The sequence below is a fragment of the Micromonospora sp. NPDC047707 genome (assembly GCF_040704235.1).
Taxonomy (GTDB): Bacteria; Actinomycetota; Actinomycetes; order Mycobacteriales; family Micromonosporaceae; genus Micromonospora.
In genome coordinates this window covers 112932-225411 of the sequence record NZ_JBEYSU010000004.1, presented here as the reverse complement: position 1 = coordinate 225411, position 112480 = coordinate 112932, and the positions used below count along the sequence as shown (strand labels likewise).

Genomic DNA, 112480 nt, shown 5'->3' with positions numbered 1-112480 from the left:
CGCCCAGGGCGAGTCGTCGCGGGGTCGGAGGCCGCCGGTGGGCAGCACGTGCACCTCGACCCCGTCGGGCACCGCCGCCATCTCCCGGGCGAACCGGTGCCGGCGGGCGATCTCGAATGCGACCTGGGCGATCTCCCAGGGCCGCCGCGGCGGGGTGAGCTCTCGTTCGATCCGGCCCACCTGGAGGACGAAGATCCGGCCGGCCCCGGACGCCACCGCCTCGCCGATGGGGATGGAGTTGACGATGCCGCCGTCGATGTAGTGCTGGTCGGCGATGCGGGCCGGCGGCAGCAGCCCCGGCACGGAGGCGCTGGCGAGCACGGCCGGCACCAGTGGCCCGCTGTCGAACCAGTGCTCGGCGGCGCGCTCGATGTTCGCCGCGCAGCAGCGGAACGGCACGCGCAGGTCGGCGAAGGTGGTGTCCACGCCGAGTTCGTTCTCGAGCAGCTTGCGGAGGGGGCGCGGCGAGTGCAGGTGGGTACGCGCGGCGAACCGGCGAAGCTGCCGGGCGACCGAGTCGCCGTACACCTCACTCGCCTCGGGCGACGCCCAGAGCCGGACCAGGCGGTCGGTGACGGCCTCGGACGGGTCGGCGGCCACCAGCGCGCCGTTCACCGCGCCGATGGACGTGCCCAGTACGAGGTCGGGCTGGATCCCGGCACGGAACAGGGCACGCAGCATGCCCACCTCGACCGCGCCGAGGACGCCGCCGCCCCCGAGCACGAACGCCACCGGTCCCCGCGCCATGCCGTTCATCCTGGCACGGCCGCGCCGCACGCCTCTCCCGGTGGGACCGGGGGGCCGTTGACAGGGCGGAAACATTCACGCAACCTGATAGCGCTCCCACCCCGAGGCAGGTGTGATCCGTGAAGCCGGCACTCCATCCCGGCCGGTTGCTGTCCCGCAGGTACCGGCTCATCGACCAGATCGGCGCCGGCGGCATGTCGGTCATCTGGCGGGCCCGGGACGAGGTACTCGACCGGATCGTCGCGCTGAAGGTCCTGGTGCCGTCGCTCGCCGCCGACGCCCGCTTCCGGGACATGGTCCGGGAGGAGGCCCGGGCCGCCGCCCAACTGGTCCACCCGCACGTCACCGCGGTCCACGACTACGGCGAGACGGTCGCGCCGGACGGCTCGATCACGTCGTACGTGGTGATGGAACTGCTGACCGGTGAGGAGCTGGAGCTGCGCCTGACCGAGGGCCCGCTGCCATGGGCGGAGGCCGTCGAGATCGGCGCGCAGGTTGCCGACGCGCTCGCGGCGGCGCACCGGCTGGGCATCGTGCACCGGGACGTCACCCCGGCCAACGTGATGATGACCCGCACCGGTGCGAAGGTGCTCGACTTCGGGATCGCCACGCGGATCGGGGCACCGGACGAGGACGAGGACGGCGGCACGTTCGGCACACCCGCGTACGTGGCACCGGAACGGCTCGACGGCGCGTCCGCCCAGCCGGCCACCGACGTGTACTCCCTCGGCGTTCTGCTGCACGAGGCGCTCACCGGCCGGGTGCCGTACCCCGCCGACACCTGGGAGCAGCTCAGCGCGGCACTGGCCGAGGGCGTACCGCCCTCGCTGACCGACGTGCCGGGCCTGCCGCCCGAGGTGGCGCGGATCTGTCTGCGGTGTCTGGCCCGGGATCCGGCTGCGCGGCCGACCGCCCGGCAGGTCGCGACGGTCCTGCGCGACCAGCTGCTCCCCGCCGATCCGCAGGCCGCCACGATGCTCGCGCCCACCGTCACCCTGCCCGCCCTCGCCGCACCGGCCACTGAGGACGTCCGGCCCGAGCCGGCCGGGGAGACGGCCGTCCCTCGGGGCGAGGATGCTGACGCGGGTCCGACCGGGGCGGCCAGCAGGACGGAGAGGCGAGGAGGGCCGGGCCGGCTCCGCGGGCGCCGGCTGCGACCGGTGCTGATCGTGCCGGTCGTGCTCGTCGTGGGCGTGACACTGGCGACGCCGGCGCTGCGGCAGGAGGATGATCACGCCCCGCCCCGGTCGTCGCCCACCACCGGCCCGGCGGGACCGGTCCCCTCGGCGGTGCCCGACCACCCGCCACCACCGACGCGGACGCCGCCGGCACGCCCGGCCGACCCGGCGCACAGCCCCGACCCCGGGACCCTGCTGGACGCCGCCAACCGGCTCGACGGCGTGATCGGCGCCGGGCTCAGCGACGGCGGCATCCGCTCCGACGTCGGCCTGGACTTCCGCAACGAGCTGCGCAACCTCACCGGCGCCGCGCGCACCGGCGGGGACGACCTCGCCGAGCGGGTGGCCAGGCTCCGCGAGAAGGTCGGCGTCCGCCTCGGCGAAGGCGCGATCAGCGAGTCGTACGCGGAGCGGCTCGACGCCGCGATGGCCGACCTCGCCGCGACGCGGGCCTAGCACCCGGGTCGAAGTCCCGGCCGGGCCGGGCTGCGACTGCCGGGCCGGCCCTACGGACGGGTCAGCGAACGGCGACGCGGGCGGGCTCGCGGGCGCCACCGGGGACGGCCGGCGCGGTGATGAAGCGCCGGTAGACCTCCTCGTAGCCGGCGGCCATCCGAGCGGTGGAGAAGCGCTCCGCGACGTGGGCGACGCAGGCCGCCGGGTCGAGGTCGATGGCGGCGCGCAGCGCCCCGGGCAGTTCGTCGGCCCGTTCGCACACCAGGCCGGTCACGCCGGGGCGGACCAACTCCGGTACGGCTCCCCGGTGGAGTGCCACCACCGGCGTACCGGTGGCCATCGCTTCCAGCATCACCATGCCGAACGGTTCCTCCCACTGGATCGGCATGATGAGGCACCGGGCCTCGACGAGCAGACGCAGCGCCGCCCGGCGGTCCGCGTCGAGCACCAGCGTCACGTCGTCGTCCAGCAGCGGCCGGATCACCTCGTGGTAGTAGCGGCGCTCGGCCGGCTCGTTGCACTTGCCGGCGAGCACCAGCGGCAGGCCGGCGGCGCGGGCGGCGCGGATCGCGATGTCCGGTCCCTTGTCCGGGCTGAACCGGGCCAGCCAGAGCACCGGCCCCTCGGCGGCCGGGGCACTCTTGTGCGGGATGCCGGGAAGGTCCAGCGCGTTGTGGACGGTGCCGACCCAGGGCAGGCGCGGGTTGAGCCGCCGCTGGGCGTGCGAGATGGCCACCAGACCCACGCCGTGGTCGGTGTAGCCGAGCACCGTGCCGTACTCCCCGACCGGGTTGCCGTGCACGGTGGCGACCGTCGGCACGGCGCGTCGCCCGGCCAGCAACGGACCGATGGTGGTGTGGTCGTGGACGACGTCGAAGTCGGCCGGGCCGATCAGGTCGTCCACCCGGGCGAGATGGGCCAGTTCGGGCAGCGACTCGCCGAGCCGGTCGTACTGGAGCGTGGGGACCGTGGAGACGAAGCTCGCGCCGGTGCCGTGGTGCTCGCCGGCGCCGAACACGGTCACCGCCTGACCCCGGTCGACGAGCGCGTCAACCAGGCCGGCGACGGTCTGCTCGACCCCGCCGTACCCCGGCGGAGGCACGGACAGCCAGGGCGGGACCACCATCGCGATGCGCAACGGCCGCTCGGCCGAGCCGGCGTCCCGGTGGTTCCCAGCCACGCGTCCTCCCCCTCGGTCTTCGGCGGACGGCACCCACCCGACACCGGACCGCTGCCGCCGCGTGGCGGTCGGTTTCCCGGCGACGACCCGGCTAAACCGGACAAGCCGGGCAGTCAGCCGCCCACGAGCAGCTCGTCGCGTACGGCGCGGACACCGTCGGCGGACCACGCCACACGCTCGGCCTGGTCCCGTTCCCACCACGAGCGCACCACCCCACCGAGGATCACCGTGTCACCGTCCACCTCGACGGTCACCCGCTCGGTGCCGATCCCGCGCAGCAGCGCCCGCTGGACGTCGCCCCGGATCCGCTCGCCGTCCGGCCGGGCCACCGGCCGCACCTCCACCAGGTTCGTCACGCCACGTACGCCGCGCAGGCGCCGGACCTCCATCTCGGCGGTCCGCCGCTGCCAGCCGAACTCCACCTCACCGCGGAGCATCACCCACCCGTTCGCCACGGTCACGTCCAGCCGCTCGGCCGGCACGAAGCTGTCCCACTCCAGCGCCCGGCTGACGGCGATCGCGATCTCCCCGTCGGTGTACTGCTCGTCGCCGAGGATGCGGACCTCCAGGTCGTCGGCGATCCCCCGGACGCCCCGGACGCGCTGCGCGCACCGCCGCGCCGCCCACTTCCGGGCGTAGCTGTCCACGCAGCCGGTCAGCGTCACCACCCCGTCGTCGACGCTGACCCCGATCTCCTGCGGCTCGACGCGGGGGTCCCAGGCGAGTTCGTCCAGCACGTCCCGTTGGATCTGCGCGTCGGTCCGGACGGCGGTGGTGGTCATCGCTTCCTCCGTACGCCTCACGGGTCCTCGTGCTCCCACGGTGCGGGCGGTACGGGTGACGGCGGCTCACCCGCACCGGATGAACCGCCGCCGGCGGAAAGCGCGGCGGGTGGCGGAGCCAACCCCCTTGGCTCCGCCACCCGCCGCAGGAGGGAGGAGGAAAGTTCGTAACCGTTAGGACGCTTCAGCGAGCGTCACGGTTGCCGTCGATTCGGCGCCGTTGCGCTTGTAGGTCACCTCGACCCGGTCCCCGACCTTGCCGGCCTGGACGGCACCGACCAGATCGTCGGAGTCGTTGATCACCTTGTCGCCGAACCGGCTGATCACGTCGCCGCGCTGCAGGCCGGCCTTCTCGGCGGCGCTGCCCGGGGTGACGGCGGCCACCAGCGCCCCGCCGCCCTCGGCGGCGTTCACGCTGACGCCGAGCGTCGGGTGGCTGACCTTCTCGCCCCGCTGGAGCTTGGCCGCGACGTCCTTGGCCTTGTTGCTCGGGATGGCGAATCCGACGCCGATGTTGCCCGTGCTGCCCTGGCCGGCGGTGGCGATGGCGGTGTTGATGCCGATCACCTCGCCGCGCGTGTTCACCAGCGCGCCGCCGGAGTTGCCGGGGTTGATCGGCGCGTCGGTCTGGAGCAGCCCGGAGATCGAGCTGACCCCCTGGCGCGGGTCCTGCTGCTGGGGGCCGCCGGCCTGGATGGTGCGGTCCCGCGCGCTGAGGATGCCGGCGGTCACCGACCCCTGCAGGCCCAGCGGGCTGCCCAGGGCGAGGACCTGGTCGCCGACCTGCATCCCGTCGCTGTCGCCGAAGGTCGCCGGCTTCAGCCCGCCCACCCCGGACGCCTTCAGGACGGCCAGGTCGGTCTTCGGGTCGGTGCCGACGATCCGGGCCTGGGCGGTCTCACCGTCCGCGAAGATCACCCGGACGGTGTTACCGCTCGCCGACGCGATCACGTGGTTGTTGGTCAGCACGAAGCCGTCGGCGGTGAGGATCACGCCCGAGCCCTCGCCGTTGCCGGTGGTGATCGAGACCACGCTCGGCTGCACCTCGGCGGCGATGCGCGGCAGGTCGGCGCTGTTGATGACCGGCGCGGCCGAGTAGGTGCGGGTGATGCCGGAGTTGCCGTCGAGGGCGAGCGCCAGCGCGCCGCCGGCGACGCCGGAGCCGAACATCAGGGCGAGCACCGCGACACCCGCTCCGGCGAACTTCGCGACCCGGCCCGGACTGGTACGCGGGCCGGTCTGCGGCGCCGCCCACGGCGGCAGGGGCTGCCCGGCGAGGTGCGGCTGCGGGCCGGCGTGGTGGTGCGCCGGGGCGCCCGGATGCTGCGGCTGCGGACCGTACGCCGCCCCCGGCTGGCCCCCACTCCAGCCGGGCTGGTTGCCGGGGTACCAGGGAGCAGCCGGGTAGCGGCCCTGCTGGTAGCCGCCGTACGGGTGGCCGCCGGACGGCGCGGCGCCGGGCTGGCCGGACGCCGGGTACGGCGGGGCGGAGGGGGTGGCTGCCGGCGGGGTGCCGGGGGCGGCCGGTGAGCCGGGGGCAGCGGTCTCCGGGCTACCGGCGGTCGCCGGACCGGCCTCGGCGGCGAGCGGGGCGGCGGGGCCGGTGGTGCCCGGAGCGGCGGAGTCGGTGACCGCGGGGCTGCCCGGGGCGGAGTCGGACTGCGCGCGCTCGACGCGGGGCAGCTCGGCGGTGGGGGGCGACGGCTCGGCGTCGGTGGGGGCCGGCCGGCGCTGCGGGTCGGACTCGTACTCGGTCATGGCTCCACCTTCTCCTCCGCCACTGCGACCAGCCTGGAACCCGCCTGAAGGTTGGCTGAAAGTCACAGGTCGTCGCCGTCCGTGTCCGGTACCAGGGGCAGCCGCACCCGGAACGTGGCGCCCCCGCCCGGCGTCTCGACCACCTCGACGGTGCCGTGGTGGGCGGCCACCAGCGCGGCGACGATCGCCAGCCCGAGCCCGGTGCCGGTGTTCCCGCCGGGCCGGCGGGTCCGCGCCGCGTCCGCCCGGTAGAAGCGCTCGAAGACCCGCTCCGCCTGCTCCGGTGAGAGCCCCGGGCCGGTGTCGGCCACCTCCACCACCGCGAGGTTGCCCGGCTCGGACCGCAGCCGCAGGGTCACCGACGCGTCCGGCGGGGTGTGCGTCAGGGCGTTCGTCACCAGGTTGCCGATCACCTGCCGCAGCCGGGCGTCGTCGCCGTACACCACCAGGCGCCCGGAGCCCGGGACGATGTCCAGCTCGATCCGGCGGTCCGGGGCCACCGCCCGGGCGGCCTCGATCGCGTCGGTGGCCAGCACCGGCAGCTCGACCGGGGCGAGCGAGAGCGGGCGTTCGCGGTCCAGCCGGGCGAGCAGCAGCAGGTCCTCGACGAGCAGCCCCATCCGGGCTGCCTCGTCCTCGATCCGGCGGAGCAGGTCGCCGGTCTGCTCGGGCTCGCGGGCGGCGCCCTGCCGGTACAGCTCGGCGAAGCCCCGGATCGTCGTCAGCGGGGTGCGCAGCTCGTGCGACGCGTCCGCGACGAACTGCCGCATCCGCTCCTCGGAGCGACGGGCCCGAGCCTCGGACGCGCGGGCGTTCGCCGCGGCGTCCCGGGCGGTGGACTCGGCGGCCCGGGCGGCCGCCTCGGACGTGGCGCGGGCGGTGAAGGCCGCCTCGATCTGGGTGAGCATCGCGTTGAGCGCCCGGGACAGCCGCCCGAGTTCCGAGCTGGGGCACTCCTGGCCCGCCTCCGGGTCGGGCACCCGCCGGGTCAGGTCGCCGCCGGCGATGGCGGCGGCGGTCTGCTCGATCTCCACGAGCGGTTTGAGGCTGGTCCGGACGATCGCCGCGCCGATCGACGCGAGCAGGATCAGCACCGCACCACCGACCAGAAGGTCGATCCAGACCAACCGTTTGACGGCCAGGTCCACGTCGGTGAGATGCTGGCCGACGGCCGCCACCTGACCGTCCGGCAGTTCGAGGTAGAGCATCCGCCACCGGCTGTGACCGTCCTGCGACCGGACGGTGCGCGGTTCCCCGACCAGATCCCGGAACCCCTCCTCCGTGCGCGGCCAGGTCGGCAGGTCCTGCTGGTCCATCTCCGGGTTGTAGAAGAAGGCGGTCGCCTGGCCGTCCGCGACGGTGAGCAGCACGTAGTCGCTCGGCAGGCTGAACTGGACCTTCTGGCCCGGCCGCAGCGTCGCGGCCCAGCTCGTCACGCTGCCGCTCGCCGAGCGCAGGTCCGCGTCCACCTGGTCGATCAGATAGCTGCGCAGGAAGTAGGTGGTCAGCGAGCTGATCACCAGCAGTGCGGCTGCCACCAGCGCGAGGACCGCGGTGACCAGCTTGACGCGGAGCGGGACGCTTCGGAGCCGGAGCTTCGCCTGCTGGACGACGTTCACGCAGCCGGCTTGCGAAGGACGTACCCCACCCCACGGAGCGTGTGGATCAGCCGGGGCTGAGTGTTGTCGACCTTGCGCCGCAGGTACGAAATGTACGACTCGACGATGTTGTCGTCACCCCGGAAGTCGTAGTTCCACACGTGGTCGAGGATCTGCGCCTTGGACAGCACCCGGTTGGCGTTGAGCATGAGGTAGCGCAGCAGCTTGAACTCGGTCGGCGACAGCTGCACCCGCTGGCCCGCCCGGTACACCTCGTGGGTCTCCTCGTCCAGCTCCAGGTCGGCGAAGGTGAGCCGGGACGGCGCCTGCTCGCCGGTGCTCGTACGCCGCAGCACGGCGCGGATCCGCGCGGTCAGCTCCTCCAGGCTGAACGGCTTGGTGACGTAGTCGTCGCCGCCCAGGGTGAGGCCGCGGATCTTGTCGTCGGTGGCGTCCCGGGCGGTGAGGAAGACGACCGGCGTCCGGGTGCCGCCCTCGCGCATCATCCGGATGACCTCGAATCCGTCGAGGTCGGGCAGCATGACGTCCAGCACGACCAGATCGGGGCGGTGGTCCTTCGCGACGTTCAGCGCGGCGCTGCCGCTGGTGGCGGTAGCCACGTCGAAACCCGCGAACCGCAGGCTCGCGGAGAGCAGTTCGAGGATGTTGGGATCGTCCTCGACGACGAGCAGTCGCGCCTCGGTCTGGGTAGCGGCCATGCGGCCCATCATCCGCGCTCAGGCTGCGCCCCGCCTGGGCGGTCGCTGAAAAGAATCTGTGAGGGTCATGCCGCCAGGTCGAGCTCCCGCTCCGCGACCACCAGCCGGGTCGGCAGCGCGTGCAGCGCCGCGGCCCGGGGCACCCGGGACGGCACCAGGTGCACGGCCGACTCGGCGGCCCGGGCCAGCACCCGCCGGTCGGCGTCCGCCGCCGGATGCAGGGCCGCCGTGACGGTCACCGTCACCACCAGGTCGCGGGCGGCGAGCACCCGCCGCAGCGACCGCCACAGGGTCTCGTCGCCCAGGAAGGCCGCCGCGGTGGTGGCCGTGTCGGTGGCCGCGCACCGGTAGCCGATCCGCAGCGGCACCACCGGGGCACCCGCGTCGATCGCGGCCTGGAACATCGCCGGCCGGAACCCGCCGGCCGGCCGGCAGTCCCCCGCGTCGCCGCACCAGGTGGTGCCCTCCGGGAAGACGGCGACCGCCCGCCCGGAGCGCAGCAGGGCGGCCAGCCGCGTCACCGTGTCCGGCAGGTCCCGGGGCCGGGACCGGTCCACGAAGACGGTCCCGGCGACACCGGCGAGCTGACCGATCAGCGGCCACGCCCGCACCTCGCTCTTGGCCATCATCCGGGCCGGCGACACGGCCAGCACCGCCAGGATGTCCAGCCACGACACGTGGTTGGCGACCAGCAGCGCGCGCCGCCGGGGCAGCCGGCCCCGGACCACCAGGCGCACGCCGACAGCCCGGGCGGTGGCCCGCGCCCAGCGGCGGATCGCGGCCTCCCGCTCGCGAGCGGGCAGCAGCGGGAGCAGCACCGCCAGGCCGGCACCGGCGAGCAGCATCCCCAGCCCGGCGACCATCCGGCCCAGCCGCCGCGCGGCGGAGACGTCGGGCACGTCGCCGGGCACCGGCAGGCAGGTCGGGCCACACCCGGAGGTCGGCCGCCAGAGGTCGTACGCGACGGCGGTCACCGCTCCACCCCGCCCAGGAAGTGCCGCAGGTAGCGGGGATTCATCCGGTCCAGGGAGAAAAGCACGTAGAAGTCGGCGACCCCGAAGTCCGGGTCGTAGGCCGGCGCGCCGCAGACCCATGCGCCGAGGCGCAGGTAGCCGCGGAGCAGCGGCGGGACCAGTGCCCGCGCCTGCGCGCCCCCGACCGCGCCGGTGGGCACGCCGGGCTCGGCGAACCAGGGCCGCAGCGGGCGGACCCGCAGCGGCGGCGGAGCCAGGTGCTTCGCCTGCGCCAGGGCCCACACCTCCGCGACCGCCCGTCCCCCGTCGGCCACCGGGACCGAGGCGCAGCCGCCGAGCCAGCGGACGCCACGCAGGTGCAGGTAGCGGGCGATGCCGGCCCACATCAGGTTGATCACGGCGCCGGAGCGGTGGTCCGGGTGTACGCAGGACCGGCCGGCCTCCACCAGGTCGTCGCGGAGCGGGTCCAGCGGCGTCAGGTCGAACTCGTCCTCGGCGTACCGGCGGTCGGCGCGGCCCGGCGGCAGCAGGCGGTACGTCCCGACCACCTCACCGCTGCTCTCCTGCCGCACGATGAGGTGGTCGCAGTACTGGTCGAAGTCGTCGACGTCCAGGTCACCCACGCCGGGGCGCAGGGTGGCGCCCAACTCGGTGGCGAAGACCTCGTGTCGGAGGCGTTGCGCGGCCGCGACCTGGTTGGGGTCGTCGGCGATCAACAGCGTGTACCCGCTGGTCGTGAGGGGTGCGCCAGCGGCGGGCAGAACGGCCATGAGTTCTGTGTAGGGGGCTCGGGTTGCCGGTCACGGTGGTGAGGAGTGTCGATCGGGTGAACGGCGGTGGGCGGCCGGCTGCCGTGACCGCCCGGCGACGTCGACGGGCGGACGTGGGAGGCTGCCCCGGGTGGGCCGGCGACGGGGCCGGCGCCGCCGACCGGAGGTGCGGACATGATCATCGGTGCGCGGTACAACGGGCCGCCCGGCTCGGGCAACGGCGGGTGGAGCGCGGGGACGTTCGCGGCCGGGGACCCGGGCCTGCGGGCAGGCCGGCCCGGCGCGGCCGACGCCGCGGTGGAGGTGACCCTGCGGCGGCCGCCGCCGCTGGAGACCCCGCTGACCCGGCACGGGACCGAGGTCCGCGACCCGGACGGGCAGCTGGTCGCGGAGGTCCGTCCGGTCCCGGGGTTCCGCACCGTCGTGCAGCCGGTCGACCTGGCGACGGCGCGGGCGGCCGCGGCTGGGTACCCCGGGCTGGTGGACCACCCCTTCCCCGGTTGCTTCGTCTGCGGCCCGGAGCGGGCCGACGGGCTGCGGATCTTTCCCGGTCCGCTGCCCGACGGTCGCACCGCCGCGCCGTTCCGGGTGCCGGACGACGTCGACGTGGTGACCGTCTGGGCGGCGCTGGACTGCCCCGGCGGCTGGTCGGTGATCGCGCCCGGCCGGCCGTACGTGCTGGGTCGGATCGCCGCCGTGGTCGAAGCGCTACCGGAGCCGGGCGACGAGTGTGTGGTGACCGGGCTGACGGCGGGCGCCGAGGGCCGGAAGGCCGAGGTGCACAGCAGCCTGTACGCCCCGGACGGGACCCTCCTCGCCTGGGCCCGCGCCACCTGGATCGCGGTGTGACGGCGGAGGAGGGGCTCCTGGCCGACGGAACCCCTCCCCGACACCACGGCGGGTCGTTCCTCAGGAGTAGCCGCCTCCGCCGCGAGACGGAGGTGCGGGTACGGACCGCGCCTGATTGATTTGGTTGCGCCGGCCGGTCACGCTGTGCAGCGGCGTACCCCGACGCCACCACACGAGGGGAGAAGAATGTCTGACGGGCAGCGAAGCCCCACCAGCGACGGTCAGATCGTGGTGTCCGGCCTGACGAAGGTCTACCGCAACGTCCGCGCGGTCGACGACCTGTCCTTCACGGTCGAGCCGGGCCGGGTCACCGGCTTCCTCGGCCCGAACGGCGCCGGCAAGACGACCACGCTCCGCATGCTGCTGAACCTGGTCACCCCGACCGGCGGCCACGCGACCATCGGTGGCCGGCGGTACGCCGACCTGACCGATCCGCTGCGGCACGTGGGGGCGGTGCTGGAGGCGTCCAGCGCGCACAAGGGCCGCACCGGGATCAACCACCTGCGGGTGATCTGCGCGGCCGCCGGCCTGCCGAAGTCCCGGGCCGACGAGGCGCTGGCGCTGGTCGGGCTGACGCCGGCCGCGAAGCGCAAGTTCAAGGGCTACTCGCTCGGCATGAAGCAGCGGCTGGGCATCGCCGCCGCGATGCTCGGCGACCCGCGGGTGCTGATCCTGGACGAGCCGGCGAACGGCCTCGACCCGGAGGGCATCCGGTGGATGCGCGGCTTCCTCAAGAGCCTGGCCACCGAGGGACGCACGGTGCTGGTCTCCAGCCACCTGCTGTCCGAGATGCAGCTCCTCGCCGACGACGTGGTGATCATCGCCGCCGGCCGGCTGGTCCGGCAGGGCCCGGTGGACCAGGTGATCGGGTCGATGGCGCAGGGCGTGCGGGTGCGCGTCCGCACGCCGCAGGCCGACACGCTGACCGCCGCGCTGAAGGACGGCCCGGCCACGGTGGACGTCGACGAGCACGGGACGCTGCTGGTCGGCGGTGTGGACGCGCCGACGGTGGGCCGGGCGGCCCTGGCCGCCGGTGTCGAGCTGCACGAACTCACCACGGAACGGCCCGACCTCGAGGGCGTGTTCCTGGAGCTGACGGCCGGAAAGGCGGACATCCGATGAACCTCGTCCGAGCCGAGCTGGCGAAGATCCGTACCACCAACCTGTGGTGGATCCTGGCGCTGATCTACCTGCCGCTGTGGGGCCTCACCCTGTTCTTCAACTACATCCAGACGGATCAGCTGGTGAACGGGAATCTCGGCCAGGTACCGGAGGACCAGGCCGACACCGTGGCGGCGGTCGCCCTCCCGGACAATCTGGCCGCGAACCTCTACACCAACGGCCAGTTCTTCGGCCTGCTGATGGTGATGCTGCTCGGCATCCTGGTGGTGACCAACGAGTTCTTCCACCAGACCGTCACCACCACGTTCCTCACCACACCGCACCGGAGCGCCGTGATGGCGGCCAAGTTGGTGGCCACGGCCGTCCTGGGGCTGATCTTCTGGTTGGTCACGACCGGCGCGAACCTGCTGGTCGGCTCGGCGGTGCTGGAGTCGGTCGGGGTCGGTGCCCGGTTCGGGAGCGCGGCGTGGGAGGCGGTCGGCCTGAACGCCCTGGCGTACCTGCTGTGGGCGATCCTCGGCGTCGGGATCGGGGTGCTGATCCGCAGCCAGATCGGGGCCACCGTCACCGGCATCCTGCTCTACCTGGGTGGCACGATCGGCGCGGTCATCGTCATCAGCACGCTGGCAGCCCGCTTCGGGGACTGGATCAACAACCTCCAGCTCCTGGTGCCCTCCCTCGCCTCCGGCCTGATGGTCACCGGAGCCGAGATCCCGGGCAACCCGCCGCGCTGGGCGGGCGCCGCGGTGCTGGTCGGGTACGCGGTGGTGGCCGGCGTGATCGGCACGCTGACCGTACGTCGGCGGGACATCTCCTGACGCGCGTGGTGGCGGGGGCGGCGCCGTTCCCGCCACCGCGTCGCGGGCCGGCCCCCGGCCACGTCGCCCGCGTCACCCGCCGGGGCAGCCCCGGCCGCCGCTGACCGGGATGCACTGGGTGATCCTCGGCGCCGGTTCCTCGTCCGCCGGGGTGTGGCCGATCAGGGTGGTGGCCACCATACTGCTCGCCACCGCCGTGACCAGGTAGACCGCCACCACGCCGACGCCCGCGCCGACGAAGTGCCGCCGCCAGTACGCGTCGTCGGCCCGTGCCGCGAGCAGCAGCCCGACCAGCGGGAGCACCGCGTTGAGGACCAGCCCGCCGATCAGTAACGCGTCGGTGGTCGCGCCGAACGCCCAAGCGCGGGAAGGCCGAGCCTCCTCACGGGCCCACCCCGAGGGCCGCCGCCCCGACAGCGCTGACCGCCACGGCGACCGCCACGGTCAGCGTGCCGGCACGCCCGGGTGCGGCATTCGGTACGGATACTCAGTTCCGCATACCAGTCATCGACGGCGTACGCAGCGTTTGCCGAACTTCTGGCATCTTCTGTGAAACGGACCACGCGACGGAGGCGGAAATGCCTGCGGGTTCCGTACGGCGTAGCCTGGGACCCGACTCCGCGCGCCCGGAGGAAAGGGCGCACCGCGTGACACACAACCCGCGTGAAAGAGGCGATTACCGGCCGTGTCGACCCAGCAGACTTCGCAGGAGAACCCACTGGCGGGTTTCGGCCCGAACGAGTGGATCGTCGAAGAGATGTACCAGCGGTACCTCACCGACCCCACCAGCGTCGACCCGGCCTGGCACGACTTCTTCGCGGACTACCGGCCCGCACCGGGCGCCGCGCCGCGTGCGGAGCAGCCCGCCCCGAAGCCGGCAGCCAAGCCCGAGCCGTCCGGCCAGCAGGAGGCCGCCGCGACCGTCGCGCAGCCCGCGCGCAAGGAGGAGGCGAAGCCGGCTCCGGCCAAGCCCACGGCGCCGAAGGCCGCCGCCAAGCCGGCCCCGGCCAAGGCCGCACCGGCGAAGGCCGCCGCCCCGACCGCCGCCGGCCCGCAGACCACGCCGCTGCGCGGCGTCGCCGCCAAGATCGTCCAGAACATGGACGCGTCGTTGAGCGTGCCGACCGCGACCAGCGTGCGCGCCGTCCCGGCCAAGCTCCTGGTCGACAACCGCATCGTGATCAACAACCACCTGGCCCGCGGGCGGGGTGGCAAGGTCAGCTTCACCCACCTGATCGGGTACGCGCTGGTCCGCGCGCTGGTGGCGCACCCGGAGATGAACAACTCGTACGCCGAGGTCGACGGCAAGCCGGTGCTGGTCCGCCCCGAGCACGTCAACCTGGGCATCGCCATCGACCTGACCAAGCCGGACGGCAGCCGCAACCTGGTGGTGCCCTCCATCAAGGCCTGCGAGCAGATGGACTTCCGGCAGTTCTGGCAGGCGTACGAGGACGTCGTCCGCCGGGCTCGGAAGAACGAGCTGACGATGGAGGACTACTCCGGCACCACCATCTCGCTGACCAACCCAGGCGGCATCGGCACCGTGCACTCGATGCCGCGACTGATGACCGGCCAGAGCGCGATCATCGGCGTCGGCGCAATGGAGTACCCGGCGCCGTACCAGGGCATGAGCGAGGCCACCCTCGCGGAGCTGGCGGTCAGCAAGGTCATCACGCTGACCAGCACGTACGATCACCGCATCATCCAGGGCGCGCAGTCCGGCGAGTTCCTGAAGGTGATGCACGAGCTGCTGCTCGGCGAGCACGCCTTCTACGACCAGATCTTCACCTCGCTGCGCATCCCGTACGAGCCGGTGCGCTGGATGCGCGACGTCGCGATCGACGGCGAGGGCCAGATCAACAAGACCGCGCGGGTGCACGAGCTGATCCACGCGTACCGGGTGCGCGGCCACCTGATGGCCGACACCGACCCGCTGGAGTTCAAGATCCGCAAGCACCCGGACCTGGACGTCCTCCAGCACGGGCTGACCCTGTGGGACCTGGACCGGGTCTTCCCGGTGAACGGCTTCGCCGGCCGGCAGCGGATGAAGCTGCGCGAGGTCCTCGGTGTGCTGCGCGACTCGTACTGCCGCCGGGTCGGCATCGAGTACATGCACATCCAGGACCCGGAGGAGCGGCGCTGGATCCAGGAGCGGGTCGAGCGCCGGTACGAGAAGCCGTCGCCGGAGGAGCAGAAGCACGTGCTCAACCGGCTCAACGCCGCGGAGGCGTTCGAAACCTTCCTGCAGACCAAGTACGTGGGCCAGAAGCGGTTCTCGCTGGAGGGCGGCGAGTCGCTGATCCCGCTGCTGGGCGAGGTGCTGGAGGCTTCCGCCGAGGGCGGGCTGGACGAGGTCGTCATCGGCATGGCGCACCGGGGCCGGCTCAACGTGCTGGCGAACATCGTCGGCAAGCCGTACGAGAAGATCTTCTCCGAGTTCGAGGGCCACCTGGACCCGCGTTCCACCCAGGGCTCCGGCGACGTCAAGTACCACCTCGGCCAGAACGGCAAGTTCACCACGCCGGACGGCGAGCACGCGGTGAAGGTCTCGGTGGTGGCGAACCCGTCGCACCTGGAGGCCGTCGACCCGGTGCTGGAGGGCATCGTCCGGGCCAAGCAGGACCGGATCGACCTCAAGCTGGAGGGTTACACCGTGCTGCCGCTGGCGGTGCACGGTGACGCCGCGTTCGCCGGCCAGGGCGTGGTCGCCGAGACGCTCAACCTGTCCCAGCTGCGTGGCTACCGCACCGGCGGCACCGTGCACGTCGTGGTCAACAACCAGGTCGGCTTCACGACCGCCCCGGAGTACAGCCGCTCCAGCCTCTACAGCACCGACGTGGCCCGGATGATCCAGGCGCCGATCTTCCACGTCAACGGTGACGACCCGGAGGCCGTGGTCCGGGTCGCCCGGCTCGCCTTCGAGTACCGGCAGGCGTTCAACAAGGACGTCGTGATCGACCTGGTCTGCTACCGGCGGCGCGGACACAACGAGGGCGACGACCCGTCGATGTCCAACCCCCAGATGTACAAGATCATCGACTCGAAGCGCTCGGTGCGGAAGCTCTACACCGAGGAGCTGATCGGGCGGGGTGACATCACCGTGGAGGACGCGGAGGAGCTGCTGCGCGACTACCAGGCGCAGCTGGAGCGGGTCTTCAAGGCCACCCGCGACGCCGCCACCACGCCGCGCCAGCTCTCCCGCCCCAAGCGGGAGGAGGAGCCGGAGCCGCAGGTCGAGACCGCCACCGACACCGCGGTCGTCAAGGCGATCGGCGAGGCGCACGTCAACCTGCCGGAGGGCTTCACCCCGCACAAGCGGATCCAGCAGCTGCTCGACCGGCGGGCCAAGATGTCCGTCGAGGGCAACATCGACTGGGGCTTCGGCGAGATCATCGCCTTCGGCTCGCTGCTGCACGACGGGGTCACCGTCCGGCTCGCCGGCCAGGACTCGCGCCGCGGCACGTTCGTGCAGCGGCACGCCTCGGTCGTCGACGCTCGGACCGGCGACGACTACCTGCCGCTGAAGTCGCTCACCGGCGATGGCGAGCGGTCCCGGTTCTTCGTGCACGACTCGCTGCTCAGCGAGTACGCGGCGATGGGCTTCGAGTACGGCTACTCGGTGGAGAACGTCAACGCGCTGGTCTGCTGGGAGGCCCAGTTCGGCGACTTCGTCAACGGCGCCCAGTCGGTCATCGACGAGTTCATCTCCTCCGGCGAGGTGAAGTGGGGCCAGCGCTCGGCGGTCACCCTGCTGCTGCCGCACGGCCACGAGGGCCAGGGCCCGGACCACACATCCGGCCGCCCGGAGCGGTTCCTCCAGCTCTGCGCCGAGGACAACATGCGGGTGGCGATCCCGACCACCCCGGCGAACTACTTCCACCTGCTGCGCCGCCAGGCCCTGTCGCCGAAGCGGAAGCCGCTGGTGGTGTTCACGCCGAAGTCCCTGCTGCGGCACCGGCTCTGCATCTCGCAGGTCGAGGACTTCACCACCGGCACCTTCCAGCCGGTGCTGCCCGACGGCGGGGCCCCGGCACCGGAGCAGGTGAAGCGGGTGCTGCTCTGCTCGGGCAAGGTCTACTACGACCTGTTCCAGGCCCGGCAGGAGCGCGGCGTCACCGACACCGCGATCATCCGGGTCGAGCAGCTGTACCCGATCCCGGTCGACGAGATCCGGGCCGCCCTCGCGACGTACCCGAACGCGGAGGACTTCGCCTGGGTCCAGGAGGAGCCGGCCAACCAGGGCGCCTGGTCGTTCGTCGCGCTGAACATGCTGGAGCACCTCGACGGTGTCCGGCTGCGCCGCATCTCCCGTCCGGCCGCGGCCGCCCCGGCGGTCGGTTCGGCCAAGATGCACGACGTCGAGCAGCAGGCGCTGATCGAGGCGGCCCTCCCCCGCCCGTAACGCACCACGCACGGCGGCGGGGCAGGGACGGTCGTCCCTGCCCCGCCGCCGTCGCGCCACCACAGACGAGGAACGCACATGTACTTCACCGACCGTGGGATCGAGGAACTGGTCGAGCGACGCGGCGACGAGCAGATCAGCATCGAGTGGCTGGCCGAGCGCCTGCGCGACTTCGTCGACCTGAACCCCGAGTTCGAGACGCCGATCGAGCGTCTCGCCACGTACCTGGCCCGTCTCGACGACGAGGACGACGAGTGACCGACGGCCCGGGACGCAGGACCCGGGCGGGGGGCACGCCGATCTCCTAGGGTGGATCTCGTGGCCCGGAGTGTGTACGTCACCAGCGTGGGGTCCGGCGGGGGCAAGTCGACGGTCGCCCTCGGCCTCGCCGAACTGCTGTCCCGGCAGGTCGAACGGATCGGGGCGTTCCGCCCGCTGGTCGGCGGAGCCACCCCGGATCCCATCCTGGCCCTGCTCGCCGACCGGTACCGGATCGAGCTGCCGCCCGCGGATCTGGCCGGCGCGACGTACGCCGAGGCCACCGCGATGGTCGCCGACGGGCGGCGGGAGCAGTTGATCTCCGGGATCGTGGCGCGCTACCGCGAGGTGGAGCGCCGCTGCCCGGCGGTGGTCGTGGTGGGCAGCGACTTCGCCGACGGCGGCGCCGGCGCCGGCCCCCGCGAGCTGGCCTTCAACGCGCGGCTCGCCACCGAGTTCGGCAGCGTCGTGGTCCCGGTCGTCGACGGGTACGGGCAGCAGCCGGCCGCCATCTCGGCGTCGGCGCGCCGGGCGTACCACGATCTGGAGGACCTCGGCGCGACGGTGCTGGCGGTGGTCGCCAACCGGGTGGCGGAGCCGATGCCGCTGCCCGACCTGCCGGTCCCCACGTACGCGATTCCGGAGGTGCCGAGCGTGTCGGCGCCGACGGTCGCCGAGGTGGCGGCGGCGCTCGGCGCCACGCTGCTCGCCGGCGACGACGCCGCCCTCAGCCGCGACGTGCTCGACTACGTGGTCGGCGCGGCCCACGTGCCGACCCTGCTCGACCACCTCACCGAGGGCGCCCTGGTGATCATGCCGGGCGACCGGGACGACCTCCTGGTCGCCACGAGCGCGGCGCACGTGGCCGGGCAGGTCTCGCTGTCCGGGCTGGTCCTCACCCTCGGCGAGCGGCCGGACCCGCGCGCGATGCGGCTGGTGGAGCGGCTGAAGCCGGGGCTCGCGGTGCTCTCGGTGCCCAGCGACAGCTACGACACGGTCGCCGCGTCCAGCCGGATCGAGGGCCGGCCCAGCGCCGGCAACCCGCGCAAGGTGGAGGCCGCGCTCGGCGCCTTCGAGCGCTGCGTGGACACCGACGACCTGGCCCGCCGGCTGCGGGTCAGCCGCTCCGAGCGGGTCACGCCGCTGATGTTCGAGTACGACCTGATCGACCGCGCCCGGGCGCGGCGCCGGCACCTGGTGCTGCCCGAGGGCTCGGAGGAGCGGATCCTGCGGGCGGCCGAGATCCTGCTGCGCCGGGGCGTCGCCGACCTGACCCTGCTCGGCCGGCCCGACGACATCGCCCGGCGCACCCGGGAACTGGGTGTCGACATCGCCGGCGTCCGGGTGGTCGACCCGGTCACCAGCGGGTGGCGCGACGAGTTCGCCGCCGGGTACGCGAAGCTGCGCGCCCACCGGGGGGTCACGCTGGACCTGGCCCACGACATCGTGGCCCAGCCCAACTACTTCGGCACGATGATGGTGCAGACCGGGTACGCCGACGGCATGGTCTCCGGCGCGACCCACACCACCGCCGCCACCATCCGCCCCGCCTTCGAGATCATCCGGACCATGCCGGGGGTGTCCGTCGCGTCCAGCGTCTTCTTCATGCTGCTCGCCGACCGTGTCCTGGTGTACGGCGACTGCGCGGTCAACCCCGACCCGGACGCCGCCCAACTCGCCGACATCGCGATCTCGTCGGCCGACACCGCCGCCCGGTTCGGCATCGAGCCGAGGGTGGCGATGCTGTCGTACTCCACCGGCGCCTCCGGCGCCGGCGCGGACGTGGAGAAGGTCGCGGCGGCCACCCTGCTGGTCCGGGAACGCCGACCGGACCTGCTGGTCGAGGGCCCGATCCAGTACGACGCGGCGATCGACCCGGCGGTGGCGGCGACGAAACTGCCCGGCAGCGAGGTGGCCGGCCGGGCGACGGTCTTCATCTTCCCGGACCTCAACACCGGCAACAACACGTACAAGGCGGTGCAGCGGTCGGCCGGCGCGGTGGCGGTCGGGCCGGTCATGCAGGGCCTGCGCCGGCCGGTGAACGACCTGTCCCGGGGCGCGACCGTTCCCGACATCGTCAACACGGTCGCGATCACCGCGATCCAGGCCGCCGCGTCGTCGGAGGAGGAGGTCGCGTGACCGAGCGGGTGCTGGTGCTCAACTGCGGGTCGTCGTCGGTGAAGTGGCGGCTCTACGACGGCGACGAGGTCCGGGGCAAGGGCACGGTCGAGCGGATCGGCGAGCCCGGCGGCGGTCCGCCCGACCACGCGACGGCGGTCCGGCAGATCCTCGACGGTCTCGACCTGGCCGGGCTGGTGGCGGTCGGGCACCGGGTGGTGCACGGCGGGCGGCGCTTCGGCGAGCCGGTCCTGATCGACGACGAGGTGCTCGCCGCCATCCGGGCCCTGGTGCCGCTGGCGCCGCTGCACAACCCCGCCAACCTGGCCGGCATCGAGGTCGCCCGGGCGGCACTGCCGGACCTGCCGCAGGTCGCCGTCTTCGACACCGCCTTCCACACCACGCTCCCCGAGGCCGCCGCCACGTACGCGATCGACCGGGACACGGCCACCCGGTACGGCGTCCGGCGGTACGGCTTCCACGGCACGTCGCACGCGTACGTCTCCCGGCGCACCGCGGAACTGCTCGGCCGCCCGTACGAGGAGATCAACACGATCACCCTGCACCTCGGCAACGGGGCCAGTGTCACCGCGGTGGCCGGTGGGCGGAGCGTGGCCACCTCGATGGGCATGTCCCCGCTCGAAGGCCTGGTGATGGGCACCCGCAGCGGCGACCTGGACCCGACGGTGATCTTCCACCTGCGCCGGGAGGGCGGGCTGGGCGTCGACGAGATCGACGACCTGCTCAACCACCGCAGCGGCCTGCTGGGGCTGGCGGGCGCCAACGACATGCGCGAGGTGCTGGCGCGCCGGGCCGACGGCGACCGGGACGCCGCCCTCGCCTTCGACGTGTACTGCCGGCGGATCACCGCCTACGTCGGGGCGTACTACGCCCTGCTCGGCCGGGTGGACGCGGTCACCTTCACCGCGGGCGTCGGCGAGCACGCCGCCCCGGTGCGCGCGGCGGCGCTGGCCGGCCTGGAGCGGCTGGGCATCGCCGTCGACCCGGGTCGTAACGCCGGCAGCGGCGACCGTGTCATCTCCCCGGACGGCGCGGAGGTGACGGTCTGTGTGATCGGCACCGACGAGGAGCGGGAGATCGCCCGCGCGGCGCGCGAGGTGGCCGCGGGCTCGCGCTGACGCGCCGGCTCAGCCCAGGGCCAGCCAGGCGGCCAGGACGACCAGCACCACCGCGGCCACCACCGCGCCGACGAGCAGCGGCGCCCGACCGGCGGCCGGCGCCGGCGGCTCCGGCGTGTTCGCGAAGGCGCGGAACGCCTCGGTGTTGCCGGCCGGGTCGGAGTAGTTCTCAGGCATGCGCCCGACCATAGCGAAGGGCGTCGACGTAGCCGGGCCCCGGCGCGCGTGGATCCCACAGGTCGAGCCGGGCGGTGGAGGTGTTCCGGCCGGGTGGTGCGCGGACGCCGACCGGTCGGCGGGACCGGCCGGGGCACCCGGAGACCTACCGTGGATCCGTGGGGGTGCAACGGCTGGTCGCCGCGCTGCTGGCGGCGCTGCTGCTGGCGGGCTGCGCGCCGGCCACCTCCGTCACCGGGGGGCCGCCGCCGGCGCACCCGGAGCCCGGGAGCCCGTACGCCGTCGGCGTGCGTACGTTCACCCTCGACCCGGGTTCGGCGCGGCCCCTGCCGGTGACCCTCTGGTACCCGGCCGAGGGCGCCGCCGTGGCCGACGGGCGGTTCCCCGTCGTCGTCTACAGCCACGGGCTGGACAGCCTGCCGCGCCTGCACGCCGGCCTGGTCACCCGCTGGGCCGCCGCCGGGTTCGTGGTGGCCGCACCGGCGTACCCGCACACCCGGCGCGGCGCTCCCCGGTTCAGCCGAGCGGACGTCCGGCACCAGCCGGCCGACGCGTGGCGGCTGATCCGGCATCTCGTCCGCCTGGACACCCGGCGCGGTGACCCCCTCGCCGGGCACCTGGACGTGGCCCGGTTCGCCGCCGCCGGCCACTCCGCCGGCGGCTTCACGACGGCCGGCATGTTCACCCCGGGCCACTCCGCCCGGTTGCGGGCCGGCATCGTGATCGCGGGCGGCGGGATGGCCGGCCGTCTCGCCGATCCGGCCGCGCCGCTGCTCTTCGTGCACGGCACGGCGGACCGCGTCGTCCCGCTGGGGGTCGGCCGCGCCGCGTACGACCGCGCCTCCGGGCCGGCGGCGTTCCTGAGCCTGCTCGGGCAGGGCCACGGCGAGTACCTGGGGCCGGGCCGGCGGGGCTTCGACCAGGTCCTCGCCGCCACGACCGAGTTCCTCCGCTGGACCCTCTACGGCGACCCGGCCGCCCGCCGCCGGCTGACCGGCGCGGCGCTCTCCCCCGGCGTGACGGCGTTCGAGCACCGGCTGACGACCTGAGCCGGCCCCGCCCGACCTCACCCGCTGCGGCCGGCACCGGCACAGCCCGTCGATCTCCGGCGGGCGGGCCCGCCGGGCGAGGCACAATCGGAGCCATGTCGCGTCGCCTCACCCCTGCTCTGCTCGCCGGTGCCCTGGTCGCGGCCGGCCTGGCCGGGTGTTCCTCGGACCGGCCGGCCGCCCCGGCGGCACCGCCGACCCTGGCCACCCCGACGCCACCCGCGGCCACCGGCGCACCGGCGCTCGCGGGCAGCGCGCCCGAGCGCACCTTCGCCGTCGGCGTACGGCAGCTCGCCCTGACCCGCGACGGGAGCCGGAGGCTGCCGGTGACCGTCTGGTACCCGGCGGCCGGCGCGACCGGTGGCGCCCCACGGAAGTCCGTGGACGCGGCCGACGGGAAGTTCCCGGTGGTCATGTTCAGCCACGGCCTCGGCGGGCGGCCCGCGGACTACGCGCCGCTGCTGACCCGCTGGGCGGAGGCCGGGTTCGTGGTCGCCGCCCCGACGTTCCCGCACACGGCCCGGGGCGGCGACGGCAACGTGCTCGACGTGCTCAACCAGCCCGCCGACGTGTCGTACGCCCTCGACGCCGTCCTCCGCCTGGACGCGACGGCGGGTGACCCGCTGCGCGGCCGGCTCGCCACCGAGCGGGTGGCGGCGGCCGGGCACTCGGCGGGCGGGGTGACCACGATCGGGCTGTTCACCGCCGGCCGGGACGAGCGGCTCGACGCCGGGGTGGTCTTCGCGGGCACCGCCCTGGGTGTGGGCACCGCGTTCGCGGGTGCCGCCGCCCCCCAGCTCTTCGTGCACGGCGAGGCCGACGAGGTGGTCGAGTACGCCGCCGGCAAGGCCGTGTACGAGAAGGTGCCCTGGCCGAAGGCGCTGCTCAGCCTCCCGAAGGGCGACCACGGCCGCGCCCTGCTCAGCGACGGCACCTCGCTGCGGGTGGTCTCCGACACGACGGTGGAGTTCCTGCGCTGGACGCTCTACGGGGACGAAGCCGCGAAGGGCCGCATCCCGACCGACGCCGCCCGCGGCGACATCGCAACCCTGGACAACCGCCTCTGAGCGCTGCGGCGTCAGGCCGTGTGGTCGACCACGACCTTGCCGAAGACGTCGCCGGAGTGCAGGCGGGCGAACGCGTCCTCGACCTTCGAGAACGGCACCACGCTGTCCACGACCGGGCGCACGCCGCGCTCGGCGCAGAAGGCCAGCAGGGCGGTCAGCTCGTCCGGGGTGCCCATCGAGGTGCCCAGGATCTCCAACTGCATGGCGAACACCCGGCGCAGGTTGACCTTCGGCTCGTGCCCGGCCGTGGCGCCGGAGACGACGATCCGGGCCCCCGGCGCGGCGGACTTCAGCGAGTGGTCGAAGGTGGCCGCGCCGACCGTCTCGATCACCACGTCGACCCGCTCCGGCAGCCGGGCGCCCGGCTCGACGGCGGTCGCGCCGAGCGCCGCGATGCGGTCCCGCTTGGCGGCGTCGCGGCTGGTGGCGTACACCCGCTTGCCCATCGCCGCGGCGAGCGCGACGGCCGCGGTGGCCACGCCCCCGCCGGCGCCCTGCACCAGCACGGCGTCGGCCTCGTCGACCCGGCCCTTGGTGGTGAGCATCCGCCACCCGGTCAGCCAGGCCGTGGGCAGGCAGGCCGCGTCCGCGGGCGCGAGGCCCGCCGGCAGCGGCAGCAGGTTCGACCGGGGTACGGCCACCCGCTCGGCCAGGGTGCCCGGGAAGTGCTCGGAGAGGATCGAGATGCCACGCGGGTCGCCGGGGGTGGGGATCACCGGGTAGACGACCACCTCGGCGCCGTCCGGGTCGACACCGGCGGCGTCGCAGCCCAGGATCATCGGCAGCTGCTCCGCACGCAGCCCGACGCCGCGCAGGGACCACAGGTCGTGGTGGTTGAGCGAGCTGGCGGTGACCCGGATGGTCACCCAGTCGTCGGCCGGGTGCTCCGGCTCGGGCCGCTCGCCGACGGTGAGCGCGGCGAGCGGGTTGGCGTCGTCGAAGCGGGAGGCGAAGGCGGCACGCATGATCGGCACGGTAACAAGCTGAACCGGCGTGAAGAAGGGCCCCTTCCTGTGCGAAACGCGATAGGAAGGGGCCCTTGCGTACTCCGTCAGCGCGTCACGCCGTCGCGGCGGGCGGCCTCGGCCACCGCCTCGGCGACCGCGGGCGCCACCCGCGGGTCGAGCGGGGACGGGACGATCGCCTCCGCCGTCAGCGACTCGGCGACCACTCCGGCGATCGCGTCCGCGGCGGCGACCTTCATGCCGTCCGTGATCCGGGTGGCGCGGGCGTCGAGCGCGCCCCGGAACACGCCGGGGAAGGCGAGCACGTTGTTGATCTGGTTGGGGTAGTCGCTGCGGCCGGTGGCGACCACCGCGACGTGCCGGGCGGCCACCTCCGGGTGCACCTCCGGGGTGGGGTTGGCCAGGGCGAAGACGATCCCGCCCGGTGCCATGCCGGCGACCGCCGCCTCCGGGATCTCCCCGCCGGAGACACCGATGAGCACGTCCGCCCCGCGCAGCGCCTCGGTGATGTCGCCCTGCCGGCCGTCGGCGTTGGTCAGCTCCGCCAGCTCGGCCTTCGTGCCGGTGAGCCCCTCGCGGTGCGGCCCGATGATCCCCCGGGAGTCGCAGACCACCACCTGCTCCGGGTTTACCCCGCCGGCGATCAGCATCTTCGTCACGGCCACCCCGGCGGCGCCCGCGCCGCTGACTCCCACCCGCAGGTCACCGAGCTTGCGGTTGAGCAGCGTGGCGGCGTTGCGCAGCGCGGCGAGCACGACGATGGCGGTGCCGTGCTGGTCGTCGTGGAAGACCGGGATGTCCAGCGCCTCGTCCAGGCGTCGCTCGATCTCGAAGCAGCGCGGGGCGCTGATGTCCTCCAGGTTGATCCCGCCGAAGGACGGCGCGAGGGCGCGCACCACCGCCACGATCTCGTCCACGTCCTGCGTGTCCAGGCAGACCGGTACCGCGTCCACCCCGCCGAACTGCTTGAACAGCACGGCCTTCCCCTCCATCACCGGCAGCGCGGCGCGCGGGCCGATGTTGCCCAGACCGAGTACGGCCGAGCCGTCGGTGACGACCGCGACGGTGTGGCCGGTCCAGGTGTACTCGTCGGCGAGGCGCGCGTCGGCGGCGATCGCCTCGCACACCCGGGCCACGCCCGGCGTGTACGCGAGGGAGAGGTCCTCCCGGCTGGTCAGCGGGACGGTCGAGGCAACGGCCATCTTGCCGCCCCGGTGCAGCCGGAAGACGGGATCAGCGGGGTCCACGGTGGACGATGACATTGGTGACTCCAGGATCTGTCGATGCAGACGGACCGACCGGTCGGGGCGCGAGGTGAGGCGACGAGCGGCGGCGCGAGGTGCGGGGGGTCACCCGGACACCTGCCGAGCATAGTGTCGAGCGCGCCCATGGGATGTGAGTAGGGTCATACTCGACGGCGGCTGAAGAGCCGGGGACGCGGCCAGTAGCGCGCCACCACCCGTGCCCGCACGTCCGCCACCCCGTACGCCCGCGAGTCGTCGGTGACCAGAGGGTTGTCGCCGGCGAGCCACCAGCCGCCCTCCTCGGGCCGGACGGCGCGCTTGACGACCAGCAGGTCGGGGCGGCTGCGGAAGACCGCGACCACGACGTCCCCGGGGCGGACGCGACGGGCGCCGCGCCGCACCAGGACGGCGTCGCCGTGCCGCAGCGTCGGCACCATCGAGGGCCCGGTCACCAGCACGGCCCCCAGCGGCCACCGCAGCCGGGAGCCGCCGGCCGGACGTTGGGCGGACATGGGTTTCACCTCCACCGGCCTCGGTAACCCGGTCCAGGAGTAATGTCGGCTTGGATCATCGCAAACTTCCCATGGAGGATCCCGATGCGACTTCCGCGCATCCTTACGCCCCGCGTGACCGCCAGCGCCCACTGCGACCTGCCGTGCGGCGTATACGACCCGGCGCAGGCCCGGATCGAGGCCGAGTCGGTGAAAATGATCTGCGAGAAGTACCAGGCCAACACCGACCCGGAGTACCGCACCCGCGCCATCATCATCAAGGAGCAGCGCGCCGAGCTGGTCAAGCACCACCTCTGGGTGCTCTGGACCGACTACTTCAAGCCGGCCCACTTCGAGAAGTACCCGCACCTGCACCAGCTCTTCAACGAGACCACCAAGCTGGCCGGCGCGGCCGGCGCCAAGGGGGCGACCGACCCGGCCAAGGCCGACCAGCTGCTCCAGAAGATCGACGAGATCGCCAAGATCTTCTGGGAGACCAAGCAGGCATGACGCCCGGCGCTCCGGCACCGGCGCACTCCGGCCGGCACGTCCTCGGGGACGTGCCGGCCGGCCGCTTTCCGCGCGACGCCCCGGCGATGGAGCCGGTCCGCGTCGGCCGGCCCCGCGCCCACCGGGCACGCCGCTCGCCCCCGCCGCACACGATGGAACGAGCGGGTAGAGTCCCCGACCGGGGGGATGACGCGTGACTCCAACGACCGGCGAGCCGACGACCGACGACGACGTGGTGCACCTGACGGTGCCCGCCGACGGCGGCTACCTGGGGGTGCTCCGCACCGCCACCGCCGGGCTCGCGGCGCGGCTCCAGTTCGCCCTCGACGAGATTGAGGATCTCCGCATCGCGGTCGACGAGGCCTGCGCGATGCTGCTCGCGATCGCCACCCGGGACGCCGAGCTGGACTGCCGGTTCTCGGTCACCGACGACGCGCTCACCGTCGAGGTCACGGTGCCGACCGTCGGTGGGGCGAAGCTGCCGGCCGAGTCGTCCTTCGCCTGGAAGGTGCTGACCGCGCTGACCACCTCGGCCTCCGCGACCGCCACCGACGGTCGGGCCACGATCTCGCTGCTGACCCGCCGCGCCTCCGGTTGGTGACGGGCCGGCCGGTCATCCGGTGACGGACGCGCCGGTCACTCGAAGCCGAGCGCCCGGGTGGTCGGGGTGCTCACCAGCAGGGCGGTCACGGCGAGGCCCAGCGCCATCAGGGGCACACCGAGCCAGCCCAGCCCACCCTGGAGCATGAACCAGCCGATCGGCAGCAGCATGAGCTGAAGCACGATCGCCGGCGCACGGGCACCCGCCCGCCGCCGGGCCAGCGCGCCGCCGAGCGCCCAGAGCGCGGCCGCGGCGCCGGCGGCGAACGCCGTCACCAGCAGCGCCGACGCCAGGTCGACGGTGGGTGCGGTGAGGTCGGCCCACAACAGCCAGACGGCCACCAGTCCGACGGCGACCGCCTCGCCGCGCAGCAGCAGGACGGCCCAGCGGAGCGGGCCGGGGATCGGGGCGGAGGCGACGGTCACGCGCGTCACGATACCGGTGGCACGGCGCGGTACAGTGCCGCCCATGCGGGCCGTCCTGGTGGTCAACCCGAAGGCCACCACCACCAGCGAGCGCAGCCGGGACGTGCTGGTCCGGGCGCTGCGCAGCGAAGTCGACCTCTCCGTGCGGTACACGCGACGCCGGGGGCACGCCATGGCCCTGGCCCGCGAGGCGGCCGAGGAGGGCGTCGACCTGGTGGTCACCCTCGGTGGCGACGGCACCGTCAACGAGGTGGTCAACGGCCTGATGGCGGCGCAGCCGCCGACCGTACCGGCCGGGGCGTCCCCGGCCGACCGGTTGCCCGCGCTGGCCACCGTGCCGGGCGGCTCCACGAACGTCTTCGCCCGGGCCCTCGGCCTGCCCCGGGAGTGGCCGGAGGGGACCAGCATGATCCTCGAAGGTCTGCGCCTGGGCCGGCACCGCACGATCGGTCTCGGCCGGGCGGACGACCGCTACTTCACGTTCTGCGCGGGCTTCGGCGTCGACGCGGCCGTCATCCACCGCGTCGAGCAGGCCCGCCGGCGGGGACGCGTCTCCACCCCCGCGCTCTACTTCCGGTCGACCGTCGCCCAGTACTTCCTCGGCTCAGACCGCCGCCATCCCGCCATCTGCCTGGAGCGGCCGGGCGAGGTCGCCGAGGAACAGCTGGCGACCGTCATCATCCAGAACACGGCACCGTGGACCTACCTGGGCGACCGGGAGGTGAACCCGAATCCGGAGGCGTCGTTCGACCTCGGCCTCGACGTGTTCGCGCTTCGCCAACTCCGGGTGGCCAGCACGACACGGACGGTGAGCCAGTTCTTCTCCCGGCAGGCCGATCCGCACGGCAAGCAGGTGCTCCGGCTCCACGACGTGGCCGAGTTCACCCTGGTGGCGCGCCGCGCCCAGGCATTCCAACTCGACGGCGAGCACCTGGGCGAGCGGGAGAAAGTCAGATTTACCTCCGTACCCGCGGCACTGAGAGTAATCTGTTAGGTCTCGGGTACTCCCCTAGGTTCACGCCGGTCCGCCGCACCCGGGCGGCGGGCGCGACACCGAGGGGGCGAGTGCCGGAAATGTCAGCAACGTCACGCGCACTGTACTATATTGATCCTCGACTGTGGTACTCCGGGTAACTGGATCACCGGCAAATCTGGACAAATGGGTTGTGGGCTTGCTCACCGCGCGGAGTTTTTCCGAGCGTCACCCTTGACATCGCGAGCGTTCGTGAAAGTATTCACAAGCGAACTTGAGTTACCGGGACATTGCCTGGATATGCTCGTCAGGTTGAGCTGTTCCAGCAGGTCCACGGGGCCAACAGCCTGCTCACGCACTGCCGAATAGTCGTACGCGAACCGTTACGGCCGGCACTGCGGACGCATATAGGAAAAGCACCACTGCACCATCTGCCACCCATCCAGAATGAGGAGTGTTGCCGCCATGGACTGGCGTCACCATGCTGTCTGCCGCGACGAGGACCCGGAGCTGTTCTTCCCGATCGGGACGTCCGGTCCGGCTCTCCTGCAGGTCGAGCAGGCCAAGGCCGTCTGCCGGCGCTGCTCCGTGACCGACCAGTGCCTGCAGTGGGCGCTCGAGTCGGGTCAGGACGCCGGCGTCTGGGGCGGGATGAGCGAGGAGGAGCGGCGCGCTGTCAAGCGTCGCGGCGGCCTCCGGGTGCTGCGCGCTCACTCCGCCTGATCACGAACCGAAGCACACGCCCCGGTCGGCCCAGCCGCCGGGGCGTTCTGCTGCCCGGCGGCGCCGCCCACTCGGCCGGCGCCGCCGTCGCCGTCGACCGGGCCCCTTCCGCTACCGGACAGAGCGGGCCCTTCCCTGCACCGCGTCCACCCGGCGGAGGACCAGGTCGGCGAGTTCCGGGGCGTCGGTGAGCGGGGCGGCCACCGCCACGGCGCCGGCGTCCCGCGCCGACACGGTCGTCACGTCATGGAACAGGCCGGGCGCGAGGAAGTACGCCGCGACCGCCACGCGCCGCGCGCCACGGGCCCGGAGGTGCGCCACGGCGGCCCCGGCCGCCGGCGGCGCGGCGGAGGCGTACGAGACCCGCGTCGGGGCGCTCAGCGCCGTACCGAGGGCCGCGGCGACCCGTCCCACCGAGGCACGCGCGGCCGGGTCCCGGGTGCCCGCCGCCGCGAGCACCAGGGCGTCGTACCCGCCGGGCCCGGCCTCGGCGAGACGCCGTCGCAGCCCCGCCAGCAGGGCGTGGTCGACGTCCGCGGTGGCCGGGCCCAGCACGTCGGTCACCCGTACCGCCAGGCCGGGCACCGTCTCGCGGGCCGCGGCCACCGCCGCCGGGATGTCCACCCGCCGGTGGTACGCGGCGGTGAGCAGCAGCGGCACCAGGACAACGCGGCGGTGCCCGGCCGCGCCCAGCTCGCGCAGCACCTCGGTCGGCCCCGGACGGGTGTGGTCGAGCCAGCTCGGCAGCACCCGCAGGCCGGGCCGGGCGGCCGACACCGCCCGGGCCAGCGCACGGGTCGCCTCGGCGGCCCGCGGGTCCCGGCTGCCGTGTGCGACCAGGACCACCGGATCCGCGCCCTCCCCGGCGCCCGGGACCGCCGGGACACAGCCCCGGACCGCCCGGTCGGCACGGCCCCGGACCGTCGCGAGGGTCAGACGTGCAGGCCGCACTCGGTCTTCTCGAACATCGCCCAGCGGCCGGCGCGCGGATCCTCCCCCGCCTTCGTACGGCGGGTGCAGGGCCAGCAGCCGATCGAGCCGTAGCCGCGACCGAACAGCTCGTTGACCGGCACGTTCCAGCGGGAGACGTACGCGTCGACGTCGCCCTGCGTCCACGCCGCGATCGGGTTGACCTTCACCTTGCCCCGGCGGGTGTCGAAGGTCACCACCGGCGTGTTCGCCCGGGTCGGCGACTCGTCCCGACGCAGCCCGGCCGCCCACGCGTCGTAACCCGCGAGCGCCCGCTCAAGCGGCTCCACCTTGCGCAGCTGGCAGCAGTCGTCCGGGGACCGGTTGAACAGCCGGGGGCCGTACTCGCCGTCCTGCTGGCCGACGGTCAGCCGGGGCCGGATCGACCGGACGGTGACCGGCAGGGTGCGGGCCACCTCGTCGCGCACCCTGAGCGTCTCCGGGAAGTGCAGCCCGGTGTCCAGGAAGACCACGTCCACCCCCGGCGCGACCCGGGACACCAGGTGGGCCAGCACGCCGTCGGCCATCGAGCTGGTGACACAGAATCGGGCGCCGAAGGTCTCGGCGGCCCAGCGGGCGATCTCCAGGGCGGGCGCGCCCTCCAGTTGCCGGCCGGCCTCCTCCGCCAGCGCGCGCAGCTCGTCCGGGTCACGCCGGGTCGGGTCGGCCGGGTGCGGCCCGGCGGCGCCGACCAGGCCGAGGTTCGCGGCGGAGACGAGACTCATCGGGTCACCGCCGTCGAGAGCAGGCCGGTGAACCGGACGGTGAAGACCCGGGCGCAGGCGTGGCACTCCCAGGCGCCGTGACCGGCCTCGCTCGGCCGCAGGTCCTCCTCCCCGCAGTACGGGCAGTACAGCGGCACGGACCTGGACTCGCTCATCTGAGTTCCTCCTCGTCGACCCTGATCACCCAGTTGGCGAACGTCTCGCCCTCGTTCCGGCCGGCCAGGTAGCGGCGGGCCAGCCGTTCCACGTACTCCGGAAGCTCCGCCGCGGTGGTCTTCAGGCCGCGCAGCTTGCGGCCGAAGCCGGCGGTCTGCCCCTGCGCCATGCCGAGACCGCCGCCGAGGTGCACCTGGAAGCCCTCCACCTGGCGGCCGTCCGGGCCGACCACCAGCTGGCCCTTGAGGCCGATGTCGGCGACCTGGGTGCGGGCGCAGGCGTTCGGGCAACCGTTGATGTGGATGGAGATGTCGGCGTCGAAGTCGCGCAGCCGCTGCTCGAGCCGGGCCACCAGCTCCTCGCCGCGCGCCTTGGTCTCGACGATGGCGAGCTTGCAGTACTCGATGCCGGTGCAGGCCATGGTGCCGCGCCGCCAGGCCGACGGCCGGGCCTCCAGGCCGATCCCGCGTAGCGCCTCGACCAGGGACTCCGTGCGCTCCGGCGCCACGTCCAGCACCAGCAGCTTCTGGTACGGCGTGAGCCGCACCCGGTCGCTGCCGTGCGCCTCGACCACGTCGGCGAGCTGCGCGAGCTGGCTGCCGGAGACGCGGCCGACGACGGGGGCGGCGCCGACGTAGTGACGCCCGTCGCGCTGCGGGTGCACGCCGATGTGGTCGATCGGCTTCGCCGGCAGGTCCGCCGCCGGCCCGTCCAGCAGGGCCCGGCCCAGGTACTCCTTCTCCAGCACCTCGCGGAACTTCGCCACACCCCAGTCGGCGACCAGGAACTTCAGCCGCGCCCGGTTGCGCAGCCGGCGGTAGCCGTAGTCGCGGAAGATGCCGACCACGCCGGCCCACACGTCCGGCACCTCGTGCAGGGGCACCCACACGCCCAGCCGCTTGGCGAGCATCGGGTTCGTGGAGAGGCCGCCGCCGACCCAGAGGTCGAAGCCGGGGCCGTGCTCGGGGTGCTCGACGCCGAGGAACGCGATGTCGTTCGCCTCGTACGGGGTGTCGACCAGCCAGGAGATCGAGGACTTGAACTTCCGGGGCAGGTTGGAGAACTGCTTGTCGCCGACGTACCGGCGGACGATCTCGTCGATCGCGGGCGTCGGGTCGACCGCCTCCTCCCGGGCCACCCCGGCGACCGGGCTGCCCAGCACGATGCGGGGGCAGTCACCGCACGCCTCGGTGGTCTGGAGGCCCACCGCCTCCAGCCGGCGCCAGATCTCCGGCATGTCCTCGACGCGGATCCAGTGGTACTGGATGTTCTGCCGGTCGGTGATGTCGGCGGTGTCCCGGGCGAACTCGCGGGAGATGTCGGCGACCACCCGGAGCTGGGCGAGGCTGAGCTGGCCGCCGTCGACCCGCACCCGGAGCATGAAGAACTCGTCCTCCAGCTCGTGCGGCTCCAGGACGGCGGTGCGCCCGCCGTCGATGCCGGCCTTGCGCTGGGTGTAGAGGCCCCACCAGCGGAACCGGCCGCGCAGGTCCTGCGGGTCGATCGAGGCGAAGCCCCGGTGGGCGTAGATGTTCTCGATCCGGGCCCGGACGTTCAGCGGGTCGTCGTCCTTCTTGATCCGCTCGTTGGGGTTGAGCGGCTCACGGTGGCCGAGCGCCCACTGGCCCTCCCCACGCGGACGGCGGGGCGCCCGCGCGGGACGGGGCGTCGGGCCCTCGGGCCGGGCCGGGATGCTGCTGACCGCCATCGCGGCGTCCTCCGTTGTCTGGTGCGGCTCATGGGTGCGCTGGGCGCGGCGGCCTGCCCGGTTACGGGCTGGAGACAACGGTGTCGGAACAGCCGGCGCGCAGCGCCCGAGACAGAGTGGTCGGGCGTCGTCAGTGGGCCGGACAGATCGCGCTGCGCACGCGGCCGTAATCGACGTGGCGACGGGCCACGAAGCGGCGGACGACAGCGGCGGTCATGACGTCATGCTGCCACAGCGCCACAGGACCGGCCAATGCGTGCGTGCGGGATCCCACATCACGGGCCGAAGACGGCACGAACGCGGAAGGCGTCGGCGGGTCAGCCGCCGGTGCCGCGCGACAGCGGGACGACGAGCATCGCCTCGGTGCCGCCGCTGGCGCTGTTCCGCAGCTCGATCGTGCCGCGCAGCTCGCCGGTGACCAGCGCCCGGACGATCTGGAGGCCGAGGTTGCCGCCGCGCTCGGGGTCGAAGTCCGTGGGCAGGCCGCGCCCGTTGTCCGCCACCGACACGTGCAGCATCTTGCGGAACCGGTGCGCCGAGACGACCACCTCGGGCACCGGCAGGTCCGTCGTGGCCGACGTCGAGGGCACGACCGGTACCGCGGGCTCGCCCGCCACCGCGGGCTCGCCGGGTCCCGCCGTCGTGTCGCCGCCGGCCGGGACCGTGCCGTCGGGCCCGCCCACCGCCGCCTCGTCCGCCGGGAAGCCGTGTTCGACGGCGTTGAGCAGGAGTTCGTTGAGGACCATCACCAGCGACGTGGCGATCTCGGCGGGGAGCACGCCGAAGCTGCCCTGGCGGCGCATCCGGACCGTCGACTCGGTGGCCGCCACCTCGGTCGCCGCGCTGGCCACCCGGTCGACGATCCCGTCGAACTCGACCGCCTCGTCGCTGGACAGCGAGAGCGTCTCGTGCACCAGCGCGATCGAGGCGACCCGGCGTACCGACTCCTCCAGGGCGACCCGGGCCTCCGGCATGGCCACCCGGCGCGCCTGGAGCCGCAGCAGCGCGGCGACGGTCTGCAGGTTGTTCTTCACCCGGTGGTGGATCTCCCGGATGGTGGCGTCCTTCGTCATCAGGGCGCGGTCACGGCGGCGGACCTCGGTGACGTCGCGGACCAGCACCAGCGCGCCGATCGGCACCCCGGCGGGCATGAGCGGCAGCGCCCGCGTCAGCATGGTCGCCCCCCGCGCGTCGATCTCGCGGCGCGGCGGCGCCTCGCCGCGCAGGGCCGCGAGGACGCCGTTGGCCGCGTCGGTGCCCTCCAGCGGGTCGGCGGCGAGGCGGCGGTGCAGCGCCGCGAGATCCTCGCCGACCAGGTGGGAGGCGTGGCCCAGACGACGGTACGCCGACTGCGCGTTCGGGCTCGCGTACGTGACCTTGCCGCTCGCGTCCAGCCGGACCAGCCCGTCACCGACCCGCGGCGCCGACGTGGTCTCGCCCTGATGCCGGGGCGGCGGGAAGGTCCCGTCGGCGATCATCTGCGCGAGGTCGTCGGCGGTGGTCAGGTAGTTCAGCTCCAGCTGGCTGGGCGTACGCGCGGTCGACAGGTTGGTGTCCCGCCCGACCACGGCGATCACCTCGCCGTGCTCCCCCTCGGTGGTCCGCAGCCGCACCGGGATCGCCTCGTGCCGGGCGGGGACGTCCCCGTACCAGACCGGATCGCCCTCCCGCCAGATCCGGCCCTGGCGGTAGGCGACCTCCAGGTGGGCCACCTCGGGCCCGCCGATGATCCGGCCCACCTGGTCGTCCTGGTACGCCGTCGGCGCGGTGGTCGGCCGGACCTGCGCCACGCAGAGGAACGTCCCGTCGCCGTCCACCGGCACCCAGAGCAGCAGGTCGGCGAAGGAGAGGTCGGAGAGCAACTGCCAGTCGCCCGCGATCCGGTGCAGGTGGTCGATGTCGGCCGGGCGGAGCTGGGTGTGCTCCTCGGCGAGGTCGCGCAGCGTGGACACGCTGACCAGCGTGCCACGCCGGCACTCACATCGTCGCGGTGACCTTCTTGAGCCCCCGGGGCGCGTCCGGGTCCTCGCCACGGGCGATCGCGAGGGCCAGGGCGAGGCGTTGCAGCGGCAGGATGTCCAGCAGCGGGGCGTACCGCTCGTCGACCTCGGGCACGGCCATCCGGGTGGCGCCCGGGACGTCGGCCGAGCCGACCACGACCACGTCGGCGCGCCGCTCGCCGAGCCGCGGCAGCACCTCTCCCATCGACCGGCCACCGGGGCCCGAGCCGACCACGGCGAGCACCGGCACGTCCGGGTCGGTCATGGCGAGCGGCCCGTGCAGCAGATCGGCGCCCGAGAAGGCGAGCGCCGGCAGGTAGGACGTCTCCATCAGCTTCAGCGCCGCCTCCCGGGCGGTCGGGTACGCGTACCCCCGGCCGGTCGTGACGAGCTGGGCGGCGAACCGGTACCGGGGGGCGAGCTGGGTGGGGGTCTCGTCAGCGAGGGTGCGAGCGGCCAGTTCGGGGAGCGCGTCGAGGGCCGCCCGCTCGTCGGCGGGGAGCGCGCCGTCGCCGGCCCGGATGCCCTCCACGAGCATCAGGAGGGCCAGCAGTTCGGCGGTGTAGGTCTTGGTGGCGGCCACCGCCCGTTCGTGCCCGGCGGCGATGTCGACACTCAGCTCCGCGGCGCCGGCCAGTGGCGAGTCGGGCGCGTTGGTGACCGCGAGGGTGAGCGCCCCGGAGGCGCGAGCGGTCCGCAGCACCTCGGTGAGGTCCGGGGAGCCGCCGCTCTGGCTCACGCCCACCACGAGCGCGTCGGACAGGTCCGGCCGCGCGCCGTACACGGTGACCGCGCTGGGCGAGGCGAGCCCGGCGGGAAGGCCGAGGCGGATCTCGGTGAGGTACGCGCCGTAGAGCGCGGCGTGGTCGGAGGTGCCGCGGGCGGTGAACACCACGTGCCGGGGGCGACGTTCGGCGATGACGGCGGCGACCCGGGTGATCGCACCGGTGTGCTCGGCGGAGAGCAGTCGCGCGTACCCCGCCGGCTGCTCGTCGATGTCGGCGGCCATGCCGGCCCCTGGACGCGTCACGGAAGCTCCTCCCAATGCGCGATTGCCGCGCGTTTCCTGCTCAGTCTTGCACCTTTGATCTGATCCAAGCAATGCAACGAGCAGTACTGCGCAGACGATCACTAAGATTCCTCAACATCACCTACGCTGTCCCGACCTCACACAGCACTGGAGCGAAACGGACGTGTCCGAGCACGAGCGGGACCTGCCGGCGGCGGAGGAACTGGCCCTGGCCCGGTCGGCACTGGCCGACGGCGACCTGGCGCACGCCGCCGCGCACGTGGCGGGCGCACTCGCGCAGGCGCCCACCCTGCCCGAGGTGCACGAGGTCCTCGCCCGCCTCGCCGCCGCCGGCGGGGGCGGACTCGACCTGTTCCCCCTCCGCCACAACGTCTTCGTCGGCACCGTGGTCGCCCGCGCCCACCTGCTCGCCGCCGCCGGCCGCCCCGCCGAGGGACTGGACCTGCTCGTCGCGGCCACCGGCCACGCCCCCGCGACCCCCTGGGCGGAGGTGCCCTGGGTGACCGCGCCCGACCTGGCGGAACGTCTCGACCCCGACCGCACCGCCCGGATCCTCATGCAGGTGTGCGCGGCCGCGCCGGATCCGGTGCCCCGGGCCGGCCGGGCGGCCCTGACCCCGTACCTCGCGCTGGCCCGCAACGCGGTCACCGTCCACCCGGGCCACGCGCTGCTGCTCGGCGCGGCGTCCGCGCTCGCCCGGCGGATCGGCGAGGTCACGGTCGCGATCCGCTGGGCCAGCCAGGGCGTACGCGTGGAGCCGTCGAAGATCGGCGAGGTGTGGCTCGGATACGCGTACCGCAGCGCCGGCCGCATCCGGGAGGCGCTGTCCGCGCTCGAACGGGCCGTCGCGCACGATCCGGACGACCTGGCCGTGTACGCCGACATCGCCGGCACCCTCGCCGACCACGGCCGGCTCGACGAGGCGCTCGACTGGATCGACCGGGCTCTCGCCCGGGACCCGTCCTTCGACTGCGCGGTGCACACGGCGCACCGGTTGCGGTTCCGGCGCGACGGCGACGCGGCGCACCTCGTCGCGCTGGCCGACTTCACCCGGGAGCACCCGGACGACACCCACGAGCACGCCGACCTCGCCGAGGCGTGCGCCGGCCGCCCGTGGCTCGGGCAGGTCACACCCGCCGTCGGGCCGGCGGTGGACGCGCTGCGCGCCGTCCTCGCCGACGACCATCGCGGACTGGGCGCCGCCGTCCGGCTGGAGTCGCCGACGCCGCCGAGCGCCCTGCGTACGCTCACCGCCGCCGCGCCCGGCCTGCGGGTGGAGATGGTCGGCGGGCCCGGCCCGGATCCGCGCGAGCCGCGCCGGGCGACCGGCCGGCAGCTGTGGCGGTACGACGGCGACTCGGTCACGCCCGCCGTCCCGGCGCCGTCGGCGGAGGCCGCCGCGCACCTCCGGCAGTTCGTGCACCCGGCGTGGCCGCACCCGCCGGCGGCGTACGACGCCGCGGTGGCACTGGCCACCCTCGACCTCGCGGACCTGCTCGGCCTGCTCGTCCACCCGCCGGCCGCCCCGCCGACCGCGCTGGGCCGGGTACTCGACGGTCAGGACCCGGCGCTGTGGACCCGCAGCGTCCAGGTCTGGACCTGCCTGGGGCTGCTGCACCACCGCACCGACGAGCCGTGGGCCGGGTCGACCCGACGCCGGGTGCTGCTGGACCTGGCGTGGGGCGTCGAGGACTGGACCTCCGAGGCGGCGCTGTTCGCCCTGGTCACCATGGCCTGGGTGGACCCGTCGGTACGCCAGGACGTCGCGGCGGTCGTGGCGGAACGGCTGGCCGACGCCGCGGAGGTGGCCCGGACGCGACCGGTGTCGATCGCCGCTTCCCTGGGTCACCTGGCGCTGGCCACCCCCGACCTGGCCCCGGAGGCGCGGGCGCTGGCCCACACTCTGACCGGTGGCCCGCCACGGGGCCCCGGCGGTCCCGGCCCGCTACGCCGCCTCTGGCGTCAGCTGACCACCCTCCTCCGCCGCCCCTGACCACCCCAGCGCCCATCACCGCCCGCCGTCCACCGCCCGCCCCACGCGGCGGCCGGCCGGCGCCCGGTCAAGATCCGCGCACTTTCCCGGAAAGTGCGGCCTCACCGCGCCGGGAGGCCACACGTTCGGGGAAGTTGTGCGCTGCGGGTCGCGTGCGGCGCGCAGCGCACGCCGCGCCGCCGGCGCGGCGTCGGGTCAGGGGGTCGGGTCAGGGGGTCGGGGTCTTGGCCAGGGCCGTCTCCGCCTCGTCGGCGGGGGCGGCCGGCGGGGTGTTCGCGGTGCGCAGCGGGATCTCCTTGATGAACCAGGCGAGCAGGGGCACCACGACGGTGAAGAGCACAGCCCACAGGAAGACGTTCGAGATCGCGTCGGCGAGACCACCGAGGACCACCTCGCGGGCCTGCGCCGGCAGCTCCCGGAGCCGCTCCAGGTCCATCGCCGCGCCGGCCTCGCCGCCCCCGCCGAAGGAGCCGCCGGCCGGGGAGTCGGCCAGCCGGTTGGCGAAGATGGCCCCGAACAGGGAGATGCCGAACGAGCCGCCGATCGAGCGGAAGAACGTGGCCGCGCCGCTCGCCGCGCCCAGGTCGCGCTGTTCCACGCTGTTCTGCGCGATGAGCATCGAGGTCTGCATGAGGAAACCCATGCCGACGCCGAGCACCAGCATGTAGAGCGAGGACTCGATCTTGCTGGTGTGCACGTCCAGGCGGGTCAGCAGCGCCATGCCGGCGGTCATCACCACACCGCCGACGATCGGGAACGCCCGGTACCGGCCGGTCCTCGTGATCGCCCGGCCCACCAGCAGCGACACCACCAGCATCCCGAACATCAGCGGGAGCAGGAGCAGCCCGGAGTTGGTGGCCGAGGCGCCCTGCACGGTCTGCTGGTAGAGCGGCAGGAAGTTCATCGCGCCGAACATCGCGAAGCCGAGCAGGAAGCCGACCACCGAGATCAGCGCGAAGTTGCGGTTGGCGAAGAGCCCGAGCGGCAGGATCGGCTCGACCGCCCGCCGTTCGACGACACCGAAGGCGGCGAGCGCGATCAGGGCGAACGCGGCCAGGCCGAGGATCTGCGGGGAGGCCCAGGCGTACTCGTTGCCGCCCCACGTGGTGATCAGGACGATCGCCGTGATGCCCGCCGCGAGCAGCGCGGCGCCCCACCAGTCGATGCGGTGCTCGGTGCGGTGCCGGGGCAGGTGCAGGGTGGCGATCAGCAGCACCAGTGCGACGCCGCCCAGCGGCAGGTTGACGTAGAACGCCCACCGCCACGAGAGGTGGTCGGTGATGAAGCCGCCGACGAGCGGGCCGGCCACCATGGCGATCGCCATGATGCCGGCGATCATGCCCTGGTAACGCCCCCGCTCGCGGGGCGGAACCAGGTCGCCGATGATCGCCATGACCCCGACCATCAGGCCGCCGGCGCCGAGCCCCTGGACGGCGCGGAACGCGATCAGTTCGACCATCCCGCCGTCGGCCCCGCCGAACAGCGCGGAGCCCGCCATCCCGCAGAGCGCGGAACCGATCAGGAAGATGACCACCGCGGTCAGGAAGACCGGCTTGCGGCCGTAGAGGTCGCCGATCTTGCCCCAGATCGGGGTGGAGACGGTCGTGCCGAGGACGTACGCGGTCACCACCCAGGTGAAGTGGTCCAACCCGCCGAACTCGCCCACGATCCGCGGCAGGGCCGTGCTGACGATCATGTTGTCCAGCATCGCCAGCATCATGGCGATCATCAGGCCGAAGAGCACGAGCCGGATGTTCGGTCGTACCGGTGCCTGCGCTGCCTCGCTCATCGGTAGGCTCCCCCCGAGATGTGTGCAACTTACTTGCCGCCCGGCTAGTCAGCTTACTAGCCGCACGGTAAGTTGGGCACCGGACAACGTCAAGCGAATCGGGTGGTGAGGGTGAGGGAGAGCACAGGCGGCACGCGGGAGCGGATCAAGGCCGTCGCGCTGGAGCTCTTCACCGAGCAGGGGTACGAGAAGACCTCGCTCCGGGAGATCGCCGAGCGGTTGAACGTGACGAAAGCGGCGCTCTACTACCACTTCAAGAGCAAGGACGAGATCGTCAGCAGCTTCGTCGAGGACCGCCTCGACCACATGGCCGAGCTCGTCGCGTGGGCCGAGGAGCAGCCGGCCACCCTGGAGACCCGGCGGGCGATCCTCGGCCGGTACGCCGACACGATGTTCGCCGGCGACCAGCCCTCGGTGATGCGCTTCTTCGAGCAGAACCAGACGGTGCTGAAGAGCCTCGCCGCCGGCCAGCAGATGCGGAACCGCATGTTCGGCCTGGCCAACGCCCTCTGCCGGGGTGACGACTCCCCCGGCGCCCAACTGCGGGCCGTGCTGGCGCTGTTCGCCGTGCACAGCAGCTGGTTCGCGGTACGCACCCCGGGCATCAGCGACGCGGAGCGCCGCCGGATCGCGATGGAGGTCGCCGAGGAACTGCTCGCGGCCATCGGCCCCCGGCCGGACGAGCCGTCCTGACCTACGGCTCGCCGGGCCCGCCGGCGCCGGACCGGCCAGCCCGCAGCCGGCGACCGCGCCCGCCCGCGAGGCGAGGTCAGCCGGTCAGGTCCAGCCGCAGGGCGAGCAGGTCCACGCCGGCCAGCGGCGACCAGTCCTTCTCCGGTAGGCGGACGAAGCCCCGCCGCCGGTAGAGCCGCTGCGCCGAGGCGGCGTGGCCGTCCCGTACGCAGATCACCACCGCGGAGCAGCCCGAGCCGGTGGCGCGCGCCACGCACGCGTCGACCAGCGCCGCCCCGACTCCCCGGCCCTGCGCGGCCGGGTCCACGGCGAGCATCCGGAACTCCGCCTCGCCCGGGCCGGACAGCTCGGCATACCGGCTGCCGGGCAGGACGAAGGTCACCGAGCCGAGGACGGCGTCCGTGACCGGGTCGACGGCGACCAGCACGTCGCCGTGCGCCGCCCGGGTGGCCACGTCGGCGAGCACCGCGCCGTACCCGGTCTCGCCCTTAAGCTGCCCGTCGGCCTCGTACGCGGCGACCGTCAGCCGCGCCACCGCGGCGAAGTCGGCCGGCCCCGCCGACCGCACGAGCACGCTCAACCGATCACCGCGATCAGGTCGCCGTCCTGCACCACGTCGCCCTCGTTGACGGCGAGCTGCTGCACGACGCCGTCGGACTCGGCGACGACCGGGATCTCCATCTTCATCGACTCCAGGATCACCAGGGTGTCCCCCTCGGACACGGTGTCACCGGCCGACGCGACGACCTTCCAGACGTTCGCCACCATCTCGGCGCGGATCTCCTCGGCCATCTCCCGGCCCTCCCTCTCGCGACTGCCTGCCGACGTATCCAATCATGTCGGCGGGCCGCGGTGGGCGGGAGCGGGCGGCCGGACCGTGGTCCACTCTCCGACGTGCCGCGCCCGGCGTGTCGGGCGGCGCGGCGTACCGGAAGGGGCCCGGACGGGGGCCGCCGGCGGTGGCGGCACTAGCATCAGCGGGTCGGAGCCGGCCGGTGCGTGCCGCGGCGTCGCGGACGCCCACGGCGGTGGCAACGGCCAACACGAGGAGGTCACCATGGCGAAGAAGGCCCGCAAGAAGAAGGCTCGTAAGAAGAGCTCCGCCAACCACGGCAAGCGCCCCAACTCCTGAGGCGCCGGCCGGGCGGATCAGTTCCGGTGCGGACACGGCGGTGGCCCGGGTCGTCCCCGACCCGGGCCACCGGTGTCTGTTTCTCCAGGGTCAGTCGGCCAGTTCCCGCGACTCGCTGCTCTCGAAGACCACGAGCTCGGTCAGCTTGACCCGGAGCCGCTCGCGCAACTGCTCGGGGGCCGTCTCGTTGCCGCAGCAGCGGGCGACCAGCGCCTTGACCTCCTGCTCGATGCCGTACTCCCGCAGGCAGTGCCCGCACTCGTTGAGGTGGTACCGGATCAGCGTGCGGCGCTCCTCGGCGCACTCCAGGTCCAGGTAGAGGTAGACCTCCGCCAGCACCTCGCGGCAGTCCGTCTCGTGCGGCTCTCCACAGCTCACGTCACACCTCCCGGCCGGCGGCAGCGGTCGAGCCCTTCGACGACGCGGAGCTGAAGCCCCGTTCGGCCGCGTACTGCTCGAGCAGCTTGCGCAGATTACGTCGGCCCCGGTGCAGGCGCGACATCACCGTGCCGATCGGCGTGCCCATGATGTCGGCGACCTCCTTGTAGGAGAAGCCCTCGACGTCGGTGAGGTAGACGGCCAGGCGGAACTCCTCCGGCAGCTGCTGGAGGGCCTCCTTGACGTCGCTGTCCGGGAGCCGGTCCAGCGCCTCCGTCTCGGCGGACCGCAGCCCGCTGGAGGTGTGCGACTCGGCCTCGGCGAGCTGCCAGTCGGTGATCTCGTCGGTCGGCGCCTGGATCGGCTGCCGCTGCCGGCGACGGTAGGAGTTGATGTAGGTGTTGGTCAGGATCCGGTACAGCCAGGCCTTCAGGTTGGTGCCCTGCTCGAACTGGTGGAAGGCCGCGTACGCCTTCAGGTACGTCTCCTGGACCAGGTCCTCGGCATCCGCCGGGTTGCGGGTCATCCGCAGGCCGGCAGCGTAGAGCTGATCGACGAAGGGCATAGCGTCCCGCTCGAAGCGGGCCCTGCGCTCGTCCGTCTTCTCGGTGGTCAACCGCACATCCCCTCGCGTCGGATGCTTTCCCGCCGAGGATACGCGCACGGACCTGCCCGCAGATTCACTTCCGGCGGGTGTGCCCGCGCTCACCGGGTCGACCGGCGGCACCGCCGCGGGCCAGTCCGGACCGTCCAGCAGCCGACGCAGCTGCCGCGCGCCCCGCTCGTCCCGTTCCCGGGCCTGCGTCTCGGTCGGCACCCGTCACCCCTCTCGCCAGAAATGTCGTCCGGGGAGTGCAACGCGGGACCCCGTGCCCGACATTCCGACCGCCGGCCCCGTTCCTGGTCCCGGCTCGACCTCGGCGGAGACCGACGCTGGGACCAGGAAGGGCCTGGGAGGACCGGCACCGCCGCCCCCAACCGGGCAATACGGCACCATCCGGTGCAACGAGGGTGCCCCACGCGGGTCACGCGCGGCCGCGCAGGTCCACCCGTCCGTCCGATACGAAGGCGGCTGACCGCGGTCGGTGCCCGCGGGTGGCCGAGCCAGCATCTTCCCCGAAGTTGCGCGGATCCTGGTCGCCCAAAGCCGCACTTCCCCCGATGTTGTGTGGATGCCGGTCGCGGAGCCAGTCGAGCACCACCGCCGCCGTGCCGGCCGGATCCTTGCGCAGGTCGTGGCGCTCCCCGGGGCGGGTAACCACGCGCACCGCCGGCCCCGCCTCCGGCACCCCGAAGGGGTCGCGGTCGCCGTTGACCACGAGCGTCGGCAGGCCGGTGGCCAACTCGTCGGCCCGGGACCGCTCCGGGCGGCCCGGCGGGTGCAGCGGGAACGCCAGGGCGACCACGGCCACCGCGCCGACCGCCGTGGCGGTGCGGCAGGCTACCCGCGCGCCGCTGGATCGGCCCCCGACCACCAGGGGTACGCCGGGCCACCGCTCCCGCAGCGCGGACACCACGACCGTCCACGCCTCGTCCAGTTGTCCCGCCGGTGCGGGCGCACGTCGGCCGGCCACCCGGTAGGGCTGCGTCACCCGCGCGACGACCAGCCCGGCGGCCACTGCGGCGTCCCGGACCGCGACCAGGTCAGGCGCGTCCACCCCGCCGCCCGCGCCGTGCCCGAGCACCAGCAGGGCGACCGGAGACCTGACCGGCGCAGCGGAACCGTCAGTCGGCGCGGTGCCGGACGGACCCGTGGCGTACGGACCGGTCGGCAGGTCGACGTCCACCCGAGCCGGCCCGCGTGGGGTGGCGATTTCCTCCGTCAGCGACACGGATCCCATTCTCGGCCGTCCCGCCGCCGTCCCGGGGACGCGCCACCGGATCCGCCGCGCCGGTCCGGCAGCTGCGGGCCCGGCACCTTGATCCACTCGACGTCATGCGTATCGGGCTGACGCGGGATGCCCCGACTTCCGGCAGGCCGAGTGGATCATGCGGTGGACGGGGTGGCTCAGCGGCTCAGCGGCACCAGGGTGAGCAGGCGGTCCCGGACCGGCGGGCCCGCCTCGTCGGCGGCGTCCGGGTCGGGCTGCACCTCGCTGCGCCAGGCGACCAGCATGGCCCGGCGCTCGCGGGGCGTGGTGCCGCCCCACACGCCGTGGCAGTCACCCACCTCCAGCGCCCAGGCCAGGCAGGAACCCTGGACGTCGCAGCTGCGGCAGAGCGCCACGGCCGCGTCGGCCGGCTCGTTCGGCGCCGGAAAGAACGTCTCCGGATCGACGCTCTGACAGGTGCCTCTGGTGCGCCACGCCTCGTCCTGCCGGCGCTCCCGTAGGGCACGCAACAGCCGTGGATCTCGTCGTGCTGCGGCCACTTCGTGCGGACGGGGCATACGTGCCCGGGTCATCCACCCACCTCCCCCGTGGGACCGGCAAGATCGATGGACGTCGTCCGCCCCCTGCGAATCGACGCCCACTACCGGCGCTGTGTTGTATCGCACTTCCGAACGTCAATACAAGGGGTTACGGCGAATGTGGGGCGACAAGCACGGAACTTTTCATCCGCAACTCTGGCAAATCACTCCTGCCAATGCCCCGGCCGTCAGAAGAGCGTCAACTCCCCGTGCTCGCCCGCGCGCGCGGGCGGCACCGGCACGGCCACGCGCTCGACGAGGTGCGGGCCGTCGTTGCGGACGTCCCCGACCGCCGGCCCCACCGGCCGCACCTCGAGCCCGGCGAGCCACTCCGGCGGCGGCGCAGCGAGCAGGCCCTCCGGCTGCGCGCTCGGCGCCAGCCAGGCGCCCCACCGCTCGCGCGGCAGCAGCAGCGGCATCCGGTCGTGCACCTCGGCCAGCTCGCCGAGGGCGGCCGTGGTCAGCACGCTGCACGTCAGCAGCGGACCGCCGGGCCCCTCCCACACCGACCAGATGCCCGCGAAGGCGAGCACGGAGCCGTCCCGGGGCGTCATGTAGAACGCCTGCTTCCCGCCCGGGTGGCGGACCCACTCGTACCAGCCGTCGGCCGGGACGAGGCACCGCCGACGGGCGAAGGAGCCCGCGTACGCCCGGCTCGTGGCCACCGTCTCGGCCCGGGCGTTGATCATGCGGGCGGCGCCGGCGGGCGACCGGGACCAGGCCGGGACCAGGCCCCAGCGGCCGAGCGACAGCGCGCGGTGACCCTCCGGGGCGACCCGGACCAGCGGCACGGGATCGGTGGGAGCGACGTTGTGGTCCGGGCCGAGCCGGCCGTCCGTGTCGTCGTACGACTCGAACAGCGCGCTCAGGTCGCCCGCGGACCGGGTCGTCGCGTACCTCCCGCACATGTCGCACACGCTAACCCGCCGGGCACCGCTCGGCTGTCCCGCTGACCGGGAGTACGGCCGGGCGGACGGCGTGGCCCGGCAGCGGAGACGGCAGAATGTAACCGTGGGGAATCTGACGGCGACCCGGCCGCTGCGACCGTGGACCGCTCCGACCGCGTCGGATCCGGTCTCGGCGACGCTGCGCCTGCCGGGCTCCAAGTCACTGACCGCGCGCGCCCTGGTCCTCAGCGGCCTGGCCAGCGGTCCGTCGACGCTGGCCGGCCCGCTGCGGGCGCGGGACACCGAGCTCATGGCCGGCGGGCTGCGGGCGATGGGCGCACACATGTCGATCAGCGACGACGCGCGCTGGCTGGTCCGCCCGCACCCGCTCGTCGGGCCGGCGCACGTCGACGTCGGTCTCGCCGGCACGGTGATGCGGTTCCTGCCCCCGGTCGCCGGTCTGGCCGACGGGCGGATCACGTTCGACGGCGACCCGGAGGCCCGGGTACGCCCGCTCGGGCCGCTCATCGGCGCCCTGCGCGGCCTCGGGGTCCGGGTCGACACCCCGCCCACCGGCAGCCTGCCGCTGACCGTGCTCGGCACCGGCCGGGTCACCGGCGGGGAGGTCGTCATCGACGCCTCCGCGTCCAGCCAGCTCGTCTCCGGGCTGCTGCTCGCCGCGCCGCGCTTCGACCGGGGCGTCGTGGTCCGGCACGTCGGGCCGCCGGTACCGTCCGCGCCGCACCTGCGCATGACCGTGCAGATGCTGCGGGCCGCCGGCGCCGCCGTCGACGACACCACCCCCGACGTGTGGGCCGTCGAGCCCGGCCCGCTGGCCGGCCGAGGCTGGGAGATCGAGCCGGACCTGTCGGGAGCGGTGCCGTTCTTCGCCGCCGCCCTGGTCACCGGCGGCGAGGTCACCGTCCAGGGTTGGCCGCGCGGCAGCGCCCAGCCGGTCGAGCGGCTGCGTGCGCTGTTGCAGGCGATGGGCGGCGAGGTGACCCTGTCCACGGCCGGGCTGACCGTCCGTGGCACCGGCGCCGTGCACGGCCTGACCGCCGACCTCTCCGACGTCAGCGAACTCACCCCGGTACTCACCGCGCTGGCCATGCTCGCCGACTCACCGTCGCGGTTCACCGGCGTCGCCCACATCCGGGGCCACGAAACCGACCGGATCGCGGCGCTCGCCCGCGAGTTCGGCGCGTTGGGCGCCGACCTCACCGAGTCCCACGACGGGCTGGAGATCCGGCCCCGGCCGCTGCGCGGCGGGGTGTTCGAGACGTACCACGACCACCGCATGGCACACGCCGCGGCGGTCGCCGGGCTGGCCGTGCCGGGCATCGACCTGAGCGACGTGGCCTGCACCTCCAAGACGATGCCGGAATTTCCGGCACTATGGTCAGCGATGGTGACCGGCAAGAGCTGACGCGACGGGGGGCGGTCCTGGCGACCAGACGACGCGAGTACGACGAGGACGACGTCCGGGTCCGGCCCGGGAAGTCCTCGCGCCCGCGTACGCGGATGCGCCCCCGCCACGCCGACGCGGTGGACGGGTTCGTCACCGCCGTCGACCGGGGCCGGTACACGTGCGTGCTGCCCGGCGCCGGCCCCGACGCGCCGCCCGTGACCGCGATGCGTGCCCGCGAGCTGGGGCGCAAGTCCGTGGTGGTCGGCGACCGGGTGGGGCTGGTCGGTGACACGTCGGGGGCGGCCGGGGCGCTGGCCCGGATCGTCCGGATCGCCGAGCGCAGCTCGGTGCTGCGCCGCACCGCCGAGGACGACGCGACCACCGCCGAGGGCCGGCTGGAGCGGGTGGTGGTCGCCAACGCCGACCAGCTCGTCATCGTCAGCGCGCTCGCCGACCCGCCGCCCCGGACCGGGTTCATCGACCGGTGCCTCGTGGCGGCGTACGACGCCGACGTCGAGCCGCTGCTCTGCCTCACCAAGGCCGACCTCGCCGGCCCGGAGGCGGTGCTCGGGTACTACGCCGAGCTGGAGCTCCCGTACGTGCTGATCCGCCCGGACTCGGAGCTGGACGCGCTGCGCAGCCTCCTCGCCGGGCGGATCTCCGTGCTGGTCGGGCACTCCGGGGTGGGCAAGTCGACGCTGGTCAACCGCCTCGTCCCGGACGCCGCCCGCGCGGTCGGCCAGGTCAGCGCGATCGGCCGGGGCCGGCACACGTCGACCAGCGCGGTGGCCCTGCGGCTGCCGCGGCTGACCGGCCGCGACGACGATCCCGGTTGGATCATCGACACCCCGGGGGTGCGCAGCTTCGGGCTCGCCCACGTCTCCGCCGACAGCCTGCTGCACGGGTTCCCCGACCTGGTGGAGGGCACCGTCGACTGCCCGGCGAACTGCCCGCACACCGCCGACGAGGAGGCCTGCGGCCTGGACGCCTGGGTGGCCGCCGGCAAGGCCGACCCGCGTCGGCTGGCGTCGTACCGTCGGCTCCTCGCCTCGCGCGCCGGGGAGAGCGACCCGCGCGGCGAGCCCGACCCGCGAAATCCCGGCGACCCGCCGGCCGGTGCCTGACCCGGCCGCCGCTACCGTCTGCGACATGACCGGGTACGCCGACGACCTCGCCCTCGCCCACCGCCTCGCCGACGCCGCCGACGCGGTCGCCACCGCGCGGTTCCGTGCGCTCGACCTGCGCGTCGACGCGAAGCCCGACCTCACCCCGGTCTCCGACGCGGACACCGCCGTGGAGCGGGCGATCCGTGCGCTGCTCGCCACCCACCGGCCCGGCGACGGCCTGCTGGGCGAGGAGTACGGCGAGCAGCCCGCGACCGGTCCGGACGGGCGGCGCTGGGTGGTCGACCCGATCGACGGCACCAAGAACTTCATCCGGGGCGTACCGGTGTGGGCCACGCTCATCGCGCTGCTCGAGGGGGACCGCCCGGTCGCCGGGCTGGTCTCCGCGCCGGCGCTGGGCCGCCGCTGGTGGGCGGCGCTCGGCGAGGGCGCGTACGCCGGCCGCGACCTGGCCGGCGGCACGCCGATCCGGGTGTCCGGCGTGACCGACCTCGCCGACGCGAGCTTCTGCTACTCCTCGCTGACCGGCTGGGAGGAGACCGGCCGGCTGCCGGCGGTCCTGCAGATCATGCGGGACTCGTGGCGCAGCCGGGCGTACGGAGACTTCTACGGTTACATGCTGCTCGCCGAGGGCGCACTGGACGTGATGGTGGAGCCGGAACTGTCGCTGTGGGACATCGCGGCGCTGGTGCCCATCGTCACCGAGGCGGGCGGCACGTTCACCGACCTGGCCGGCCGTCCCGCACCTGGTGACGCCGCGTCCGGCGAGATCAGCGCGATCGCCACGAACGGCCCGCTGCACGCCGACATCCTCGCCCGCCTCGGTCGGGCAACCGCGCGCTGACTGCCGTCAACCTCTATCCTCGCCAGGTGGTCTCCTCCGGCTGGTGTTTCCTCGCGTCGATGATCGTCGCGTACGGCATCGCCAACCTGCTCCAGTCGGTCGCGGCGGCCCGCACCACCGTGCACCACAGTTTCGATCCGGGCCTGCTGCTGCGGCTCGCCGGCCACCGCACGTACCTGGTGGGTCTGGGATGCCAGGTGGCCGGGTTCGTGCTGGCCTTCCTGGCCCGGCGGGACCTGCCCCTCTTCCTCGTCCAGGCGAGCGTCGCCGCCGGGCTCGGCGTGACCGCCGTACTCGGGGTGCTCCTGCTCAAGTGGCGGCTGCCCGCCGCCGAGGTCGCCCTGCTGGTGCTGCTCTTCGGCGGGATCGCCGCGCTGGTGCTGTCGGCCCGGCCCGCGCCGTCGCGGCAGCTCGGCACCGCCGGCCTGGTCGCCCTGGTGGCGGCCCTCGGCGTGATCGCCGTGCTCGGTTTCTTCGCGGTACGCCTGCACGGCGCACCCGGCTCGGTGGCGCTCGGTTCGCTGGCCGGGTTGGCCTTCTCCGCCGCTGCCGTGGCGGCCCGGCCGTTGGCCTCCGCGGCCTCCGCGGAGGCGTTCCTCCGCGACCCGCTGCTCTACCTGCTCATCGTGCACTCAGTCGTCGGTCAACTGCTGCTCGGCCTGGCCATGCAGCGCGGCTCGACCACGGCTGCCGTTGCGGCGATGGACGCCGCCGGGGCGGTGCCCGCGGCGATCGTCGGGCTGCTGCTGCTCGACGACAAGATCTGGCCGGGGCGGGAGTGGCTGGCCGCCGTCGGGTTCCTGGTCACCCTCGCCGCGGTGATCGGTCTGACCCGGTACGCGGAGCCGCAGCACCACCACCGGGTCGCCGGGGAACGGGAACCGGCGATGGTGGGGGCCGGCCGCGTGGGCTGAGCACCCGGCCGGTGGGCACGGCCTGCGCCGGGCGGGCGTCCCGGCCGCCCGACGGCGTCAGGCCGCCTCGACCGGTCTCCGGCGGCCGACCACCCGCTCGTAGAGCCGTTCCAGCGCGCCGGCGGTCCGGTCCCAGGTGTAGCTGCACCGCACCCGGTCCACCGCCGCGTGGCCGTACGCGAACCGCCCGGCGTTGTCGGCGAGCAACCGGCGCAGCGTCACCCCGAGGGTCCGGACGTCGCCCGCCGGCACCAGCCGCCCGGTCACCTCGTCGACGACCGCGTCGGCGATCCCGCCCATCGCGTAACCGACGACCGGTACGCCGCAGGCCATCGCCTCCAGCGACACCCGCCCGGCGGTCGAGTAGCGCGGGGTGCAGGCAACCACGTCGGCCGAGCGGTACCAGGTGGCCATCTGCTCGTGCGGCACCGCCCCCACCAGGGTCACCTGGTCGGCCACCCCGCTGCGCTCGGCCACCTCCCGAAGGTGGCGCGCCTCGGCGTGCCCGGCGAGCTGCTCGGCGGGCGGGCCGCCGGCGATCACCAGCTCGGCGTCCCCGACCAGCCGCATGGCACGGATCAGGTCCTCCTGGCCGTGGCCGGGGTCCAGGGCGCCCACGGAGAGGATCCGGGCTCGCGCCTCGCGCGGCGCCGCCTCGCCGTCGGGATGGAACTGCCCGGTGTCGACGCCGGGGGGCACCAGCGCCACCGACGTGCGTTGCAGGCCCATCCGGGTCAGCTCGTCGACCTCGTCGTTGGACTGGGCCACGGCGATGTCGACCGCCCGGATGAGCGCGCGCTCCAACGGGATCCGCTCCTCCGGCGCGTCGTAGCGGGGACCGAGGTGGCGGAGCTGTTCCACGCCGAGCGAGTGGAAGGTCTGCACGACCGGGATGTCGGTCTCGCGGACCGCGTGCGCCGCGGCCAGCCCGCCCACCCAGTAGTGGCCGTGCACCACCTCGGGTGCCCACTCCCCCGCCCAGCGGTCGGCCAGCCAGCGGCCGAACTCGGCGACGTGCGGGACCAGCTCGGCGGTGGGCAGGCCCGCGGCGGGACCGACCGGGACGCGCTCGACGAGGTAACCGTCGACCGTCTCGGTCGCCGGCTGGTCGGGGGCGTCGCGGCGCTCGTACACCCGGACGTCGTGGCCCCGGACGGCCAGCTCGGCGGCCACCCGCGCGATGTGGTGGTGGGTCCCGACGGCCGGGCCGCCGGCACGCCGCGACGGGTCGGCGTGCGCGCAGACGAGGCCGACGCGCATGGGTCACCTCCAGGCGATCTTCTCCGCGTTGCTCCTCCCGGTCAGAGGGTCCCATTAACCCCGGGTCGGGGAGCCGAAACCTGGCAGATCGGAAAGAGGCTGACGGGTGCCGCGCATAATTGTCCCCCGGCAATGGTCAAGGGCCTTGGATCCCGGCAAGGTTCTCCGCATGACCCCCACCCGGTGGGGTACGGGCGGAGAATGCCTCTCACCCGAAGACTCGCCGACGCCGTCGTGGTGATAACCGGGGCCTCCAGCGGGATCGGCACGGCCACCGCGTACGCGCTCGCCCGCCGGGGCGCCGCCGTCGTGCTGGCCGCCCGCAGCGACCCCGCCCTGCATCAGGTCGCGCAGCGCTGCCTCGAACTCGGCGGGCGCGCCGCCGCCGTCCCGACCGACGTGACCGACCCGGCGGCCGTGGAACAGCTCGCGGAGCGGGCGGTGGCGGAGTTCGGCCGGATCGACGGCTGGGTCAACAACGCCGCGGTCAGCGCCGTCGGGCTGTTCGACGAGATACCCGTCGAGGAGTTCCGCCGGGTGCTGGAGGTCAACCTGCTCGGCACCGCGTACGGCATCCGCGCCGCGCTGCCCCACCTCGGTGCGGGGGGCGGAGGCGTGATCGTGAACAACGCCTCAGTACTCGCCGAGGTCGCCATGCCGTACCAGTCGGCGTACAACGCGACGAAACACGGGATCCGCGGGCTGGCCGACACGGTCCGTCAGGAACTGCGTGTCACGGGCCGGGGCGACATCTCGATCTGCACGGTGCTGCCCGCCACGATCGACACACCGTTCTTCCGGCACGCGGCCAACCACAGCGGCCGGGAGCTGGTGCCACCGCCACCCGTGTACCCGCCCGAGATGGTGGCGCAGACGATCGTCCGGATGCTGCGGCGGCCCCGCCGGGAGGCGTACGCGGGGGGCGCCGCCCGCCTCATCGGCCTCCAGTGGCGGGTCGCCCCGGCGCTCGCCGAACGGGCGCTCGGCTGGTACGCCCACCGCACCCAGTTCGGGCCGGCCGCCCGCCTCGACAGCACCGGGAACGTCTTCTCGCCCGACGCCGCCGCCGAGCGCCGCGGCGGCTGGCACGGCCGGCGCCGGCAGCTGGTCCGGATGGGCGCCGCCTTCGGGCTCGCCGCCGCCGGCACGGCCGTCGGAACGGTCGCCGCGATGACCCGACGCGGCCGGGCGGATCGCTGATGGACCGCGTCGAACAGCCGGATGCGCGGCTCGGGACGGGCGGGCACAATAAGACGATCATGCCGACCGACGTGCGCTGCCTGGTGGAGACGGACGAGTCCTCCGGGGTGGTCCGGGTCAGCGGCGTGCTCGACGCGTCGAGCACCGGCACGGTCCGGGACGCGCTGCTCGGGCGGCTCAGCGACCGGCCCGGCCCGCTCGTGGTCGACGTGACCGGGCTGCGGGCGACCGATCCGGCGACGTGGGACGTCTTCGGCGAGATCCGTCGGGCGGTCCTCGACTGGCCCGCCGCCGACCTGTTGCTCTGCGACCCGTCCGGTGCGGCACGGAACGTGCCGGCCTGGCCGACGCTCGACGGCGCGTTGGCGTCCCTCGCGGCCACACCGCTCGCCGCCGTGCTCACCGCCGACCTCGAGCCGGTGGTGGCGGCCGCCCGGCAGGCCCGTCAACTGCTCGGCGAGGGCTGCGACCGCTGGGGCGTGCCCGAGCTGACCGAGCCGGGCACCATCGCCGTCACCGAGATGGTCAACAACGTGGTCGCCCACGCCCGGACCCCGATGACCGTCCGGCTGGCCCCCCGCGACAGCGCGCTGCACGTGGCGGTCCGCGACCACTCGTCCCGGCTGCCCGCCTTCACCGGGTTCGCGCCGCCGCACACCGCCGGCGGGCGGGGGCTGCTGCTGATCGACACGGTGTCCGAGCGCTGGGGCGCCACGCCCGTACCGGACGGCAAGGTCGTCTGGTGCGTTCTGCACCCCGAGCACCACCCCTGACCACCTCGGCGGGCGGTTACGGGGTGGTGGGCAGTGGGTAGAGCACTGGCATGCGCGACGACGAGTACCCGACCCCCGTGTCCGATCCCGAGGCGGAGGGCCTGCCCGACACCGCCGACGACGACTCGACCGCCAACGACGACGTCCTGACCGGGCGTGAGGCGGACGGCCCGGAGCCGGCCCAGCTGCCCGGCGACCGGACGCCGGTGGCGGTCGACCGGTTCGGGACCACCGCCGACGAGCAGCTCGACGGCGAGTCGCTGGACTACAAGCTCGGCCGGGAACAGTACGAGCGTCCCGCCGACGACCCGCTGGCCGGCCCGGTCGACCCGGACATCGCCGCCGAGGCGGACAGCGAGGAGCAGGCCGCCCAGGCCCAGCTCGACGCCGACGTGATCGATCCGGGGCCGACGTCCGACCCGAGGTCGCCGGTGTCGCTCTACGACCACGGCCAGCTCGGCAGCACCGCCGACGCGCAGGTGGGCCGGTTGGTGGAACCGGACGAGGGTGCCCACACCGACCAGGAGACCGACTCGATCGCGTACGACGCCGGGGCGGCCGGTGGCGGCGCGACCGCCGAGGAGCTGGCGATCCACGAGACGCGCCCACCACACTCGGTCTGAACCAGCCGCGCCTGCGGCGTCGTCTGGGGGGCGCGGAGGCTGTCGGGACACCACGCTGTGGCGCTTCCCGACCGCCGCTCAGTCGTCGAGCCCCCGCTCGATCGCGTACCGGGTGAGCTCGACCCGGTTGTGCAGGTGGAGCTTGCCCAGCGTGTTCTGCACGTGGTTCTGCACGGTCCGGTGCGAGATCGCGAGCCGCTCGGCGATCTGCTTGTACGACATCCCCTTGGCCACCAGGCGCAGCACCTCGGTCTCCCGTTCGGTGAGCCGGGGTGTGCCCGCCGATTCCCGGTCGGGAGCGGGCGGGCCGGCCGCCAGTCGGCGGTACTCGCCAAGGACCAGACCGGCCAGCCCGGGTGTGAACACCGGCTCCCCCGCCGCCGTCCGCCGCACCGCCTCCAGGAACTCCGCCGGGGCCGCGGACTTCACCAGGTAGCCGGTGGCGCCCGCCTTCACCGCGTCCAGCACGTCCTGCTGTTCGCCGCTGGCGGACAGCATCAGGACCCGAACCTCGGGCAGCGCGGCGCGCAGCCCGCGGATCACCTCCACTCCGGAGACGTCCGGCAGTTGCAGGTCGAGGACGACCACGTCGGGTCGCGCGGCGGGCGCCACCCGGACCGCCTGACGTCCCTTGCCCGCGGTCGCCACCACCTCGTGACCGGCCTCGGTCAGGTCGCGGGCCACACCTTCCCGCCACATCGGGTGGTCGTCGACCACCATCACCCGTACCACGCCGCCTCCTTCCACCGTGCTGCGACCCGGAGCACTCCCCGGCTCATCCTCGGGCCGCTCCCCGGGGTCGGCGCCCGGCCGTGGCGGGACGTCGAGCCGCGGCCCATGTGCCGCCTCACGTCCGCTGCCGGGGAACGGTCAACTCGACCTCGGTGCCCGCGCCCGGGGTGGAGGTGATCCGGACCGACCCGCCCAGCTCCTCGATGCGCCCCCGGATGGACCGGGCCACCCCCAGCCGCCCCTGCGCCGCCGCCTCGGCCAGCCGGCCGTCGGCGAAGCCCGGGCCGTCGTCGCGGACCGACACCGTGACCGTGTCCTCCTCGTCCTCGACGAGCACCCACGCCCGGCCGCCGGCGTGCCGGGCCACGTTGTCGAGGGCGGCGGCCGTCGCCGCGGCCAGTTCCCGGGCCACCGGGGCGGGCAGCGGCACCGGGCCCGCCGGCGCCGACAGCGAGACCGACGGCGACGCGTACCGCCCGAGCAGCCCGCGCAGGTCCGCCGGCCCGTCGTCGGCCGGTGGTGCTGCGGCGCCGGCGATCAGGGCGCGCAGCGCCGCCTCCTGCTCGCCGGCGAGCCGGGCCAGCTCGGCGGCCTCACCGTCGAGGTGGGCGCCGCGGCGCTGCACGAGCGCGAGGACCTGGAGCACGGAGTCGTGGATGTCGCGGGCGAGCCGCTCCCGCTCCCGGGTGGCGGCCTCCAGCTCGACGGCCCGTTGCAGCCGCTCCTCGGCGGTCACCGCGAGCCGGGCCACGTGCCCGACCACCACGCCGGCGAGGAGCAGCAGGATCACGCCTGTGAGCGAGGACTCGCCGATCCGCTCCCGGGTGGCGAGGTCCCCCGCACCGACCACCAGCGCGGCCACCGTGCCCCGGCGCCGGCCGCCGGACACCGCCCAGGCCAGCACCGGGCCGGCGAGCCAGGCCACGCCCAGGGTGGGGACACCGGCGGCGAGCGCCGCCCGTCCGACCACCCACGGGCTGGCCAGGACGACGCCGAGGACGACACCGAGGTCGGCCACGAGCAGCGGCCAGCCACGCCGGGACGGGCGCGGGTACGCGGCCGCGGTCAGCACCGTCCAGGCCGCCATCACCAGGACCACGGCGGCGGCGGCGAGGGGGTGGGCGTACCGGTCCGCGTGGCGTACGGCCACCACGCACACGTACGCGAGGGACGCCACCCGGAACACGGCGATGGCCCGCCAGAGCGGGACCTCGAAACCACCCGGGGACGTCGGCACGGTCGACACGATGCCACAGCGCGACGAGCAATCGGCGGGCCCGACTGGTGCGCGTCGAGAAACGCTGACGTACGGTGGAAATGCCGCGAAAGACAACGAGATCCGCTGCGGGGACGGGGCCATGACAAACGCAGAACCGCACGCACCGCGTACGGTTGTGCCCATCGACTCTCCCCTCCTGATCGCCGAAGCCTTCGACCAGGCTCAGGTGACCGAGCTACGGCACTCGGTCACCTCTTGCGCGCACGCCTCCGGTCTGCGGGGGCAGCGGCTGGACGACTTCGTGCTGGCGGTCAACGAACTGATCACCAATGCGGTCCGGCACGGCGGCGGCCACGGCTGGCTGCGGTTGTGGCGGCAGCGGGGCGCCCTGCTCTGCGAGGTCGCCGACCACGGGCACGGGATCAGCACGCAGCAGCTCCACGACCGCAGCCGGCCGGCGGCGGACATGGCGGGCGGCTGGGGCCTGTGGCTGGCCCGCGAGCTGAGCGACTCGATGGAGATCGATACCGGCGCGGCCGGCACGACCGTCCGCATCACCACGGCCCTGACCCCGGCACCCCAACCCACCCGCGACTGACCTTCGGGTCGCCGTCACGTCACTCAGGTCCGGTGTGCCGGGGCCGGGGAGCGCAAGATCGCGGAGTGCGGGGCGGGTCAGCCGAACAGGGCGCTCACCGACTCGCCGTTGTGGATGCGGCGCACGGCCTCGGCCAGGGCCGGCGCGACCGAGAGGACCTGCAGCTTCGGCACCCGCTTGTCGGCCGGGATCGGGACCGTGTTCGTGCAGACGATCTCCAGCACCCCCTCCTGGTCGCTGAGCCGTTGCAGCGCTCCGCTGGAGAAGAGACCGTGGGTGCAGGCCAGCCGGATCGAGCGGACGTTCAGCTTGCGCAGGTGCTCCATCAGCTCGACCACCGTGCTGCCCTTGGCGATCTCGTCGTCCAGCACGATCACGTCCCGGTCGGCGACGTCGCCGATGACCGCGCTGATCTGGACCCGGTCGTCGCTGAAGCGCTGCTTCGCACCGGCGGCGACCGGCGTGCCGAGCCGGCGGGCGAACGCGGCGGCCTCCTTGGCGTTGCCCAGGTCCGGGGAGACCACGACGGTGTTGCTCAGGTCGTGACCCTTGAAGTGGAGGGCCTGCTCGCGCAGCGCGTGCAGGTGGTCGACCGGGACGCTGAAGAAGCCGTGGACCTGCGGCGAGTGCAGGGTCATCGCGAGCACGCGGTCCGCGCCGGCCGAGGTGAGCAGGTCCGCGACCAGCCGGCCGCCGATCGAGATGCGCGGCGCGTCCTTCTTGTCCGACCGGGCGTACGCGTAGTGCGGCAGCACCACGGTGATCCGGCCGGCCGACGCGCCCCGCGCCGCGTCGATCATGAGCAGCAGCTCGACCAGGTGCTCCTGCACCGGTGGCACCAGCGGCTGGATCAGGAAGACGTCCCGCTCCCGGCAGTTGGCCTGCAACTGCACTTCCAGGCAGTCGTTGGCGAACCGGGAGACCCGGACCGGGTACAGCGGGACGCCGAGGTGGGTGCAGATCTCGGCGGCGAGTTCGGGGTGGGCGGTTCCGCTGAAGACGGCGATGTCACGCACGTCCACACATCGTACGGACGGCGGGCCGGGAGCGGTCTGTCGGCCGCCGAGCGCGTCCCCCGGGCGGGGTGGTGTCGACCGCTCAGCCCGCGGACCTGACCAGCTCGACGAAGGAGCGCCACGCCGAAGGCGCGAAGGTCAGGACGGCGCCGCCGCGGTCCGTGGAGTCGCGGACCAGCACCCGGTCGGGCAGGTTGTCGGCCACCTCGACGCAGGTGTCCCCGCCGTTGCCGGACCGGCTCGACACCCGCCACCGAGGGGTGGGGGCAGTGTTCACAGCTCGCTCACCAGCTTCCCGATCAGCTCGACGGACACGCCCGCGGGGAGGGCCTCGCTGAGCAGCGTGTCCCACATGACCCTGATGGTATCGACGGCGTCCGGCCGGTCGACAACCTGACCGTAGACTCCGTCCACATAGGCCACCTCGTCCCCGTCCGGGAGCGTGGCCAGCACGAAGCCGCCGGCCAGCCCGGGGTGCGCGCCGACGGCGGCCGGGACGACGTAGAGCCGGATGTGCGGCAACGCGGCCAGCTCGACCAGCCGCTCCAGCTGCGCCCGCTGGACCTCCCGGTCACCGACCACCCGGCGCAGGGCGCCCTCGTCCACGACCGCGGTGAACCGCTTCGGCTCCGCACCGGTCAGCAGCGCCTGGCGGGCCATCCGGCCGGCGACGAGCTGGTTCACCTCTCCGGGGGTGTGCGTGCCCTGGGCGCTGAGCACCGCGTGGGCGTACGCCTCGGTCTGCGTCAGACCGGGCACCAGCGACGGCTGAGAGGTGCGGAGGGCGACCGCGTCGGCCTCGATCCCCCGCCACGGCGCGAACCAGGCTGGTGACTGCTGCCGGGCCGCCGCCGCCAGCAGCTCGGCGAGCAGGCCGCCGGTGCCCAGCGCCTCGTCCGCCGCCGTGGCGAACTGGGGCGTCGGCCGACGCCGGCCCGTCTCGATCGCCGCGATGGTGGACGGACTCCACCTGATCAGTTCCGCGAGGGCCTCCTGGGAGACGCCCGCGCTGGCGCGGGCGGCCTTGAGCGCCCTGATCCACATGTCGCCGTTCATCCGACCGTCCCGAGAGCCGCACGAGCACCGAAGGTGACGAGAGCATCCTCGACGGTCACCGGCCGGTGGGTCCAGCCCGACCCGGAGAATCGGGGTATCGGGTCAGTCCCAGCGCCCTCCGGTGAGCTTCTCGTACACGTCGACGTAGCGGGCCCGGGTGGCCTCGACGACCTCCGCCGGCACCTCCGGCGCCGGGGCCCGCCGGTCCCAGCCGCTGTCGGTGGCCCAGTCCCGGACGTACTGCTTGTCGTACGAGAACTGGGCGCGCCCCGGCTGGTACGACTCCGCCGGCCAGAACCGGGACGAGTCCGAGGTCAGCAGCTCGTCGCCGACCATCAGGGTGCCGTCGGCCGCCCAGCCCAGCTCGATCTTGGTGTCGGCGATGAGGATCCCCCGGTCGGCGGCCAGCTCGGCTCCCCGCCGGTACAGGTCAAGGGTGATCCCGCGCAGCCGCTCGGCGGTCTCCGCGCCGACCTTGTCCACCACCTCGGCGAAGGTCATCGGCTCGTCGTGCTCCCCCACCGGCGCCTTCGTGGAGGGGGTGAAGATCGGCTCCGGCAGGATCGACGCCTCGACCAGCCCGCGCGGCAGCTCGACGCCGGAGACCGCGCCCGTGCGCTGGTACTCGGCGAACCCGCCGCCGGTCAGGAACCCCCGGGCGACGCACTCCACCGGCACCATCTCCAGCCGCCGGCACCGGATCGCGCGGCCGGCGAACTCGGCCGGCACGTCGGTCGCGGAGATCACGTGGTTCGGCACCAGGTCGGCGAGCTGCTCGAACCACCACAGCGAGAGCGCCGTGAGCAGCTTGCCCTTGTCCGGGATCGGCGTCGGCAGCACCACGTCGTAGATCGAGATGCGGTCGGAGGCGACCAGGATCAGGTCCTCGCCGTCGGCGTAGACGTCCCGGACCTTGCCCGAGTGCAGAAGTTCCACGCGGCCTAGTACACCACGTGGCCTGCGTACGGCCCGCGCCGGTGGCCCGGGGTGAGCGGGCTCGCCGGCCGGGCCGGCACCCGGCGGCCGCCTGGGTCAGCGGGGGCCGCCGCCGCGGCGGTTGCGCATCATGCGGAGGATCAGGAACACGATCACGGCCACCACGGCCAGGCAGCAGAGCAGCCCGAGGAACCCGAAGCCGCCACCACGGCGCCGCCGGACGGCCTCGACCGCCATCTCGCCCGGGCCGGTGGACGCCCAGGCGGCCACGGGGACGAACACCGACAGGACCACCGCACCGAGGACCGCGCCCAGCCGGCCCCACCACTTGCCGAAAGCAGACATGGCCCCATCCTCGCCGAGAAGCGCAACCGCGGCACGGCAGACGGCCCGGATGAGCGTGTCGACCCCCGGTCCGGCCCAGCGTGGACACGACGAAGGCCCCGGAGGAATCTCCGGGGCCTTCGGACGAGTAGCGGGGACAGGATTTGAACCTGCGACCTCTGGGTTATGAGCCCAGCGAGCTACCGAGCTGCTCCACCCCGCGTCGGCTTCACCACTGTACCCCATGGCGCTCCGCCATGATCCGCCACCCCCGGACGGGGTGGAAGCACCCGTGGCGGCGACCGGAATGACCGGACCGGCGCCCGGACACGACGAAGGCCCCGGAGGAATCTCCGGGGCCTTCGGACGAGTAGCGGGGACAGGATTTGAACCTGCGACCTCTGGGTTATGAGCCCAGCGAGCTACCGAGCTGCTCCACCCCGCGTCGGTCCGTCAACCGTATCGCACCACCCCGGCCCGCCGCAAAACGACCGGCCAGACGCCGGAAACGTGGAGGATTCCGGCGGGCCGGAATCCTCCACGCGTCGTCAGCGCCGGCCGAGCCAGGACTCGATCGCGGCCACCGCGCGGCGGCTGTCGGCGTCGACCTGCGCACGCTCGGCGGAGGTGCCCTCCCAGCCCTGCTCCCACAGGATCGTCACCACGTCGTCGACCTGGACCGCGCGGATCAGCCGCACCTCCTCGCCGCCGACCGGGTTGCCCTCGAGGTCGCGGGCGTCCGACCGGATCTCGAAGAGCACCGAGGCGTCGCCGTAGCCATGGTCGTCGAGCAGCCGCAGCCGGTACGTCGCCGGGTTGTCCCCGCCCGTACCCTGCTGCTCCGGGCAGGCCCGGACCGCCTCGCGCAGCTCGCGCAGCGCGTCGTCGGCCCCACCGGGCTTGTAGATCGTGATGCTGTGCACGTAACTGCCGTCGGGGACGTAGTCCGACGGTGTCTCGGCCATCTTGTAGGCGAGGTGCCGGCTCCGACGCTGCACGATCGCGTCGTCGCTGGGGAAGCGCGCCTTGCACAGCGACGGCAGCACCTCGGCGTCGACGAAACTCTCGACCCCCTTGTCGTTCGCCGCCGCGAGCCGGAAGAAGGCCCGATCCGGGATCGAGGTCGGGCCCGGCCGAGCCGGGGGCATCGAGTTCGACGCCGACGTCTGCGGCGTACCGCTGGGGCTCGCCGACGAGGGCGCGGACGGCGGGGTCGGCGCCGGGGCCGTCGGCCCGCCCGGCGGCGCCACCGGGGCCGGCTCGGCGGAGAACCCGATCCGGGTGCCGGTCGCCACTCCGGCGACCAGGACCGCCGCCGCGACAGCGGTGCCGGTCATCCGGATCCGGGCACGCCGGTCGGCGGCACGCCGCAGGGTCTCCGGAACGGGCAGGGCACGGGTGTCCGCCTCGTCGGCGAGCGACCGGTAGAAGTCGGACAGGTCACGCGACATCGTTCGCCTCCAGTCGCTCGTCGGTGAGGTCGGGCAGGAGAGCCGCCAGCCGGGCACGTCCCCGGGACAGCCAGGACTTCACGGTGCCGGTGGGCACGTCCGTCTCGCGGGCGATGTCCTCCACCGACATGTCGTAGAGGTAGTGCAGGGCGAGCGCCTGCCGCTGCGCGGCCGGGAGCTGCCGGAGCGCACCGACCAGCAGCACGCTGTCCTCGTTCGGGGGTGGAACCGGGTCGGGTGGGCCGGTACGGCGGACCAGGGCGCGCCAGCCGGTCAGCCGACGCCAGCGGTCGGTGGCCAGCCGGGACACCACCAGCCGCAGCCACGCCTCGGGCGCCGGATGCGTGGTGAGCCGGCCCCACTGCCGCCAGGCCCGGGCGTACGCCTCCTGCACCAGGTCCTGCGCCTCGCTGTGGTCGCCGGTGACCGCGTAGCCGTAGCGGAGCATCCGGTGCGCGGTGCTCCGGTAGAACTCGTCGAACCGCTCCGCGTCCCTCATGTCGCCATCACGTGTCCCCAAGGTCCGTCACTGTCGTTGTCCTGAAAACGGGACGGCCGTCCCGCGGGTTGCACCTGCAGGTGTCGAAAAGACGACGGCGCCCCCGGATCCACTCGCGGGATCCGGGGGCGCCGCCGGTCGCGGTGCGCGTCAGCCGCCGGCCCTCGGGGAGGCGCTGCCGGTCGGCGCCGGTGTCCCGCCGGGTGCCGGCGTCGGCGCGGCCGCCCCCTGTGCCTGCTGGAAGGCGGTGATCGCCTCGTCGAGCGCCTTCAGCGCCCGCCCGTACCGTTCGAAGTCGCCCGAGGCCTGCGCGGCGCGGACCTCCGTGATGGCGGTCTGGACACGGTTCGCGGCCTCGGCCAGCTCACCGGTGAGCGGGGGCGGCGTGGCGCCCGGACTCGGCGTGGGCGGCGGGGTCTCGCCGGTCGGCGGCGGCGGGGTGGGCGTGGCGCCGGCCCGCTTGCCCTGCTCGACGAGCTGCTTGATGCCGTCGGTGAGGTTGTCGGCCAGGACGACGTACGAGCCGCCGTCGCCGTACGACAGGAGCACCTTCTGGAGCAGCGGGTACGCGTCCTGCTGGTTGCTCTTCACGTAGACCGGCTCGACGTAGAGCATGCCGTTGCCGAACGGCAGGGACAGCAGGTTGCCGTACTGGACCTGCGCCTGGTTCGACGAGAGCAGGTTGAGCTGCTGCCGGATCTGGGCGTTGTTGGTCATCTGCTGGTGCACCTGCACCGGACCGGAGATGCGGGTCTGGTCCGGCAGCTCCAGGACCTCCAGCCGTGGCTGCCCGTCCACGTACGAGCCGGAGATCAGCGCGGCCAGGTTCTGCCGGCCGTTCGGGGTGACCGCGGCGGTGAGCTGGAACCGCGGGGACTCCTGCCCCGGGAACTGGGTGAAGAGGTAGTACGGGGGCTGCTTCTGCCCGCTGTCCGGTGCGTCCGGCACGTTCGGCACCTGCCAGAAGTCCTGGCCGGAGTAGAAGTCGCCGGGGTTGGTCACGTGGAACCGGGTGAGCAGGTTGCGCTGCACCTTGAACAGGTCGGCCGGGTAGCGGAAGTGCGCGCTCAGGTCGGCCGGGATCTCCGCCTTCGGCTTGACCAGGTCACCGCCGAAGGCCTTGTTCCAGGCCTTGAGCACCGGGTCGCTGTCGTCGAACTCGTACAGCGTGACGGTGCCGTCGTACGCGTCGACGGTCGCCTTCACCGAGTTGCGGATGTAGTTGACGTTCTCCCGGGCCAGCTGGAAGGTGCCCCGGTTGGTCAGCTCGTCGGTGGTCTCGGTCTGGAGGTTGATCCGCTCGGCGTACGGGTAGGTGGCGGCGGTGGTGTAGCCGTCGATGATCCACTGAACCCGGCCACCGACGACCGCCGGGTACGGGTCGCCGTCCACGGTGAGGAACGGGGCGACCTTCTCCACCCGCTCGCGGGGGTTACGGACGTAGAGGAGCTTCGAGTTCTCGTTGACCGCCTCGGAGAGCAGGAAGTTCGACTCCTGCTCCTTGATGGCGTAGAGCAGCCGGCGGGGGAACGAGCCGATCTCGACGCCACCGGAGCCGGTGTACGTGTAGTACGACTCGGGCCCGTTGTCGCCGCCCTCGCCCACCGGCCGGTCGAACTCGGCCGGGTTCGCCTCGGGGTCGGACTTGCCGACGATGGCGTAGTCGCCCTCCTCCATCCGCTCCCCGTAGTAGATGCGCGGCTGGCTGGCCGGGATCTGCTCGGTCTGCGAGGCGCACGCCTCCTGCGACTTCTCACCGAGGAAGCCGCTGACGAAGAACGGCTGGCCGCCGCAGACGACCTGGTTGGCCGGGGCGGCCACCAGGCCGTACCCGTGGGTGTAGACGGTGTGGCGGTTGATCCAGTTGCTCTGCTGAGCGGTCAGCTCGCTGTAGTTGATCTCGCGGACACCGACCACGTAGTCCTGGGTCCTGCCGCTGACCGTGTAGCGGTCGATGTCGAGCTTGGGACCGAAGTCGTAGAAGCCGCGAACCTGCTGGAGCTGAGTGTACGTCTCGCTGACCAGCTGCGGATCCAGCAGGCGGGCGTTCGGCACGACCGCGGTGTCCGTGGCCAGCGTCGCCGGCGGCGTCAGGTTGCTCGCCGCGTACGGCGTGGTCTCCGCGCCGGTCAGGCCGAACGCCGCCCGGGTCGCGTCGATGCTGCGCTGGATGTACGGCGCCTCCTTGTCCCGGGCGCTCGGCTTCACCTCGAACGTCTGCACCGCCCACGGGTAGATGCCGCCGATCGCGACCGCGGAGACGCCGAGCAGGGCCAGGGAAATGCCCGGCCAGACCAGGTTCCGCAGCCAGGCGTTCGAGAAGATGATGATCGCGATCGCCACGACGACCGAGATGTAGGCCAGGATCTCCTTCGCCGGGAGCAGCGCGTTGACGTCGGCGTACCCGGCGCCGTACACGTTGGCGCCGTCGTTGTACTCCAGCAGCATGGCCCGCCGGTCCAGCACGTACGCGATGGCCTTGAGCAGCACGAAGACCGCGACCAACGTGCTCAGGTGGGCGCGCGCGGCGTTGCTCATCCGGTCGCCGACGCCCTGGAGCCGGACGCCGCCGAAGATGTAGTGGACGGCGAGCGCGCCGATCAGCGCCAGCACCACGGCGGTGAAGCCGACCCCCAGCAGGTAGCGCCAGAACGGCAGTTCGAAGACGTAGAAGCCGATGTCGACCCCGAACTCCGGGTCCTTGACACCGAAGTTGCCACCGTTGCGGAAGAGCAGCCACTGGTTCCACCGGCTCTGCGCCGACAGCCCGGCGAAGAGGCCGACCACGGCGGCGACCAGCGCGATCCAGATGCCGAGCCGCGGGCTCAGCAGCATCCGGTAGCGCTCCAGGGTGGCCTGCTCCGGGGACTGCGGACGCAGCCGAGGCCGCAGCCGGTGGGCCAGCCAGAGGTTGCCGCCCACGACGACCGCCATGCCGAGCCCGACCGCGAGGAAGAGCAGCAGCCGGGTGGCGAGCACGCCCGTGAAGACCTGCTTGTAGTCGACCTCGCCGAACCACAGCCAGTCGGTCCACGCCTGTACACCCCAGCCGAGCAGGGTGAAGAGCACGAACACCCCGACCAGGACACCGATCGTGACGCGTCCGCGTCGGCTCATCCTCGGCAGGGGGGCGCTGCTACGCATGACCACTGTTGGCTCCGCACGCTCGATGTGATCGGCTCCGACCAGGCAACCAGAGTACGGGGTCTTCCTGAACGTGTCGGTCCACGGTCACGTCGGGTGGCGCGCCGTGGTCAGCAACGGGGTGCGTCACCGCCCGTACGCAGTGCCTCCAGGGCCGTCAGCGCGTCGTCGAGCGTGGCGACTCTGATCAGCGGCAGGTCGGGCTGCGGGTTGCGGGCGGCCTCGGCGCAATTGTCGGCCGGGACCAGGAACGCGGTGGCGCCCGCGTCCTTCGCGCCGACCAGCTTCTGCGCGATGCCGCCGATCGGGCCGACCCGTCCCTCGTCGTCGATCGTGCCGGTACCGGCGATGATCCGGCCGCCGGTCAGGTCCTCCGGACGCAGCTTGTCGATGATGCCGAGGGCGAACATGAGGCCGGCGCTCGGGCCGCCGATGTCCTCCAGGTCGATGGTCAGCGTGAACGGGTGCGGCTGCTGCTGGTCGATCTCGACCCCGATGCGGGGCCGGCCGTCCTGCTCCCGGCTGGTGATCCGGGCGGTCGCGGCGGCGCCGTTCCGGGTGTAGCCGATCTCCAGGGCGGTCCCCGCCGGCTTGGCGCGGATCAGCTCGGTGAGCCGGGCCGCCACCGTGACGGGCTGCCCGTCGACCGAGGTCACCACGTCGCCGGGCTTGAGGACGCCGTTCGACGGGCCGTCCGCGGCGACCGTCTTGACCACCACCTGCACCGGGTACCCCAGCTCGCGCAGCGCCGCCGTCTCGGCGCTGGTCTGGGAGACCTTGAAGTCCTCCGCGTTGCGTTCCTCGACCTCCTCCTGGCTCTCCCCCGGCGGGTACACCAGCTCGCGGGGCACCACCGCCTCGTCGTCGGAGAACCAGCCCTGGATGGCCGAGCGCAGCTTGACCGAGGGCTGCACCCCCACCGTGGTCAGCCGCAACTGCCCCGCCGACGTGGAGGTCTCCCGGCCGGTGATCTGGATGACCTCCTTGCCGTTCTCGGCGCCCAGCGTGTTGACGGTCGGGCCGGGGCCGAGCACCACGTACGGGATGGGCGCGGCCAGCACGCCGATGCTGAGCAGGGTGGTGAGCAGGGCACCGAGCAGGACGGTCACGCCGCGACGTCTCATGCGGCAGAGCGTACCGACCGGTCCGGTTCACCCCGCCGGACGAGCCGGGACTTCGCCCTGAGCGCAACGCCAGCAGGCGCGACCTGGGGCGCGGCGCGCGTACCGTAGACCTCGTGCCTGATATTCCGTTCGGTTTCGCGCTCCCGGGTGGGCAACCGCCAGACCCCAACGACCCTGCACAGATGCAGCAGTTCATGTCGCAGTTGCAGCACCTGCTGTCGGCGCCCGGCAGCGGCCCGGTGAACTGGGACCTGGCCCGCCAGGTGGCCGCGAGCCAACTCGCCGCGTCGGGCGACCCGGCGGTCTCGCCGTACGAGCGCAACGCGGTGGAGGAGGCGCTCCGCCTGGCCGACCTGTGGCTGGAGCCGGCGTCGGCGCTGCCCTCGGGCATCCACACCTCGGTCGCGTGGAACCGGAACGAGTGGATCTACAAGACGCTCGACGTCTGGCGCAAGCTGTGCGACCCGGTGGCCAGCCGGATGGTCGGCGCGATGGGCGACCTGGTGCCGCCGGAGGCGCGCGCCCAGCTCGGCCCGATGCAGTCGATGGTGGCCACCCTCGGTGGCGCGCTCTTCGGCGGCCAGCTCGGCCAGGCCCTCGGCTCGCTCGCCGCGGAGGTGCTCTCCGCCGGCGACATCGGGCTGCCGCTCGGCCCGGCCGGCACGGCCGCGCTGATCCCGGCCAACATCCGGGAGTACGGCGCCGGCCTGGAGCTGCCCGAGGACGAGGTCCGCCTCTACGTGGCGCTGCGCGAGGCCGCCCACCAGCGGCTCTTCGAGCACGTGCCGTGGCTGCGTGGGCACGTGCTGAGCGCGGTGGAGATGTACGCCTCGGGCATCCGGGTCAACCGGGAGGCGATCGAGGAGGCGATGGGCCGGGTCGACCCGACCGACCCGGAGTCGATGCAGGCGATCGCCCTGGAGGGCATCTTCACGCCGGAGGACAGCCCGGCGCAGAAGGCGTCGCTGGCCCGGCTGGAGACCGCGCTCGCCCTGGTCGAGGGCTGGGTGTGCCACGTGGTGGACAGCGCGGCCGGCGGCCGGCTGCCCAACGTCGTCCGGCTCGGCGAGGCGTTCCGGCGGCGCCGGGCCGCGGGCGGGCCGGCCGAGCAGACCTTCGCCGCCCTGGTCGGCCTGGAGCTGCGCCCGCGCCGGCTGCGGGAGGCGGCGGCGCTGTGGGCGGCGCTCACCGAGCACCGGGGCATCGCCGGCCGGGACGCCCTGTGGGGCCACCCCGACCTGCTGCCGTCCGACGACGACTTCGCCGACCCGGTGGCCTTCGCCCGGTCCCAGCTGGACCTCGGGGAGCTGGAGAGCTTCGACTTCAGCGCGCCGGGCGGGCCGGAGGAGAAGGCCCCGGGCGAGTCGGACGAGGGGCCCGGAGCGTCACCGGAGCGCTGACGAGCCTGATCGTCGCCGGTTGCGGCAGGTCGGGGTGTCCGGCCGCTGACCTGCCGCAACCCGGGGACTGTGCGGTGCGGGGCGGTCAGCCTGGGCGGCCGGCGCCGGAGAGCAGGGCTCGGGTGGTGTCCCAGCCCTCCAGGGCCGGGTTCAGCCGGGCCAGGTCGCCCGGGCCGCGCAGGCGGTGCCACGCGGGCGTCACCGCGAGGTCGCCGGGGCGGGGCGCCGCCGCCCGCACGGCCGCGGGCCGCGCGCTGTCCAGGTCCAGCGTCGGCAACCATTCCGGTACGGGCAGCCGCGCCGCCACACCGAGCAGGCCCGGACCGTCGCCCTCGGTCGGCGCGACCGCGACCGGCCTGGTGGTGAGGGGCCGGAGCAGCTTGCCGATGATCAGCCCGGGCAGGTCCGGTGCGTCACCGGCGATCACGGCCACCTGGTCGTAGCGCCCGGAGGGCACCTCGCTGTCGGCGCCGGCCGGACGACCGGCCTCGGCCCACGCCGCCTGCTCGGGCGAAGCGGTGACCGGCCCGTCCCCGGCCTCCGGACCGGGCCCCGCCGTCCCGGGCCCGCCGGTCGGCCCCGGCTCACCGCCCGGCATCCGGGCCGACGGATCCCGGGCGAGGCCGGGTCCGGCAGGGCGGCCGGTCCCGCACACGTCGAGCACGGCGTTGACGGTGGGCTCCGGGATTTCGTACACCCTCGTGCCGGGCCAGACCACGGCGTCGGCCAACCACCGGTCGGCCGGGGTCACCGCGACCGCGGTCTCGGCCTCGTTCAGGGTGGCGAGCAGGTCGACGACGTCCTCGGCGAGCGCGGTCCGCCACGCGACCAGGTCGACACCCGGCGGCGACCACGCGACCGGGCCGAGCAACGCCACCACCAACCGTCGGGCCACGGAACGACCCTACGCCGGGTCCCGTTCGAGATCGACTCCATGCCGCCGGCAGCGCTCGATCAGCCGGCCCCGGACACCGCCGTGCCGCCGTCATGATGTGGATCATCAGCAGGGGCCGGCGGCGCGGCGGGTGGCCCCGTCGTGGTGGTTCGGCGGTCAGGAGGTGGAGACGGCGGCGACGCCCTCCAGGTAGCCGCGGGCGCGCTCGGTCTTCGGGTACCGACCGACCAGCTCCCAGAACCGGGCGTTGTGACTCGGGACGATGAGGTGGGCCAGCTCGTGGAGCAGGACGTAGTCGATGACCCAGTCCGGCATGTCCTGGACCCGGTGCGAGATACGGATCGTCCGGTCCGCCGGGGTGCAGGAGCCCCACCGGCCGTTCTGGTTGGTCACCCAGCGGACGCTGCTGGGAACCGCCTCCGGGCCGTGGTCGGCCAGGTAGAGCGTGATCAGTCGGGTGGCCCGGGCGAGCAGCTCGGCGTCGGACCGGGCCAGCCGGCCCTCCCGGGCGGCGAGCCGGGCGAGCATCCGGTCGACCCACTCGCTCTCCTCGGCGCGGGAGAACTGGTCGGGAATCAGGACGACGACGCGCTCACCGTCCCGGTACGCGGACACCGTCCGTCGCCGGCGCTGGCTGCGCCGTACCTCGACGACCGGCTTACGCACCCCTGCCATCAGCGGGCCGCGCAGCCTCGGATTCCTGCCACGAGGGAAAGCTACTGCGTGGTGACCAGGGGTCCGCAAGAGTCAACACGACGACACGCGCCCGGAAAATGGGGATTGGTCGCCAGGAGTCCCGAAAATTTCTGTGACAGAGCGTCTCCGGCCACGGTCCGTAGCGGCCGGCGGCGTCCCTCGACCGCGCCCTCTCACCGTAAGTGATCATCCAGGCGTACGGCACGCGGGGGTGCCCTACGGGCTATTTGCGGGGCTCCGGTCGGCGTGTCCCCGCCAAACTCACTTATCAGACCTAATTCGCCATGCACACTCTCGACGTCAACTTGCTCACAGTGTCGATGCAGAGCTGACATGGAACTGCCCAGACCTGGGTAGGGTCCGCGGACCAGCGGTCACGACAGTGGCCGCGACGAAAGGCCCAGCGCCGGAGCCATCCCGTGGCCCGCCGCCGGGAACACCGCCGGATGAGGGTTCGCCGGCGGACGAGACGAGGAGGGCACCGTGGCCGACCAGGCCCAGACCTACAACGGTTACTGCGTCAAGTGCAAGGAGAAGCGGGACTTCGAGGGGCACGTCGAGGTCTCGAAGACCGGGATGAACATGGCCAAGGGCAAGTGTCCGGTGTGCGGCACAACAGTGAACCGCATCCTGGGCAAGGCGAAGGTCTGAACCGTCCGGGTCGCGCGGAAGGGGTGGCCGCCGGCCACCCCTTCCGCCGTTTCCGGCAACTGTCAGTTGCCGGACAGACACCCAGTGCGCCTGTGGAAAACCCGCCAGACCCTGTGGACAACGCTGGACAGGGTCGTGGGTACCTGTGGACAACGATCGACGGACAGCAGGGACTCGGTCACGATTCGTGGTCATGACCCGTGCCACGCTGCCCCGCCCCACCCTCCTGCCCGGCCTCACCCGCCTCTGGCGGGACCGGCACACCCTGCAGCTCGGGGTCGACCCCGGCCGGGCCGTCCTGCTGGAGATCGCCAACCCTCGGGCGGCCCGGCTGCTCGACCTGCTGGACGGCACCCGCAGCGAGCGGCGCGTCCTGCAGCACGCGGCCACCATCGACGTCGGCCGGGACGAGGCCCGTACGCTGCTCGACACGCTGCGCGGCGCCGGTCTGGTGGTCGCCGCGCACACGCTGGTGCCACGCGACCTGGCCGGCCCGGCACGGGCCCGGTTGGCCATCGAGGCCGGGGCCCTCGCCCTGACCGCCGCGCGCCTACCCGGCACCCCGGCCCAGGTGCTGCGCCGCCGACTGGCCGCGCGCGTGGTGCTCGCGGGCGCCGGTCGCCTCGGCGCCCCCGTCGCGCTCGCCCTGGCCCAGGCCGGGATCGGCCACGTCCGGCCGCAGCTGAGCGGCCCGGTCGGTCCGGCCGACCTGGTCGGCAGCGGGATCCCCGCCGCCGATCTCGGTCGCCCGCTCGACGACGCGGTCCGCGACGCGCTCGCCCGCACCGCTCCCGGGACCGCCACCGGTCCGCTCCGCCCCGGCCGGGCCGACCTCGTGGTCCAGTTCGGTACGGACCGGCCGGCCGCCCTGGTCGCCGCGGCCCACGCCCAGCGCCGCCAGGTGCACCTGCCGGTCGACCTCCGCGAGGGCGTGCCGGTGGTCGGTCCCCTGGTCCGGCCACCCGTCGGGCCCTGCCTGAACTGCCTCGACCTGCACCGCACCGACCGGGATGCCGACTGGCCGGCGCTCGCCGCCCAGCTCGCCGCCGGAGGGCCCGAAGCGATGTGCGCGACGCCGACGCTGCTGGCCGCGGCGGCGTACGCGACCGCGGAGGCACTGGCCCACCTCGACGGCAGCACGCCGGAGACCCTCGGTTGCGCCGTCGAGGTGACCGCCGCGGGTCGGCTGCGCCGCCGGCTCTGGGCTCCCCATCCGTCCTGCGCCTGCTCCCGGCGACGGCACACCGCGCGACCGGAGCCGCCCGCCGCCGGCACCGTGGCGGTGGACGGGAACGCCGGAAGGGCACCCCGGCCCACCGCCGCGGCGGACGCGTTCGCCGGACGGGCACCCCAGCCCCGCCGCACGGCAGCCGCGGGCCCGTCGAGTCGGTAACAATGACCGGGTGACCGACATCCCGCGCCGGGCTGTGTCCCGGACCGCCAAGCTCGCCGCTCTGCCGCTCGGCTTCGCCGGCCGGACCGTCCTCGGCATGGGTAAGCGCGTCACCGGGCTCGCCTCCGACGTGATCTCCGCGGAGATCCAGCAGCGCACCGCCGAGCAGCTCTTCAGCGTCCTCGGCCAGCTCAAGGGCGGCGCGATGAAGTTCGGCCAGGCGTTGTCGGTCTTCGAGGCGGCGCTGCCGGAGGAGATCGCCGCTCCCTACCGGCAGGCGCTGACGAAGCTCCAGGAGGCCGCGCCGCCGCTGCCGGCGGCGAGCGTGCACAAGGTGCTCGCCGAGCAGCTCGGCCCCGACTGGCGGGACCGGTTCGTCGAGTTCAACGACACCCCGGCGGCGGCCGCCAGCATCGGCCAGGTGCACCGTGCGCTCTGGCGGGACCCGGGCTACGGGCCGGCGGGCGCGCCGGCCACCCGCGACGTCGCCGTCAAGATCCAGTATCCGGGCGCGGGCGACGCTCTCCTCGCCGACCTCAAGCAGCTCTCCCGGCTGGGCGGGATGTTCCGGGCGATCCAGCCGGGGCTGGACGTCAAACCGCTCCTGGTCGAGCTGCGGGAACGGATCACCGAGGAGCTCGACTACGAACTGGAGGCGGAGTCGCAACGCGCCTTCGCCGCCGCGTACGCGGGCGACCCGGAGATCTACATCCCGGGGGTGGTCTCGGCGTCGCCCCGGGTCCTGGTCACGGAGTGGGTCGAGGGCACGCCGCTGGCCGACATCATCCGCGACGGCACCGAGGAGCAGCGTGACGAGGCGGGCCGGCTGATGGCCACCCTGCACCTCTCCGCGCCGCAGCGCGCCGGGCTGCTGCACGCCGACCCGCACCCGGGCAACTTCCGGCTGATGTCCGACGGACGGCTCGGCGTGATCGACTTCGGGGCGGTGGCCCGGATGCCCGAGGGCACACCGGAACCGATCGGCCGGATCGCCGCGCTCGCCCTGCGTGACGACGCGGACGAGGTGGTGGCGGGCCTGCGGGCCGAGGGGTTCATCAGCTCCTCCGAGCCGATCGACGCCCAGGCGGTGCTCGACTTCCTCCGTCCGATGCTGGCCCCGATCGCCGCCGAGGAGTTCCGGTTCACCCGGGCCTGGCTGCGCGCCGAGGCGGCCCGGCTGGCCAACCCCCGCTCCCCCGCGCACCAGCTCGGCCGGCAGCTCAACCTGCCCCCGTCGTACCTGCTGATCCACCGGGTGACGCTCGGGTCGATCGGGGTGCTCTGCCAGTTGGAGGCCAAGGCGCCGTACCGGGGCATCCTGGAACGGTGGCTGCCCGGCTTCGCGCCGGTCGCCTGACGACAGGGCGGGCGCGCCCGGAAGGACCGGACGCGCCCGACGTGACGGGTACGAAAGAAGGGCCCCTCCGCCGGGAGGGGCCCTTCGTCCTTACAGAGCGCCCAGCTCGCGGGCCGACCGGCTGCGGGCGGCCATGGCGACGGTACGGGCGGAACGGGTTGCCTCAGTGCTCGTGGTGGTGCGACCGGCCTGAGGCCGGAGCATTCGAGCCCGGGACAACGCTTCGTTGAGTAGTTGCGTCTCGGTGGTGTTGAACAGATTCAGCATTCTCGTCAGCTTTCTCGCGGCCGGTGGATCACCGGCGGTGGGGTGGAACGGATCGGGTAGTTGTCAGGCCGCCAGCCGGACCGCGTCACGCGTGGACAGCCCACTGGCCGCCAGGCGCGCCTCGGCCTCGACCCGGAGCGCGGCGTCCCGGGCGACGTCCTCCTTGCGCGGACGGCCACGGGGCCGCTTGCGCGGAACGACCGCGCCACGCTCGAAGATCTCGCCACCCCAGACGCCCCAGGGCTCGGCCCGCTCCACCGCACCGGCCAGGCACTCGACGCGCAGCGGGCAGTCCCCGCAGAGCGACTTGGCCAGCTCGAGCTCGGTGGGCGAGTCGGAGAACCACAGGTCGGGGTCGAACTTCCGGCAGGGCAGGTTCGCCTCCAGCTCGACGCTGATGTCGAGCGGGGCCAACGCCAGACTCATCTCCCGGTCACCTCTCTCTCACTTCGATCTCGTGGATCGCACTTCCGACGTACGTACTTCGGCGGGGCAAAAAACTGAGGCCGCGGATCCCGGTGTGCGGGTTCCGCGGCCTCGAGGTGAGCCGGTGGTCTGGTTCAGACCGGTCTACCTCGAGGTGGAACTCCGCGGACGTCCATGCGCCGCTTGGCGACATCGACACCCTTGCCCGTGAAGCCACTGGTCCCCTGGACCGCGTGCGGTGCCGGCGCGAGAATCAGCTCGGCCTGAGTCTCGACCTGGTGCACCTGCGGAACCGACGGTCGCGCAGCGGCGAGGGCCACCTGGACAGCCGACAGCGGAGCGACGGCAGCGGGCAGCGCCGCCGGACGCTCGTTCATGTAGAAGATCTCCATCGGTGCCACCTCCTCTGACGTTCCTCGTGCCGACTGGACCCACGCTCGTGAGCAGCCCGAATGCCGCCGCTCGCGAGGTGTGCCATGAGGCTATGACGCCTCCGGGGGCGAGGGCAAACGAATTTACGACGAGATTTCGAAAGTTTTCTCCGGGCAGATCTCGTCCACCGCCGCGCCGGCCACCAACGCCAGCACCGCCTCCCCGTAGAGCCCCAGCTTCCGGGGTCCGATGCCGGCGATCGCCGTCAGGTCCTGCGGCCGGCCCGGCCGCCGCTCGGCCAGCGCGACCAGGGTCGCGTCGGTGAAGACCACGTACGCCGGAACCCGCTGGCCCCCGGCCACCCGGCGCCGCCACTCGCGCAGCCGCTCGTGCAGCTCCTCGTCGATGTCCGACGGGCAGGTGGCGCAGCGGCCCACCTTGCGGTCCGGACCGGCGAGCAGCGTCGCGCCGCAGACACGGCAGGAGACTATCTGGGTACGCCGCCGGTCGGCGGCGCGCCGGACCCCGCCCGTCCCGGCCCGCTCGGCCCCGCCGGAGCGGTCCAGCTGGGGCAGGAAGCGGCAGGGCCGCCGGGGCCGCCCGCCCGGTGAGCGGGCCGACGCGTACGACAGCCAGAGCCACTCGCGGGCCCGGGTGATGCCCACGTACAGCAGCCGCCGCTCCTCCTCCACCTGCTCGGGGGTCTTCGCGTACGTGGTGGGGAGGGTGCCCTCGGAGAGCCCGACCAGGAACACGGCGTCCCACTCCAGGCCTTTCGCCGAGTGCAGGGAGGCCAGGGTCACGCCCTCGACGGTGGGCGCGTGCTGGGCGGCCGCGCGCCGGGCCAGCTCGTCGGTGAAGTCGGCCAGGGTGACCGGGCGCTCCACCGAGGCGGCCGGCCCGATCGGCAGGACCGGCGGGGTGGCGGCGTACTCCTCGGCGAGCTGGACCAGCGCGGCGAGCGCCTCCCACCGCTCGCGCGCCGCACCACCGGCCGGTGGGCTGTCGGGCGCCCAGCCCACCGCGCCGAGCGCCTCGACCACGGCGGCCGGCAGCGGGGTCTCCCCGGGGATCGAGCGGGTCGCGGCCCGCAGCGCGACCATCGCCTGCCGCACCTCGGCGCGCTCGAAGAACCGCTCCGCCCCCTGCACCTGGTACGGCACCTCGGCCTCGGTCAGCGCCTTCTCGTACGCCTCGGACTGCGCGTTGGTGCGGAACAGCACGGCGATCTCGCGGGCCGGTGTGCCGGCGTCGACCAGCGCGCGGCAGCGGGCGGCGACCGCGGCGGCCTCGGCCGGCTCGTCGGTGAAGATCCGCAGATCCGGCTCCGGGCCGGGTGGCCGCTGGCCGACCAGCTCCAGGCGCAGCCGGGCCTCGGTGCCCCGGGCCTGCGAGATCACCGCGTTGGCGAGGCCGACGACCTGGGGGGTGGAGCGGTAGTCGCGGACCAGCCGGACCACCGTCGCGGCGCGGTGGCGGCGCGGGAAGTCGACCAGGTACGACGAGGTGGCGCCGGTGAACGAGTAGATGGTCTGGCTGGCGTCGCCGACCACGGTCAGGTCGTCCCGCCCACCCAGCCACGCCTCCAGCAGCCGCTGCTGGAGGGGGTTGACGTCCTGGTACTCGTCGACGACGAAGTGCCGGTACTGGGCGCGGACCTGCTCGGCCACGTCCGGGTGCTCCTCGATGCCCCAGACCGCGGCGCGCAGCATGTCCTCGAAGTCGATCACGCCGCCGGACCGCTTGAGCTTCTCGTACGCGGCGAAGACGTCGGCGACCTTCGCCGGCTCGTACGGGGTGTCGCGCAGCGCCTTGGCCGCCGCGACCACGTACTCCCCGGGCTCGACCAGGGACGACTTGGCCCACTCGATCTCACCGGCGAGGTCCCGGGCGCCCGCCCGGTCAGCCCGGATCCCGACCTTCGCCGCCGCGAGGGTGACCAGCCGGACCTTGCTGTCCAGCAGCTCGGGCATCGCCCGCCCGTCGAGCAGCCGGGCCGCGAAGTACCGCACCTGGCGCAGGGCCGCCGCGTGGAACGTCCGCGCCTGCACGCCGGGGACGCCGAGGGCGGTGAGCCGGCTGCGCATCTCGGCGGCGGCGCGGGCGGTGAACGTGACGGCGAGCACGTGCCGCGGTGAGATCTCCCCGGTCAACGCCCGGTGGGCGATCCGCGAGGTGACCGCCCGGGTCTTCCCGGTGCCGGCGCCGGCCAGGATGCAGACGGGGCCGGCCGGGGCGGTCACCGCCGAACGCTGCTCCGGATCGAGCCCGGCGAGCACGCGCTCGGACGCTGAGTGAACCACCACAGCGAGGAATTGTCTCAGCTCCGCCCGACGTTGCTCTGGTTAGCCTCAGCTTGATTCACGACTGCGACCCTGGAGGACCCGACGATGCTGACGATGTATTCCACTTCCTGGTGCGGCTACTGCCACCGTCTGAAGTCGCAGCTGGACCGGGAGGGCATCGGGTACGAGGTGGTCGACATCGAGCGGGACCCGCAGGCCGCGGAGTTCGTGATGAGCGTCAACGGGGGCAACCAGACGGTGCCGACGCTGCGCTTCGCCGACGGCAGCGCGCTCACCAACCCGTCGGTCAAGCAGGTCAAGGAGCACCTGGCCAAGCTGGCCGCCTGACAGTTCGGTTCGGTACGACGAGCGGCCGACCCCGCCGGGGTCGGCCGCTCGTCGCGTCCGGGGCCGGGTCAGGACGTGCGGCGTGGACGCGCCGCGCCGACCACCTCCTTCTCGACCGGACGGCGCGGGAGCGGCACCGGCGGTCGCGAGCGGGCCGGCGGTGGGGTCAGCGCCCGGCCGTGCCAGAGGTACCCGCCGGCCACCAGGGTCGCCAGCCCGACCGTCGCGAAGAGCAGGCGGTAGTCGAAGACGCCGACGAGCAGCGCGCCGGCGCCGATGGAGAACGCCTGCGGGCCGCTGACCACCGCCTCGGAGGCGGCGGCGACGCGGCCGATGAGCCCGGGCGGCGTACGCCGCTGGATCAGCGTGTGCAGCCCGACCATGGTCAGCGGCAGCGACACCCCGGCCAGCAGCACCGCGCCGAAGCCCAGCCACAGGCTCGGGTACGCCAGCGCCAGCGCGGCCGGCCCGAACAGCGCCACCCCGGCGGCGAGCGCGCCCACCTCGCCCACCCGCCGGACCACCCCCGGTGACAGGAGCCCGCCGACCAGTCCCCCGATCCCCTGCACGGTGACCAGCACGCCGACGAACGCGGCGTCACGGCGGAGCCCCTGGTCGACGTACGCGAAGATCAGCGACTCGCTGAAGCCCATCACCAGCGAGCCCAGGCCGTAGCCGAGCAGCGCGCGGCGCAGCGCCGGCTCGCCGGCCAGGTGCCGGAGCCCGTCGCCCAGCCCGGCCGGCCAGCGTGGCTCGCGCGGCTCCCGGGGCGTCTCGGTGACCCGGAGCAGGCCGACCACCGCGCCGGCGGTCAGGAAACCCGCCATCGCGGCGCCGGTCAGCAGCCAGCCCCCGGCGGCGGCGTAGAGACCGGCCCCGGCCAGCGGGCCGACGAGGCGCAACCCCTGGCGTACGGTCTGGAGCACGCCGTTCGCGTCGGCGAGCAGCTCGGCCGGCACCAGCTGCCTGATCAGACCGCTGAGCAGGGCGCTGAGCGTGACGTACGACAGCCCGTACAGCGCCGCGACCAGGTAGATGATCCACACGTCACCGCTGTCCCGGACCGCGAGCAGCGGGGTGAGCAGGATCGCGGTGACGAGGTTCGTGCCGACGAAGAAGGGCCGGCGGGGCACCCGGTCGACGAACCAGCCGACCAGCGGCGCCAGCGTCATCGGCGCGATGATCGCGAAGATGGTGGCCCCGGCCCGCCCGTCCGAGCCGGTCAGTTCCTTCACCCAGACGGCGAGTGCCAGCAGCAGGATCGACTCGGCCGCCATGCTGGCCAGCAGGCCGGCGAAGAGCAGCCGGAAGTCCGGGCGGCGCAGGACGGTGCGCATGTGTCCTCCGTCGAGGTGGTGCGCGGCGTGCCCGGTTTCCGACGAGACACGCCCTTCGCCGGAACCTCCGGCGCCGGTCACGCCGTCCATACTGACGGTGGGGGGCGAATTTCATACAGTTACCGTCGCGTCCGCGGCGGTCTACGGGAAAGAGGACATCGTGCCTCCAGCCTCACCCAGTCCCATCCTGCGACGGCGCAGGCTGGGCGTTGAGCTGCGCCGGCTGCGCGAGGCCGCTGGTCTCACCGGGGACCAGGTCATCGAGCGCGTCGGGTGGGCCTCCGCGTCGAAACTCTCGCGGCTGGAGAACGGCCGCAGCCGGCCGGACCCGCAGGACGTCCACGACCTGCTCGACCTCTACCGGGCCGACGGGCCGTTACGCGAGGAGTTGCTGGCCATCACCCGGGAGGCCGGCGACATCCGCGGGTGGCTGCGGAACTACCCCGTGATGACCCAGCAGCAGCGCGGCTTCGCCGAGCTGGAGGCCGGCTGCGTCGAGATCTCCGAGTACAACCCGGCCCTGGTGCCGGGACTGCTCCAGACCCCCGGGTACGCGCGGTTCCGGATCGCCTCGGCGCGCGAGGTCGACGAGGCGGCCGGGGAGCCGGAGGTCGCCGAGGACATCGACACCGAGGTGCGGGCCCGCCTGGCCCGCCAGTCACTGCTCACCCGGGCGTCGGACGCTCCCCGCTACACCGCCGTGCTGGAGGAGGCCGCGCTCGGCGGCCGGGCCGGCCCGCCGGACGTCCTCCGGGAGCAGTTGATGCAGCTGTGCGAGTTGGCCATGCTGCCGAACGTCGCGCTCCACGTGCTGCCCAAGGAGACCCAGGTCGGCGACTGGTACCTGCCGCCGACCGCGTTCTCGCTCTACCGCTTCGCCGACCCCCAGGACCCGGAGACCGTGGCGATCGAGGGTGGATTTCTCAATGTCATGTCGACAGAGGTAAAAGCCCTAAATCGCTATAAAGTAGTGTTCGAGTGGTTGTGCACGGCGGCGCTCTCCGCATCGGACACTCTCTCCTGGCTGATCCAGGCCACGGGGCGGCTGCCCGACGCGGCGGCCCCGTCCACTGTGGCGTACGGGCCGGCAACGGCGCCGACCCAACGCCGCCGGCACCACGGGCGCCTGACGGAACGGTGAATCAGGGGCTCGCCTTCCGGATCTCGCCTGCCCCGAGACGAGGCCGGGCGGCGATCCAGGAGCATGCCCTGAGGCCGGCACCCCACCGTCGGGTCGTGCGGCACCACTCGTTCCATCGGTCGGTTCACCACAGGAGTGAGACCATGCACGAGATCCGCAACACGCCGTCCGTCCTTCCCGAGCTTCCCGACGTGCCATGGCGCAAGAGCACGCGAAGCCAGACCTCCAACTGCGTCGAGGTCGCGCCGCTGCCGACCGGCCCGGCCGCGGTCGCCCTGCGGGACAGCAAGGACCGCGGTGGCCCGGTGCTGCTGTTCGACCGGGCCGGCTGGGTGGGCTTCCTGGCCGGGACGAAGAACGGCCAGTTCGACCGGGCCTGATCCCCGTACGCCTCGGGGCCGCCGGCATCGTGCCGGCGGCCCCGTCGCGTGTCCGGATCGGACCGACCTGCCTCGCCCGATCGGACGAGCCGCCCGGCCGATGGTCGCGTTTCACTTGCTGGGACCGCTACCCGGCGTAACATGACGCGTGAATGACGTGGAACTTCCACCCCGTTCCTCGATCGTCGCGGCACATCCGGAGACCGACATGCGGTTCCTGATCGTACGCACCGACGTCCGCGCGGCAGCCGACGTCGACATCGCCGCCGCCTGGGCCGATGGTGGCCGCCTGCGCGACGAGCCCACCTCCCCCGAGCCACGCCGCCAGGTCGTGCACGCCGACGACCGGGACGCCGCCCTGGTGCTGGCCCGGGCCCTCGCCTCGGTCGGCGCGGTACGCGCCGGCAGGCAGCGGGTGAAGGTGCTCCCGCTCGACGAGCCGACGGCAACCTGGCCGTGCTGGACGGACGACCGGGGCACCTGACCACGAGACGTCCGTCGTGACCGGACCGGCTCCCCCGCCGTGTTCCCTGCCCCAGCCGGCCACGACGGCCCGTGTTCCCGGCCCGTGACCGTCGCGGCAACGGCGGCCACGGGCCGGGACCGCGTCCACGCCCGCCGCCCCGGTGTCTCGCGGCGACGCGCAGCGAGGCCGGCCCGGCGGCCGGTCAGCAGTAGCCGCCGAGCCAGCGGCGGACCAGGAAGAGGGCGATCGACGACGGCGGCGGCAGGACCAGCCGGTCGCCGTCCACGTCGACCGTCCGCCCGGCCAACGCCGCGCCGATCTCGCCGCGGGTGAACCAGCGGGCGTACGCGATCTCCGCCGGGTCGACGCGGACCGGGTGCGCCGGATCGGCCGTGGCCAGGAAGCCCAGCATCAGCGAGCCGGGAAACGGCCAGGACTGGCTGCCCGCGTACGCGATGTCGGCGACCGGGACGCCGACCTCCTCGCGGACCTCGCGGAGCACGGCCGCCTCGGCCGACTCGCCCGGCTCCACGTACCCGGCGAGGCAGGAGAACCGGCGCTCCCCCGGGACCCGAGGCCAGGTGGCGTTGTTGCCGAGCAGGCAGCGCCCGTCCGAGCCGGGCACCCCGTCGTGGACCAGCACGATCATCGCGGGGTCGGTACGCGGCCACATCCGCTCGCCGGCCGGCGCGACCCGGGACCAGCCGGCCTCGTCCATGGCCGTGGACTCCCCGGTCACCGGCGAGAAGAGGTGCCGCCGGTGCCAGTTCAACAGGGCCAGACCGGCGGTGAACAGACCGGCGTCGCGGTCGGCCAGCAGGTGACCGATCTCGCGCAGGTGCGCCGGACGGGTGCCGGGCAGCTCCGGCAGCGGCGCGTCGACGAGAAACACCGGGACGCCGTCGGGCTCGACGCCGAGGAACATCGCCCGCGCGACGGCCCCCTCCGGCACGTCCTTCGGCCCGACGAGCACCAGCGCCGGCGGCGCCGCGTCGGCGCGCACCAGCGCACGCCCCTCGGAGCCGCCGTCGAGCACCAGCACCCGGGCCCCGGCCCACGCCTGGGCCAACCAGTCCGGGTCGGTCCGCCGGTGCGCCGCCCGATCCAGGGTGGAACGGGCCAGCGGTGGCGCCTCCTCGCCGCCGCTCACTGCCCGGCCGGTCCGGTGACGACCGGGGTGAGCGCCACGAGCTGCGGGCCGACCCGCTCGGCGTCGCCCAGGACGACCGTGACCGCCCGGGCCGGCGCGAGGTACCGGGCCGCCGCCTCGGCGACGTCGGACACGGTCGCCTTCGCCAGCCGCGCCGCGTGCTCCGCCAAAAAGTCCAGGCGGAGGCCGTTCCCGGCGTACGCGCTGGTCAGCGACGCCAGCCCGGCCTGGGTGGACATGCCGAGCTGGAGGGTGCCGAGGGCGTACTGGCGGGCCTGCTCCAGCTCCTCCTCCCTGGGTGGGACGGAGGCCAGCCGGCCCAGCTCGTACGTGGTCTCCAGCAGCGCCGGGCCGGTCACCTCGGTGGCCACCTCGGCGGCGGCGACCAGCACCGACCCGGCCACCGAGTGCTCGACCAGCGAGTGCGGCCCGTACGTGTAGCCCTTGTCCTCGCGGATGTTCTCCACCCAACGGGAGGAGAAGTAGCCGCCGAAGATCAGGTTGGCCAGCTGCAGGGCGGCGTGGTCCGGGTGGGTGCGCGGCACCGCCGGCAGCGCCACCCGCAGTGACGACTGCACCGACAGGGGACGGTCGACGAGCAGCAACGGCCCCGGCTCCAGCGGCGGCGTGGGCGGCAGCTCGGCGACGTGCCCGGCGCCGTTCCAGCCGGCGAGCGCCTTCTCGGCCGCGTCGAGCGCCCGGTCCGGCTGCACGTCCCCGACGAGCACGAGGACCGCGTCGGCCGGGTGCACCCGCTGGGCGTGCAGGGTCCGCAGCACGCCCGGCCGCACCGCCCGGACCTGCTCCGGATCGGGAGTCTGCACCGCGTACGGGTGCTTGCCGTAGATCCGCTTGAGCAGGGCGGTCCGGGCGAGGTGCGCCGGCTGGCTCTGCGCCACCTGGATCCGGTCGATCAGCCGGTCCCGCTCGGTGGCGACGTCGCCGGCCGGGTACGTCGCCCCGGTCAGCACGTCCGCCAGGATCTCCAGCGTCCGGTCCAGGCCGGTGACCAGCCCCGCGCCGGAGAGCATCAACCGGTCCGGGTCGATCCCGGCGGACAGCCCGCCGCCGACCTTCTGCAACTCGGCGGCGATCTGCACGGCGCTCATCGTCTCCGTGCCGGAGAGCAGGGTCTGCGCGAGCATCGCGCCGCGGGCGAGCTGCACCCGCCCGAAAGGCATCCAGAGCCGCAGCTCGACCAGGGGCACGGCCGGGCGGCGTACGGCGATCACCGTGAGCCCGTTGCCCAGCGTGCGCTCGGCCTGCTTCGGCAGCTTGAGCCGGCGGGTGGGGCCGAGCGGCGGCAGCGTGCGCGGCGCGGCGGGGGCGGTCATCGGGAGCCTCCGGCGACGACGTCGATGGCGGCGCGGCGCTCCGGACGCAGCGTCGCGGCGGCGGCGCGGACCGCCTCCTCGGTGACCTCGCCGACCAGGCGGGGCAACTCGTTGAGCAGCCCCGGTTCACCGCGCTGCTGCTCCAGGACGGCCATCCGCAGCGCCCGGCCGAGCACCGCGTCGGTGTCACGCAGCAGGTGAGTGGCCATCCGCGCCTGGGTGCGGGCCAGCTCGCCGTCGGCCAGCCCGTCGGTGGCCAGCCGGTCCAGTTCCTCGTCGATCGTCCGCAGCACCTTGTCGACGTCACCGCCGGGCGGCAGGTGCGCCTGGAGCAGGAGGGCCGTCGGGTCGCGGACGTCGAACGGGTCGCCCATGAAGCCCAGGTACCCGCCGACGCTGGTCACTGCCCGGTCCCGCTGGACCAGCCGCTCGACCAGCCGGGAGGCGTCGCCGTCGGTGAGCACCTCGGCGAGCACCACGTACGGCAGGTAGCCGGCGAAGTCGCCGACCGGGTCGGGCACCCGCCAGGCGGAGGCGACCGCGGGGAGCGGCGCCAGCCGGTCGGTGTACGACGACCGGCGCTCGGCGGTCAGGTCCGGCTCGTCGAAGCTCGGCCGCTTCGGGGCGGGACGGGCGGGCACGTCGCCGAAGTGCCGCTCGATCAGCTCGGCCGCCCCGGCGACGTCGACGTCCCCGCTGACCGCCAGCACCGCGTTGCCGCTGGCGTAGTAGCGCCGGAAGAAGTCGGCCGCGTCGGCCACCGTGGCCGACTCCAGGTCGTCGAAGGAGCCGTAGCCGTCGTGCGCGTTGGGGAACGTGTCGAACATGACCGGCGGGAGGGTCAGCCAGGGGAAGCCCCCGTACGGTCGGTTGAGCACGTTGACGCGGATCTCCTCCTTGACCACGTCGACCTGGTTGCGCAGGTTCTCCTCGGTCAGCCGGGGGCCGCGCATCCGGTCCGCCTCCAGGAACAGCGCCCGCTCCAGGGCGTTGCTCGGCAGCGTCTCGTAGTAGTCGGTGTAGTCGAGGTGGGTGGAGCCGTTGAAGGTGCCTCCCGCGCCCTGCACGTGCCGGAAGTGGGCCAGCTTCTCCAGGTTCTCCGAGCCCTGGAACATGAGGTGCTCGAAGAGGTGCGCGAAGCCCGTGCGCCCCTCGGGCTCCGAGCGGATGCCGACGTCGTAGACGACCGCCACCCCGATCACCGGGGCGCTGCGGTCGGGTGTCAGAACCACCCGCAGGCCGTTGTCGAGGGTGAACCGTTCGACGGGATACCTCGTCGCTGGGATCTTCGCTCTGCGCGTCGGCACGTGATCGACCCTAGCGTGTCGACACTCTCCGTACCGCCGACCTACCGCGCCGCTCGCCGGCACCTGACCGGCGGGCGGCTCTGGTCGGGACCATGCCCCGGGTCCCGACCAGAGCCCGTTCCGGGCGGCCGGCCCGGTCCGCTCAGCTCTCGGTCGGGACGGAAGCCCCGACCGGGCTGTGCAGCTCCACCGGCACCGCCGGGGTGGCACCGTCCGGCACGGCGTGCCACGGGGTGAAGACCGCGACCAGGGCCAGCAGCACCCCGGCGGCGGCGACCGCCACCACCAGCAGCAGTTCCCGCACCGCACCCGAGCCGGTGTCCCCCGTCATCGCGCCCTCCCCCACCGGGCTGTCGGCCCGGCTCTGTCCCCCGGGCCCACCCTCGCCCGGCAGGGCGTCGGGCACAGTCGCCGATCGGACCGGAGGGCGGCTGATTGCCGACTCATGTGGCCCGCCCGTCACGACGCGGCACCGGCACGTTCGCCCGGCCGGCGTTCGAGACGGGCTACGGAAGGGGCCGTCCGGACGGCGGCCGGCCGGTCAGCTGAACCGGGGACGGCGGGCACGCCGAGGGCGGCCCGAGGTGCGGTGCCCGGCCCGGCCTGCCGTACCGCCGGCGTGGCCCGTCGCGTCGCCGCCCGGTCCGCCGGCACCGCCTCGGCGCGGTGCGGGAACCGCCGGCGGCGGCGCGATCGTCACCGGGACACCCGACGGCTCCCGGGCGCCGGTCACCCGGACCAGCTCCGAATCACCGGGGCGTACGCGGGTCGACTCGGGGCGGATCCCCGCCGTCGCCATCAGGCGGGACACGTCGTGCCGCTGCTCGGGCAGGACCAGGGTGACCACCGTGCCCGACTCCCCCGCCCGGGCGGTCCGTCCGCCCCGGTGCAGGTAGTCCTTCGCGTCGGTCGGAGGGTCCACGTTGACCACCAGGTCGAGCCCGTCCACGTGGATGCCCCGGGCCGCGACGTCGGTGGCGACCAGCGCGGTCACCTGCCCGGTGCGGAACTGCTCCAGGATGCGGGTGCGCTGCGGCTGGGACTTGCCGCCGTGCAACGCGGCCGCGCGGACGCCCTTGGCGAGCAACTGACGGGCGACCCGGTCGGCCCGGTGCTTGGTGCCCATGAACATGATGGTGCGGCCCTCCCGGGCCGCGATCCAGCTCAGCGCGGCCGGCTTGTCGACCGCCTCCACGTGCAGCACGTGGTGGGTCATCGCGGTGACGGTGGCCGTGCCCGGATCCACCGAGTGGGTCACCGGGTCGGTGAGGAAGCGCCGGACCAGCCGGTCGACGCCGCCGTCCAGGGTGGCCGAGAAGAGCATCCGCTGGCCGTCCGGGGCGACCTGTTCGAGCAGGCGGGTGACCTGCGGCAGGAATCCCATGTCGGCCATCTGGTCGGCCTCGTCCAGCACGGTGACGCCGACCTGGTCGAGCCGGACGTCGCCGCGGTTGATCAGGTCGTGCAGGCGTCCGGGCGTGGCCACCACCAGCTCGGCGCCCGCCCGCAGCGCCTCCGCCTGCCGGTTCAGCGACAGGCCACCCACCACGGTGGCGCAGCGCAGCCCCACCGCCCGGGCGTACGGGTCGAGTGCCGTGGTGACCTGCTGGGCCAGCTCACGGGTGGGTACCAGCACCAGCGCGAGCGGGCGCCGGGGCCGAGCGCGGCGGCCGGCGGTGCGGGACAAAAGTGGAAGCCCGAAGGCCAGGGTCTTGCCAGACCCGGTGCGGCCGCGGCCGAGCACGTCCCGGCCGGCGAGCGAGTCCGGCAGGGTCGCCGCCTGGATCGGGAACGGCGCGGTGATGCCCTGCGCGGCCAGCTCGGCGAGCAGCGCCGGGGCGAGCCCGGTGTGGGCGAACGACGGAGCGACGGTGGTCATGGTGAGCCTTCCTCGACGCGGCACGTGTCGAGGGAGGGCGCCGGGCGGCGCTGTCGACCGGCGGATCCGAACCGCCGGGACTCACAAGCACGAACCGAAAGGTACGGGTCCGGCCCGCCCCCGCGTCGCCGCCTGGTGGCCAGGTCGACGTCGGGGCGGGCCGGTCCCGTCACCACGCCCGGAGGGCATGGTGGGTGTCACACGATCCGAAGATCAGAGCGGACGGATGTTCTCCGCCTGCGGGCCCTTCTGGCCCTGGGTCACCTCGAACTCGACCCGCTGGTTCTCGTCCAGGCTCCGGTAGCCGGAGGACTGGATGGCCGAGAAGTGGGCGAAGACGTCGGCGCCGCCGCCGTCCGGGGTGATGAAGCCGAAGCCCTTGTCAGCGTTGAACCACTTGACGGTGCCAATTGCCATGTTCGTCTCCTTGACGGAACGTCGAACCCGCACCTGTTGCGGGCTCGAGAGGAGCGGACCGCGCCGAATCGCGCGGCCTGCCTGTCGCTTCTGGTCGCCCCGCCCGGAGAACTCCGGACACAACAAAGAGCGCCTGGGGCCACAATCCACCAGGCGCACACAGAGTCTCTGGGAACCATAACTGCAACGGCACCAACCTATCACGGATGGCCGGAACCGCCACCCGCTTCCGGACTTTCCGGCACCGAAGCGATCAGCGCGGTCAGGCCGGCGACGTCGAGCAGGTCCACCGGCCGGACCGTCACCCCGTCCCGGACGTAGTGGAACGCGGCGCCGACCCGGTCGACCGGCAGGCCCGCAAGCTCCGCCCAGGCCAGCCGGTACACGGCGAGCTGCACCGCCGCCGCCTCGGCCGCCGGCCCGGTCGGCTGCCGGCCGGTCTTCCAGTCGACGACGTCGAACCGCCCGCCCGGACGGGCGAAGACGGCGTCCATCCGGCCACGGACCACGATGCCGGCGATCGCCGTCGCGAATGGAACCTCCACCTCCACCGGCGTCCGGTCGGCCCACTCACTGGCGAGGAAGCGCTCCTGCAGCTCGGCCAGCGCCTCGTCCGGCGCGGCGTCCGCGTCCGCCGCGCCGGGCAGCTCGTCGACGTCGAGCAGCCGGTCGGCCCCGAAGCGCTGCTCCAGCCAGGCGTGGAAGGCGGTGCCCCGCCGGGCGTACGGGTTGGGCTCGCTGGGGAGCGGACGGCGCAGCGTCCGGGCGAGGCCGGCCGGGTCCCGGCGCAGCGCCACCAGCTGGGTCACCGACAGCTGCCCGGGCAGCGCGACCTCGACCGGGCCGGACTGCCGGGTCAGCTCGGCCCGCTCGGCGAGGAGCAGGTCGGCCTCCCGCCGCCACCGGGTCACCTCGGGATCCCCGCCGACCCCGTCGGCGTCGGCGGCGGCGGCCGCGCCGTCGGCGTCGGCGTCGGCGGCGGCGGCGGCCGCGCCGTCGGCGAGGTACCGCCGGACCAGCGCGGCCGCCTCGGCGAGGGCCGGCCGGCGCGCCCCCAGCGGATCGGCCGGCCACTCGGCGTGCAGCACCACCTCGGTCGTCGGGTTGACCGCGTCCGGTGCGGGCTCGGGCGCCCACTCGTCGACCACGTGCCCCGCGCCGCCGTCCAGGCAGGCGTCGTGCACCTCGCGCAGCAGCACCGACGGGCCGCGCGGCCGCTTGGTGCCCTCACCCCACCAGTGGCCGGAGCACAGCAGGAGCCGGCGGGGGCGGGTCACGGCCACGTACGCCAGCCGCCGCTCCTCCCGCTCGTCGTGCGCGCGCCACGCGTCGGTGAAGTCCTCCAGCGCCCGCGCCACCGCGCGCTGGTCCCCCACGTCGGCCAGGGCCAGCGCGGGCAGCCCGTCGGCGTCACCGCGCAGCGGGAACGGCAGCACGCCCAGCCCGCCCAGCCAGTGGTCGGAGTTGCGCACCGGCCCCGGCCACACCCCGCGGCTGAGCCCGGCGACCGCCACCACGTCCCACTCCAGGCCCTTGGCGGCGTGCGCGGTGAGGATCTGCACGGCCCCCTCGACGACCTCCACCTCGCCGGGGGTGAGACCGCGCTCCTCGTCCTCGGCGGCGGCGAGATAGGCCAGGAACGCCGACAGGGTCGCCCCCGGCGTCTCCCCGCTGAACCGCGCCGCGACGTCACCGAGCGCGTCCAGGTGACCGCGGGCGAGGCCGGCGTCGCCCGCCCCGTCCCGGCCGGCCCGCACCGCGACCTCCACGTCGAGGCCGATGGTCCGCTCGACGTCCGCGATCAGGTCCGGTAGGGACTGGTCCAGCCGGTACCGCAGCAGGCCCAGCTCCCGGGCGTACGCGCGCAGCCGCGGGTAGCCCTCCGCCGAGTACGCCTGCGCCGGCCCCAGGTCGGCGAGGGCCTCCACCAGCGTCGCCTCGTCCAGCGCGTCCAGGACGATCTCCGGCTCGTCACCGGCGGCGAGCCGCCGGCGGGCGGACGCGATGGCCTTCGCCCGGCGGTGCAGGGACACCAGGTCGCGCGGCCCGATGCGCCACCGGGCGCCGGTCAGCAGGCGCAGCAGCGCCGCGCCGTCGGTCGGGTCGGCGAGCACCCGCAGGGTGCACACCACGTCCCGCACCTCCGGCGTGTCCAGCAGGCCGCCCAGCCCCACCACGTCGACCGGCAGGCCCCGCGCCCGCAGCGCCGACTCGATCGCCGGGATCTGGCTGCGCAGCCGCACCAGCACCGCCGTGGTGGGACGCGCCGCCACCGGGATGTGCTCGGGCAGCGCACCGGGTGCCCCCGCCGCCCCCTGCCAGGCGCGCAGCACGCTGTCGGCGATCCAGTCCGCCTCGTCGGCGTACGTCGGGAGGAGCGCGCAGTGGACGGTGCCGGCGGCGGTTCCCCGGGGCGTGCGATGCGGGATCGGGTCCTTGACGCTCAGCGCCGCGTGCAGCTCCGGCACCTGGGCTCCGGCGGCGCGCAGCGGCGTGGCCAGGGCGTTCGCCACGCCGAGGATCTCCGGGCGGTTGCGCCAGCTGGTGGTGAGGCTGCGTACGGCGGCCGGCGTGCCGTCGGCGCGGGCGAACTCGGTGGGGAACCGGTCCAGGGTGCCGGCGCTGGCCCCGCGCCAGCCGTAGATCGACTGGCAGGGGTCGCCGACGGCGGTCACCGGATGGCCGCCGCCGAAGAGCGCGTTGAGCAGCACCACCTGGGCGTGGCTGGTGTCCTGGTACTCGTCGAGCAGCACCACCCGGTACCGGTCCCGCTCGACCTCGCCGACCGCCGGGTGGTCCCGGGCGACCCGGGCGGCCCGGGCCAGCTGGTCGGCGAAGTCCATCGCCTCGAAGTCCTCCTTGCGCCGGGCGTACGCGCGCACCAGCGGAAGCAGCTTCAACCGGGTCTGCTGGACAGTGAGGGCCTTCTTGACGTCCGCGTAGACCCGGCCGGGCCGGGACTGCACGTCGGCGAAGAAGCGGCCGGTCCAGGCGGCCAGGTCGTCCGGCTCGACCAGGTGCTCGTCCAGCTCGCCGGCGAGGGCCAGCACCGCGTCGGTGATCGTGCTGGGCATCCGGTCCACGTCGGACATGTCGCCGTCGTAGTTGCGCACGATCAGGTCGACGAGCTGCCAGCGGGACGCCTCGGTGAGCAGCCGCGTGGACGGCTCGTACCCGGCCCGCAGGCCGTGCTCGGTGACGATGCGTCCGGCGTACGAGTGGTAGGTGGAGACGGTCGGCTCGCCGGACAGCGGATCGTCGAACGGGTCACGGCCCCGCCGGCCCAGCCGGCGGACGAGCTGGTCGAGCCGGGCCCGTACCCGGTGTGCCAGCTCCCCGGCCGCCTTGCGGGTGAACGTGAGGCCGAGGACCTGCTCGGGACGGACGTACGAGTTGGCCACCAGCCAGACCACCCGGGCGGCCATCGTCTCGGTCTTGCCGGAGCCGGCGCCGGCCACCACCAGCAGCGGCTCCACCGGCGCGGCGATGATCGCGGCCTGCTCCCGCGTCGGCGCCGGCAGCCGCAGCAGCTTCGCCAGCTCGACCGGCGTGTACCGGGGGCCGGCGTCCGCCACCCTCGGGGCCGGCGTCGCGGAGCTGAACAGGGTCGGCTGGCTCACGGTGTCGTCCGCGGCTGCGGGGCTGGCACGCTCACTCCTCGCCCTCACTCACCTGTTCTCGTTCCGGCCGCAGCGCTGGCACGCTCACTCCTCGCGCTCACGGGTCTCCGGCCGGGGGATGACGGTCGGCGGTTCGACGACCTGGCGCCCCTGCCCGGACACCGGGCAGCTCGTGCGTACCGGGCAGACCCGGCACTTCGAGTTGGCGACCGCGGCGAAGGTGGCGGCGGCCATCGTATCGGCGGTGCGCCGGACCAGGGCGGTCGCCCAGCCCGCCTCCGGCCCCTCGCCGGCCGGCGGCTGGGACTGCTCCTTCGCGTCCTTCGCCCCGGTGCCGAGCTGCACCAGGGCGGCGCCCCCGGACTCGTCCCCGTACTCGCCGAACGCCCCCGACTCGACCGCCGCCTGGTACGCGCCGAGCTGCGGGTGCTCCGCGAGGTCCGCCGCGGTGACCGCGGTCGACTTGCCGGTCTTCAGGTCGACGACCACGAGCCGGCCGTCCGCGTCGACCTCCAGCCGGTCCACCCGGCCGACCAGCTCGACCGGCCGACGCGGGTCGTCGAGCCGGACCGCGAACTCGTGCTCGATGGCGAGCAGCCGGCGCGGGTTGGCGGCCAGCCAGCGCAGCAGCTTGTCGACCATCGCCTCGGCGCGGGCCCGCTCCGGCCCGGCCATCCAGCGGGCGGCCAGCTCGATCGCGTCGAAGCGGGCGGCGACGTAGTCGAGCAGGGCACCCCGGTCCGCACTGGCGTCCTCGGCGAGCATCGCCGCGGCGTGCACCAGGTTGCCGACACCCTGGGCGGTTCCGGCCGGCGCGCTGCCGCCGTGCCGTTCCAGCAGCCAGCGCAGGCTGCACCGCAGCGCGCTCTCCATCGCCGACGGGGTGACCCGGACCGGCTCGCCCTCGTCGACCAGCGGCCGGTCGTCGGAGAGGGGGCGCAGCCCCCACCAGTCTTCCGGGTGCGCGCCGGAGACCCCGGCGGCGGCCAGGCGGGCCAGCTCGGCCGCCGCCGCGTGCCGCCGGGCGGGCGGCGCGGCCGGGTCGGTGACGGCGGTACGGAGTTCGGCCACCAGCGACGCCAGGGTCAGCGCCCGGGGCGGCCGGCTCACCGGCAGCGTGGTCACCCGGTGGGGTTCCGGGTCGCCGTCCCCGGCCGGCGCCGCCGCATCGGCGTCCGGCTCGGGGGCGGACGGCGACGGGCCGGTGGGCGGGTCGCCACCGCCGTCGGTGGGCGGGTCGGTGGGGCCGAGCTCGTAGAGGAAGCGGCTGGGCTGCTCCTCGTGGTCGTCCCCGCCCACGGCCGCCGAGGCGACGGCGCTGACCAGCAGGGAACGCCGCGCCCGCGTCACCGCTACGTGGAACAGGCGCCGCTCCTCGTCCAGCAGTGCCGAGGTCTGGCCGATCACCGTGGCGAGCCGGCCGTCGCCGGCCGAGCGGCCGGCGAGCACGTCGACGAGGCGCTCGGAGCCGAGCAGGCTGCCCCGCAGCCGCAGGTCGGGCCAGACGCCCTCCTGCACGCCGGCGACGGCGACCAGGTCCCACTCCAGGCCCTTGGCGGCGTGCGCGGTGAGCAACCGGACCGCGTCACCGCGGTCGGCGGTCGGTGCGAGGGTGTCCGCCGGCAGGTCCTGCCCGAGCACGTGGTCGAGGAAGACCTCGGTCCGCGCGCCGGGCAGCCGGTCGGTGAAGCGGGCGGCGGCGTCGAACAGCACCATCACCGCGTCCAGGTCCCGGTCGGCCGCCTCGGCGCGCCGGCGGCGGGCGACGTCCCCCTCCCCCGCCGTCGCCGGGGTCCGGGCCAGTGCCGCCGACCACAGCTCGGCCAGCCCGCTGGCCCGCCAGACCGCCCACAGCACGTCCTCGGCGGTGGCGCCCGGCCGGGCGGCCGTCTCCCGGGCGACCGCCAGCAGGCCGGCGACGGTCTGCGCGGGCTCCGCCCACCGGCGGTCGATCCCGGCCAGTTCCGCCGGGTCGCGCAGCGCCTCGACGATCAGTTCCCCGGACGGGCGGCGGTCACCCGCGGCGAGCGCCATGACCCGGAGCCCCTGCCGCAGCCGGCGCTCGGCGAGCGGGTCGGCCCCGCCCAGCGGCGAGTGCAGCAGGGCGACGGCCGCCTCCTCGTCGAGCCGCTCCGGCTCCAGCGCGCACCGCAGCAGGAGCAGCAGCGGGGCGACCGCCGGTTGCAGGTGCAGCGGCAGGTCCTCGCCGTGGACCACGGTCGGCACGCCGGCGGCGTGCAGGGCGCGGCGCAGCGACGGCAGCTGCCGGGCGGTGGACCGCACCAGCACCGCCATCTCCGACCACGGCACTCCGCCGAGCAGGTGGGCCTCGCGCAGGGCGTGCGCCAGCCACGCCGCCTCGCTGGTGGCCGAGCGGAAGGTGCGGACCTCCATCGTGCCGGGGGCCGTGTCGGGCAGCGGGCGCAGCCGCCGGTGCGCCGCCGGACCCCGCAGCCGGCGGGCCAGCCGGGCGCTCGCCGCCAGCAGCCGGGGACCGGCGCGGTACGAGGTGGTCAGCACGACCTGGGCGGCGGGCGCCCCGGAGGCGGTGCGGAACCGGTGCGGGAAGGTGGTCACGCCGGTCGGGTCGGCGCCCCGGAAGGCGTACGTGGACGAGTCGGGGTCGGCGAAGGCGACGAGGGTCTTGCCGCCGCCGGCCACGGTCGCCAGCAGGTCCTGCTGGGCGGGGTCGGTGTCGGCGTACTCGTCGACGTAGACGTACGCCAGCCGGCGCCGCTCGGCCGCCAGCAGCTCGGGGTCGTCGAGCAGCATGCCGGTGGCGGCCCGGACCAGCTCGGCGGGGTCGTACGCGATCGAACCGCGGTTGCTCACGTCGCGCAGCGCGAGCACCGCCACGTACTCCCGGAGGAAGCGCGCGGCGGCCGGCCAGTCGGCGCGGCCGAACTTCTCGCCCAGCCGGGCCAGCTCGACCGGGCCGACGCCGCGCTCGCCGGCACGCATCAGCAGGTCCCGCAGCTGCGCGGCGAAGGCGCGGGTCCGCAGCGCCGGCCGCAGGTCCTCCGGCCAGCCCACCGGGTCGTCGCCCGGCTCCTCGCCGACCAGGTCGAGCAGCTCCCGGATGATCAGATCCTGCTCGGGGCCGGTGAGCAGGCGTGGCGACGGTTCGCCGCGCTCGGCGGCGGCGCGCCGCAGCAGCCCGAAGGCGTACGCGGGGAAGGTGCGCACCAGCGGTTCCCGCAGCACCCGGTGCCCGTCGCCGGCGACGCGCGCCTCGATCCGCTGCCGTAGGGCGGTGGCCTGCCGGCGGCCGAACGTGAGGACGAGGACCTGCTCGGGATCGACCCCCTCGGCCACCCGGGCGGCGACCGCCTCGACGAGGGCGGCGGTCTTGCCGGTGCCCGGGCCACCGAGCACGAGCATCGGCCCGTCGGTGTGCCCGGCCACCTCCGCCTGCCGCGGGTCCGCGACCCGCGTGCCCCTCTCCGCCGGCCCGCCGGACCGGCGGACGGCCGCGTCGGCGGGCCGGCGCACCAGCCGGTACGCCTGCATTCCCTCATCCCACCAGACGCCTCCGACACGGCACGCGACCCCTGCCCCGCCACGCCGCCCGGGATCCGTCCCGGGTGCCCCGACCAGGACGAGCAGCGGCGTCCGGCCGGCAGGGATCGCCCGGTCAGGCCGGCAGGCCGGGCGGTCCGGTGAGGCCGGCCTCGATGGCGTCGAGAGCGGCGGGGACGGTGTCGACCACGGTGAGCAGGGCCAGGCCCGCCGGCTTCAGGAAGGTCTGGTCGGCGAGGCCACCCAGCCAGTCGAGCAGGGGGCGGTAGAAGCCGTCGGTGTCGACCAGGACCATCGGCTTGGCGTGCAGGGCCAGCGTGGCCGTGGTCCAGACCTCGAACAGCTCGTCCAGCGTGCCGAGGCCGCCCGGCAGGGTGAGGAACGCGTCCGACTTGTCGAGCATGAGCGTCTTGCGGTCGGCCATCGACTCGGTGACCAGCAGCTCGTCGGAGGCGAGGTCGGCGACCTCGAGGTCGACCAGGGCCTGCGGGATGATCCCCAGCGTCCGCCCGCCCGCGACCCGCGCCCCGTCCGCCACGGCGCCCATCATCCCGACGCAGCCGCCGCCGCTCACCAGCGTGTGGCCCCGCCGGGCGATCTCCGCGCCGGTCTCCGCCGCCAGGTCGAGCCAGCGCCGGTCGAGGGTACGGGAGGACGCGCAGAACACACAGATGGCCGCCACGGTCAGTCCCGGCGGCCCTCGTCGGCGGCGATCCGTTGGTCCGCCGCGGTGCGGGCGACCGCCTCCTCGCGGACCGCGTCCTGCTCGGCGGAGAGCACGGCCTCCGCCTCCACGATGTGGCGGACCGCGTCGTTCACGTCGTCGGTGAGGCAGATCAGGTCGAGGTCGACCGGCCCGATCTTGCCTTCGGCGGCCATGGTGTCGCGCAGCCAGTCCATCAGCCCGCCCCAGTAGCGGGTGCCCATCAGCACCACCGGGAAGCGGGTCACCTTGCCGGTCTGCACCAGGGTGAGCGCCTCGAACAGCTCGTCCATGGTGCCGAAGCCACCGGGGAGGACCACGAACGCCTGGGCGTACTTGACGAACATGGTCTTGCGGGCGAAGAAGTAGCGGAAGTCGATGGCGAGGTCGACCCAGTCGTTGATGCCCTGCTCGAAGGGGAGTTCGATGCCGAGCCCGACGGAGAGCCCGCCGGCCTCGCTGGCGCCCCGGTTGGTGGCCTCCATCACGCCCGGGCCGCCGCCGGTGATGACCGCGTAGCCGGCCCGGGCCAGCTGGCCGCCCAGCGCCTCGGCCAGCCGGCACTCGGGGCTGTCCGGGAGGCTGCGGGCGGAGCCGAAGACGCTGACCGCCGGCGGCAGGTCGGAGAGGGTGTCGAACCCCTCGACGAACTCGGAGAGGATCCGCAGCGCCCGCCACGCGTCCCGCGTCTTCCAGTCGCTGCGCTGCCGCGAGTCGAGCAGCCGCTGGTCGGCGGTGCTGTCGGTGATCGCCGCGCGGCGCAGGGTGACGGCGCCCCGGTGCCGCTCCCGCCGCGGCTCGCCCTCCGCCGCCCGCCCGTTGCTCTCGCTCATGGGAGCAACCGTAGTGGAGTCCCACCCGTCGGACGTGCTGGCCCGAGCAGGCCGGAAATTCGTCGCGATCACGGGCAACTATTTCGGTCGCCCGTACGTCTTACTATTCACATACCGGGTATGCCCCGGCGCGCGCCTTCGGGGGAGGAGCCAGCGTGATCACCAACAACGAGAGGATGCGGATCCGCCGTCAGATGCAGCGGCGGATCCGGGACGTGGTGGCCGAGCGCCGCCGCGCCCGCCTGATGGAGCCACCGGCCACGGAGCCGGCCGGCGATCCGGCGGAGACCACGGCCGGCGGGTCCGCCCTGACCCGGACGGCCTGAGCCGCACGCGCCGCCGCCGGCCGGGAGGGTCCCTGGGGGGGTGGCCTCCCGGCCGGCGGGGCGCGGTGGATCAGGCGGCGGCGAGCCAGCGGTGCAGGGTGGCCGCGCCCTCGCGGATCTTGCCGACCTCGACGTGCTCGTCCTTGTGATGGGCCAGGTTCGGGTCGCCGGGGCCGAAGTTCAGCGCCGGGATGCCCATCGCGGCGAACCGGGCCACGTCCGTCCAGCCCAGCTTGCCGATCGGCGCGGCGCCCACCGCCGCCAGGAACTCCTGCGCCGGCGGTGCGTCCAGGCCCGGGAGCGCCCCCGCCGCCGCGTCGGTCACCTCGAGGTCGAAGCCGTGGAAGACCTCGCGCAGGTGCACCTCGGCGGCAGCCGGGTCACGATCCGGCGCGTACCGGTAGTTGATCTCGATCTCGCAGCGGTCCGGGATGACGTTGCCGGCCACGCCACCCACGATCCGGACCGCGTTCAGCCCCTCCCGGTAGTCGCAGCCGTCGAGGGTCACCCGGCGCGCCTCGTACGCCGTCAGCCGGCGCAGCACCTCGCCCGCGCCGTGGATCGCGTTCACCCCGTGCCAGGACCGGGCCGCGTGGGCGCGCTCGCCGTGCGTGGTGACGATCGCCCGCATGGTGCCCTGGCAGCCCGCCTCGACGATCCCGTACGTCGGCTCCAGCAGCAGCGCGAAGTCGGCCTGCAGCCACTCCGGGTGCGCCTCGGCGACGAGGAAGAGACCGTTGTACTTCGACTCGATCTCCTCCGCCTCGTAGAAGAAGTACGTCACGTCGTACCGCGGCTCGGCCAGCGTCACCGCCAGGTGCAGGGCGTACGCCACGCCGGACTTCATGTCGGAGGTGCCGCACCCGTACATCAGGTCGCCGCGCATCATGGACGGGAAGTTGTTGTTCAGGGGAACCGTGTCGAGGTGCCCGGCGAGCACCACCCGCTGGGCGCGGCCCAGGTCGGTGCGGGCCATGACCGTGTTGCCGTGCCGGTACGTCGTCAGGTGCGGCACCCGGCGCAGCACCTCCTCGACGCAGTCGGCGATCGCCTTCTCGTTGAGGGAGACGGACTCTATGTCGACCAGTGCGCGGGTCAACGCCACCGGATCAGCCAGGACCTCGGGGGTCAGCGGGTTCTCCATGTTCCGCACGGTACCTTCAAGGTCGTGAGTAGCGCAGAGTCTGCCTGGGGCATCGGCCTGGCCACCGTGACCGCTGACGATCAGGTGCTCGACACCTGGTACCCGACCGGCAAGCTGGGGCTCGGTGAGCTGCCGCTGGTCCCCGGCGAAGACGAGGCGGACGTCCTCGACCTCCCCCCGGGCGCGATCGGCGACCGGGCGCTGCCGGGCCTGCGCACCGTCCAGGTGGTCACGGTGATCGGCTCGCTGGACGACCCGATCAAGGACGCCGCGGACGCGTACCTGCGGCTGCACCTGCTCTCCCACCGGCTGGTCCGGCCCAACGAGCTCAACCTCGACGGCGTCTTCGGCAAACTCGCCAACGTGGCGTGGACCTCGGCCGGGCCCTGCCCGCCGGAGCGGGTCGACGAGCTGCGGGTGATCGAGCGGGCCGCCGGCCGCCACCTGGCCGTGTACGGGGTGGACAAGTTCCCGCGGATGACCGACTACGTCGTACCCTCCGGCGTGCGGATCGCGGACGCCGACCGGGTCCGGCTGGGCGCCCACCTCGCGCCGGGCACGACCGTGATGCACGAGGGCTTCGTGAACTTCAACGCGGGCACCCTCGGCACGTCGATGGTCGAGGGCCGGATCGTGCAGGGCGTGGTGGTCGGCGACGGCTCCGACATCGGCGGCGGCGCCTCGATCATGGGCACCCTCTCCGGCGGTGGCACCGAGAAGATCCGCATCGGCGAGCGCAGCCTGGTCGGCGCCAACGCGGGCGTCGGCATCACGCTCGGCGACGACTGCGTGGTGGAGGCCGGCTGCTACGTCACCGCCGCCTCCAAGATCAGCCTGCCGGACGGCCGGGTGGTCAAGGCCCGTGAGCTGTCCGGCGTGGACGGGCTGCTCTTCTGGCGCAACTCGGTCACCGGCGGCCTGGAGGCGAAGCCGCGCACCGGCAAAGGCATCGAGCTGAACGCCGCCCTGCACGCCAACGACTGAGCCGGTCGTCCGTGACCTCGATGAAGGACCGCATGCTCGCCGGTGAGCCGTACATCGCCGACGAGCCGGAGATCCTCGCCGACCTGGACCGGGTGGTGCGCGAACTCGCCTGACGGTGCGGCCGTCACGGGGGCGGCGGCTCGGTGAGGCGTACCACCAGGTCGGCCCGGTCCGCCGTGGCGGCCACCAGCGCGGCGTTGGCCTCGTCGCTGCCGTACGCCCAGACCCGGGCCTCCTCGGGCGACCGCCCGTACGCCTCGTGCCGGGCGGTGAGCCGGCGCAGCCGCAGCTCCGCGTCGAGCTCCAGGAACCACGCCTCGTGCAGCAGCGGCCGGATCTCCTCCCACGGCCACTCCGGCAGCAGCAGGTAGTTGCCCTCGGTGACCACCAGCCGGACCTCCGGCGGCACCTCGATCGCCCCGGCCACCGGCTCCTCCAGGTCCCGCCGGAAGACCGGCGCGTACACCGCGGTGGGTTCGAGCCGGCGCAGGCGGCGCAGCAGCGAAACGTACCCGTTGGCGTCGAAGGTGTCCACGGCGCCCTTGCGCGCGGTTCGGCCCAGCCGGACCAGCTCGGCCTGCGCCAGGTGGAACCCGTCCATCGGGACCAGCCGGGCGACCGGGCCCACCGCGGCGACGATCTGCTCGGCCAGGGTCGACTTGCCGGCACCGGGAGCGCCGGCGATGCCGAGCAACTGCCGCGGGCCGGCGTCGGCGAGCGCGTGGGCGCGCGCCACCAACTCGTCGAGGGGGACGACCCGCGCCGCCACCCCCGGCCCGTTCACCATGCCCTCACCCTATCGGCGTCCCGCCGGGTGGCGAGATCAGTCGGCCCCACGCGGCCGCGCGGACGGATCCGGGACGTGGGCGGTGTAGCTGACCCGGTCGCCCCGGACGTGGCAGCCGCCCAGGTGGCCGCCGGCGGCGCCCAGCTCCCGCAGCCAGGCGACCTCGTCGACGTGGTCACCGCCGGCGGGAAAGTCCCGGACCCGGGTGGCGTACCCGCGACCGGACAGCAGCTCGCGCGCGGCGCCCGCCTCGGCGTGCAGCGCGGTCAGCCGCTGCGCGTCGCCGGACCGCAGCGCGTCGGCCAGCTCGTCCAGGTACGCGGTCACCCCGGCCAGCTCGCGCAGCACCCGCTCCCGGTTGCCGAGCAGCATGTTGGCGGTACGGGCGGCCGGGGTGCCGGCGACCCGGGTGCCGTCGCGGAAGCTGCCGGCGGCCAGCGCGAGGACCGCGTCCCGCAGCGTCGCCCGGCGGACCGCACCGGCCAGCGCGCCGGCGAGCAGGTGCGGGACGTGCGAGGCGAGGGCGGCGGCGCTGTCGTGCGCGTCGGCGGCCATCGGCACCACCCGGGCCCGGAACACGTCCAGCAGCAGCCCGGTCAGCCAGCGGAACGGCCCGGCCGCCGGCCCCGGGCAGAGCACCCACGCGGCACCGTCGAGCAGCGTCGGCGCGGCGGCGGTCAGCCCGGCCGACTCGGCGCCGGCCATCGGGTGGCCGGGCACGAACCGGTCGAGCAGACCGTGCCGGGCGGCGGCGTCGGCCACCTCGGCCTTGGTGCTGCCCACGTCGGTGAGGACGCAACCGGGCGGGCTCGCCCCGGCCACCAGCGGCAGGGTGGCCGGCAGGGTCGGCAACGGCCCGCACAGGAACACGACGTCCCGCCCGGCGACCGCCTCCTCGACGGTCTCGGCGGCCGTCACCCCCTGCCGGCGCGCGTGCTCCCGCGTGGCCGGGTCCGGATCCCACCCGGCGACGTCCAGCCCCGCGTCGCGGAGCCGCAGCAGGACGGACCCGCCGATCAGGCCGGTGCCGACGACGGCGGCGCGGACGCCCGCGTACCCCCCGCCGGCCCCCGGACGGCCCGGGCCGGTGGTCCCGTCGCCCGTCATCGCCAGCTCAGGCGGCCAGTCGGCCGGCGACCGCCGCGACGTGCTCGTCGGACTCGGTCAGCGCCACGCGCACGTGCCGGGCACCGGCCGGACCGTAGAAGACGCCGGCCGCGACCAGGATGCCGCGCCGGGCCAGCCAGTCGACGGTCTCCCAGCAGTCCTCGTCCCGGGTCAGCCACAGGTAGAGGCCGGCCTCCGAGTGCTCGACGGTGAACCCGGCGCCGGTGAACGCGGCGTGCAGCGCCACGCGTCGGGCCCGGTAGCGTTCGCGCTGCTCCTCGGCGTGCCGTTCGTCACTCAGGGCGGCCACCATGGCGGCCTGCACCGGGGCGGGCACGATCATGCCGGCGTGCTTGCGCACCTTCAGCAGCTCGGCGACGAGCGCCGGGTCACCCGCCACGAAGCCGGCCCGGTAGCCGGCGAGGTTGGAGCGCTTCGACAGCGAGTGCACGGCGAGCACGCCCTCGTACGTGCCACCGCAGACCTCCGGCGACAGCACCGAGACCGGCTCGGCGTCCCAGCCGAGCGGCAGATAGCACTCGTCGCTGGCGACGACCGCGCCGCGCTCCCGGGCCCAGTCGACCACCTTGCGCAGGTGGGCCGCGGGCAGCACCCGGCCGGTCGGGTTGCCGGGCGAGTTCACCCAGACCAGGCGCACCCGCGGCGTCGGGCCGACCGCGGTCAGCGAGTCGGCGCGGACGACGGTGGCGCCGGCCAGCCGGGCGCCGTCCTCGTAGGTCGGGTACGCGACCGACGGCACCACGACGACGTCGTCCGGCCCGATCCCGAGCAGCGTCGGCAGCCAGGCGACCAGCTCCTTCGAGCCGACCGTCGGCAGGACGCCGAGCCCGTTCACCCCGGCCCCGCACGCCCGCGCGACCCAGGCGGCGATCGCGTCACGCAGCACCGGCGTGCCGGCGGTCAGCGGGTAGCCGGGGGCGTCCGACGCGTCCGCCAGCGCCTGCCGGATCACCGGCGGCACCGGGTCGACCGGCGTGCCCATCGAGAGGTTGATCAGGCCCTCCGGGTGCGCCGCGGCCAGCGCGGCCGCGGCGTCCAGGGTGTCCCAGGTGAACTCGGGCAGCCGAGCCGAGACCGGCGCGGGCCGGTTCAGTGGCCCTCTCCGCGCGGCGGCTGGGCGGCGACGAAGGTCGCGTCCTTCTCCACCTTGCCGATCTTCGAGGCGCCACCGGGCGAGCCCAGGTCCTCGAAGAACTCGTAGTTGGCCGCAGTGTAGTCCTTCCACTGCTCGGGGACGTCGTCCTCGTAGAAGATCGCCTCGACCGGGCAGACGGGCTCACAGGCACCACAGTCGACGCACTCGTCGGGGTGGATGTAGAGCATCCGGTTGCCCTCGTAAATGCAGTCGACCGGGCACTCCTCGATGCATGCCTTGTCGAGCACATCCACGCACGGCTCGGCGATGATGTAGGTCACCGATCTTCTCCTCCGCAAGACGCGCCGCGATCACCCGCGACGGTAAGAGCCTAGTATCTCGGCGGGGAGGAGGTCGATCGTGCTCCGACAGCAGGACGTGGGACACCGCATCGTGGTCCGCCGCATTGTGGGGATTCGCGAAGGCAGACCCCTCTTCTCCGACGCGCTCGGCGAGCTGGTCGAACTGAGCGAGACCCATCTCACTATCGCCACCACCCAGGGCCGGATCGAGGTCCCGGTGGCCGAGGTGCACCGGGCGAAGCGGGTCCCGCCGGCCCGCCGGCCGACGGCCGCCGCGGTGGCCGCGCTGGAACTCGCCGCCGACGAGGCCTGGCCGGCGCCGACCCGGGCCCGCCTCGGTGACTGGCTGCTGCGCAGCGCCGACGGCTGGACCGGCCGGGCCAACTCGGCGCTGCCCGTCGGCGACCCGGACCGGCCGCTGCCCGCCGCGCTCGACGCGGTGGAACGCTGGTACGCCGGCCTCGGCCAGCCGGCGCTGGTCAACACGCCGCTCCCGCTCGCGGCACCGGTCGGCGCCGAACTCGACGCGCGGGGCTGGACCAGCCGCCCGCCGGTGCTCGTGCAGACCGTGCCGCTGGCCGCCCTGCCCCCGGCCGCACCCGAGCCGGCCGGGTCACCGCCGGTCGAGCTGGCGACCGCGCCGTCCGAGGGCTGGCTGGCGATCGCCGCCGGCCGCAAGGGCGGCCTGCCGGACGCCGCCCGCCACGTGCTCACCGCCGTGGACCAGGTCCGCTTCGCCGAGGTGTACGCGGACAACCGGCTGGTCGCCGTCGGCCGGGGCACCGTCACCGGCGCGGGTCGGTGGCTCGGTCTGAGCCTGATCGAGGTGCTGCCCGAGGCCCGCCGGCAGGGGCTGGCCCGGCGCGTGATCCACGCCCTGGCCGGCTGGGGTGCGGCGGCCGGCGCCACCGACGCCTTCCTCCAGGTCGAGCAACGCAACACGGGGGCGGTCGCCCTCTACCGCACGTTGGGCTTCACCACCCACCACACCTACCTGACCCGGGTCGCCCCCGGCTGACGTCGGCCCGCGGCACCCCCGGGGGGAGCACGGGGTGTGACAGTCCGGGACGCCGCGTGCCGGGTCGACGGCGCCCGTCAGCGGCGGACCGGCCTGCGGGGCTTCGCGGCCTTCGTCTCGGCGTACCGCTTGAGCGTCTGCGACCGGTGGTCGAGGCCGAGCGCGACGGCCAGCAGGTAGCCCAGGAGCACGCCGACGCCGGTCGCCGCCAGGTAGAGCCAGATCTGCGCGAAGAAGGTGCCCGGGCCGCCGCCGAACGGATTCTCACCGACCAGCAGGGGGCCCACCAGCACGGTCAGCGCCAGCGCGACGCCCACCGCGGCGGCCACGTCCGAGCCCCACCGGGCGGCCGGCCGGCGCCGGGCCCAGACGAAGGTGACCGCCGCCAGGACCAGCCCGATCACCACGAACATCCCGAGTGACATCCGGTCGGCGGCCGCGGTGTCGTCCGCGTCGAAGCCGAACCGGATGATCAGCCGGGCGACCACGTTGACCAAGAACAGCGCACCCGCGAGTATCCCGACCGCGCGCCACCGCTGACTCATCGCACGCCTCCCGCCGTACCGCCCGCCGCCCTCCGGCGGGCCTTCCTGGCAGGAATGTCTACCACCGGAAGCTGTGCCCCGTCAGGCCCCGGGGCGGGTGGGCGGAACCGCGAGGACCTGCCGGAAGCCCAGCACGGCGAACGTCATCGCGCCGGCCACGACGAGCAGCAGGTCCACCCATGTCCCGGTGAGCAGCACGTCGCCCTCGGCGGTGCGGATACCGGCGAGGGCGACGATGGCGAACCACGGCACCGCCGGCAGTGCCACCGCCCACCGGCGCGCCACCGTGGCGTGGGCGAACCAGCTCAGCGCCACGTTCGCGCCGATCGCCACCAGCACCGCCACGCCGATCAGGTACCCGCCGACCCGGACCGGGGCGAGCAGCAGCTCCAGCACTGCGCTCACCATCCCGCCGACGACGGAGAGCAGGCCGCCGGCGACCCGCAGGACGAGGTCGACCGCCCGGCCGGAGCGCTCGGGCAGCGGTGGCACGCCCTCGTCGGGCACGACCGACATCGGCGCGGCGGGGAGGGTCACCGGGAACCGGCCGCGCCGACCGGTGACCGGTCCGGGCCGTCGGCGACCGCGAGCCCGGCGAACAGGTCGTCCTCCCAGCCGTACCGGCCGGAGCCCGGGCCCTTCTCGCCGACCGCGAGGGTGTAGTACTCCACCCCCATGAACTCACTGCCGAAGTTGCCGGCGATCGAGTACAGCCAGGAGTCGTCCGGGATCTGAGTGGCGTGCGCCCGCATCGCCGCCTCCTTGGCGGCGTGCTGGTCGGTCGCGTCGATCCGGGCGGCGATCTGCGCGTCGGGGGTGCAGAAGGGCAGCTCGGTGGCCTCCTCGATGCCCACGAACGGGTTGTCCGACGAGCCGGCGAAGTGGGCCATCCCGGCCTCCAGCACGCTCTGCGGCATCGCCGTCCAGTAGATCTTCGCGGGGCCGAAGCCCTCGGCGCCGGCCAGCTCGGCGGCGCGCATCGCCACCCGGTGCGCCTGGATGTGGTCCGGGTGACCGTAGAAGCCGTTGCCGTCGTACGTGATCATCACCTGCGGTCGGATCTCGCGCATGATCTCGACCAGGTGCCCGGCGGCCTCGTCGAGGTCGGCCTGCCAGAAGGCGCGCGGGTGCTCGTTCGTGGCGAGGCCCATCATGCCGGAGTCCCGGTAGCGGCCGGCGCCACCGAGGAACCGGTGGTCGGTGACGCCGAGCGCGCGGCAGGCCGCCGCCAGCTCCCCGATCCGGTAGCCGCCGAGCTGGTCCGCCTCGGCCGCGGCGAGCTGCGCCAGCGCCGGCACGTGGATCTCGCCCTCCTCGCCGAGCGTGCAGGTCACCAGCGTGACGTGGGCGCCGGTGGCGGCGTAGTGCGCCATCGTCGAGCCGGTGCCGATGGCTTCGTCGTCGGGGTGCGCGTGGACCAGCAGGAGCCGGCGGTCGGGCAGCGTCGTCACGTCCGTCACTCTAACCGGCGGTTCTCCCCCGCCGGCCCGGACGCGTCCACGCAGGTCGGCCACATCACCTCCGGCGCCGTCCTACGATCCGACGTGTGGACTTTCCGGAACTGGCCGCACGTACCCGTCGGTTCCGCCACGGGGCACCACGCGCCGTCTCCGTGGCCGACGACGGCTCCCGGGTGGTCTTCCTCCGCTCGGCCGGCCCGGAGGACCCGGCCGACGCGCTCTGGCTGCTCGACGTCGCCAGCGGGGAGGAGCGGCTGGTCGCCGACCCGGCGGCGCTGCTCGGCGGCGACGCCGAGAAGCTCAGCCCCGGTGAGCGCGCGCTGCGCGAGCGCCTCCGCCTGAGCGCCTCCGGCATCGGGTCGTACGCGCTCGACTCGGCCGGCCGGGTGGCGGTCTTCGCTCTCGGTGGCCGGCTCTTCCGGGCCGACCTCGTGCACGGTGACGTGGTCGAGGTGGCCACCACCGGCCCGGTGCTCGACCCGCGGCCGGACCCGACCGGGCAACGGCTGGCGTACGTGACCGACGAGACCGACGGGGTGCGGCGCGGCGAGCTGCGGGTGGTCGAACACGACGGCACCGACACCATGCTGGCCGGCGAGGACTCCGGGGTGACCTGGGGCCTGGCCGAGCACGTCGCGGCGGAGGAGTTCGACCGGTTCCGCGGCTACTGGTGGGCCCCGGACGGGCGGTCGGTGCTCGCCGCACGGGTCGACGAGTCGCGGCTGGAGCGCTGGCACCTGCACGACCCGGCCGACCCGGCGAGCGCGCCGACGAGCGTCGCGTACCCCCGGGCCGGCGGCCCGAACGCGGAGGTGAGCCTGCACCTGCTCGACCTCGACGACGGTTGGGTGGACGTGCACTGGGACCGGGAGACCTACCCGTACCTGACGACGGTGCACTGGGCCGACGGCGGGCCGCTGATCACCGTGCTGCGCCGGTCCCAGCAGCACGGCCTGGTGCTGGCGGTCGACCCCCGTACCGGGGAGACGCAGGTGCACGCCGAGCTGGCCGACCCGCGCTGGGTCGACCCGATCCCGGGCACCCCCGCCCACCTGCCGGACGGCCGGGTGCTGGTCGGCGGGGAGCTGGCCCACGACGGGTACGACGCCCGCTGCCTCTTCGCCGACGGCACCCTGCTGACCCCGCCGTCGCTGTACGTCCGCCGGGTGGTGGGCCGGTTGCCGGCCGCCTCGGGCAGCGGGCCGGCCGACCTGGTCGTGGAGGCGAGCGAGGGCGAGCCCAGCGAGCAGCACCTGTTCCGGGTGCGCACCACCATCGGGGGTGGCGTCGACGCCCGACGGATCACCACCGACTCGGGCTGGCACGTGGCGGCCGTCGGCGGTGACGTCCTGGTGGTCGGCAGCGCCTCGCTGGACCACGCCGGCCTGCGCTGGACGGTGTGGCAGGGCGACCGGGAGGTGGCCGAGCTGCGGTCGTCCGCCGCGACCCCGCCGTACTCGCCGTTGCCCCTGCTGGAGCGGGTGACCGACCGCCGGCTGCCGGCTGCGGTGCTCTACCCGGACAACCACGTCACCGGCCGCCGGCTGCCGGTGCTGCTCGACGTGTACGGCGGCCCGGGCCACCAGGAGGTGCTCGCGGCCCGGTCGGCGTGGCTGGAGCGGCAGTGGTGGGCCGACGCCGGGTTCGCGGTGGTCGTGGTCGACAACCGGGGCACGCCGGGCGTCGCGCCGTCGTTCGAGAAGGCCATCCACCGGCGGATGGCGGACGTCGTCCTCACCGATCAGGTGGAGGCGCTCACCGCGCTCGCCGACAAGCATCCGGACCTGGACCTGGGCCGGGTGGCCGTGCGGGGCTGGTCGTTCGGGGGCTGGTTGGCGGGGCTGGCCGTGCTGCGGCACCCGGAGCTGTTCCGGTGCGGGATCGTCGGCGCGCCGGTGACCGACTGGGCCCTGTACGACACGGCGTACACCGAGCGGTACCTGGGCCTGCCGGACGACGGGATGGACGTGTACGCCCACCACTCGTTGGTGGAGCTGGCGGCCGAGCCGGTCACCGGCCCGGACCAGGCGCGCCCGCTGCTGCTGGTGCACGGGCTGGCCGACGACAACGTGGTGGCCGCGCACACCCTGCGGCTGTCGGCGGCGCTGCTGGCCACCGGGCGGCCGCACTCGGTGCTTCCGCTGACTGGCGCCACGCACATGGCTGCCGGCGGCACCGCCGAACGCCTCCTGAAGCTGGAACTCGACTTCCTCCGCACCCACCTGGCGTGAAAGGAAGGGCCCCTTCTTGACGCCTGCGGTAGAGGAAGGGCCCCTTCTTAACAACGCGGAAGGCCCCCGGCCGACGACGCTGTCGACCGGGGGCCCGCTTCCGCGGTGCGGGTTACGGCTTCACGTGCGCGTTCACGAAGGACGGGTACCCGAAGACGCTGGAGATGAAGACTCCGCCGGCCTTCGAGCCGTGCACGACGTACGCCACGTCGACGTAGAGCGGCACGACGGGCGCGTGCTCCTTCATGATCCGCTCGTCCAGCTTGCCCCACTCCGGGCCCTGCTCGGCCGGGGACAGGGCCAGGATCCGGTCCATCTCGGCGTTGATCGCCGGGTCGTTGAAGTACGACTGGTTGCTGTTGCCCTCGGCCTTGATGGTGCGGCCGTCGTAGAGCACCGGCAGGATCGAGGCGCCGCTCGGCCAGTCGGCCGCCCAGTTACCGATGTACAGGTCCCAGGGGTTGTCCTTCTTCTTGATCTCGTCGAGCTTCGCGTCGTCCGGGATGTTCCGTACGATGATCTTGAAGCCGGCCCGCTCCAGGTTGCCCTTGAGCTGGGCTCCGATCTGCTGCTCGGTGGTGTTGTCGGCGACGCCGAGGACCAGCTCCGGGGTCTGGCCGCCGAGCAGTTCCTTGGCCTTCTCGACGTTGCCGGTCGCGCCGGCCGGGTACGCGTCGAACGCCTGGTAGCCGATCGTGGACGGCGGCATGAGCGTGGTCATCGGGGACGCGACGGTCTGCCCGCCCAGCGCCTTGACCAGGCCCTCGCGGTCGATGGCGTAGTTGAGCGCCTGCCGGACCTTCAGGTCCTTCACCCGCTGGTTGTTGATGACCAGCTGGTTGGCGCTCGGCGTCGGCGACAGGATGCTGCGGGACTTGAGCGCCTGGTCGCCCGCGACCCGGGCGACCAGCGAGGAGGGGACGAAGTTCCAGGCCAGGGCGCTCTGGTCGGCGCCGTTGTCGGCGATCACCCGGTTGTTGGCGGCGTCGGCGGTCGGGCCGAAGCTCCACACGAACCGGTCCGGGTACTGGTGCCGCACCGGGTCGGTGTTCGCGTCCCAGTGCTCGTTGCGCTCCAGCACGATCTCGGTGCCGGCGGTGTACTTCGTGATCTTGTACGGCCCGGACGAGAACGGCTGGTTGTCGAGGTTGACGCCGGTGTCCTTGTCGGCCGGCAGCGGCGCGGTGGTCGGCAGCGAGACCGCGAACGGCAGGTCGCAGCGCGGCTTGGTGAACTCGAAGCGCAGCGTCTTCGCGTCCGGCGTGGTCAGGCCCGGGGGCAGCGCGGTCTTGTTCGCCTTGAAGTCCCACGCCGTGTCGTACTGCGGGGAGTCGGCGAGCCACTCCTGGATGTAGGTGGGGCCGCTGGTGAGGTCCGGGTCGAAGGAGCGGGCGATGCCGTACGCGATCTCCTTGCTGGTGATCGGGCGGCCGTCCTCGAACTTGACCCCGTCCTTGATCTTGAATTCCCAGACCTTGCAGTCGTTGTTGACGTTGGTGCCCGGCGTCTCGGCCAGGTCGCCGACCAGGACCAGGCCGCCCTTGCCGTCGTCCTTCCAGGTGGTCAGGTAGCGGGCGAAGAGCGGGGACGCCATCAGGCCCGCGAACGAGTACGTCCGCTGCGGGTCCAGGTGGGAGATGGGGGTCTCCCGGATGATGGTGAAGGTGCCGCCCTTCTGGGCGCCGGGAACTTCGGCCGCCGGCCCCTTCGAGTCCTTCGGGTCGGTCGCGATGACCCCGGTCTGCTGCCGGTTGGTGTCCACCGTGGTGCCCTCGCCCGTGTTCTTCGAACACGCACCCAGGGCCACCACCAGTGCGATCGCGCCGCCTGCGGCGGCCGCCACGCGTGGTCGCATTCCTACCTCCTCCACCCCGGTCGCGCCGGTTGACCACCGGCGTCCCGAGGATCGTAAAGAAGAAAAACTACAAGTTGTGTAACAGTTGTCGATAAATTTCACCGCCGTCCGGCCGCCGGCCACCGCCTCGTGAGCGGGTGGGTCAGCCGAGCCGGACGCGCGGGTCGATGGCCGCGTACAGGAGGTCCACCAGGACGTTGGCCACCACCACGAAGACCGCCGCGATCAGCACGGTCGCCATGATGGTGGGCAGGTCACCGGCCCGGACCGCTTCCACGGCCGTACGCCCCAACCCCTGAAGGCCGAAGGTGGTCTCGGTGATGACCGTGCCGCCCAGGGCCGCGCCGACGTCGAGACCGGCGATGGTGACCACCGGCGTGATCGCCGCGCGCAGCGCGTGCCGCCCGTACACGGTCGGTTTGGCCAGGCCCTTCGCCCGCGCGGTACGCACGAAGTCCTCCGACAGCGTCTCCAGCATCTGCGCCCGCGACAGCCGGGCGTAGATCGCGGAGAAGAGGAACGCCAGCGCGAGCCAGGCGAGCACCAGCCCGCTCGCCCACCTCAGCGGATCGTCGAGGATCGACGTGTAGCTCGGCACCGGCAGCAGCCGCAGGTTGTAGACGAAGACCAGCAGCAGAACCGCGCCGACGAAGTAGAGCTGGAGCGAGGCACCGGTCAGCGAGAAACCGATCGCCGCCCGGTCCAGCCAGGTGCCCCGGCGCAAGGCGGACACCATGCCCAGCCCGACGCCCAGCAGCAGCCAGAGGATCACGGCCGGGATGACGATGCTGAGCGTCACCGGCAGCACCCGGGTGATCGTGTCCAGCACGGCCTCGTTGTTCACGTACGACCAGCCGAGGCAGGGCGCGTCGCACCGGCCGCCCTGCGCGCTGCCCAGGTCCCGGCCGGTGAAGATGCCCTTCATGTAGCCGCCGTACTGGGTGAGCAGCGGGTCGCGCAGGCCCAACTCCTGACGCACGCGCTCCAGCCGCTCGGGGCTGCAGTTCTTCGGGCACATACCGCTGACCGGATCGCGCGGCAGGGCGAAGAACATGAGGAACGTCAGCACGCTCACCGCGAACAGGGTGAGCACGGCGGAGAGGATCCGCTTGATCAGGAAGCGCGCCATGTCTGCACCTACCTCGACGACTTCGGGTCGAGCGCGTCGCGCAGCGCGTCGCCGAAGAGGTTGAACGCGAACACGAGCGCGAAGATCGTGATGCCGGGGAAGAAGACGAACGCCGGGTCGGTCTGGAGGTAGTCCAGGCTCTGGTAGATCATCCGGCCGAAGCTCGGCGTCTCCTCGGTGAGGCCGACGCCGATGAAGGACAGGGCGGCCTCGCTGGTGATGAACTGCGGCACCGCGAGCGAGAACGCCACCAGGATCGGCGCCCAGATGTTCGGCAGCAGTTGCCGGAACAGCATGTGCCCGAGACCGGCCCCGCTGGCCCGCGCCGCCTCGACGAACTCCCGCTCCCGCAGCGCGATCACCTGACCCCGGACCAGCCGGGCGGTGCTCGTCCAGCCGAAGATCGCGAAGACGGCGATCAGCACACCGACCCCGAAGGCCGGCGGCACCGCGTCCCGCTCGCCGTAGAAGCGCAGCGTGAGCGTGGGGGTCAGCGCCAGCGCGATGATGAGGAACGGCATGGCGAGGGTGAGGTCGGTGATCCAGTTGACCACCGCGTCCAGCCAGCCGCCCAGGTAACCGGCGAGCGCCCCGAGGACGATGCCGATCACCGTGGTGATCACCGCCGCCGCGAAGGCGATGAACAGCGAGGTCCGCAGCCCGTACACCAGCCGGACGAAGATATCCCGGCCGAGACCCGGCTCCAGCCCGAAGAAGTGGTCGCCGGACACGCCGCCGGCGTAGCCGAGGGGCATGCCGAAGCCGTCGAGTTTGCTCTGGAACTGATCGCGCGGGCCGACCCCGTACAGCGCCTCGATCAGCGGCGCGGCCAGCGCCACCAGCACGAACAGGATCAGCAGCGCACCGCTGACCATGGCCGTACGGTCGCGGCGCAGCCGCAGCCAGGCGAGTTGCCCGGGTGAGCGGCCGACGAACCGCTTCTCCCGGGGTGTACCGGCGTCCCCGCCGGACTCGATCTCGGCCAGAGCCACGCCCTCCACCGGGGACAGGCTCATCGCGACACCTCCTCGGCGTCGGGCCGTGACCCGTTGGTGAGGGGTCCGGCTTCGGGGAAGTGGCAGGCGGTGGCCTGCCGGCCGCCGTCGCGGGGGGTGAGGTCGGGTTCCTGGGTGGCGCAGATGTCGCGGGCTTTCCAGCAGCGGGTGCGGAAGCGGCAGCCCGACGGCGGGTCCAGGGGTGTGGGCACGTCGCCGGACAGGCGGATGCGCCCGGCCGGGCCGAGCCGGGTCACGTCCGGGATCGCCGACAGCAGGGCCCGGGTGTAGGGGTGCTGCGGGCGTTCGTAGATGTCGGTGCGGTCGCCGATCTCCACCACCCGACCCAGGTACATCACCGCGACCCGGTGGCAGAAGTGCCGCACCACGGCCAGGTCGTGGGCGATGAACACGAACGCCAGCCCCAGGTCGCGTTGCAGATCGCGCAGCAGGTTGACCACCTGCGCCTGGATCGAGACGTCCAACGCCGACACCGGCTCGTCAGCCACGATCAACTTCGGCTGCAACGCCAGCGCGCGGGCGATACCGATGCGCTGCCGCTGCCCGCCGGAGAACTCGTGCGGATACCGGTTGTAGTGCTCCGGGTTCAACCCCACCAGTTCCAGCAGCTCCCGCACCCGGGCCCTGGTCCCGCCGGGCGGGGTGATCCGGTTGACCTGCAACGGCATCGCCACGATCCGCCCCACCGTGTGCCGCGGGTTCAACGACGCGTACGGGTCCTGGAAGATGATCTGCAGCTGCTGCCGCAACGGCCGCAACCCACGCCGACCCAGATGCGTGATGTCCCGCCCCGCGAACTCGATCGACCCGGCGGTCGGCTCCAACAACCGCACCAACATCCGACCCGTCGTCGTCTTCCCACACCCGGACTCCCCCACCAGACCCAGCGTCTCCCCAGCCCGCACGTCGAAATCCACCCCGTCGACCGCGCGCACCAACCCCGACGCCCGCAACCCCGTCCGCACCGGGAAATGCTTGGTCAACCCCCGCACCCGCAACAACGGCTCGGCGGCCGGCGGAACGTCGGGGCCGATGGTCGGGTCACCGGGTCGGGCCGGTGCGGTGTCGGCGCTCATCGGGCCACCCCCACCCGGGCGACGTCCTCGGCGTACCAGCGGGTGCGGTCGTCGGCGGAGAGGTGGCAGGCGACCAGGTGACCGGGCGCGCCGGCCGGGCGCAGCTCGGGCACCTCTGTGCGGGACCGGTCGCCGTTGCGGCCCGCGTACCGGCAACGGGGATGGAACGCACACCCCGACGGCAGATTGATCAACGACGGCGGGTTGCCCGGGATCGGCACCAGGTCCGCCGCCGCGTCACCGTGCAACGACGGCACACTCGACAACAACCCCCACGTGTACGGATGCTGCGGCCGCCGCAACACCTGCTCCACACCCCCGTGCTCCACCCCCCGACCGCCGTACATCACCAACACCTCATCCGCCACCTGGGACACCACCCCCAGGTCATGCGTGATCAAGACGATCGCCGACCGGAACTCCGCCTGCAGATCGGCGAGCAGATCCAGGATCTGCGCCTGCACCGTCACATCCAACGCCGTCGTCGGCTCATCCGCGATCACCAGATCCGGATCGTTCACCAACGCCATCGCGATCATCACCCGCTGCCGCATCCCACCCGAAAACTCATGCGGATACTGGTCGAACCGGCGCCCCGGCTGCGGAATCCCCACCCGGCCCAGCATGTCCACCGCCCGCTGCCGCGCCGCCCGCCTGCCAGCCTCCGGATGGTGCACCCGGTACGCCTCGGCGATCTGCCGCCCCACCGAGTAGTACGGATGCAACGCCGACAACGGATCCTGGAAGATCATCGCCATGTCCCGGCCCCGCAACCGGCGTACCTCCTCTTCCGGCAGGCCGACCAACTGCCGGCCGCCGACGGAGATCTCGCCGGTGATGGCGCTGCGCTTCGGGTCGTGCAGGCCGAGGATCGCCAGGGACGTCACGCTCTTGCCGGAGCCGGACTCACCGACGATGCCGAGGGTGCGGCCACGCTCCACCGCGAACGACACCCCGTCGACCGCACGCACCACGCCGTCGGTGGTGTCGAACCGCACGCGAAGGTCGCTCACCCGCAGGTAGGGTGCGTCGCCGGTGCGCGGCTCCGGCGCGCTGGGGCGGCTCGGCGCTGATTCCGGACTGCCCACGACCGCCTCCCTCGGATTGATGTAGGGAACCTACAGCAGAACCCAAAGGGTGAAAATAAGCTACAAGGCGCGGGCTGTCAGCGGACCCCAGCGTAACGACTGCACAACGCCCCCGACAGCCCTGTCCGTCCGGCGGGCGGCAGGTCGGCCCCTCCCGTCGACCGGACACCGCATCCGGCGGCGGAAGGGATCACGGATGTCGGGCCGCTCGCCTAGGGTCGGCCCATGACCGAGTTCGACGCGGCCTCCGCCGCCGTCCAGGCCGCCCTCGACGCGGGCGCCCGGTACGCCGACGCCCGGGTGATGCACCGGCGCTACGAGTCGATGTCGGCCCGCAACGGGGACGTCGAGGAGCTGACCCAGGACGAGAGCGTCGGGCTGGGCGTCCGGGCGCTGGTCGGGTCGAGTTGGGGCTTCCACGCCGTCCCCGACCTGTCCGACGCGGCCGCCCGCGACGCCGGCCGGCGTGCCGCGCGGACGGCCGCCGCGAGCGCCCGCGTGCCCGGGCCGCCCATCGACCTGGTGCCGGCCGAGCCGGTCACCGCGAGCTGGGCCTCGGCCTGCGAGGTGGATCCGCTCGGCGTGGCGCTGTCGACCAAGGGTGACCTGCTCGTCGAGGCGACCAAGCTGGTGGCCGAGCACGGCGCCGACGTGGCCGAGGGCCTCTACCAGATCTGGGACACGGCGAAGTGGTTCGTCTCCAGCGAGGGCCACCGGATCGACCAGCGCATCCGCGAGTGCGGCGGTGGTATCTCGGCCACCTCGATCGGGGACGGCGAGACCCAGCGCCGCTCGTACCCGAGCTACCGCGGCCAGTACGGCACGACCGGCTGGGAGCTGGTCGACTCGCTCGGCCTGACCGCGCACGCCGCGCGGATCGCCGAGGAGTCCCGGGCGCTGCTCACCGCTCCGCTCTGCCCGGCCGGCGAGACCGACCTGATCCTCGGCGGCGAGCAGCTCGCGCTGCAGATCCACGAGTCGGTCGGGCACGCCATCGAGCTGGACCGGATCCTCGGCTGGGAGGCCGCGTTCGCCGGCACCTCCTGGCTCGACCTGGCCCAGCTCGGGTCGCTGCGCTACGGCTCGGAGCTGATGACGATCACCATCGACCCGACGATCCCCGGCGCGCTGGGCAGCTTCGGGTACGACGACGAGGGCTCGCCGGCCGTCAAACGGGACGCGGTCCGCGAGGGACGCTGGGTGGGTGTGCTCGCCGGCCGGGATTCGGCCGCGGTCGCCGGCCTGGACCATGGCGGCAGCGTCCGCGCGGACGGCTGGGCGCGGCTGCCGATGGTCCGGATGACGAACGTGGGCCTGGAGCCCGGCCCGCACACCCTGGAGGAGATCGTCGCGGCGACCGACGACGGTGTGCTGATGGACGTCAACCGCTCCTGGTCGATCGACGACAAGCGGCTCAACTTCCAGTTCGGCTGCGAGATCGGCTGGGAGATCAGGAAGGGCAGACGGGGGCGGATGCTGCGCAACCCGACGTACACCGGCATCGGCCCGATCTTCTGGCGCTCGATGGACATGCTGTCCGGCGAGACCGTCTCCTGGGGCACGCCCAACTGCGGCAAGGGCCAGCCCGGCCAGGTCGGGCACACCGGCCACCCGGCGGCACCGGCCCGCTTCCGCGACGTCCGGGTGGGGGTGCGCGCGTGAACGGGCCGCACGACCGGTCCGAGCCGGACCTCGCCGGCCAGGTGATCGAACTGGTCCGGCGGCTCGGCGGGCCGGCCACCCAGGCCGAGGTGGTGGTGACCCGGGCGGACGTGGCGTTGACCCGGTTCGCCAACTCGTTCATCCACCAGAACGTCGCCGAGTCCGGCGTCGGGGTCCGCCTGCGGGTGCACGCGGACGGGCGTACCGCCG

Annotated in this window: 106 protein-coding genes, 2 tRNA genes and 2 pseudogenes (2 of these 110 only partly in view); 39 read left to right on the top strand and 71 right to left on the bottom strand. The window is 73.9% G+C overall.

Features of this window, described 5'->3' with window-relative positions; genetic code table 11:
* Positions 1 to 747 carry the 5' portion of a patatin-like phospholipase family protein gene (locus AB0873_RS06590; RefSeq protein WP_155330470.1) on the bottom strand. The gene continues 84 nt to the left of window position 1, outside the view, so 747 of the gene's 831 nt are visible here — the first part of the coding sequence; the start codon lies at positions 745 to 747; its stop codon lies beyond the left edge, outside the window.
* 119 nt (positions 748 to 866) lie between these two features.
* Here AB0873_RS06590 and AB0873_RS06585 point away from each other — a divergent pair, with 119 nt between their 5' ends.
* Positions 867 to 2381, top strand: coding sequence for a protein kinase (locus tag AB0873_RS06585; protein WP_366598723.1), 1515 nt, complete (start codon positions 867 to 869; stop codon positions 2379 to 2381).
* A 61-nt stretch (positions 2382 to 2442) separates the two neighbouring features.
* Here the strand turns inward: AB0873_RS06585 and AB0873_RS06580 are convergent, their stop codons facing one another.
* The 7 genes from AB0873_RS06580 to AB0873_RS06550 all read right to left on the bottom strand — a co-directional run bounded on the left by AB0873_RS06580 (position 2443) and on the right by AB0873_RS06550 (position 10162).
* Positions 2443 to 3507 (bottom strand): glycosyltransferase, encoded by a 1065-nt coding sequence (locus tag AB0873_RS06580; RefSeq protein WP_366598792.1) that lies wholly within the window; start codon positions 3505 to 3507, stop codon positions 2443 to 2445.
* 167 nt (positions 3508 to 3674) lie between these two features.
* Entirely contained in the window at positions 3675 to 4343 is a 669-nt protein-coding gene (locus tag AB0873_RS06575) for a BON domain-containing protein (RefSeq protein ID WP_366598722.1), read from the bottom strand.
* A gap of 174 nt (positions 4344 to 4517) precedes the next feature.
* Entirely contained in the window at positions 4518 to 6101 is a 1584-nt protein-coding gene (locus tag AB0873_RS06570; RefSeq protein WP_366598721.1) for a trypsin-like peptidase domain-containing protein, read from the bottom strand.
* Positions 6102 to 6163: 62 nt separating this feature from the next.
* Entirely contained in the window at positions 6164 to 7720 is a 1557-nt protein-coding gene (locus tag AB0873_RS06565; protein WP_366598720.1) for a HAMP domain-containing sensor histidine kinase, read from the bottom strand.
* Positions 7717 to 8418, bottom strand: a complete 702-nt coding sequence (locus AB0873_RS06560; protein WP_155330465.1) for a response regulator transcription factor — start codon at positions 8416 to 8418, stop codon at positions 7717 to 7719. Before AB0873_RS06560 ends, AB0873_RS06565 begins: the two co-directional genes overlap by 4 nt.
* A gap of 65 nt (positions 8419 to 8483) precedes the next feature.
* Positions 8484 to 9392, bottom strand: a complete 909-nt coding sequence (locus AB0873_RS06555) for a lysophospholipid acyltransferase family protein (RefSeq protein WP_366598719.1) — start codon at positions 9390 to 9392, stop codon at positions 8484 to 8486.
* Positions 9389 to 10162 (bottom strand): GNAT family N-acyltransferase, encoded by a 774-nt coding sequence (locus AB0873_RS06550; protein ID WP_366598718.1) that lies wholly within the window; start codon positions 10160 to 10162, stop codon positions 9389 to 9391. The genes AB0873_RS06555 and AB0873_RS06550 overlap by 4 nt, the downstream gene beginning before the upstream one ends.
* A 174-nt stretch (positions 10163 to 10336) precedes the next feature.
* Between AB0873_RS06550 and AB0873_RS06545 the strand changes: the two genes are divergently transcribed.
* The 3 genes from AB0873_RS06545 (at position 10337) to AB0873_RS06535 (ending at position 12951) form a co-directional block, all read left to right on the top strand.
* Positions 10337 to 11011: a hypothetical protein gene (locus AB0873_RS06545; RefSeq protein ID WP_366598717.1), complete on the top strand. Its 675-nt coding sequence runs from the start codon at positions 10337 to 10339 to the stop codon at positions 11009 to 11011.
* 186 nt (positions 11012 to 11197) lie between these two features.
* Positions 11198 to 12133, top strand: a complete 936-nt coding sequence (locus tag AB0873_RS06540) for an ATP-binding cassette domain-containing protein (protein WP_366598716.1) — start codon at positions 11198 to 11200, stop codon at positions 12131 to 12133.
* Complete coding sequence (locus AB0873_RS06535) at positions 12130 to 12951, top strand: ABC transporter permease (RefSeq protein WP_366598715.1); 822 nt, start codon at positions 12130 to 12132, stop codon at positions 12949 to 12951. The genes AB0873_RS06540 and AB0873_RS06535 overlap by 4 nt, the downstream gene beginning before the upstream one ends.
* 72 nt (positions 12952 to 13023) lie before the next feature.
* Here the strand turns inward: AB0873_RS06535 and AB0873_RS06530 are convergent, their stop codons facing one another.
* Positions 13024 to 13254, bottom strand: a complete 231-nt coding sequence (locus AB0873_RS06530; RefSeq protein WP_366598714.1) for a hypothetical protein — start codon at positions 13252 to 13254, stop codon at positions 13024 to 13026.
* Positions 13255 to 13636: 382 nt separating this feature from the next.
* Between AB0873_RS06530 and AB0873_RS06525 the strand changes: the two genes are divergently transcribed.
* The 4 genes from AB0873_RS06525 (at position 13637) to AB0873_RS06510 (ending at position 20868) form a co-directional block, all read left to right on the top strand.
* Complete coding sequence (locus tag AB0873_RS06525; RefSeq protein WP_366598713.1) at positions 13637 to 17353, top strand: multifunctional oxoglutarate decarboxylase/oxoglutarate dehydrogenase thiamine pyrophosphate-binding subunit/dihydrolipoyllysine-residue succinyltransferase subunit; 3717 nt, start codon at positions 13637 to 13639, stop codon at positions 17351 to 17353.
* A 78-nt stretch (positions 17354 to 17431) separates the two neighbouring features.
* On the top strand, positions 17432 to 17611 hold the full coding sequence (locus AB0873_RS06520; RefSeq protein WP_155330457.1) for a DUF6104 family protein: 180 nt from the start codon (positions 17432 to 17434) through the stop codon (positions 17609 to 17611).
* Between the two features lie 51 nt (positions 17612 to 17662).
* A complete protein-coding gene (gene pta / locus AB0873_RS06515) occupies positions 17663 to 19750 on the top strand; it encodes a phosphate acetyltransferase (RefSeq protein WP_366598712.1) in 2088 nt (695 codons plus the stop codon).
* Positions 19747 to 20868, top strand: coding sequence for an acetate kinase (locus tag AB0873_RS06510; RefSeq protein ID WP_366598711.1), 1122 nt, complete (start codon positions 19747 to 19749; stop codon positions 20866 to 20868). The genes pta and AB0873_RS06510 overlap by 4 nt, the downstream gene beginning before the upstream one ends.
* A 9-nt stretch (positions 20869 to 20877) precedes the next feature.
* Here AB0873_RS06510 and AB0873_RS06505 read toward each other — a convergent pair whose 3' ends face one another.
* Positions 20878 to 21045, bottom strand: a complete 168-nt coding sequence (locus AB0873_RS06505; RefSeq protein ID WP_196255844.1) for a hypothetical protein — start codon at positions 21043 to 21045, stop codon at positions 20878 to 20880.
* 158 nt (positions 21046 to 21203) lie between these two features.
* Between AB0873_RS06505 and AB0873_RS06500 the strand changes: the two genes are divergently transcribed.
* Together AB0873_RS06500 and AB0873_RS06495 are read left to right on the top strand one after the other, a co-directional pair.
* Positions 21204 to 22094 (top strand): alpha/beta hydrolase, encoded by an 891-nt coding sequence (locus AB0873_RS06500; RefSeq protein ID WP_366598710.1) that lies wholly within the window; start codon positions 21204 to 21206, stop codon positions 22092 to 22094.
* 95 nt (positions 22095 to 22189) lie between these two features.
* Positions 22190 to 23161 carry a chlorophyllase gene (locus tag AB0873_RS06495; protein ID WP_366598709.1) on the top strand — a complete coding sequence of 324 codons (972 nt, stop codon included), beginning with the start codon at positions 22190 to 22192 and terminating at the stop codon, positions 23159 to 23161.
* Positions 23162 to 23172: 11 nt separating this feature from the next.
* On the opposite strand, the gene AB0873_RS06490 is transcribed toward AB0873_RS06495, so the two are convergent.
* The 3 genes from AB0873_RS06490 to AB0873_RS06480 form a co-directional block, all read right to left on the bottom strand.
* Positions 23173 to 24135, bottom strand: coding sequence for a zinc-binding dehydrogenase (locus AB0873_RS06490; RefSeq protein ID WP_366598708.1), 963 nt, complete (start codon positions 24133 to 24135; stop codon positions 23173 to 23175).
* Positions 24136 to 24212: 77 nt separating this feature from the next.
* The gene (locus AB0873_RS06485; protein ID WP_366598707.1) at positions 24213 to 25388 is read right to left on the bottom strand and encodes an NADP-dependent malic enzyme; all 1176 of its coding nucleotides are present in this window, start codon (positions 25386 to 25388) and stop codon (positions 24213 to 24215) included.
* A gap of 143 nt (positions 25389 to 25531) precedes the next feature.
* Positions 25532 to 25882: a S24/S26 family peptidase gene (locus tag AB0873_RS06480; protein ID WP_155330450.1), complete on the bottom strand. Its 351-nt coding sequence runs from the start codon at positions 25880 to 25882 to the stop codon at positions 25532 to 25534.
* 84 nt (positions 25883 to 25966) lie between these two features.
* Here AB0873_RS06480 and sodN point away from each other — a divergent pair, with 84 nt between their 5' ends.
* Together sodN and AB0873_RS06470 are read left to right on the top strand one after the other, a co-directional pair.
* The gene (sodN, locus tag AB0873_RS06475; protein ID WP_155330449.1) at positions 25967 to 26371 is read left to right on the top strand and encodes a superoxide dismutase, Ni; all 405 of its coding nucleotides are present in this window, start codon (positions 25967 to 25969) and stop codon (positions 26369 to 26371) included.
* A 193-nt stretch (positions 26372 to 26564) separates the two neighbouring features.
* Positions 26565 to 26972, top strand: a complete 408-nt coding sequence (locus tag AB0873_RS06470) for an ATP-binding protein (protein ID WP_155330448.1) — start codon at positions 26565 to 26567, stop codon at positions 26970 to 26972.
* Between the two features lie 35 nt (positions 26973 to 27007).
* On the opposite strand, the gene AB0873_RS06465 is transcribed toward AB0873_RS06470, so the two are convergent.
* Positions 27008 to 27397, bottom strand: a complete 390-nt coding sequence (locus tag AB0873_RS06465) for a hypothetical protein (RefSeq protein WP_366598706.1) — start codon at positions 27395 to 27397, stop codon at positions 27008 to 27010.
* 43 nt (positions 27398 to 27440) lie between these two features.
* Here AB0873_RS06465 and AB0873_RS06460 point away from each other — a divergent pair, with 43 nt between their 5' ends.
* Positions 27441 to 28391, top strand: coding sequence for a diacylglycerol kinase family protein (locus AB0873_RS06460; protein ID WP_366598705.1), 951 nt, complete (start codon positions 27441 to 27443; stop codon positions 28389 to 28391).
* A 444-nt stretch (positions 28392 to 28835) separates the two neighbouring features.
* Positions 28836 to 29093: a WhiB family transcriptional regulator gene (locus AB0873_RS06455; protein ID WP_007072794.1), complete on the top strand. Its 258-nt coding sequence runs from the start codon at positions 28836 to 28838 to the stop codon at positions 29091 to 29093.
* A gap of 111 nt (positions 29094 to 29204) precedes the next feature.
* Here the strand turns inward: AB0873_RS06455 and AB0873_RS06450 are convergent, their stop codons facing one another.
* From AB0873_RS06450 to AB0873_RS06425, 6 genes are all read right to left on the bottom strand, one after another.
* The gene (locus AB0873_RS06450) at positions 29205 to 29939 is read right to left on the bottom strand and encodes a CbiX/SirB N-terminal domain-containing protein (protein WP_366598791.1); all 735 of its coding nucleotides are present in this window, start codon (positions 29937 to 29939) and stop codon (positions 29205 to 29207) included.
* An 86-nt stretch (positions 29940 to 30025) separates the two neighbouring features.
* Entirely contained in the window at positions 30026 to 30787 is a 762-nt protein-coding gene (locus AB0873_RS06445) for a phosphoadenylyl-sulfate reductase (protein ID WP_366598704.1), read from the bottom strand.
* Positions 30784 to 30942 (bottom strand): hypothetical protein, encoded by a 159-nt coding sequence (locus tag AB0873_RS06440; protein ID WP_366598703.1) that lies wholly within the window; start codon positions 30940 to 30942, stop codon positions 30784 to 30786. Before AB0873_RS06440 ends, AB0873_RS06445 begins: the two co-directional genes overlap by 4 nt.
* Positions 30939 to 32651 (bottom strand): nitrite/sulfite reductase, encoded by a 1713-nt coding sequence (locus AB0873_RS06435; protein WP_366598702.1) that lies wholly within the window; start codon positions 32649 to 32651, stop codon positions 30939 to 30941. Before AB0873_RS06435 ends, AB0873_RS06440 begins: the two co-directional genes overlap by 4 nt.
* 317 nt (positions 32652 to 32968) lie before the next feature.
* Positions 32969 to 34603 carry a histidine kinase N-terminal domain-containing protein gene (locus AB0873_RS06430; protein WP_366598701.1) on the bottom strand — a complete coding sequence of 545 codons (1635 nt, stop codon included), beginning with the start codon at positions 34601 to 34603 and terminating at the stop codon, positions 32969 to 32971.
* Positions 34604 to 34628: 25 nt separating this feature from the next.
* On the bottom strand, positions 34629 to 35660 hold the full coding sequence (locus AB0873_RS06425) for an SIS domain-containing protein (protein WP_366598790.1): 1032 nt from the start codon (positions 35658 to 35660) through the stop codon (positions 34629 to 34631).
* A gap of 184 nt (positions 35661 to 35844) precedes the next feature.
* Here AB0873_RS06425 and AB0873_RS06420 point away from each other — a divergent pair, with 184 nt between their 5' ends.
* On the top strand, positions 35845 to 37674 hold the full coding sequence (locus tag AB0873_RS06420; RefSeq protein ID WP_366598700.1) for a tetratricopeptide repeat protein: 1830 nt from the start codon (positions 35845 to 35847) through the stop codon (positions 37672 to 37674).
* Between the two features lie 208 nt (positions 37675 to 37882).
* On the opposite strand, the gene AB0873_RS06415 is transcribed toward AB0873_RS06420, so the two are convergent.
* Entirely contained in the window at positions 37883 to 39463 is a 1581-nt protein-coding gene (locus tag AB0873_RS06415) for an MDR family MFS transporter (RefSeq protein WP_366598698.1), read from the bottom strand.
* A 105-nt stretch (positions 39464 to 39568) separates the two neighbouring features.
* Here AB0873_RS06415 and AB0873_RS06410 point away from each other — a divergent pair, with 105 nt between their 5' ends.
* Positions 39569 to 40156, top strand: a complete 588-nt coding sequence (locus AB0873_RS06410) for a helix-turn-helix domain-containing protein (RefSeq protein WP_366598697.1) — start codon at positions 39569 to 39571, stop codon at positions 40154 to 40156.
* A gap of 76 nt (positions 40157 to 40232) precedes the next feature.
* On the opposite strand, the gene AB0873_RS06405 is transcribed toward AB0873_RS06410, so the two are convergent.
* From AB0873_RS06405 to AB0873_RS06375, 7 genes and pseudogenes are all read right to left on the bottom strand, one after another.
* Complete coding sequence (locus tag AB0873_RS06405) at positions 40233 to 40736, bottom strand: N-acetyltransferase (protein WP_366598696.1); 504 nt, start codon at positions 40734 to 40736, stop codon at positions 40233 to 40235.
* Positions 40733 to 40948: a biotin/lipoyl-binding carrier protein gene (locus AB0873_RS06400; protein ID WP_091068708.1), complete on the bottom strand. Its 216-nt coding sequence runs from the start codon at positions 40946 to 40948 to the stop codon at positions 40733 to 40735. The genes AB0873_RS06405 and AB0873_RS06400 overlap by 4 nt, the downstream gene beginning before the upstream one ends.
* A 430-nt stretch (positions 40949 to 41378) precedes the next feature.
* Positions 41379 to 41666, bottom strand: a complete 288-nt coding sequence (rsrA, locus tag AB0873_RS06395) for a mycothiol system anti-sigma-R factor (RefSeq protein ID WP_155330436.1) — start codon at positions 41664 to 41666, stop codon at positions 41379 to 41381.
* 1 nt (position 41667) lies between these two features.
* Complete coding sequence (locus tag AB0873_RS06390) at positions 41668 to 42483, bottom strand: sigma-70 family RNA polymerase sigma factor (protein WP_366598695.1); 816 nt, start codon at positions 42481 to 42483, stop codon at positions 41668 to 41670.
* 364 nt (positions 42484 to 42847) lie between these two features.
* Positions 42848 to 43507: pseudogene (locus AB0873_RS06385) on the bottom strand (alpha/beta family hydrolase); the annotation flags it as partial.
* Between the two features lie 167 nt (positions 43508 to 43674).
* Positions 43675 to 44070, bottom strand: coding sequence for a WhiB family transcriptional regulator (locus AB0873_RS06380; RefSeq protein ID WP_155330434.1), 396 nt, complete (start codon positions 44068 to 44070; stop codon positions 43675 to 43677).
* A 194-nt stretch (positions 44071 to 44264) separates the two neighbouring features.
* Entirely contained in the window at positions 44265 to 44984 is a 720-nt protein-coding gene (locus AB0873_RS06375; protein WP_366598694.1) for an SOS response-associated peptidase, read from the bottom strand.
* A gap of 103 nt (positions 44985 to 45087) precedes the next feature.
* Between AB0873_RS06375 and aroA the strand changes: the two genes are divergently transcribed.
* The 4 genes from aroA (at position 45088) to AB0873_RS06355 (ending at position 49253) form a co-directional block, all read left to right on the top strand.
* A complete protein-coding gene (aroA, locus tag AB0873_RS06370) occupies positions 45088 to 46389 on the top strand; it encodes a 3-phosphoshikimate 1-carboxyvinyltransferase (RefSeq protein ID WP_155330432.1) in 1302 nt (433 codons plus the stop codon).
* A 95-nt stretch (positions 46390 to 46484) separates the two neighbouring features.
* Positions 46485 to 47495, top strand: coding sequence for a ribosome small subunit-dependent GTPase A (gene rsgA, locus AB0873_RS06365; protein WP_366598789.1), 1011 nt, complete (start codon positions 46485 to 46487; stop codon positions 47493 to 47495).
* A 25-nt stretch (positions 47496 to 47520) separates the two neighbouring features.
* On the top strand, positions 47521 to 48339 hold the full coding sequence (gene hisN, locus AB0873_RS06360) for a histidinol-phosphatase (protein WP_366598693.1): 819 nt from the start codon (positions 47521 to 47523) through the stop codon (positions 48337 to 48339).
* 26 nt (positions 48340 to 48365) lie between these two features.
* Positions 48366 to 49253: a hypothetical protein gene (locus tag AB0873_RS06355; protein WP_366598692.1), complete on the top strand. Its 888-nt coding sequence runs from the start codon at positions 48366 to 48368 to the stop codon at positions 49251 to 49253.
* 57 nt (positions 49254 to 49310) lie between these two features.
* Here the strand turns inward: AB0873_RS06355 and AB0873_RS06350 are convergent, their stop codons facing one another.
* The gene (locus AB0873_RS06350; RefSeq protein ID WP_366598691.1) at positions 49311 to 50513 is read right to left on the bottom strand and encodes a glycosyltransferase; all 1203 of its coding nucleotides are present in this window, start codon (positions 50511 to 50513) and stop codon (positions 49311 to 49313) included.
* A 201-nt stretch (positions 50514 to 50714) separates the two neighbouring features.
* Here AB0873_RS06350 and AB0873_RS06345 point away from each other — a divergent pair, with 201 nt between their 5' ends.
* From AB0873_RS06345 to AB0873_RS06335, 3 genes are read left to right on the top strand one after another with little or no spacing between them, the layout of a single operon-like run.
* Positions 50715 to 51713: an SDR family oxidoreductase gene (locus AB0873_RS06345; RefSeq protein WP_366598690.1), complete on the top strand. Its 999-nt coding sequence runs from the start codon at positions 50715 to 50717 to the stop codon at positions 51711 to 51713.
* The gene (locus tag AB0873_RS06340) at positions 51713 to 52486 is read left to right on the top strand and encodes an ATP-binding protein (protein ID WP_366598689.1); all 774 of its coding nucleotides are present in this window, start codon (positions 51713 to 51715) and stop codon (positions 52484 to 52486) included. The genes AB0873_RS06345 and AB0873_RS06340 overlap by 1 nt, the downstream gene beginning before the upstream one ends.
* Before the next feature lie 50 nt (positions 52487 to 52536).
* Positions 52537 to 53109, top strand: a complete 573-nt coding sequence (locus AB0873_RS06335; protein ID WP_155330425.1) for a DUF5709 domain-containing protein — start codon at positions 52537 to 52539, stop codon at positions 53107 to 53109.
* Positions 53110 to 53187: 78 nt separating this feature from the next.
* Here AB0873_RS06335 and AB0873_RS06330 read toward each other — a convergent pair whose 3' ends face one another.
* Both AB0873_RS06330 and AB0873_RS06325 read right to left on the bottom strand, forming a co-directional pair.
* Positions 53188 to 53829, bottom strand: a complete 642-nt coding sequence (locus AB0873_RS06330; RefSeq protein WP_366598788.1) for a response regulator transcription factor — start codon at positions 53827 to 53829, stop codon at positions 53188 to 53190.
* 127 nt (positions 53830 to 53956) lie between these two features.
* Complete coding sequence (locus AB0873_RS06325) at positions 53957 to 55078, bottom strand: DUF5931 domain-containing protein (protein ID WP_366598688.1); 1122 nt, start codon at positions 55076 to 55078, stop codon at positions 53957 to 53959.
* A 121-nt stretch (positions 55079 to 55199) separates the two neighbouring features.
* Between AB0873_RS06325 and AB0873_RS06320 the strand changes: the two genes are divergently transcribed.
* Entirely contained in the window at positions 55200 to 55658 is a 459-nt protein-coding gene (locus AB0873_RS06320) for an ATP-binding protein (RefSeq protein ID WP_366598687.1), read from the top strand.
* A 77-nt stretch (positions 55659 to 55735) separates the two neighbouring features.
* Here the strand turns inward: AB0873_RS06320 and AB0873_RS06315 are convergent, their stop codons facing one another.
* The 11 genes from AB0873_RS06315 to AB0873_RS06265 form a co-directional block, all read right to left on the bottom strand.
* A complete protein-coding gene (locus AB0873_RS06315) occupies positions 55736 to 56674 on the bottom strand; it encodes a ribose-phosphate pyrophosphokinase (protein WP_366598686.1) in 939 nt (312 codons plus the stop codon).
* Between the two features lie 82 nt (positions 56675 to 56756).
* The gene (locus AB0873_RS06310) at positions 56757 to 56951 is read right to left on the bottom strand and encodes a DUF397 domain-containing protein (RefSeq protein WP_366598685.1); all 195 of its coding nucleotides are present in this window, start codon (positions 56949 to 56951) and stop codon (positions 56757 to 56759) included.
* The gene (locus AB0873_RS06305) at positions 56948 to 57730 is read right to left on the bottom strand and encodes a helix-turn-helix transcriptional regulator (RefSeq protein WP_366598684.1); all 783 of its coding nucleotides are present in this window, start codon (positions 57728 to 57730) and stop codon (positions 56948 to 56950) included. Before AB0873_RS06305 ends, AB0873_RS06310 begins: the two co-directional genes overlap by 4 nt.
* A gap of 102 nt (positions 57731 to 57832) precedes the next feature.
* Positions 57833 to 58666: a phosphoribosylaminoimidazolesuccinocarboxamide synthase gene (locus AB0873_RS06300; protein WP_366598682.1), complete on the bottom strand. Its 834-nt coding sequence runs from the start codon at positions 58664 to 58666 to the stop codon at positions 57833 to 57835.
* A gap of 96 nt (positions 58667 to 58762) precedes the next feature.
* A complete protein-coding gene (locus AB0873_RS06295) occupies positions 58763 to 59011 on the bottom strand; it encodes a hypothetical protein (protein WP_155330419.1) in 249 nt (82 codons plus the stop codon).
* Positions 59012 to 59139: 128 nt separating this feature from the next.
* Positions 59140 to 59213: transfer RNA gene (locus tag AB0873_RS06290), tRNA-Met, on the bottom strand.
* A 148-nt stretch (positions 59214 to 59361) separates the two neighbouring features.
* Positions 59362 to 59435: transfer RNA gene (locus AB0873_RS06285), tRNA-Met, on the bottom strand.
* A 103-nt stretch (positions 59436 to 59538) separates the two neighbouring features.
* Entirely contained in the window at positions 59539 to 60441 is a 903-nt protein-coding gene (locus AB0873_RS06280) for a hypothetical protein (protein ID WP_366598681.1), read from the bottom strand.
* Complete coding sequence (locus tag AB0873_RS06275; RefSeq protein ID WP_155330417.1) at positions 60431 to 60940, bottom strand: SigE family RNA polymerase sigma factor; 510 nt, start codon at positions 60938 to 60940, stop codon at positions 60431 to 60433. The genes AB0873_RS06280 and AB0873_RS06275 overlap by 11 nt, the downstream gene beginning before the upstream one ends.
* A 150-nt stretch (positions 60941 to 61090) precedes the next feature.
* Positions 61091 to 64084 (bottom strand): UPF0182 family protein, encoded by a 2994-nt coding sequence (locus tag AB0873_RS06270; RefSeq protein WP_366598680.1) that lies wholly within the window; start codon positions 64082 to 64084, stop codon positions 61091 to 61093.
* Between the two features lie 110 nt (positions 64085 to 64194).
* Positions 64195 to 65208, bottom strand: coding sequence for a PDZ domain-containing protein (locus tag AB0873_RS06265; RefSeq protein WP_366598679.1), 1014 nt, complete (start codon positions 65206 to 65208; stop codon positions 64195 to 64197).
* Positions 65209 to 65390: 182 nt separating this feature from the next.
* On the opposite strand from AB0873_RS06265, the gene AB0873_RS06260 reads away from it, so the two are divergent.
* Complete coding sequence (locus tag AB0873_RS06260; RefSeq protein WP_366598678.1) at positions 65391 to 66608, top strand: zinc-dependent metalloprotease; 1218 nt, start codon at positions 65391 to 65393, stop codon at positions 66606 to 66608.
* Positions 66609 to 66693: 85 nt separating this feature from the next.
* Here the strand turns inward: AB0873_RS06260 and AB0873_RS06255 are convergent, their stop codons facing one another.
* Both AB0873_RS06255 and AB0873_RS06250 read right to left on the bottom strand, forming a co-directional pair.
* Positions 66694 to 67503, bottom strand: a complete 810-nt coding sequence (locus tag AB0873_RS06255) for a hypothetical protein (RefSeq protein ID WP_366598677.1) — start codon at positions 67501 to 67503, stop codon at positions 66694 to 66696.
* A gap of 156 nt (positions 67504 to 67659) precedes the next feature.
* A complete protein-coding gene (locus AB0873_RS06250) occupies positions 67660 to 68178 on the bottom strand; it encodes a M48 family metallopeptidase (protein ID WP_366598676.1) in 519 nt (172 codons plus the stop codon).
* A gap of 504 nt (positions 68179 to 68682) precedes the next feature.
* Between AB0873_RS06250 and AB0873_RS06245 the strand changes: the two genes are divergently transcribed.
* The 3 genes and pseudogenes from AB0873_RS06245 to AB0873_RS06235 all read left to right on the top strand — a co-directional run bounded on the left by AB0873_RS06245 (position 68683) and on the right by AB0873_RS06235 (position 71600).
* On the top strand, positions 68683 to 68850 hold the full coding sequence (locus AB0873_RS06245) for a DUF5679 domain-containing protein (protein ID WP_007464795.1): 168 nt from the start codon (positions 68683 to 68685) through the stop codon (positions 68848 to 68850).
* 193 nt (positions 68851 to 69043) lie between these two features.
* Positions 69044 to 70090 (top strand): annotated as a pseudogene (locus AB0873_RS06240) (hypothetical protein); the annotation flags it as partial.
* Between the two features lie 163 nt (positions 70091 to 70253).
* Positions 70254 to 71600 (top strand): AarF/ABC1/UbiB kinase family protein, encoded by a 1347-nt coding sequence (locus AB0873_RS06235; protein ID WP_366598675.1) that lies wholly within the window; start codon positions 70254 to 70256, stop codon positions 71598 to 71600.
* 330 nt (positions 71601 to 71930) lie between these two features.
* On the opposite strand, the gene AB0873_RS06230 is transcribed toward AB0873_RS06235, so the two are convergent.
* The 3 genes from AB0873_RS06230 to AB0873_RS06220 form a co-directional block, all read right to left on the bottom strand.
* Positions 71931 to 72293 carry a WhiB family transcriptional regulator gene (locus tag AB0873_RS06230; RefSeq protein WP_155330410.1) on the bottom strand — a complete coding sequence of 121 codons (363 nt, stop codon included), beginning with the start codon at positions 72291 to 72293 and terminating at the stop codon, positions 71931 to 71933.
* A gap of 134 nt (positions 72294 to 72427) precedes the next feature.
* Positions 72428 to 72685, bottom strand: coding sequence for a hypothetical protein (locus AB0873_RS06225; protein WP_155330409.1), 258 nt, complete (start codon positions 72683 to 72685; stop codon positions 72428 to 72430).
* Between the two features lie 123 nt (positions 72686 to 72808).
* On the bottom strand, positions 72809 to 74971 hold the full coding sequence (locus AB0873_RS06220; protein ID WP_366598674.1) for an ATP-dependent DNA helicase UvrD2: 2163 nt from the start codon (positions 74969 to 74971) through the stop codon (positions 72809 to 72811).
* Between the two features lie 84 nt (positions 74972 to 75055).
* On the opposite strand from AB0873_RS06220, the gene AB0873_RS06215 reads away from it, so the two are divergent.
* Positions 75056 to 75298, top strand: a complete 243-nt coding sequence (locus tag AB0873_RS06215) for a mycoredoxin (protein WP_155330407.1) — start codon at positions 75056 to 75058, stop codon at positions 75296 to 75298.
* 68 nt (positions 75299 to 75366) lie between these two features.
* On the opposite strand, the gene AB0873_RS06210 is transcribed toward AB0873_RS06215, so the two are convergent.
* Positions 75367 to 76635: an MFS transporter gene (locus tag AB0873_RS06210; protein WP_366598673.1), complete on the bottom strand. Its 1269-nt coding sequence runs from the start codon at positions 76633 to 76635 to the stop codon at positions 75367 to 75369.
* Positions 76636 to 76795: 160 nt separating this feature from the next.
* Here AB0873_RS06210 and AB0873_RS06205 point away from each other — a divergent pair, with 160 nt between their 5' ends.
* From AB0873_RS06205 to AB0873_RS06195, 3 genes are all read left to right on the top strand, one after another.
* Entirely contained in the window at positions 76796 to 77776 is a 981-nt protein-coding gene (locus tag AB0873_RS06205; RefSeq protein WP_155330405.1) for a helix-turn-helix transcriptional regulator, read from the top strand.
* Positions 77777 to 77919: 143 nt separating this feature from the next.
* Positions 77920 to 78156 carry a DUF397 domain-containing protein gene (locus AB0873_RS06200; RefSeq protein ID WP_155330404.1) on the top strand — a complete coding sequence of 79 codons (237 nt, stop codon included), beginning with the start codon at positions 77920 to 77922 and terminating at the stop codon, positions 78154 to 78156.
* A 208-nt stretch (positions 78157 to 78364) separates the two neighbouring features.
* On the top strand, positions 78365 to 78640 hold the full coding sequence (locus AB0873_RS06195) for a hypothetical protein (protein ID WP_155330403.1): 276 nt from the start codon (positions 78365 to 78367) through the stop codon (positions 78638 to 78640).
* A gap of 184 nt (positions 78641 to 78824) precedes the next feature.
* Here AB0873_RS06195 and nudC read toward each other — a convergent pair whose 3' ends face one another.
* The 10 genes from nudC to AB0873_RS06145 form a co-directional block, all read right to left on the bottom strand.
* On the bottom strand, positions 78825 to 79772 hold the full coding sequence (gene nudC / locus AB0873_RS06190) for an NAD(+) diphosphatase (protein WP_366598672.1): 948 nt from the start codon (positions 79770 to 79772) through the stop codon (positions 78825 to 78827).
* Entirely contained in the window at positions 79769 to 81106 is a 1338-nt protein-coding gene (locus AB0873_RS06185; protein ID WP_366598671.1) for a pitrilysin family protein, read from the bottom strand. Before AB0873_RS06185 ends, nudC begins: the two co-directional genes overlap by 4 nt.
* Entirely contained in the window at positions 81103 to 82413 is a 1311-nt protein-coding gene (locus AB0873_RS06180; protein WP_366598670.1) for a pitrilysin family protein, read from the bottom strand. Before AB0873_RS06180 ends, AB0873_RS06185 begins: the two co-directional genes overlap by 4 nt.
* A gap of 142 nt (positions 82414 to 82555) precedes the next feature.
* On the bottom strand, positions 82556 to 82744 hold the full coding sequence (locus tag AB0873_RS06175) for a hypothetical protein (RefSeq protein ID WP_155330399.1): 189 nt from the start codon (positions 82742 to 82744) through the stop codon (positions 82556 to 82558).
* 210 nt (positions 82745 to 82954) lie between these two features.
* Positions 82955 to 84292 carry a DEAD/DEAH box helicase gene (locus AB0873_RS06170; RefSeq protein ID WP_366598669.1) on the bottom strand — a complete coding sequence of 446 codons (1338 nt, stop codon included), beginning with the start codon at positions 84290 to 84292 and terminating at the stop codon, positions 82955 to 82957.
* A 213-nt stretch (positions 84293 to 84505) separates the two neighbouring features.
* Positions 84506 to 84709, bottom strand: a complete 204-nt coding sequence (locus AB0873_RS06165; protein ID WP_007464836.1) for a cold-shock protein — start codon at positions 84707 to 84709, stop codon at positions 84506 to 84508.
* 200 nt (positions 84710 to 84909) lie between these two features.
* Positions 84910 to 88329 (bottom strand): ATP-dependent DNA helicase, encoded by a 3420-nt coding sequence (locus AB0873_RS06160; RefSeq protein ID WP_366598668.1) that lies wholly within the window; start codon positions 88327 to 88329, stop codon positions 84910 to 84912.
* A gap of 84 nt (positions 88330 to 88413) precedes the next feature.
* Positions 88414 to 91839, bottom strand: coding sequence for an ATP-dependent DNA helicase (locus AB0873_RS06155; protein ID WP_366598667.1), 3426 nt, complete (start codon positions 91837 to 91839; stop codon positions 88414 to 88416).
* 124 nt (positions 91840 to 91963) lie between these two features.
* The gene (locus AB0873_RS06150) at positions 91964 to 92530 is read right to left on the bottom strand and encodes a TIGR00730 family Rossman fold protein (RefSeq protein ID WP_366598666.1); all 567 of its coding nucleotides are present in this window, start codon (positions 92528 to 92530) and stop codon (positions 91964 to 91966) included.
* Positions 92531 to 92532: 2 nt separating this feature from the next.
* Positions 92533 to 93384, bottom strand: a complete 852-nt coding sequence (locus AB0873_RS06145) for a TIGR00730 family Rossman fold protein (RefSeq protein WP_155330394.1) — start codon at positions 93382 to 93384, stop codon at positions 92533 to 92535.
* 155 nt (positions 93385 to 93539) lie between these two features.
* Between AB0873_RS06145 and AB0873_RS06140 the strand changes: the two genes are divergently transcribed.
* A complete protein-coding gene (locus tag AB0873_RS06140; RefSeq protein WP_155330393.1) occupies positions 93540 to 93710 on the top strand; it encodes a hypothetical protein in 171 nt (56 codons plus the stop codon).
* A 70-nt stretch (positions 93711 to 93780) separates the two neighbouring features.
* On the opposite strand, the gene dapE is transcribed toward AB0873_RS06140, so the two are convergent.
* Entirely contained in the window at positions 93781 to 94854 is a 1074-nt protein-coding gene (gene dapE / locus AB0873_RS06135) for a succinyl-diaminopimelate desuccinylase (RefSeq protein WP_366598665.1), read from the bottom strand.
* 24 nt (positions 94855 to 94878) lie between these two features.
* Between dapE and dapD the strand changes: the two genes are divergently transcribed.
* The gene (gene dapD / locus AB0873_RS06130) at positions 94879 to 95838 is read left to right on the top strand and encodes a 2,3,4,5-tetrahydropyridine-2,6-dicarboxylate N-succinyltransferase (protein ID WP_155330391.1); all 960 of its coding nucleotides are present in this window, start codon (positions 94879 to 94881) and stop codon (positions 95836 to 95838) included.
* An 11-nt stretch (positions 95839 to 95849) separates the two neighbouring features.
* Positions 95850 to 95951, top strand: coding sequence for a maltose acetyltransferase domain-containing protein (locus AB0873_RS06125; RefSeq protein WP_366598664.1), 102 nt, complete (start codon positions 95850 to 95852; stop codon positions 95949 to 95951).
* Positions 95952 to 95962: 11 nt separating this feature from the next.
* Here the strand turns inward: AB0873_RS06125 and AB0873_RS06120 are convergent, their stop codons facing one another.
* The 4 genes from AB0873_RS06120 to fdxA are packed head-to-tail and all read right to left on the bottom strand — an operon-like array spanning position 95963 to position 99169.
* Positions 95963 to 96625 carry a nucleoside/nucleotide kinase family protein gene (locus AB0873_RS06120; protein ID WP_366598663.1) on the bottom strand — a complete coding sequence of 221 codons (663 nt, stop codon included), beginning with the start codon at positions 96623 to 96625 and terminating at the stop codon, positions 95963 to 95965.
* A gap of 36 nt (positions 96626 to 96661) precedes the next feature.
* Positions 96662 to 97732, bottom strand: a complete 1071-nt coding sequence (locus tag AB0873_RS06115; RefSeq protein ID WP_366598662.1) for a prephenate dehydrogenase/arogenate dehydrogenase family protein — start codon at positions 97730 to 97732, stop codon at positions 96662 to 96664.
* 7 nt (positions 97733 to 97739) lie between these two features.
* Positions 97740 to 98846, bottom strand: coding sequence for a succinyldiaminopimelate transaminase (gene dapC / locus AB0873_RS06110; protein WP_366598787.1), 1107 nt, complete (start codon positions 98844 to 98846; stop codon positions 97740 to 97742).
* Positions 98843 to 99169, bottom strand: a complete 327-nt coding sequence (gene fdxA / locus AB0873_RS06105; protein WP_088992046.1) for a ferredoxin — start codon at positions 99167 to 99169, stop codon at positions 98843 to 98845. Before fdxA ends, dapC begins: the two co-directional genes overlap by 4 nt.
* Positions 99170 to 99248: 79 nt before the next feature.
* On the opposite strand from fdxA, the gene AB0873_RS06100 reads away from it, so the two are divergent.
* Complete coding sequence (locus AB0873_RS06100; protein ID WP_366598661.1) at positions 99249 to 100208, top strand: GNAT family N-acetyltransferase; 960 nt, start codon at positions 99249 to 99251, stop codon at positions 100206 to 100208.
* A gap of 77 nt (positions 100209 to 100285) precedes the next feature.
* Here AB0873_RS06100 and AB0873_RS06095 read toward each other — a convergent pair whose 3' ends face one another.
* The 3 genes from AB0873_RS06095 to mshB all read right to left on the bottom strand — a co-directional run bounded on the left by AB0873_RS06095 (position 100286) and on the right by mshB (position 102213).
* The gene (locus tag AB0873_RS06095; protein ID WP_366598660.1) at positions 100286 to 100753 is read right to left on the bottom strand and encodes a hypothetical protein; all 468 of its coding nucleotides are present in this window, start codon (positions 100751 to 100753) and stop codon (positions 100286 to 100288) included.
* Positions 100754 to 100834: 81 nt separating this feature from the next.
* Complete coding sequence (locus AB0873_RS06090; protein WP_366598786.1) at positions 100835 to 101269, bottom strand: hypothetical protein; 435 nt, start codon at positions 101267 to 101269, stop codon at positions 100835 to 100837.
* A 17-nt stretch (positions 101270 to 101286) separates the two neighbouring features.
* Positions 101287 to 102213, bottom strand: coding sequence for an N-acetyl-1-D-myo-inositol-2-amino-2-deoxy-alpha-D-glucopyranoside deacetylase (gene mshB, locus AB0873_RS06085; protein WP_366598659.1), 927 nt, complete (start codon positions 102211 to 102213; stop codon positions 101287 to 101289).
* 86 nt (positions 102214 to 102299) lie between these two features.
* Between mshB and AB0873_RS06080 the strand changes: the two genes are divergently transcribed.
* Positions 102300 to 104444 (top strand): prolyl oligopeptidase family serine peptidase, encoded by a 2145-nt coding sequence (locus tag AB0873_RS06080; protein ID WP_366598658.1) that lies wholly within the window; start codon positions 102300 to 102302, stop codon positions 104442 to 104444.
* Between the two features lie 112 nt (positions 104445 to 104556).
* Here the strand turns inward: AB0873_RS06080 and AB0873_RS06075 are convergent, their stop codons facing one another.
* The 5 genes from AB0873_RS06075 to AB0873_RS06055 all read right to left on the bottom strand — a co-directional run bounded on the left by AB0873_RS06075 (position 104557) and on the right by AB0873_RS06055 (position 110533).
* On the bottom strand, positions 104557 to 106299 hold the full coding sequence (locus AB0873_RS06075) for an ABC transporter substrate-binding protein (RefSeq protein ID WP_366598657.1): 1743 nt from the start codon (positions 106297 to 106299) through the stop codon (positions 104557 to 104559).
* Positions 106300 to 106441: 142 nt separating this feature from the next.
* Entirely contained in the window at positions 106442 to 107428 is a 987-nt protein-coding gene (locus AB0873_RS06070; protein WP_366598656.1) for an ABC transporter permease, read from the bottom strand.
* Between the two features lie 8 nt (positions 107429 to 107436).
* Complete coding sequence (locus AB0873_RS06065) at positions 107437 to 108444, bottom strand: ABC transporter permease (protein WP_155330381.1); 1008 nt, start codon at positions 108442 to 108444, stop codon at positions 107437 to 107439.
* Positions 108441 to 109520, bottom strand: a complete 1080-nt coding sequence (locus AB0873_RS06060) for a dipeptide ABC transporter ATP-binding protein (protein WP_366598655.1) — start codon at positions 109518 to 109520, stop codon at positions 108441 to 108443. Before AB0873_RS06060 ends, AB0873_RS06065 begins: the two co-directional genes overlap by 4 nt.
* Entirely contained in the window at positions 109517 to 110533 is a 1017-nt protein-coding gene (locus tag AB0873_RS06055; protein ID WP_366598654.1) for an ABC transporter ATP-binding protein, read from the bottom strand. The genes AB0873_RS06060 and AB0873_RS06055 overlap by 4 nt, the downstream gene beginning before the upstream one ends.
* 300 nt (positions 110534 to 110833) lie before the next feature.
* Here AB0873_RS06055 and AB0873_RS06050 point away from each other — a divergent pair, with 300 nt between their 5' ends.
* Both AB0873_RS06050 and AB0873_RS06045 read left to right on the top strand, forming a co-directional pair.
* Positions 110834 to 112270, top strand: a complete 1437-nt coding sequence (locus AB0873_RS06050) for a TldD/PmbA family protein (RefSeq protein WP_366598653.1) — start codon at positions 110834 to 110836, stop codon at positions 112268 to 112270.
* Positions 112267 to 112480: the 5' portion of a metallopeptidase TldD-related protein gene (locus tag AB0873_RS06045; RefSeq protein ID WP_366598652.1), read on the top strand. Its footprint extends 1220 nt past the window's final position; 214 of the gene's 1434 nt are visible here — the first part of the coding sequence; it begins with the start codon at positions 112267 to 112269; its stop codon lies off the right edge, out of view. The genes AB0873_RS06050 and AB0873_RS06045 overlap by 4 nt, the downstream gene beginning before the upstream one ends.

Bases quoted from the DNA above. Each gene is read 5' to 3' on its own strand.
- AB0873_RS06090 (WP_366598786.1), bottom strand. From the start codon at position 101,269: ATGTCGGTCGTGCCCGACGAGGGCGTGCCACCGCTGCCCGAGCGCTCC.
- AB0873_RS06570 (WP_366598721.1), bottom strand. From the start codon at position 6,101: ATGACCGAGTACGAGTCCGACCCGCAGCGCCGGCCGGCCCCCACCGAC.
- AB0873_RS06440 (WP_366598703.1), bottom strand. From the start codon at position 30,942: ATGAGCGAGTCCAGGTCCGTGCCGCTGTACTGCCCGTACTGCGGGGAG.
- AB0873_RS06050 (WP_366598653.1), top strand. From the start codon at position 110,834: ATGACCGAGTTCGACGCGGCCTCCGCCGCCGTCCAGGCCGCCCTCGAC.
- AB0873_RS06575 (WP_366598722.1), bottom strand. From the start codon at position 4,343: ATGACCACCACCGCCGTCCGGACCGACGCGCAGATCCAACGGGACGTG.
- hisN (WP_366598693.1), top strand. From the start codon at position 47,521: ATGACCGGGTACGCCGACGACCTCGCCCTCGCCCACCGCCTCGCCGAC.
- AB0873_RS06075 (WP_366598657.1), bottom strand. From the start codon at position 106,299: ATGCGACCACGCGTGGCGGCCGCCGCAGGCGGCGCGATCGCACTGGTG.
- AB0873_RS06175 (WP_155330399.1), bottom strand. From the start codon at position 82,744: ATGACGGGGGACACCGGCTCGGGTGCGGTGCGGGAACTGCTGCTGGTG.
- AB0873_RS06480 (WP_155330450.1), bottom strand. From the start codon at position 25,882: ATGTCCGCCCAACGTCCGGCCGGCGGCTCCCGGCTGCGGTGGCCGCTG.
- AB0873_RS06215 (WP_155330407.1), top strand. From the start codon at position 75,056: ATGCTGACGATGTATTCCACTTCCTGGTGCGGCTACTGCCACCGTCTG.
- AB0873_RS06460 (WP_366598705.1), top strand. From the start codon at position 27,441: ATGCGGGCCGTCCTGGTGGTCAACCCGAAGGCCACCACCACCAGCGAG.
- AB0873_RS06495 (WP_366598709.1), top strand. From the start codon at position 22,190: ATGTCGCGTCGCCTCACCCCTGCTCTGCTCGCCGGTGCCCTGGTCGCG.
- AB0873_RS06375 (WP_366598694.1), bottom strand. From the start codon at position 44,984: ATGTGCGGGAGGTACGCGACGACCCGGTCCGCGGGCGACCTGAGCGCG.
- AB0873_RS06435 (WP_366598702.1), bottom strand. From the start codon at position 32,651: ATGGCGGTCAGCAGCATCCCGGCCCGGCCCGAGGGCCCGACGCCCCGT.
- AB0873_RS06425 (WP_366598790.1), bottom strand. From the start codon at position 35,660: ATGGCCGCCGACATCGACGAGCAGCCGGCGGGGTACGCGCGACTGCTC.
- sodN (WP_155330449.1), top strand. From the start codon at position 25,967: ATGCGACTTCCGCGCATCCTTACGCCCCGCGTGACCGCCAGCGCCCAC.
- AB0873_RS06485 (WP_366598707.1), bottom strand. From the start codon at position 25,388: ATGTCATCGTCCACCGTGGACCCCGCTGATCCCGTCTTCCGGCTGCAC.
- AB0873_RS06065 (WP_155330381.1), bottom strand. From the start codon at position 108,444: ATGAGCCTGTCCCCGGTGGAGGGCGTGGCTCTGGCCGAGATCGAGTCC.
- AB0873_RS06540 (WP_366598716.1), top strand. From the start codon at position 11,198: ATGTCTGACGGGCAGCGAAGCCCCACCAGCGACGGTCAGATCGTGGTG.
- AB0873_RS06070 (WP_366598656.1), bottom strand. From the start codon at position 107,428: ATGGCGCGCTTCCTGATCAAGCGGATCCTCTCCGCCGTGCTCACCCTG.
- AB0873_RS06115 (WP_366598662.1), bottom strand. From the start codon at position 97,732: ATGACGGGCGACGGGACCACCGGCCCGGGCCGTCCGGGGGCCGGCGGG.
- AB0873_RS06170 (WP_366598669.1), bottom strand. From the start codon at position 84,292: ATGACCACCGTCGCTCCGTCGTTCGCCCACACCGGGCTCGCCCCGGCG.
- AB0873_RS06335 (WP_155330425.1), top strand. From the start codon at position 52,537: ATGCGCGACGACGAGTACCCGACCCCCGTGTCCGATCCCGAGGCGGAG.
- AB0873_RS06455 (WP_007072794.1), top strand. From the start codon at position 28,836: ATGGACTGGCGTCACCATGCTGTCTGCCGCGACGAGGACCCGGAGCTG.
- AB0873_RS06230 (WP_155330410.1), bottom strand. From the start codon at position 72,293: ATGAGTCTGGCGTTGGCCCCGCTCGACATCAGCGTCGAGCTGGAGGCG.
- AB0873_RS06295 (WP_155330419.1), bottom strand. From the start codon at position 59,011: ATGTCTGCTTTCGGCAAGTGGTGGGGCCGGCTGGGCGCGGTCCTCGGT.
- AB0873_RS06155 (WP_366598667.1), bottom strand. From the start codon at position 91,839: ATGCAGGCGTACCGGCTGGTGCGCCGGCCCGCCGACGCGGCCGTCCGC.
- AB0873_RS06345 (WP_366598690.1), top strand. From the start codon at position 50,715: ATGCCTCTCACCCGAAGACTCGCCGACGCCGTCGTGGTGATAACCGGG.
- AB0873_RS06320 (WP_366598687.1), top strand. From the start codon at position 55,200: ATGACAAACGCAGAACCGCACGCACCGCGTACGGTTGTGCCCATCGAC.
- AB0873_RS06305 (WP_366598684.1), bottom strand. From the start codon at position 57,730: ATGAACGGCGACATGTGGATCAGGGCGCTCAAGGCCGCCCGCGCCAGC.
- rsgA (WP_366598789.1), top strand. From the start codon at position 46,485: ATGCGCCCCCGCCACGCCGACGCGGTGGACGGGTTCGTCACCGCCGTC.
- AB0873_RS06120 (WP_366598663.1), bottom strand. From the start codon at position 96,625: ATGGTGAACGGGCCGGGGGTGGCGGCGCGGGTCGTCCCCCTCGACGAG.
- dapE (WP_366598665.1), bottom strand. From the start codon at position 94,854: ATGGAGAACCCGCTGACCCCCGAGGTCCTGGCTGATCCGGTGGCGTTG.
- AB0873_RS06200 (WP_155330404.1), top strand. From the start codon at position 77,920: ATGCACGAGATCCGCAACACGCCGTCCGTCCTTCCCGAGCTTCCCGAC.
- AB0873_RS06210 (WP_366598673.1), bottom strand. From the start codon at position 76,635: ATGCGCACCGTCCTGCGCCGCCCGGACTTCCGGCTGCTCTTCGCCGGC.
- AB0873_RS06505 (WP_196255844.1), bottom strand. From the start codon at position 21,045: ATGCCTGAGAACTACTCCGACCCGGCCGGCAACACCGAGGCGTTCCGC.
- AB0873_RS06535 (WP_366598715.1), top strand. From the start codon at position 12,130: ATGAACCTCGTCCGAGCCGAGCTGGCGAAGATCCGTACCACCAACCTG.
- AB0873_RS06145 (WP_155330394.1), bottom strand. From the start codon at position 93,384: ATGAGCGAGAGCAACGGGCGGGCGGCGGAGGGCGAGCCGCGGCGGGAG.
- AB0873_RS06560 (WP_155330465.1), bottom strand. From the start codon at position 8,418: ATGGCCGCTACCCAGACCGAGGCGCGACTGCTCGTCGTCGAGGACGAT.
- AB0873_RS06270 (WP_366598680.1), bottom strand. From the start codon at position 64,084: ATGCGTAGCAGCGCCCCCCTGCCGAGGATGAGCCGACGCGGACGCGTC.
- AB0873_RS06280 (WP_366598681.1), bottom strand. From the start codon at position 60,441: ATGTCGCGTGACCTGTCCGACTTCTACCGGTCGCTCGCCGACGAGGCG.
- AB0873_RS06275 (WP_155330417.1), bottom strand. From the start codon at position 60,940: ATGAGGGACGCGGAGCGGTTCGACGAGTTCTACCGGAGCACCGCGCAC.
- AB0873_RS06340 (WP_366598689.1), top strand. From the start codon at position 51,713: ATGGACCGCGTCGAACAGCCGGATGCGCGGCTCGGGACGGGCGGGCAC.
- AB0873_RS06250 (WP_366598676.1), bottom strand. From the start codon at position 68,178: ATGGCAGGGGTGCGTAAGCCGGTCGTCGAGGTACGGCGCAGCCAGCGC.
- AB0873_RS06260 (WP_366598678.1), top strand. From the start codon at position 65,391: ATGCAGCAGTTCATGTCGCAGTTGCAGCACCTGCTGTCGGCGCCCGGC.
- AB0873_RS06445 (WP_366598704.1), bottom strand. From the start codon at position 30,787: ATGAGTCTCGTCTCCGCCGCGAACCTCGGCCTGGTCGGCGCCGCCGGG.
- AB0873_RS06520 (WP_155330457.1), top strand. From the start codon at position 17,432: ATGTACTTCACCGACCGTGGGATCGAGGAACTGGTCGAGCGACGCGGC.
- AB0873_RS06165 (WP_007464836.1), bottom strand. From the start codon at position 84,709: ATGGCAATTGGCACCGTCAAGTGGTTCAACGCTGACAAGGGCTTCGGC.
- AB0873_RS06185 (WP_366598671.1), bottom strand. From the start codon at position 81,106: ATGACCGCCCCCGCCGCGCCGCGCACGCTGCCGCCGCTCGGCCCCACC.
- AB0873_RS06195 (WP_155330403.1), top strand. From the start codon at position 78,365: ATGCGGTTCCTGATCGTACGCACCGACGTCCGCGCGGCAGCCGACGTC.
- AB0873_RS06545 (WP_366598717.1), top strand. From the start codon at position 10,337: ATGATCATCGGTGCGCGGTACAACGGGCCGCCCGGCTCGGGCAACGGC.
- AB0873_RS06330 (WP_366598788.1), bottom strand. From the start codon at position 53,829: ATGGTGGTCGACGACCACCCGATGTGGCGGGAAGGTGTGGCCCGCGAC.
- AB0873_RS06580 (WP_366598792.1), bottom strand. From the start codon at position 3,507: ATGGTGGTCCCGCCCTGGCTGTCCGTGCCTCCGCCGGGGTACGGCGGG.
- AB0873_RS06415 (WP_366598698.1), bottom strand. From the start codon at position 39,463: ATGAGCGAGGCAGCGCAGGCACCGGTACGACCGAACATCCGGCTCGTG.
- AB0873_RS06380 (WP_155330434.1), bottom strand. From the start codon at position 44,070: ATGACCCGGGCACGTATGCCCCGTCCGCACGAAGTGGCCGCAGCACGA.
- AB0873_RS06095 (WP_366598660.1), bottom strand. From the start codon at position 100,753: ATGAGTCAGCGGTGGCGCGCGGTCGGGATACTCGCGGGTGCGCTGTTC.
- AB0873_RS06350 (WP_366598691.1), bottom strand. From the start codon at position 50,513: ATGCGCGTCGGCCTCGTCTGCGCGCACGCCGACCCGTCGCGGCGTGCC.
- AB0873_RS06265 (WP_366598679.1), bottom strand. From the start codon at position 65,208: ATGAGACGTCGCGGCGTGACCGTCCTGCTCGGTGCCCTGCTCACCACC.
- AB0873_RS06550 (WP_366598718.1), bottom strand. From the start codon at position 10,162: ATGGCCGTTCTGCCCGCCGCTGGCGCACCCCTCACGACCAGCGGGTAC.
- AB0873_RS06060 (WP_366598655.1), bottom strand. From the start codon at position 109,520: ATGAGCGCCGACACCGCACCGGCCCGACCCGGTGACCCGACCATCGGC.
- AB0873_RS06225 (WP_155330409.1), bottom strand. From the start codon at position 72,685: ATGGAGATCTTCTACATGAACGAGCGTCCGGCGGCGCTGCCCGCTGCC.
- AB0873_RS06400 (WP_091068708.1), bottom strand. From the start codon at position 40,948: ATGGCCGAGGAGATCCGCGCCGAGATGGTGGCGAACGTCTGGAAGGTC.